General features: G+C 74.7%; 79 protein-coding genes and 1 pseudogene. 33 read left to right on the forward strand and 47 right to left on the reverse strand.

Features of this window, described 5'->3' with window-relative positions:
• Positions 1-115: 115 nt before the first annotated feature.
• Entirely contained in the window at positions 116-1,507 is a 1,392-nt protein-coding gene (locus tag ACFQ8T_RS18540) for a glycine--tRNA ligase (protein ID WP_429764159.1), read from the reverse strand.
• A 142-nt stretch (positions 1,508-1,649) separates the two neighbouring features.
• Complete coding sequence (locus tag ACFQ8T_RS18545; protein ID WP_430547956.1) at positions 1,650-2,000, reverse strand: YciI family protein; 351 nt, start codon at positions 1,998-2,000, stop codon at positions 1,650-1,652.
• A 99-nt stretch (positions 2,001-2,099) separates the two neighbouring features.
• Here ACFQ8T_RS18545 and ACFQ8T_RS18550 point away from each other — a divergent pair, with 99 nt between their 5' ends.
• From ACFQ8T_RS18550 to ACFQ8T_RS18590, 9 genes are all read left to right on the forward strand, one after another.
• Positions 2,100-3,092: a metal ABC transporter solute-binding protein, Zn/Mn family gene (locus ACFQ8T_RS18550; protein ID WP_430547957.1), complete on the forward strand. Its 993-nt coding sequence runs from the start codon at positions 2,100-2,102 to the stop codon at positions 3,090-3,092.
• Positions 3,089-3,961: a metal ABC transporter ATP-binding protein gene (locus ACFQ8T_RS18555; protein ID WP_430547958.1), complete on the forward strand. Its 873-nt coding sequence runs from the start codon at positions 3,089-3,091 to the stop codon at positions 3,959-3,961. The genes ACFQ8T_RS18550 and ACFQ8T_RS18555 overlap by 4 nt, the downstream gene beginning before the upstream one ends.
• Before the next feature lie 14 nt (positions 3,962-3,975).
• The gene (locus ACFQ8T_RS18560) at positions 3,976-4,899 is read left to right on the forward strand and encodes a metal ABC transporter permease (RefSeq protein ID WP_430548024.1); all 924 of its coding nucleotides are present in this window, start codon (positions 3,976-3,978) and stop codon (positions 4,897-4,899) included.
• Between the two features lie 41 nt (positions 4,900-4,940).
• Positions 4,941-5,333, forward strand: coding sequence for a Fur family transcriptional regulator (locus tag ACFQ8T_RS18565; RefSeq protein ID WP_430548025.1), 393 nt, complete (start codon positions 4,941-4,943; stop codon positions 5,331-5,333).
• A gap of 33 nt (positions 5,334-5,366) precedes the next feature.
• A complete protein-coding gene (locus ACFQ8T_RS18570) occupies positions 5,367-5,921 on the forward strand; it encodes a DedA family protein (RefSeq protein WP_430547959.1) in 555 nt (184 codons plus the stop codon).
• Positions 5,918-6,964 (forward strand): FecCD family ABC transporter permease, encoded by a 1,047-nt coding sequence (locus ACFQ8T_RS18575; protein ID WP_430547960.1) that lies wholly within the window; start codon positions 5,918-5,920, stop codon positions 6,962-6,964. The genes ACFQ8T_RS18570 and ACFQ8T_RS18575 overlap by 4 nt, the downstream gene beginning before the upstream one ends.
• 1 nt (position 6,965) lies before the next feature.
• The gene (locus ACFQ8T_RS18580) at positions 6,966-8,039 is read left to right on the forward strand and encodes a FecCD family ABC transporter permease (RefSeq protein ID WP_430547961.1); all 1,074 of its coding nucleotides are present in this window, start codon (positions 6,966-6,968) and stop codon (positions 8,037-8,039) included.
• Positions 8,036-8,926, forward strand: a complete 891-nt coding sequence (locus ACFQ8T_RS18585; RefSeq protein WP_430547962.1) for an ABC transporter ATP-binding protein — start codon at positions 8,036-8,038, stop codon at positions 8,924-8,926. Before ACFQ8T_RS18580 ends, ACFQ8T_RS18585 begins: the two co-directional genes overlap by 4 nt.
• 63 nt (positions 8,927-8,989) lie before the next feature.
• Entirely contained in the window at positions 8,990-10,045 is a 1,056-nt protein-coding gene (locus ACFQ8T_RS18590) for an iron-siderophore ABC transporter substrate-binding protein (protein WP_430547963.1), read from the forward strand.
• Between the two features lie 65 nt (positions 10,046-10,110).
• On the opposite strand, the gene ACFQ8T_RS18595 is transcribed toward ACFQ8T_RS18590, so the two are convergent.
• From ACFQ8T_RS18595 to ACFQ8T_RS18655, 13 genes are all read right to left on the reverse strand, one after another.
• A complete protein-coding gene (locus tag ACFQ8T_RS18595; RefSeq protein ID WP_430547964.1) occupies positions 10,111-10,905 on the reverse strand; it encodes an isoprenyl transferase in 795 nt (264 codons plus the stop codon).
• Between the two features lie 43 nt (positions 10,906-10,948).
• On the reverse strand, positions 10,949-11,680 hold the full coding sequence (gene recO / locus ACFQ8T_RS18600) for a DNA repair protein RecO (RefSeq protein WP_430547965.1): 732 nt from the start codon (positions 11,678-11,680) through the stop codon (positions 10,949-10,951).
• A gap of 89 nt (positions 11,681-11,769) precedes the next feature.
• Positions 11,770-13,542: a 2-isopropylmalate synthase gene (leuA, locus tag ACFQ8T_RS18605; RefSeq protein ID WP_430547966.1), complete on the reverse strand. Its 1,773-nt coding sequence runs from the start codon at positions 13,540-13,542 to the stop codon at positions 11,770-11,772.
• Positions 13,543-13,782: 240 nt separating this feature from the next.
• Positions 13,783-15,498, reverse strand: a complete 1,716-nt coding sequence (locus tag ACFQ8T_RS18610; RefSeq protein ID WP_430547967.1) for a hypothetical protein — start codon at positions 15,496-15,498, stop codon at positions 13,783-13,785.
• Between the two features lie 183 nt (positions 15,499-15,681).
• Entirely contained in the window at positions 15,682-17,250 is a 1,569-nt protein-coding gene (locus ACFQ8T_RS18615) for an alpha/beta hydrolase family protein (RefSeq protein ID WP_430547968.1), read from the reverse strand.
• Positions 17,251-17,348: 98 nt separating this feature from the next.
• Positions 17,349-18,338 carry a GTPase Era gene (gene era / locus ACFQ8T_RS18620; protein WP_430547969.1) on the reverse strand — a complete coding sequence of 330 codons (990 nt, stop codon included), beginning with the start codon at positions 18,336-18,338 and terminating at the stop codon, positions 17,349-17,351.
• Positions 18,335-19,714 carry a hemolysin family protein gene (locus ACFQ8T_RS18625; protein ID WP_430547970.1) on the reverse strand — a complete coding sequence of 460 codons (1,380 nt, stop codon included), beginning with the start codon at positions 19,712-19,714 and terminating at the stop codon, positions 18,335-18,337. Before ACFQ8T_RS18625 ends, era begins: the two co-directional genes overlap by 4 nt.
• A gap of 28 nt (positions 19,715-19,742) precedes the next feature.
• The gene (gene ybeY, locus ACFQ8T_RS18630) at positions 19,743-20,195 is read right to left on the reverse strand and encodes an rRNA maturation RNase YbeY (RefSeq protein WP_429764144.1); all 453 of its coding nucleotides are present in this window, start codon (positions 20,193-20,195) and stop codon (positions 19,743-19,745) included.
• On the reverse strand, positions 20,192-21,280 hold the full coding sequence (locus ACFQ8T_RS18635) for a PhoH family protein (RefSeq protein WP_430547971.1): 1,089 nt from the start codon (positions 21,278-21,280) through the stop codon (positions 20,192-20,194). Before ACFQ8T_RS18635 ends, ybeY begins: the two co-directional genes overlap by 4 nt.
• A gap of 106 nt (positions 21,281-21,386) precedes the next feature.
• Positions 21,387-21,740 carry a histidine triad nucleotide-binding protein gene (locus ACFQ8T_RS18640; RefSeq protein WP_429764140.1) on the reverse strand — a complete coding sequence of 118 codons (354 nt, stop codon included), beginning with the start codon at positions 21,738-21,740 and terminating at the stop codon, positions 21,387-21,389.
• A gap of 58 nt (positions 21,741-21,798) precedes the next feature.
• A complete protein-coding gene (locus ACFQ8T_RS18645) occupies positions 21,799-22,578 on the reverse strand; it encodes a 16S rRNA (uracil(1498)-N(3))-methyltransferase (protein WP_430547972.1) in 780 nt (259 codons plus the stop codon).
• A gap of 42 nt (positions 22,579-22,620) precedes the next feature.
• Complete coding sequence (gene dnaJ / locus ACFQ8T_RS18650) at positions 22,621-23,745, reverse strand: molecular chaperone DnaJ (protein WP_429764136.1); 1,125 nt, start codon at positions 23,743-23,745, stop codon at positions 22,621-22,623.
• 71 nt (positions 23,746-23,816) lie between these two features.
• Complete coding sequence (locus ACFQ8T_RS18655) at positions 23,817-24,929, reverse strand: HrcA family transcriptional regulator (RefSeq protein ID WP_430547973.1); 1,113 nt, start codon at positions 24,927-24,929, stop codon at positions 23,817-23,819.
• Positions 24,930-25,179: 250 nt separating this feature from the next.
• Between ACFQ8T_RS18655 and ACFQ8T_RS18660 the strand changes: the two genes are divergently transcribed.
• The 4 genes from ACFQ8T_RS18660 (at position 25,180) to ACFQ8T_RS18675 (ending at position 29,632) form a co-directional block, all read left to right on the forward strand.
• The gene (locus ACFQ8T_RS18660) at positions 25,180-25,377 is read left to right on the forward strand and encodes a hypothetical protein (protein ID WP_430547974.1); all 198 of its coding nucleotides are present in this window, start codon (positions 25,180-25,182) and stop codon (positions 25,375-25,377) included.
• A gap of 71 nt (positions 25,378-25,448) precedes the next feature.
• Positions 25,449-28,286 carry an ATP-binding protein gene (locus ACFQ8T_RS18665; RefSeq protein WP_430547975.1) on the forward strand — a complete coding sequence of 946 codons (2,838 nt, stop codon included), beginning with the start codon at positions 25,449-25,451 and terminating at the stop codon, positions 28,284-28,286.
• A gap of 101 nt (positions 28,287-28,387) precedes the next feature.
• On the forward strand, positions 28,388-28,600 hold the full coding sequence (locus ACFQ8T_RS18670; RefSeq protein ID WP_430547976.1) for a hypothetical protein: 213 nt from the start codon (positions 28,388-28,390) through the stop codon (positions 28,598-28,600).
• A gap of 150 nt (positions 28,601-28,750) precedes the next feature.
• A complete protein-coding gene (locus tag ACFQ8T_RS18675; protein ID WP_430547977.1) occupies positions 28,751-29,632 on the forward strand; it encodes a DUF3097 domain-containing protein in 882 nt (293 codons plus the stop codon).
• 9 nt (positions 29,633-29,641) lie between these two features.
• Here the strand turns inward: ACFQ8T_RS18675 and ACFQ8T_RS18680 are convergent, their stop codons facing one another.
• A complete protein-coding gene (locus tag ACFQ8T_RS18680; RefSeq protein ID WP_430547978.1) occupies positions 29,642-30,217 on the reverse strand; it encodes a DUF4282 domain-containing protein in 576 nt (191 codons plus the stop codon).
• Between the two features lie 120 nt (positions 30,218-30,337).
• Between ACFQ8T_RS18680 and ACFQ8T_RS18685 the strand changes: the two genes are divergently transcribed.
• The gene (locus ACFQ8T_RS18685) at positions 30,338-30,823 is read left to right on the forward strand and encodes a DUF4870 domain-containing protein (RefSeq protein WP_430547979.1); all 486 of its coding nucleotides are present in this window, start codon (positions 30,338-30,340) and stop codon (positions 30,821-30,823) included.
• Positions 30,824-30,907: 84 nt separating this feature from the next.
• Here the strand turns inward: ACFQ8T_RS18685 and hemW are convergent, their stop codons facing one another.
• Positions 30,908-32,182 (reverse strand): radical SAM family heme chaperone HemW, encoded by a 1,275-nt coding sequence (gene hemW, locus ACFQ8T_RS18690; protein ID WP_430547980.1) that lies wholly within the window; start codon positions 32,180-32,182, stop codon positions 30,908-30,910.
• Positions 32,182-34,056: a translation elongation factor 4 gene (gene lepA, locus ACFQ8T_RS18695; RefSeq protein ID WP_430548026.1), complete on the reverse strand. Its 1,875-nt coding sequence runs from the start codon at positions 34,054-34,056 to the stop codon at positions 32,182-32,184. Before lepA ends, hemW begins: the two co-directional genes overlap by 1 nt.
• A 171-nt stretch (positions 34,057-34,227) precedes the next feature.
• On the opposite strand from lepA, the gene ACFQ8T_RS18700 reads away from it, so the two are divergent.
• From ACFQ8T_RS18700 to rpsT, 5 genes are all read left to right on the forward strand, one after another.
• Complete coding sequence (locus ACFQ8T_RS18700; protein WP_430547981.1) at positions 34,228-34,788, forward strand: DJ-1/PfpI/YhbO family deglycase/protease; 561 nt, start codon at positions 34,228-34,230, stop codon at positions 34,786-34,788.
• A 44-nt stretch (positions 34,789-34,832) separates the two neighbouring features.
• Positions 34,833-35,642, forward strand: coding sequence for a maleylpyruvate isomerase N-terminal domain-containing protein (locus ACFQ8T_RS18705; RefSeq protein ID WP_430547982.1), 810 nt, complete (start codon positions 34,833-34,835; stop codon positions 35,640-35,642).
• A gap of 45 nt (positions 35,643-35,687) precedes the next feature.
• Positions 35,688-36,506 (forward strand): alpha/beta fold hydrolase, encoded by an 819-nt coding sequence (locus ACFQ8T_RS18710; RefSeq protein ID WP_430547983.1) that lies wholly within the window; start codon positions 35,688-35,690, stop codon positions 36,504-36,506.
• Positions 36,507-36,527: 21 nt separating this feature from the next.
• The gene (locus ACFQ8T_RS18715; protein WP_430547984.1) at positions 36,528-37,088 is read left to right on the forward strand and encodes a type II toxin-antitoxin system PemK/MazF family toxin; all 561 of its coding nucleotides are present in this window, start codon (positions 36,528-36,530) and stop codon (positions 37,086-37,088) included.
• Between the two features lie 237 nt (positions 37,089-37,325).
• Positions 37,326-37,586, forward strand: a complete 261-nt coding sequence (rpsT, locus tag ACFQ8T_RS18720) for a 30S ribosomal protein S20 (RefSeq protein WP_430547985.1) — start codon at positions 37,326-37,328, stop codon at positions 37,584-37,586.
• A 207-nt stretch (positions 37,587-37,793) separates the two neighbouring features.
• Here rpsT and holA read toward each other — a convergent pair whose 3' ends face one another.
• From holA to aztD, 5 genes are all read right to left on the reverse strand, one after another.
• On the reverse strand, positions 37,794-38,822 hold the full coding sequence (gene holA, locus ACFQ8T_RS18725) for a DNA polymerase III subunit delta (RefSeq protein ID WP_430547986.1): 1,029 nt from the start codon (positions 38,820-38,822) through the stop codon (positions 37,794-37,796).
• A 97-nt stretch (positions 38,823-38,919) separates the two neighbouring features.
• Positions 38,920-41,565, reverse strand: coding sequence for a ComEC/Rec2 family competence protein (locus ACFQ8T_RS18730; protein WP_430547987.1), 2,646 nt, complete (start codon positions 41,563-41,565; stop codon positions 38,920-38,922).
• Positions 41,562-42,722 carry a ComEA family DNA-binding protein gene (locus ACFQ8T_RS18735; protein ID WP_430547988.1) on the reverse strand — a complete coding sequence of 387 codons (1,161 nt, stop codon included), beginning with the start codon at positions 42,720-42,722 and terminating at the stop codon, positions 41,562-41,564. The genes ACFQ8T_RS18730 and ACFQ8T_RS18735 overlap by 4 nt, the downstream gene beginning before the upstream one ends.
• An 83-nt stretch (positions 42,723-42,805) precedes the next feature.
• Positions 42,806-43,696 (reverse strand): DegV family protein, encoded by an 891-nt coding sequence (locus tag ACFQ8T_RS18740; protein ID WP_430547989.1) that lies wholly within the window; start codon positions 43,694-43,696, stop codon positions 42,806-42,808.
• A 49-nt stretch (positions 43,697-43,745) separates the two neighbouring features.
• Positions 43,746-45,098, reverse strand: a complete 1,353-nt coding sequence (gene aztD / locus ACFQ8T_RS18745) for a zinc metallochaperone AztD (protein ID WP_430547990.1) — start codon at positions 45,096-45,098, stop codon at positions 43,746-43,748.
• A 150-nt stretch (positions 45,099-45,248) separates the two neighbouring features.
• Between aztD and ACFQ8T_RS18750 the strand changes: the two genes are divergently transcribed.
• On the forward strand, positions 45,249-47,048 hold the full coding sequence (locus tag ACFQ8T_RS18750) for a helicase HerA-like domain-containing protein (RefSeq protein WP_430547991.1): 1,800 nt from the start codon (positions 45,249-45,251) through the stop codon (positions 47,046-47,048).
• A gap of 16 nt (positions 47,049-47,064) precedes the next feature.
• Here ACFQ8T_RS18750 and ACFQ8T_RS18755 read toward each other — a convergent pair whose 3' ends face one another.
• Complete coding sequence (locus ACFQ8T_RS18755) at positions 47,065-49,536, reverse strand: glycogen/starch/alpha-glucan phosphorylase (protein ID WP_430547992.1); 2,472 nt, start codon at positions 49,534-49,536, stop codon at positions 47,065-47,067.
• Positions 49,537-49,545: 9 nt separating this feature from the next.
• Positions 49,546-51,054, reverse strand: coding sequence for an MFS transporter (locus ACFQ8T_RS18760; RefSeq protein WP_430547993.1), 1,509 nt, complete (start codon positions 51,052-51,054; stop codon positions 49,546-49,548).
• A 188-nt stretch (positions 51,055-51,242) separates the two neighbouring features.
• On the opposite strand from ACFQ8T_RS18760, the gene ACFQ8T_RS18765 reads away from it, so the two are divergent.
• Positions 51,243-51,884 (forward strand): TetR/AcrR family transcriptional regulator, encoded by a 642-nt coding sequence (locus ACFQ8T_RS18765; protein WP_430547994.1) that lies wholly within the window; start codon positions 51,243-51,245, stop codon positions 51,882-51,884.
• 19 nt (positions 51,885-51,903) lie between these two features.
• On the opposite strand, the gene ACFQ8T_RS18770 is transcribed toward ACFQ8T_RS18765, so the two are convergent.
• The 9 genes from ACFQ8T_RS18770 to ACFQ8T_RS18810 all read right to left on the reverse strand — a co-directional run bounded on the left by ACFQ8T_RS18770 (position 51,904) and on the right by ACFQ8T_RS18810 (position 66,831).
• Positions 51,904-55,329 (reverse strand): ATP-binding protein, encoded by a 3,426-nt coding sequence (locus tag ACFQ8T_RS18770; RefSeq protein WP_430547995.1) that lies wholly within the window; start codon positions 55,327-55,329, stop codon positions 51,904-51,906.
• Entirely contained in the window at positions 55,326-56,072 is a 747-nt protein-coding gene (locus ACFQ8T_RS18775; RefSeq protein WP_430547996.1) for a DUF4194 domain-containing protein, read from the reverse strand. The genes ACFQ8T_RS18770 and ACFQ8T_RS18775 overlap by 4 nt, the downstream gene beginning before the upstream one ends.
• Complete coding sequence (locus tag ACFQ8T_RS18780; RefSeq protein ID WP_430547997.1) at positions 56,069-57,628, reverse strand: DUF3375 domain-containing protein; 1,560 nt, start codon at positions 57,626-57,628, stop codon at positions 56,069-56,071. Before ACFQ8T_RS18780 ends, ACFQ8T_RS18775 begins: the two co-directional genes overlap by 4 nt.
• 1 nt (position 57,629) lies before the next feature.
• The gene (gene leuS / locus ACFQ8T_RS18785) at positions 57,630-60,599 is read right to left on the reverse strand and encodes a leucine--tRNA ligase (protein WP_430547998.1); all 2,970 of its coding nucleotides are present in this window, start codon (positions 60,597-60,599) and stop codon (positions 57,630-57,632) included.
• A gap of 43 nt (positions 60,600-60,642) precedes the next feature.
• Positions 60,643-61,308, reverse strand: coding sequence for a vitamin K epoxide reductase family protein (locus tag ACFQ8T_RS18790; RefSeq protein ID WP_430547999.1), 666 nt, complete (start codon positions 61,306-61,308; stop codon positions 60,643-60,645).
• A 63-nt stretch (positions 61,309-61,371) separates the two neighbouring features.
• Positions 61,372-62,589, reverse strand: coding sequence for an MFS transporter (locus ACFQ8T_RS18795; RefSeq protein ID WP_430548000.1), 1,218 nt, complete (start codon positions 62,587-62,589; stop codon positions 61,372-61,374).
• 111 nt (positions 62,590-62,700) lie between these two features.
• Positions 62,701-63,426 carry a metal-dependent transcriptional regulator gene (locus tag ACFQ8T_RS18800; RefSeq protein ID WP_430548001.1) on the reverse strand — a complete coding sequence of 242 codons (726 nt, stop codon included), beginning with the start codon at positions 63,424-63,426 and terminating at the stop codon, positions 62,701-62,703.
• Positions 63,427-63,453: 27 nt separating this feature from the next.
• A complete protein-coding gene (locus ACFQ8T_RS18805) occupies positions 63,454-65,172 on the reverse strand; it encodes a metallophosphoesterase family protein (RefSeq protein ID WP_430548002.1) in 1,719 nt (572 codons plus the stop codon).
• A gap of 99 nt (positions 65,173-65,271) precedes the next feature.
• Positions 65,272-66,831, reverse strand: coding sequence for an MFS transporter (locus tag ACFQ8T_RS18810; protein ID WP_430548003.1), 1,560 nt, complete (start codon positions 66,829-66,831; stop codon positions 65,272-65,274).
• A gap of 112 nt (positions 66,832-66,943) precedes the next feature.
• On the opposite strand from ACFQ8T_RS18810, the gene ACFQ8T_RS18815 reads away from it, so the two are divergent.
• Positions 66,944-67,501 (forward strand): TetR/AcrR family transcriptional regulator, encoded by a 558-nt coding sequence (locus ACFQ8T_RS18815; RefSeq protein WP_430548004.1) that lies wholly within the window; start codon positions 66,944-66,946, stop codon positions 67,499-67,501.
• 9 nt (positions 67,502-67,510) lie between these two features.
• Here ACFQ8T_RS18815 and ACFQ8T_RS18820 read toward each other — a convergent pair whose 3' ends face one another.
• Positions 67,511-68,464 (reverse strand): Ku protein, encoded by a 954-nt coding sequence (locus ACFQ8T_RS18820; protein ID WP_430548005.1) that lies wholly within the window; start codon positions 68,462-68,464, stop codon positions 67,511-67,513.
• Between the two features lie 201 nt (positions 68,465-68,665).
• Between ACFQ8T_RS18820 and ACFQ8T_RS18825 the strand changes: the two genes are divergently transcribed.
• Both ACFQ8T_RS18825 and ACFQ8T_RS18830 read left to right on the forward strand, forming a co-directional pair.
• The gene (locus ACFQ8T_RS18825; RefSeq protein WP_430548006.1) at positions 68,666-69,646 is read left to right on the forward strand and encodes a hypothetical protein; all 981 of its coding nucleotides are present in this window, start codon (positions 68,666-68,668) and stop codon (positions 69,644-69,646) included.
• A 51-nt stretch (positions 69,647-69,697) separates the two neighbouring features.
• A complete protein-coding gene (locus ACFQ8T_RS18830; protein WP_430548007.1) occupies positions 69,698-70,003 on the forward strand; it encodes a hypothetical protein in 306 nt (101 codons plus the stop codon).
• Between the two features lie 7 nt (positions 70,004-70,010).
• Here ACFQ8T_RS18830 and ACFQ8T_RS18835 read toward each other — a convergent pair whose 3' ends face one another.
• From ACFQ8T_RS18835 to ACFQ8T_RS18845, 3 genes are read right to left on the reverse strand one after another with little or no spacing between them, the layout of a single operon-like run.
• A complete protein-coding gene (locus tag ACFQ8T_RS18835; protein ID WP_430548008.1) occupies positions 70,011-70,232 on the reverse strand; it encodes an SCO4848 family membrane protein in 222 nt (73 codons plus the stop codon).
• 41 nt (positions 70,233-70,273) lie between these two features.
• Complete coding sequence (locus tag ACFQ8T_RS18840) at positions 70,274-70,948, reverse strand: response regulator (protein WP_430548009.1); 675 nt, start codon at positions 70,946-70,948, stop codon at positions 70,274-70,276.
• Complete coding sequence (locus ACFQ8T_RS18845; RefSeq protein ID WP_430548010.1) at positions 70,945-72,075, reverse strand: sensor histidine kinase; 1,131 nt, start codon at positions 72,073-72,075, stop codon at positions 70,945-70,947. The genes ACFQ8T_RS18840 and ACFQ8T_RS18845 overlap by 4 nt, the downstream gene beginning before the upstream one ends.
• A 113-nt stretch (positions 72,076-72,188) precedes the next feature.
• Between ACFQ8T_RS18845 and ACFQ8T_RS18850 the strand changes: the two genes are divergently transcribed.
• Complete coding sequence (locus tag ACFQ8T_RS18850; protein WP_430548011.1) at positions 72,189-73,160, forward strand: ABC transporter ATP-binding protein; 972 nt, start codon at positions 72,189-72,191, stop codon at positions 73,158-73,160.
• Positions 73,157-73,984, forward strand: coding sequence for an ABC transporter permease (locus ACFQ8T_RS18855; protein WP_430548012.1), 828 nt, complete (start codon positions 73,157-73,159; stop codon positions 73,982-73,984). The genes ACFQ8T_RS18850 and ACFQ8T_RS18855 overlap by 4 nt, the downstream gene beginning before the upstream one ends.
• Before the next feature lie 4 nt (positions 73,985-73,988).
• Here ACFQ8T_RS18855 and ACFQ8T_RS18860 read toward each other — a convergent pair whose 3' ends face one another.
• Positions 73,989-74,267: a glutaredoxin family protein gene (locus ACFQ8T_RS18860; RefSeq protein ID WP_430548013.1), complete on the reverse strand. Its 279-nt coding sequence runs from the start codon at positions 74,265-74,267 to the stop codon at positions 73,989-73,991.
• A 24-nt stretch (positions 74,268-74,291) separates the two neighbouring features.
• Entirely contained in the window at positions 74,292-75,068 is a 777-nt protein-coding gene (locus ACFQ8T_RS18865; protein ID WP_430548014.1) for an SDR family NAD(P)-dependent oxidoreductase, read from the reverse strand.
• A 142-nt stretch (positions 75,069-75,210) separates the two neighbouring features.
• On the opposite strand from ACFQ8T_RS18865, the gene ACFQ8T_RS18870 reads away from it, so the two are divergent.
• Positions 75,211-75,768, forward strand: a complete 558-nt coding sequence (locus ACFQ8T_RS18870; protein ID WP_430548015.1) for a DUF402 domain-containing protein — start codon at positions 75,211-75,213, stop codon at positions 75,766-75,768.
• A gap of 327 nt (positions 75,769-76,095) precedes the next feature.
• On the opposite strand, the gene ACFQ8T_RS18875 is transcribed toward ACFQ8T_RS18870, so the two are convergent.
• Positions 76,096-77,811 (reverse strand): hypothetical protein, encoded by a 1,716-nt coding sequence (locus ACFQ8T_RS18875; RefSeq protein WP_430548016.1) that lies wholly within the window; start codon positions 77,809-77,811, stop codon positions 76,096-76,098.
• 150 nt (positions 77,812-77,961) lie between these two features.
• Between ACFQ8T_RS18875 and ACFQ8T_RS18880 the strand changes: the two genes are divergently transcribed.
• Positions 77,962-80,541 (forward strand): ATP-dependent DNA ligase, encoded by a 2,580-nt coding sequence (locus tag ACFQ8T_RS18880; protein WP_430548017.1) that lies wholly within the window; start codon positions 77,962-77,964, stop codon positions 80,539-80,541.
• 4 nt (positions 80,542-80,545) lie between these two features.
• Here the strand turns inward: ACFQ8T_RS18880 and ACFQ8T_RS18885 are convergent, their stop codons facing one another.
• The 4 genes and pseudogenes from ACFQ8T_RS18885 to ACFQ8T_RS18900 all read right to left on the reverse strand — a co-directional run bounded on the left by ACFQ8T_RS18885 (position 80,546) and on the right by ACFQ8T_RS18900 (position 83,151).
• Positions 80,546-81,175: a response regulator gene (locus ACFQ8T_RS18885; protein ID WP_430548027.1), complete on the reverse strand. Its 630-nt coding sequence runs from the start codon at positions 81,173-81,175 to the stop codon at positions 80,546-80,548.
• Entirely contained in the window at positions 81,172-81,309 is a 138-nt protein-coding gene (locus ACFQ8T_RS18890; RefSeq protein WP_430548028.1) for a hypothetical protein, read from the reverse strand. Before ACFQ8T_RS18890 ends, ACFQ8T_RS18885 begins: the two co-directional genes overlap by 4 nt.
• A 358-nt stretch (positions 81,310-81,667) precedes the next feature.
• Positions 81,668-82,366: pseudogene (locus ACFQ8T_RS18895) on the reverse strand (histidine kinase); the annotation flags it as partial.
• Between the two features lie 140 nt (positions 82,367-82,506).
• The gene (locus ACFQ8T_RS18900; RefSeq protein WP_430548018.1) at positions 82,507-83,151 is read right to left on the reverse strand and encodes a GntR family transcriptional regulator; all 645 of its coding nucleotides are present in this window, start codon (positions 83,149-83,151) and stop codon (positions 82,507-82,509) included.
• A gap of 50 nt (positions 83,152-83,201) precedes the next feature.
• On the opposite strand from ACFQ8T_RS18900, the gene ACFQ8T_RS18905 reads away from it, so the two are divergent.
• Entirely contained in the window at positions 83,202-84,398 is a 1,197-nt protein-coding gene (locus ACFQ8T_RS18905) for a hypothetical protein (RefSeq protein ID WP_430548019.1), read from the forward strand.
• On the opposite strand, the gene ACFQ8T_RS18910 is transcribed toward ACFQ8T_RS18905, so the two are convergent.
• Positions 84,335-85,879 (reverse strand): isochorismatase family protein, encoded by a 1,545-nt coding sequence (locus ACFQ8T_RS18910; protein WP_430548020.1) that lies wholly within the window; start codon positions 85,877-85,879, stop codon positions 84,335-84,337. The two genes, ACFQ8T_RS18905 and ACFQ8T_RS18910, sit on opposite strands and share 64 nt — an antisense overlap.
• Positions 85,880-85,996: 117 nt before the next feature.
• On the opposite strand from ACFQ8T_RS18910, the gene ACFQ8T_RS18915 reads away from it, so the two are divergent.
• Entirely contained in the window at positions 85,997-86,980 is a 984-nt protein-coding gene (locus ACFQ8T_RS18915; RefSeq protein WP_430548029.1) for a GlxA family transcriptional regulator, read from the forward strand.
• A 27-nt stretch (positions 86,981-87,007) separates the two neighbouring features.
• On the opposite strand, the gene ACFQ8T_RS18920 is transcribed toward ACFQ8T_RS18915, so the two are convergent.
• Positions 87,008-87,625 (reverse strand): TetR/AcrR family transcriptional regulator, encoded by a 618-nt coding sequence (locus tag ACFQ8T_RS18920; RefSeq protein ID WP_430548021.1) that lies wholly within the window; start codon positions 87,623-87,625, stop codon positions 87,008-87,010.
• A 125-nt stretch (positions 87,626-87,750) separates the two neighbouring features.
• On the opposite strand from ACFQ8T_RS18920, the gene ACFQ8T_RS18925 reads away from it, so the two are divergent.
• From ACFQ8T_RS18925 to ACFQ8T_RS18935, 3 genes are all read left to right on the forward strand, one after another.
• A complete protein-coding gene (locus ACFQ8T_RS18925; RefSeq protein WP_430548030.1) occupies positions 87,751-88,461 on the forward strand; it encodes a DUF981 domain-containing protein in 711 nt (236 codons plus the stop codon).
• Between the two features lie 75 nt (positions 88,462-88,536).
• Entirely contained in the window at positions 88,537-89,460 is a 924-nt protein-coding gene (locus tag ACFQ8T_RS18930; protein ID WP_430548022.1) for an NADP-dependent oxidoreductase, read from the forward strand.
• Between the two features lie 91 nt (positions 89,461-89,551).
• The gene (locus ACFQ8T_RS18935; RefSeq protein WP_430548023.1) at positions 89,552-90,703 is read left to right on the forward strand and encodes a M24 family metallopeptidase; all 1,152 of its coding nucleotides are present in this window, start codon (positions 89,552-89,554) and stop codon (positions 90,701-90,703) included.
• Positions 90,704-90,762: the final 59 nt, after the last annotated feature.

Below are 90,762 nucleotides of genomic sequence, written 5' to 3' on the forward strand. Positions count from 1 at the left end.
CTGGGGCGGGTGGGGCGACGCCGCACCGGCGCCCGCCGCGTCGGGGGGCCCCACGACGGGCCGCGGGCCCGCGGCGGCGGACCCGAGCCCCTTCGGACGTTCGGGCGGGCTCCCGTCAGAACGCGGCGAGGTGCTCCGCGAGGTACGCGGTGACCTTGGCGAGCGCCACGCGCTCCTGCGCCATGGTGTCGCGGTGGCGGATCGTCACGGCGTCGTCGTCGAGGGTGTCGAAGTCGACGGTGACGCAGAACGGCGTGCCGATCTCGTCCTGGCGGCGGTAGCGGCGGCCGATGGCGCCGGCGTCGTCGAAGTCGACGTTCCAGTTCTGGCGCAGCTCCGCGGCGAGGTCGCGGGCCTTGGGCGACAGGGCCTCGTTGCGGCTCAGCGGCAGGACGGCGGCCTTGACGGGCGCGAGGCGCGGGTCGAGGCGCAGCACGGTGCGCTTGTCGACGCCGCCCTTGGTGTTGGGCGCCTCGTCCTCGGCGTACGCCTCGACGAGGAACGCCATGAGGGAACGGGTCAGGCCCGCGGCCGGCTCGATGACGTACGGCAGCCAACGCTCGTTCGTGGACTGGTCGAAGAACGACAGGTCCTTGCCGGAGTGCTCCGAGTGGGTCTTGAGGTCGAAGTCGGTGCGGTTCGCGATGCCCTCGAGCTCGCCCCACTCGCTGCCGGTGAAGCCGAAGCGGTACTCGATGTCCACCGTTCGGGTGGAGTAGTGCGAGAGCTTCTCGGCCGGGTGCTCGTACAGACGCAGGTTCTCCGGGTCGATGCCCAGGTCCGTGTACCAGGACATGCGCGTGTCGATCCAGTACTGGTGCCACTCTGCGTCGGTGCCCGGCGCGACGAAGAACTCCATCTCCATCTGCTCGAACTCGCGCGTGCGGAAGATGAAGTTGCCCGGCGTGATCTCGTTGCGGAACGACTTGCCGATCTGCGCGATGCCGAACGGCGGCTTCTTGCGCGACGCCGCGGCCACGTTGGAGAAGTTCACGAAGATGCCCTGCGCCGTCTCCGGGCGCAGGTAGTGCACGCCGGACTCGTCCTCGACGGGGCCGAGGTACGTCTTGAGCATCATGTTGAAGTCGCGGGGCTCGGTCCACTGACCGCGGGTGCCGCAGTTCGGGCAGGCGATCTCGGCGAGGCCGCCCTCGGGGGCGCGGCCCTTCTTCTCCTCGAACTCCTCGATCATGTGGTCCTCGCGGAACCGCTTGTGGCACGAGAGGCACTCGGTCAGCGGGTCGTTGAACGCGCCGAGGTGGCCGGACGCGTGCCACACCGGGGTGGGCAGGATGACGGCGGAGTCGAGGCCCACGACGTCGTCGCGGCGCGTCATCGCGCGCCACCACTGCTGCTTGATGTTCTCCTTCAGCTCCACGCCGAGGGGTCCGTAGTCCCACGCGGAGCGCGTGCCGCCGTAGATCTCGCCGGACTGGAACACGAAACCTCGCCGCTTGGCGAGGGAGACGACGGCGTCGAGCTTGGCGCTGGGGGACGGTGCTGCCACGGATCACTCCTGGGTGTCGGGCCGCCACGTGGCTCGTGGGGCCGGTGCGGGGAACGCCGCCCGGTCGGCACGTCGGGGCCCGACGTCGACCGGCTGCGGTGGCCCCAGCCTACCGGGGCCGCTCGCCGACCCCGGGCAGGTCTCAGGCCCCCGCCTCGTCCACGGAGCGCGGCGGCGCACCCGGACCGGCGGCGACCATCCCGGCCGGCACCAGCCACGCGGTGCACTCGGCCACGAACCGGCCCGCGAGCACCCCCGGGTCCCGGGCCCACACCTCCCTCGCCTCCTCGGCGCCGCACGTCATGACCGCGAACCCGCGCACCCGCTCGTCGGCCCCGTCGGCCGGTCCCGCCGCGAGCAGCAGGCCGAGCGCGTGCAGGTCGGCGACGGCGGCCAGGTGGGCGTCCTGCACCTGCAGCTCCTCGTCCGCGGGCAGCGGCGCCCAGTCGTCCGGGCGCACCAGCCGGACCAGCACCAGCTCGTCGAACCGCATCAGGTCCCCCGCCCCGGCCGCCTCGGCGCGGCCCCTGCCGTCAGGGTACGGCGCGACCTCGAGTTGACAACCGTTCTCAACTTCCTGAGAATCGTTCTCATGCTTCGCCGACGCGCGGCTCTCGCCGCCCTGCCCGTCCTCGCCCTGCCCGCCGTGCTCGCGGGCTGCTCCACCGACGACGGCGCCGCCGACGGCACGCTCGAGGTGCTGGCGTCGTTCTACCCGCTGCAGTACGTGGCCGAGCAGGTGGGCGGCGACCTCGTCACGGTCTCCAACCTCACCCCGCCCGCCGCGGAGCCGCACGACCTCGAGCTCTCGCCCGCCCAGGTGCGGGAGATCGGCACGGCGGACCTCGTCGTGTACTCCTCCGGCTTCCAGACGGCGGTCGACGAGGCCGTCGAGACGCAGGCGCCGGAGCACGTCGTCGACACCAGCGACGTCGTGACGCTCGAGAACCACCCTGGCACGCCGACCGACGAGGACGCCGCGGCCGACCATCTCGAGGAGGAGCTGGACGAGCACGCCGACGAGGGCGGCGACGGGCACGACCACGCCGCCGAGGGCGCCATGGACCCGCACTTCTGGCTCGACCCGACGCGGGTGATCGACGTCGGCCACGCCGTCGCCGCGTCGCTCGGCGAGGCGGACCCGGAGCACGCCGCCACGTACGCCGAGAACGCCCGCGCCCTGGAGACGTCGCTCAAGGACCTGGACGGCGAGTTCGAGGCCGGCCTGCAGGAGTGCGCGTCGCGCACGCTCGTCACGTCGCACGAGGCGTTCGGCTACCTCGCGGAGCGCTACGACCTGCAGCAGGTGGGCATCGTCGGCCTCGACCCGGAGGCGGAGCCCTCCCCCGCGCGCCTGCGCGAGGTCGGTGCCATCGTCGAGGAGAACGACGTCAGCACGATCTTCACCGAGACGCTGACCAGCCCCAAGGTGGCCGAGACGCTGGCGAACGACATCGGCGTCACGACCGCCGTCCTCGACCCGCTCGAGGGGATGTCGAAGGACGCGGCCGAGGCCGGGGACGACTACGTCTCGGTCATGCAGGACAACCTGGCCGCGCTCACCGAAGGGCTGCAGTGCTCATGACCACGCTCGCCACCGATTCCCCGGGCGCCGCGACTCCCCCGCCGCCGCGCGACGCCGCCGTCCCCGCGATCGAGGCCCGCGACGTGCACGTGCGCCTCGGCGCCAGCCCGGTGCTGCGCGGCGTGGACCTCACGGTCCGGCGCGGCGAGGTCGTCGCCCTGCTGGGGGCGAACGGCTCCGGCAAGTCGACGCTGGTGCGCACCCTGGTCGGCGTCCTGCCGACGACGGCGGGCAGCGTGCACCTCTTCGGCCACGCGCTCGGCGACGACGTGCCCTGGTCCCGCGTCGGGTACGTCCCGCAGCGGGTCAGCGCGGCCGCCGGCGTCCCGTCCACGGCCGCGGAGGTCGTGGCCTCGGGCCTGCTGCACGGCCGGCGCCTGCGGCTGCCGCGCGGCTGGCGCGCCCAGGTGCACGAGGCCCTCGACCTGGTCGGCCTCGCCGACCGCGCCCGCTACGCCACGCACCAGCTCTCCGGCGGCCAGCAGCAGCGCGTGCTCATCGCCCGCGCGCTGGTCCGCAAGCCCGAGCTGCTCGTGCTCGACGAGCCCGTCGCGGGCGTCGACCGGCCCAGCCAGGAGGCCTTCGCCGCCACCATGACGAGGCTCGTGGCCGACGGCATGACCGTGCTGGTCGTCCTGCACGAGCTCGGCGAGCTCGCGCCGCTCGTGCAGCGCTGCGTCGTGCTGCGGCACGGCCGCGTGGTGCACGACGGCGCCCCGCCGACGCCGCAGCCCGGCCACGGCGGCGAGGCCCACGACCACGTGCACCCGCACGCGCACCCCCGCACCGTGCAGCACCCCGAGAACGTGCGCCTGGCGGAGGGGCCCTTCGACCGGCCCGACGACACCGAGGACGAGGTGGCACCGTGAGCGGCCTGTGGGAGATGGTCACCGACCCGTTCATGCAGCGCGCGCTCGTCGCGGCCCTGCTGGTCGGCGTCAGTGCGCCCGTCGTCGGCACCTACCTGGTGCAGAAGCGCCTCGCCCTGCTGGGCGACGGCATCGGGCACGTCGCGCTCACCGGCGTCGCGCTCGGATGGCTGGTCGGCGCGGCGATGGGCCTGGTGCCCGACGACGTCCTCGCCGTCCCCGGCGCGGTGGTCGCCGCCGTCGCGGGCTCCGTCCTCATCGAGGTGGTGCGCCGCCGCGGCCGCACGTCGGGCGACCTGGCGCTCGCCATCCTGTTCTACGGCGGCATCGCGGGCGGCGTGCTGCTCATCGGCCTCGCCGGCGGCTCGTCCGGCAGCCTCATGGCGTACCTGTTCGGCTCCATCTCGTCGGTCACGCTGTCCGACGTCTGGGTCACCGTGGCCCTGTGCGGCCTCATCCTGCTCATCGGCCTCGGGCTGCGTGCGGCCCTGTTCTCGGTGAGCCACGACGAGGAGTTCGCCCAGTCCTCGGGGCTGCCCGTCTGGGCCCTGAACATGGCGGTGGCCGTCCTCGCCGCGCTGACCGTGACCGTCGCGATGCGGGTCGTCGGGCTGCTGCTCGTCTCGGCGCTGATGATCGTGCCGGTCGCGATCGGCCAGCTCGTGACCCGGTCGTTCCGCCGCACGATGCTGGTCGCGTCCGTCGTCGGCGTGGCCGTGTGCGTGACCGGGCTGTCCATCACCTACTGGCACAACGTCTCGCCCGGCGCGCTCATCGTCGTGCTGGCGATCGGCGTCTACGCGGTGGTCGCGGCGCTGCACCCGGTCCTCGCCCGGCGCCAGGCCCCCGTCGACCCGCACCCCGACATCCCCGACGACGTCACCGTCTCCCCGGCCGGAGCCGGCCGGGCCGCCCCTCAGGAGGAGTGCACGCCGTGAACGACACGACCCCGACCGTCCGCACCGCCGCGCCGCCGCGGATGACGCGGCAGCGGGCGGCCGTCGCGGACGCCCTCGGCGACACCGACGAGTTCCGCAGCGCGCAGCAGCTGCACGAGCTGCTGCGCGCCCGCGGTGACGCCGTCGGGCTCGCCACCGTCTACCGGACGCTGCAGGCCCTGGCCGACGGCGGCGACGTCGACGTCCTGCGCAGCGAGGACGGCGAGAGCCTGTACCGCCGCTGCGCCCGCCGCGAGCACCACCACCACCTGGTGTGCCGGTCGTGCGGCCGCGCGGTCGAGATCGACGGACCGACGGTCGAGCAGTGGGCCGCGTCGGTCGGCGCTGCGCACGGCTTCGCCGACATCGAGCACACCGTGGAGCTGTGGGGCACCTGCTCCACCTGCCGGGCGCCGGACGACCGGTCGAATTAGGACAGCCATACCTCAGTCGGGCACAATGTTCCCGTGCACCTGACCGCTCCCGCGCTCGCCGCGGCCGCCGAGGAAGCCACCGGCGTCTTCACGATCGCCGGGGTGCCGTTCTGGGTCGTGTACGCGGCGGCGTTCGGGATCGTGCTCGTCCGCGCGCAGGCCACCTACTGGGCCGGGCGCGGCGTGGCCCGCGGCACGGCCCGCGGGCGGGTCGCGGACGCGCTGGCCCGCCCGGGCGCGGCGGCCGTCATCGAGCGCGTGAACCGCTGGGGCCCGCCCGCGGTGACCCTGTCGTTCTTCACGGTCGGGGTGCAGACCCTCGTCAACCTCGCCGCGGGCTACCTCCGCATGCCCTTCGGGCGCTACCTCGCGGCCCTGCTCGCCGGCTGCGCCGTGTGGGCCGGCATCTGGACGACGATCGGCACCGCCGCTGTCAACGCGGCGATCGCCGTGGGCCTGCGCCACCCCGTCACGCTCGTCGCGGTCGGCCTCGGCGCGGTGGCCCTGGTCTCCTGGGCGGTCTACCGGCTGACCCGTCGGAGCGCCGCCGACCAGACGGTCGCCCCCGCGACCGAGGACGCGTCGTGAGCGCGACGACCGCTGCCGTCACCCCCGCCGCCCGGCCCGCGTCGGCTCTCGTCGCCCGCCGAGCCCGCGGCCGTCTGCTGCTGATCGTGGCCGCCCTCGTGGTGCTCGCCCTCGTCGTGCTGGCGAGCCTCGCGCTGGGCGTGCGCGACATCGACGTCGCGACCGTCTGGCAGGCGCTCACCCACCCGGTCGCGGGGAACGTCGACCACGACGTCGTGCGGGACCAACGCGTACCACGGACGCTGATCGGGCTCGCCGCCGGCGCGGCGCTCGGCATCGCGGGCACCCTCGTGCAGGGCGTCACGCGCAACCCCATCGCTGACCCGGGCCTGCTCGGCCTCAACTCGGGGGCGTCGCTCGCCGTCGTGATCGCCGTGTCGATGCTGGGCGTGGCGTCCCCGCTCGGGTTCGTCTGGTTCGCGTTCGCGGGCACCGCCGCCGCCGCGCTGCTGGTCTTCTCCATCGGCGCCGGGCAGCCGGTCAAGCTCGCTCTCGTCGGCGCGACCGTCACCGCGCTCATCACGCCCCTGATCACCCTGGTGCTGCTGCGCGACCCCGAGGCCTTCAACATGTACCGCTTCTGGGCGGTGGGCTCCCTCACGGGGCGCGGCACCGAGACGCTGTCGGTCCTGTGGCCCTTCGTCGTCGTCGGCATCGTGCTCGCGGGGGCGCTCGCGCACCGGCTCTCCATGCTCGCGCTCGGCGACGACGTCGCCTCCGCGCTCGGTCAGCGCGTCGGGGTGACCCGCGGCCTCACGGCGGTCGCCGTCATCCTGCTCGCCGGCACGGCGACGGCGCTGGCCGGTCCGATCGCCCTCGTCGGGCTGGCGGTGCCGCACGCCGCCCGCCGCCTGGTCGGCACGGACTACCGCTGGATCGTGCCGCTGACGGCCGTCCTCGGCCCCGTCATGCTGCTGGGGGCCGACGTCATCGGGCGGCTCGTGCTGCCGCACTCCGAGCTCGAGGCCGGCGTCGTCGCCGCCGCGATCGGCGCCCCCGTGCTCGTGGCCGTGGCCCGCGGCCGGACCGTGGCAGGGGTGTGAGATGACCGCCGAGCTCGCCGCCCGCTCCGCGGACCACGACGCCCCCGACGCCCCCGCCGACCCCGTCGTCGCGCTGCGCCGCCGTCGCCGGCGGCGGCTCACCCTCGTGGTCGCGTCGCTCCTCGTCCTGCTCGTGGCGTTCGCGACCCTCGCCCTGACGCTCGGTGAGGCCTCGCTCGCGCCCGGCCGCGCCCTGGCGGCGCTGTTCGGCGTCGGCTCGGACGGCGACCTGTTCGTCGTGCAGCGCCTGCGGCTGCCCCGCATCGAGACGGCGGTCCTCGCGGGCGCGTCCTTCGGGCTGGCGGGCGCCATGTTCCAGACGACGCTGCGCAACCCGCTGGCCAGCCCCGACATCCTCGGCATCGCGAGCGGCGCCAGCCTCGGGGCCGTCACGGCGATGCTCGTCCTCGGCCTCACCGGGCTCGCCGTGTCCGGGGCGGCGTTCGTCGGCGCCCTGCTCGTCGCGCTCGCCATCTGGCTGTTCGCATGGCGCCAGGGCCTGCACTCGATCCGCTTCGTCCTGGTGGGCGTCGGCTTCGCCTACCTGTGCTCGTCGCTGCTCGCCTGGCTGCTGGCGAGCGTCGAGATCCGCGCCGCCCAGTCCGCGCTCGTGTGGACGGTCGGGAGCGTGGCCGACGTGCGCGGCGCGGACCTCGTGACGTTCGCCGCGGCCGCCCTGGTGCTCGGCGCCGGGATCGCCGCCGTCTCGCGGTGGCAGGGACCGCTCGCGCTCGGCGACGACAACGCGCGCGCCCTCGGCGTCCCTGTCGACGCCGCCCGCGTGACGTCGCTGCTGCTGGCCGTCGGCCTGGTGGGGGTCGCGACGTCGTTCGTCGGCCCGCTCGCCTTCGTGGCCCTCGTGGCCCCCGCGATCGCGCGCCGCCTGCTGTCCGACGGCGGGGCCGCGCTCGCCGTCTCGGTGCTCACGGGCGCCGTCCTCGTGCTCGCGGCCGACGTCGTGGGCCAGCACCTGCTGTTCGGACTCGAGGCGCCCACAGGCATCGTGACCGGCCTCATCGGCGCCCCCTACCTGCTGTGGCTCCTGGCCACCGACCGAAGGAAGAGGCTCGCATGACCGACGTGCACCGGCACCCCGCGCCGCCCGCGCGTCCCGACGCGACGCCGGGCCCGTCCCTCGGCACGACGGGGACGGCGGCTCGGGACGTCACGCTGCGCGCCCACGGCGTGAGCCTCGGCTACGACGGGCGCCGCGTGATCGACGGTCTCGACCTGGAGCTCCCCGCCGGCCGCGTGACGGCGATCGTGGGTCCCAACGCCTGCGGAAAGTCGACGCTGCTGCGCGGCCTGGCCCGGCTGCACCCGCTCGACGGCGGCCGCGTGACGCTGGGGGGCGAGGACGTCGGCGGGCTGTCGCGCAAGGAGCTGGCGAAGCGGGTCGGCGTGCTGCCGCAGTCGTCGATCGCTCCGGACGGCGTCCGCGTCGCGGAGCTCGTGGGCCGCGGCCGGTACCCCCACCAGGGCTGGTTCGGCCGGCACAGCTCCACCGACGACGGCGCGGTGCTGCGCGCCCTCGAGGCCACCGGGGTCGCCGACCTCGCCGACCGGCCCGTCGCCGAGCTGTCGGGGGGCCAGCGCCAGCGCGTGTGGATCGCGATGGTGCTGGCGCAGGAGACCGACGTCGTGCTGCTCGACGAGCCCACGACCTACCTCGACCTCGCCCACCAGGTGGATCTGCTCGACCTGCTGACCGAGCTGAACCGCACCCGCGGCACCACGGTCGTCATGGTGCTGCACGAGCTCAACCTCGCCGCCCGGTACGCCGACCACCTCGTGGTGATGAGCGCCGGGCAGGTCGTGGCCGAGGGGCGCCCCGGCGACGTCCTCACCGCCGCCTCGGTGCGTGCGGCGTTCGGTCTGCGGGCGCAGGTCGTGCCGGACCCGGTGTCGGGAACACCACTCGTCGTCCCCCTCGGACGGACGCACGACGGCACCCCGGGATAGGTTAGGCTCGCCTCACCTACTGTTCCTCTCGCGCCGCCGGCGCGAGCACACCGAGGAGAACCCGTGCGTCTTCGCCGACCTCTCACCGCTGCCGCCGCCCTCGCGGCGACGGCCGCCCTGACCCTCGCCGGCTGCGCGTCCGACGACGCCCCGGAGAGCGACCAGTCGGCCGCCTCGGGCAACGTCCGGTCCGAGCCCACCGACGAGTTCCCGATCACGATCGAGCACGCGCTCGGCGAGACGGTGATCGAGAAGGCGCCGCAGCGCGTCGCCACCTGGGGCTGGGGCTCCACCGAGGCCGCCATCGCGGCGGGCGTCTACCCGGTCGCGGTCGCCGAGCAGATCTACACCGTCGGCGAGGACGCGCTGCTGCCATGGGTCGAGGACGCCTACGACGAGGAGGGCGTCGACAAGCCCGCCGTCCTGTCCGACCCCGAGGGCGGCGCGACGGTGCCCTACGAGGAGTTCGTCGAGGCGAAGCCCGACCTCATCGTGGCGCCCTACTCCGGGCTCACCCAGGAGCAGTACGACGTGCTGAGCGACATCGCCCCCGTCGTCGCCTACCCGGACGCCCCGTGGACCACGACGTGGCAGGACACGATCACGCTCACTGCCCAGGCGCTCGGCCGCACCGACGCGGGCGACCAGATCCTCGGCGACATCGACGACTTCGTCGCCGAGAAGGCTGCCGAGCACCCCGAGTTCAACGGCAAGACGTTCGCGGCGATCTACGACGACCCGACGAAGGGCATCGTCTCCGTGTACACGCCGAACGACCCGCGGACCGTGTTCCTCGAGGGCCTGGGCGTGAAGAACGCGCCCTCGGTCACGGAGCTCGACACGTCGAACGGCAGCTTCTACTACGACCTGTCCTACGAGGAGCTCGACAAGCTCGACTCGGACTTCGTCATCTCCTACTCGGCCAGCGAGGAGGCGGCCCAGGCCTTCGACGAGAACAAGGACCTCCAGGCGATCCCCGCGGTCAAGGCCGGGAAGGTCGTGAAGGTCGTCGGCACCGCGGAGGTGTCGGCCGTGTCGCCCCCCACCGCCCTGTCGGTGTACTGGGAGAAGGGCCTGCCGGCCCTCGTCGACTCCATGGCCGAGGTGCTCGGCGACTGACCGCCGGCTCGCCATCCACGAACCCCCGTCCGGTCCTCGCGACCGGGCGGGGGTTCGTGCTGAGATCAGTCGGCGTCGGGGGTGTCGACGGCACCGCCGTAGCGACGGTCGCGGCGGGCGTACTCCTCCACCGCGCGCCAGAGGTGCCGCCGGTCGACGTCGGGCCACGGCTCCGGCAGGAAGACCATCTCCGCGTACGCCGCCTGCCAGATCATGAAGTTCGAGGTGCGCTGCTCCCCCGACGAGCGCAGGAACAGGTCGACGTCCGGCAGGTCCGGCTCGTCGAGGTACTTCTGGATCGTCTTCTCGGAGACGCGCGCCGGGTTGAGCTTCCCGGCGGCGGCGTCACGGGCGATCGCCGCCGCAGCGTCCGCGATCTCCGCCCGCCCGCCGTAGTTGACGCACATCGTCAGGGTGCAGCGGTCGTTCTCCTTGGTCATCTCCTCGGCGACCTGCAGCTCCTTGATCACCGACCCCCACAGCCTGGGCCGACGCCCCGCCCAGCGGATGCGCACGCCCCACGACGACATCTCGTCGCGACGCCGGCGGATGACGTCGCGGTTGAAGTTCATGAGGAACTTGACCTCGTCCGGCGACCGCTTCCAGTTCTCGGTGCTGAACGCGTACGCGGAGACGTGCTTCACGCCGATCTGCACCGCGCCGGCCACGACGTCGAGCAGCGACTTCTCCCCCTGCTTGTGCCCCTCCACCCGCGGCAGCCCGCGCGCGTTGGCCCACCTGCCGTTGCCGTCCATGACGATCGCCACGTGGTTCGGCACGAACTGCTTCGGGATGTTCGGCGGCGTCGCGCCCGAGGGGTGCGGGTAGGGCTCGGCGTACTCGCCGGACGAACGGGGCATCAGGCCTCTCTCTCGATCAGTGCGCGGGGTCAGGCACGCAGGGTCAGGCGCGCTCGATCATGCGCAGCGAGCGCAGCGTGCGCTCCAGGTAGTACTGGGAGTAGGCGGCGACGAGGCCCGAGGCCTCGGTGCGGTGGCGCGCCTCGGAGGCGTCCGCCGTCTCCCAGTCCCCGCCGAGCAGGGCGCCGAGCAGCGCAAACGTCTCCGGCGCGGGGGCGGTGGAGCCGGGCGGGCGGCAGCGGGAGCACACGGCCCCGCCCTGGCCCACGGAGAACGCGTGGTGGGGCCCCGGCTCGCCGCAGCGGGCGCAGTCGGTGAACGACGGCGCCCAGCCGGCCACGGCGAGCCCGCGCAGCAGGTACGAGTCGAGCACCAGCCCCGGCGCGTGGGCGCGCTCGGCGAGCGCCCGGAGCGCGCCGGCGAGCAGCCAGTACTGCTGGACGGCGGGCTCGTGCTCCGCGGCGACCAGGCGGTCGGCGGCCTCGAGCATCGCCGCGCCGGACGTGTACAGCGCGTAGTCCTCGCAGATCGCGCGGGCGTACGGCCCGATCGTCTCGACCTGCGTCACGGTGTCGAGGTTGCGGCCGGAGTGCAGCTGCACGTCCACGACCATGAACGGCTCCAGCCGGGCCCCGAAGCGCGACGACGTGCGCCGGACCCCGCGACCGACCCCTCGCACCTTGCCGTGCTCGCGGGTGAGGAACGTGACGATCCGGTCGGCCTCGCCCAGCTTGTGGGTGCGCAGCACGATCGCGTCGTCTCGGTACAGGGGCACGGGCTCATTCTCTCAGCCCCCACCCACGAAAGCTGTCAGGACCAGCGCCGTGGAGACACGACGCCGGTCCTGCCAGCTCGCGGGACGGGTCAGCCGCGGGCGGCGCGGTTCACAGCGGAGACGATCGCCTTGAGCGACGCCGTCGTGATGGACGGGTCGATGCCGACGCCCCACAGGACGTCGTCGCCCACCTGGCACTCGACGTAGGCCGCGGCGGTGGCGTCGCCGCCCTCCGACAGCGCGTGCTCCGCGTAGTCGAGCACCCGCACGTCCACGCCGACCTTCGAGATCGCGTCCACGAACGCCGCGAGAGGTCCGTTGCCGGTGCCCTCCAGCGTGTGCTCGACGCCCTGGTCCAGGACGTCGACGGCGAGCGCGGTCGCGCCGCCCTCGGCCGACGTCGACCGGGTCTCCCGCAGGCGCAGGCGGCCCCAGGGCTCGAGACCGCGGGCGTCGTGCTCCTCGACGGGCAGGTACTCGTCGCTGAACATCCGCCAGATGTCGGAGCCGGTGACCTCGCTGCCCTCGGTGTCGGTGTAGTGCTGCACCACGCCGGAGAACTCGATCTGCAGGCGGCGCGGCAGGTCCAGCGAGTGCTCGGTGGACAGCAGGTACGCGATGCCGCCCTTGCCGGACTGCGAGTTCACGCGGATCACGGCCTCGTACGACCGGCCCACGTCCTTCGGGTCGATCGGCAGGTACGGGACGCCCCAGGTGAGCTCGTCGACCGGCTTGCCCTCCGCCTCCGCGCGGGCGCCCATGTGCTCGAAGCCCTTCTTGATCGCGTCCTGGTGGGAGCCGGAGAACGCCGTGAAGACCAGGTCGCCCACGTACGGGTGCCGCTCGTGCACCGGGATCTGGTTGCAGTGCTCCACGGTGCGGCGGATGCCGTCGATGTCGGAGAAGTCGATCTGCGGGTCGACGCCCTGGCCGAACAGGTTCATGCCGAGCGTCACCAGGTCGACGTTGCCCGTGCGCTCACCGTTGCCGAACAGGCAGCCCTCGATGCGGTCGGCGCCGGCCTGGTAGCCGAGCTCGGCGGCGGCGACGGCCGTGCCGCGGTCGTTGTGCGGGTGCAGCGACAGCACGACGTGCTCCCGGAAGGCCAGGTTCCGGTTCATCCACTCGATCGAGTCGGCGTAGACGTTCGGGGTGGCCATCTCGACCGTCGCCGGCAGGTTGATGATCACCGGGCGCTCGGCCGTGGGCTCCAGCACCTCCAGCACCTCGTTGCAGATGCGGGCGGCGAACTCGAGCTCGGTCCCGGTGTACGACTCCGGCGAGTACTCGTAGTACACCGTCGTCTCGGGGATGGTCTCCTCGAGCTTGCGGCACAGGCGCGCGCCCTGCAGGGCGATGTCGACGATGCCGTCCATGTCGCTGCGGAAGACGACCTCGCGCTGCAGGATCGACGTCGAGTTGTAGATGTGCACGATCGCCTGCTTGGCGCCGCGGATGGCGTCGTAGGTGCGCTCGATGAGGTGGTCGCGGCACTGCGTCAGCACCTGGATGACCACGTCGTCGGGGATGCGGCCGGTGTCGATGAGCTGGCGCACGAAGTCGAAGTCCGTCTGCGACGCGGACGGGAAGCCGACCTCGATCTCCTTGTAGCCCATCTGCACGAGCAGGTCGAACATGCGGAGCTTGCGCTCGGCGTCCATCGGCTCGATCAGCGCCTGGTTGCCGTCGCGCAGGTCGACGGCGCACCAGCGGGGGGCCTTCGTGATGCGCTTGTCGGGCCAGGTCCGGTCCGGCAGGTCGACGACGATCTGCTCGTGGAACGGGAGGTAGCGCGTGTACGGCATCCCGGAGGGGCGCTGGGGGTTGGCGCCGGCGATGCCCTGGGGGTGATGGTTCTGCATGGTGTCGCGTCCTTCGGTGGGGGCTCGGTGACCCACGTCCCGGGTGGGGTCGTCGGTCATGACCAGTCGGCCGGCGCGCCACAACCTCCGCGACGGGGGTCCGGCCTTAGAGGGCCCCGCCGCGGCACCGAAGGAGAAGGCTCACCGTGCGCTGCACGCTGCCACCGTACACCTTCGTCAGGGCGTCGCCTGGGGCGTCCAGGATCCGACCGGACGCCCGCCTTGCCGCAGCGTATTGACCTAGCGCCGGGAGCGCAGCGCGGCGTCCACGGCGGGGTCCCCGAGGGCCCCGAGCCAGTCCAGCAGCGCCGGGTAGGTCGACGGGTTCGCGGCCACGTACGAGCGCAGGTGGGGTGCCTCCGCCGAGATCCGCGCGAGGTCCGCGAGCGGCGTCGACGGGTCCATCGCCTGGGCCACGGACCAGCCCGGCGCCTGCACGGGCGCCGTCTGTGCGGGTGCCGCCTGCACGGGCGGGAGCACCTGCGTGGAGTCCGGCGCCTGGGCGGCCCGCACGGGCGCGATCTGCTGGGTGGCGTCGAGCGGCCGCGGGTCGGGGCGTGTCGCGACCGGGGCGGCCTGGGGAGCCCTGCCCGCAGGCTCCGCCGCAGGAGCGACCGGGTACGCCCCGGTGCCGGACGACGGCGCGGCGGCCTCGGGGCGGCCCGCCGTCGCGGTCTCGGCCTGGGTCCGGGCCGGGGTCTCGGAGACGGCGTCGGACGCAGCGACCGACGGCGCGTCCTCCGACGGTCCGGACGGAGCCGGCTCGGGCGTCTCGGGCTCCGACGCGACGAGCGCGCGGACCGACGGCGGCACGAGCAGGACGGCGAGCGCGACGGCCGGCAGGCCGAACGCCACCAGCAGCTCCTCGACGTTGGACTGGGTGCCGAGGCCGGCGCGCGCGACGACGATCACCAGGCCCAGCACCACGACGACGCACGTGGCGCCGACGGCGGTGGCGTGCCCGGCGCGCGGGTCGCGCGCGAGCGCGCGCCGTGCGGCGACCGCCACCCCGACCATCAGCACGCCGACGACGAGCCTCAGGACGCGCCCCACGCTCACGCCGTCCGCCACGACCAGCAGCAGCGCGACGAGGGCGACGAACGCGGCGACCAGCGCGACGAGGCCCAGGGCCCGCAGCGCGACGGCCACCCAACGCGCCGCGCGGACGTCGTCGGGCTCGTCGGCCGTGGCCGCGGCGTCGTCGACGATGCGCCGCGCCGTGATCGCCGCGACCACCGGCAGGAGCAGGAGGCCGAGCCGCTGCTCGTGCACGCTCTCGAACCACGGGTCCACGTTGCCCCCGGCGAAGAGCACGAGCTCGAGCGCGACGGCGCCGCCCAGGGCCAGGAGCACGTAGCCGGAGGCGAGGTCGCCCGAGCGCAGGTACGTGCCGACCGTGAACCACAGCACGCCCAGCACCACGAGGGCGTTGAGGAGGCCGACGACGGACACGACCCACGGAGCGCCCTGCACGAGCGCCGCGACCGGGGTCGCGAGCGTGCCGAGCGCGACCACCCCGGCGACGACCGCCGGGGCGTGCGCCCATCGGGACGCGGCCGCGAGCGCGGCGCCCGCGAGGCCGACCGCGAGCCCCGCTCCGACCCCGCCCGCGGCGTCCGCCGGGGCGAGGGCGTCCAGCACCAGGTACACGACCGCGACGACCGCGTAGGGCACGCAGGCGAGCGCGACCGTGCGCCGCGAGGTCAGGACGTCCCACGACGACGGGCCGACTCCGCCGCGCCGCAGGTAGGGGGCGGCGATCGCCAGGAGCGCGAGGACGGTCGCGAGCACGATCTCGAGCCGGTCGCTGCCGCGGTGGGCGTGGTCCCACGGCAGCGGGAGGGCGACGAGCAGCGCGAACGCGGCCACCACGTCGCGCACGAGCTCGCGGACCGTCACACCGCCGAACGGTGAGCGCTCCTGCTCGGGTGCGTCGAGGGTGTCGGGATCGGTCATGCGTGCGTCTCCAGGGCTGGGCTCCGAGGGGGACCGGGTCGTCGTGCCCCCGCCCCCGTTTCTACCCGACGCCGGGGCTCTGCGTCGTCTCCCGCGCGGACGGGTCGGTCACACCGTCGCGACTCCCGCACGCCGTGCTCACGCACCGGCCCCACGACCTGCCCGGCTGCCGGTGGTGCCCGGTCAGATGCCGAGCTGGTACACGCCCCAGTACGCGAGCGTGCCCAGGAGGGCGAGCGACCCGGCCAGGGTGCACCAGAACGTCAGCACGGCGGGCCAACCGCGTGCCACGACGACGACGTCGGCCCCCGCCCGGCGCTCGGCGCGGGCGTCGGCCACCCGCCGGATCACCAGGGCGGCCGCGACGGCGGTCGCGACCCCGAGCAGGCGCACGACGATCCAGCCGCCCTGCACGACGAGGCCGTCGCGCTGGTAGTCGAGCGCGAGGCGCGCCACGGCCAGGAGGTACACGACGAGCGCGACCATCGTCGCCACCGACCCGACGCCGAGGCCGAGCAGCGACGACCGGAGACCGCGAGCGAGGCGCGGCGCGGCGACCGACGACCGGCGCAGGAGGGCGCGCCGCACCAGGGCGTGGACGCCCCACACCAGGGGGCCGACCAGCAGCAGGGCGGCACCCGCGATCACCGCGCCCACGACGATGTCCCCGTTGCCCCACCACCGCGGCTGCGGGACGGCCGAGGCGACGTAGAGCTGGTTGGGCGTGTCGCCGGCGACCCGGGGCGGCGCGTCGGCCGTGCCGGGCATGCCCTGGATCCAGGTGGCGACGTCGCGCGCGAAGTCGGGATGCAGGTGCATCCCGCCGTCGAGCGGCACGTTGATCCCGTGGTTGGCCCCGGCGTAGTAGCGCACCGTCACGGGGGCGTCGTCGCCGTTCACCGCGGTGTCGGCGATGACCTGCCGCGCGCCCTGCTCGACAGGCATCGACGGGTCGGCGGTGCCGTAGACCACGAGGACCGGGGCGGTCTGCTGCTCGAGCCACGGGCGCACGTCGAAGTCGGCGTACTCGAAGCCGCCGCCGGGCAGCTGCATCCCGACCGCGCGCGGGATGGCGCGGAACACCTGCTGGGGCACGCCGGTGTTGCGCAGGTAGCTGTCGACCGCGAACGCGGCCTGCTGCCGCGGCGGCACCACGGGCGCCGAGACGAGGACCGTGTACGCGATGGTCGGGTCCTCCGCCTGCATGACGGGCACGATCCAGGTGCCCTCCGACTCGCCGTAGACGCCGACCTGCTCGGGGTCGACGCCGTCGATCGTGCGCAGCAGGTCGACCGAGTGCTGGTAGTCCGCGGCCATCGCCACGTAGTCGCGGTCCCGGGTGGTGTACGTGTCCAGGCGCTTGTCCGGCACGAGGGTCACGACGCCCGCGCTCGCGAGTGCGCTGGCCGACTCGGTGAAGGCCTCCGTGGACTTGCCCGTGCCGGCGCCGTGCACGTAGACGACGCCGGGCCGGTCGGCCAGCAGCTCGCCGTCGTCGCCCAGCGGCTGGCGCAGGAGGCCGCCGACGACGGTGCCGTCGAGCGGGATCGTCACGGCCGTCTCCCGGACCTCGAACTCGCCGACCTCGCCGATGTCCGCGCCGGGGGCGACGCCGCCGATCGAGGTGTCGTCCGTCGCCGGGACGAGGTGGTCCGTGACCGGCACCGGGTCCCACTGCGGACCGGCCACGGCCCCGGTCAGTGCCAGACCCACCAGGATCGCCGCTGTCGTCGCAATAGTCCGGAACACCACGCAGCGATGCTACTCGGCGCCGTCCCCGCGCACGGCAAGGATTTCCCCCGCGACCTCGGGGGACGTCCCCCGCGAGGCCGGCGGACCCCGCCGCGGCGTCAGAACCCGAGGCGCTGCAGCTGCTTGGGGTCGCGCTGCCAGTCCTTGGCCACCTTGACGTGCAGGTCGAGGTACACGCGCGTGCCGAGCAGCTTCTCGATGCCCTTGCGGGCATTGGTGCCGACCTCGCGCAGCCGCGACCCGCCCTTGCCGATGACGATCGCCTTCTGGCTGTCGCGCTCCACGAACAGGTTGACGCGGACGTCCAGCAGCGGCGGCTTCCCCTTGTCTGGGTCGCCGCTGCCCTCACGCTCGAGGATCTCCTCGACGACGACGGCCAGCGAGTGCGGCAGCTCGTCGCGGACGCCCTCGAGCGCGGCCTCGCGCACCAGCTCGGCGACCATGACCTGCTCGGGCTCGTCGGTGAGCTCGCCGCCCGGGTAGAGCTCGGGCCCGGCGGGCAGGTGCGCCACGAGGACGTCGGTCAGCTCGTCCACCTGGTAGCCGTCTCGCGCGGACACGGGCACGATCGCCGACCAGTCCCGGTCGACCGACCGGGCGAGCTCGTCGACCGCCAGGAGGTGCTCGGCGAGACGCCCGCGGTCCACGAGGTCGGACTTCGTCACGACGGCGACGACGGGGACCGCCCGGCGGCCCTCCATCAGGGGGGCGAGCTGCGAGGCGATGTACCGGTCGCCGGGGCCGATCTTCTGGTCGGCCGGCAGGCAGAACGCGATGACGTCGACCTCACCGAGCGTGTCCTGCACGAGCGCGTTGAGCCGCTCGCCGAGGAGCGTGCGCGGGCGGTGCAGGCCCGGCGTGTCGACGAGCACGAGCTGCGCGTCGTCGCGGTGCACGATGCCGCGGATCGTGTGCCGCGTGGTCTGGGGCCGCGCGGACATGATCGCGACCTTCTCCCCCACCAACGCGTTGGTGAGCGTCGACTTGCCGACGTTGGGCCGCCCCACGAGACAGGCGAAGCCCGACCGGTGGGTGTCCGGCTCCTCGTGCGGGGTGACGACGGAGGGATGGTGGCGCTCGGAGGTCATGCGTGTGCTTCCTTCTGGTCTGGCGGCGTGGCGTGCTCGCCACCCGCTGCTGGGTCGTCCTCGTCGTGCGAGGAGGAGGTCGTGCGGCGCACCCGGAGCGTGGCGAGCTGCTTGCGGCGGCCCTCGACGCGGTCGGCCACGAGGTGCAGCCCCCCGACGTCGGCCGTCGCGCCCGTCAGCGGCACCTTGCCGAGGGCCTTGGCGATCAGGCCGCCCGCGGTGTCCACGTCGTCGTCGTCGAGCCGCAGGTCGAACAGCTCGCCGAGCTCGTCGACGGGCATCCGCGCGGAGACGAGGAACGTGCCGTCGCCCAGGTCCTCCGGCTCGAGCTCCGGGGCGGTGTCGTGCTCGTCGGTCAGCTCGCCGACGAGCTCCTCGATGACGTCCTCGACGGTGACGAGCCCGGCGATGCCCCCGTACTCGTCGACCACGACGGCGATGTGCGAACGGGAGGCCTGCATCTCGCGGAGCAGCTCGTCCGCGGGCTTCGACTCCGGCACGAAGACGGCGTCGCGGGCGACCTCGACCACCGGCCGCTCCGCGGCCGCGCGCTCGTTCTCGAGCACGCGGGCGACGTCCTTGAGGTAGGCGACGCCCAGGAGGTCGTCCACCTCCTCCCCGACGACGGGCACGCGCGAGTACCCCGAGCGGAGGAAGAGGCGCATCGCCTTGCGCAGCGGCGTCGCCGCCGTGACCGTCACCATGTCGGTGCGCGGCACCATGACCTCCCGGGTCAGCGTGCCGCCCAGCTCGACGACCGAGCGGATGAGCTCGCGCTCGGCGTCCTCGATTGCCTCGTTGTCCCGGACCCGCTCGGCGACCTCGCGCAGCGCGTCCTCGCCGGGGTCGTGCTCGCCGTCGCGCTCGGGGACGCGCCCCGCGGCGCGCTCCGAGGTCCGGTCCGTGAGCCAGGCCGCGGCGCGGTGCACGGCGGACAGCGGGCCGGCGAGCGCGAGGAGCACGGGCAGCGGCCGGCGCAGGCCGAGCGCACGCGGGCTGAGCCGCACGAAGACGACGCCCGCCACCAGGCCCACCACGCCGGCCACGAGCAGCACCTGCCACCAGGTGTCGAACCAGTCGGCGATCATCAGCGTCGCCGCCGCGAGCGCGACGGTCTCGGCGACCACCCGCACCAGCGCGAACGCCGCGACCGCCGCGGGCGGGTCGACGACGAGGCCCTGCACCGCGCGCAGCCGGGTCAACCGTGTCCGGCGGGCCGTGGCCGTGAGGTCCTCCGCCGTCTCCGCCTCGATCACCGCGTCCGCGACCGACGTGCGCGTGATCCGCAGCACCGCGGCCTCGCCGGCGGACAGCATCCCCGCCAGGGCCAGGGCGACCAGCGCCACGAGCGCCAGCAGCAGCTCCGGTCCGTCCATCAGGCCACCGTCCGGTCCGTCGTCGCGCTCACCGGCCGGCGAGGAAGGTGAGCAGGAGGCGGCGCTGCAGCGCGAACATCTCCTTCTCCTCCTCCGGCTCGGCGTGGTCGTATCCGAGCAGGTGCAGGATGCCGTGCGTGGTGAGCAGCAGCAGCTCCTCGGCCGTGGAGTGCCCGGCGACCTTCGCCTGCTGGGCCGCCACCTCCGGGCAGAGCACGACGTCGCCGAGCGTGCCCGGCGGCGTCTCCTCGCCCTCGCGTCCCGGCCGCAGCTCGTCCATGGGGAAGGAGAGCACGTCGGTGGGGCCCGGCTCGTCCATCCACTGCACGTGCAGCTCGGTCATCACGGTCGTGTCGACGAACATGATCGACAGCTCGCTGCGGGGGTGCACGTGCAGGGTGTCCAGCACGAACCGTCCGAGCGCGGCGAACTCCGCCTCGTCCACCTCGACCCCGGACTCGTTCGCGACCTCGATGCTCACCGGCGTGCCCCTCGCTCCTGCGGGCCGCGGCCCTGCCGTCCCTGACCCTGTCCCTGCCTGCCCTGGTCCGGGCGCGCCGTGGCGACGTCCCAGCGCGCGTACGCGTCGATGATGTCGCTCACCAGCCGGTGCCGCACGACGTCCGCCGAGGTCAGCCTGCAGAACTCGACGTCGTCGACGCCGGTGAGGATGTCCTCGACCACCCGAAGGCCCGACGTCGTCCCGCCGGGGAGGTCGACCTGCGTGGCGTCGCCCGTGATGACCATCGTGGAGCCGAACCCCAGGCGCGTGAGGAACATCTTCATCTGCTCGGCGGAGGTGTTCTGCGCCTCGTCAAGGATGATAAAAGAATCGTTCAAGCTTCTTCCGCGCATGTAGGCCAGCGGCGCCACCTCGATCGTGCCCGCCTCGATGAGCCGCGGGATGGCGTCAGGGTCCATCATGTCGTGCAGCGCGTCGTACAGCGGGCGCAGGTACGGGTCGATCTTGTCGCTCAGCGACCCCGGCAGGTAGCCGAGCTTCTCCCCCGCCTCGACGGCCGGGCGCGTGAGCACGATGCGGTTGACCCGCTTGGCCTGCAGCGCCTGCACGGCCTTGGCCATCGCGAGGTAGGTCTTGCCGGTGCCCGCCGGGCCGATGCCGAACGTGATCGTGTTGGCGTCGATCGCCTCGACGTAGCGCTTCTGCCCCACCGTCTTCGGGCGGATCGTGCGGCCGCGGTTGGAGAGGATGTTGAAGGTCAGGACCTCGGCCGGTCGCTGCACGGACGCCGCCGTGAGCATCTGCACCGACCGCGCCACCACCTCGGGCGTCAGCGGGGTGCCCGACTCCACCACCTCGACCAGCTCGTCGAGGAGGCGGGAGACCAGGGCCACGTCGCCGGCCGGGCCGCTGACGACGATCTCGTTGCCGCGGGCGTGCACGTCGACGCCGGGGAAGCCGTCCTCGACGGCCCGCAGCACGGAGTCCCTGCTGCCCAGCAGCGCCACCATCGGCACGTGCGGCGGCACCACGATGCGGTGCTCGGTGGACCGTTCGCCGTGCGCGCCGGACGCGCCGGGGGCGGTGTGGGGTGTCGATGTCATGGGCCGGCTGCCGCCGGGGCCCTCCTTCGGAAGACGGTGCGAGGGACGTGCGAGGAACGGCTGAGGACTCGAGTCTATCGAGCGGCCGTGGACGGGGCAGCCGAATTCAGGCGGGCGTCCACCCCAGCTGCGCGCCGGCGAGCACGTGGCCGTGCACGTGGAACACGCTCTGCCCGGCGCGCGGGCCGGAGTTGAAGACGAAGCGGTACTGGCCGTCCGCGAGGTCGCCGGCCACCCGGTCGGCCATGGCGACCACCTCGGCCAGCAGCTCGGGGTCCGCCTGGGCGAGCGTCGCGACGTCGCCGTGGTGCTCCCTCGGCACCACCAGCACGTGCACGGGCGCCTTCGGGTCGATGTCGCGGAACGCGATCACGCGGTCGGTGGTGGCGACCACGTCCGCCGGCAGGTCGCCGGCGACGATCTTGCAGAACAGGCAGTCGGTGCTGGGCGCGCTCGTCATGACCCGGACGTTACCGCGCGCCGGGACCGCCTGCCGTGATCGTGTGCCGTGGGTCCGGTCAGGCCCAGCGGCCGAGGCGCTCGCTGAGCAGCGCGACGGCGACCGGCCCCGCCGTCGAGGTGCGCAGCACGTGCGGCCCGAGCCGAGCGGTCACGGCGCCCGCGTCCTCGAACGCGGCGACCTCCGCGTCGGAGATCCCGCCCTCCGGGCCGACGACGACGAGCAGGGCCGGGGTCTCGACGGGCTCGGCCGCCGGCGCCGGGAGCGCGACGTCCGCGAGCGCCGTCGTGGCGTCCTCGTGCAGCACGACAGTGGCCCCGCCGCCGGCGACGACCTCGCGCACGCGCGCGGCGAGCTGACGGGAGGTGACGGGCTCCGCCACCGGCGGCAGGCAGGCGCGCCGCGCCTGCTTCACCGCGGACCGCACGGTCGCCACCCACTTGGCGCGCGACTTCGCCGCCCGCTGCCCGCGCCACACGACGACGGACCGGTCGGCCTGCCACGGCACCACCGCGTCGACGCCGACCTCGACCGCGGCCTCGACGGCCAGCTCGTCGCGGTCCCCCTTCGCCAGGGCCTGGACCAGGGTCAGCACGACGCCGGAGGCCGGCTCGGAGACGACCTCGTCGACGCGCAGCCGCACCTCGCCGTCCGCGACGGCGTCGACCACGCACCGCAGCCGGGTGCCCGCGCCGTCGACCACGTCCAGTCGCTCGCCCGGGCCGCGCCGCTGGACGACGCCCGCGTGCCGCCCCTCTGCGCCGTCCAGCACGTAGACGTCACCCGGGCCGAGCGCGCCCAGCGCACCGCCGTCGGCGAGGAAGACCGGCGCGCTCACGTCGTCCCGCCTGTCCGCGGGGCCCCCGGTGCAGCGCCCACGTCAGCGACCGCTCAGCTTGTCCCGGAGCCGCGAGAACACGCCCGGGTGGGCGGCGGAGAGGCGGGGCTCGGGCCGCTCCTCGCCGCGCAGCGTGGCCAGCGAGCGCAGCAGCTCGGTCTGCTCGTCGTCCAGGGCGGTCGGCACCTGGACCTCGACGTGCACGTTGAGGTCGCCGCGCCCCCCGGCGTGCAGGTGCCCGACGCCCAGGCCCTTGAGGGTGACGACCTGCCCCGGCTGGGTACCCGGCCGCAGGTCGATCTCCTGCTCGCCGTCCAGCGTCTCGAGGTCGAGCACGGTGCCGAGCGCGGCCGCCGTCATCGGCACCTGGAGGGTGCAGTGCAGGTCGTCGCCGCGGCGCACGAACGTGTCGTGCGGCTTCTCGCGGATCTCGACGTACAGGTCGCCGGCCGGGCCGCCGCCGGGGCCGACCTCGCCCTGCGCGGTGAGCTTGATGCGCGTGCCCGTGTCGACGCCGGCGGGCACGTTGACCGTCAGCGTGCGGCGCGAGCGCACCCGACCCTCGCCGGAGCAGTCGGCGCACGGCTCGGGGATGACGGTGCCGAAGCCCTGGCAGGCGGCGCACGGCGCGGTCGTCATGACCTGGCCGAGGAAGGAGCGCGCCACGCGCTGCACGTTGCCGCGCCCGTGGCAGACGTCGCAGGTCTTGAGGTCGGTGCCGGGCCGGCAGCCGTTGCCTCCGCAGGTGCCGCACACGACGGCGGTGTCGACCTGGAGCTCGCGCTTGGCGCCGAACGCCGCCTCGGCCAGGTCGATGTCCATCCGCACGAGGGCGTCCTGGCCGCGGCGGGCACGCGGCACGGGCCCGGCAGGCTGGCCGCCGCCCCCGAAGAACGTCTCGAAGATGTCCTGGAAGCCGAAGCCGTTGCCGAAGCCGGCGCCCGCGCCGCCCGACGGAGAGCTGGGGTCCACGCCCATGTCGTACTGCTGGCGCTTGTCCGGGTTGGACAGCACCTCGTAGGCGCGGGCGACGTCCTTGAAACGTTCCTCGCCGGCCTCGCCGGCGACGTCGGGGTGCAGCTCGCGGGCGAGCTTGCGGTACGACTTCTTGATCTGCTCGGCCGAGGCGTCGCGGGGGACGCCCAGGATCTCGTAGTAGTCGGTCACAGGTCTCTCTTCGGTGACGTGTCGGTGACGTGCACGGTCAGGTCGGCGGGTTCAAGGATGCCGCGGGGCGGTCAGCCGGGCAGCACCCGGGACAGGTAGCGGGCGACGGCGCGGACGGAGGCGATCGTGCCCGGATAGTCCATCCGGGTGGGACCGATGGACCCCAGGATCGCCACGGGGTCGCCGTCGCCGCCGTAGCCGGAGGCGACGACGGAGGTCTCGGCGAGGCCGTCGAGTCGGTTCTCGTGCCCGATGCGGACGCCGACCCCGCCGCCGACCCCGCCGCCGACCCGGGTGACCGGCTCGGCCGCCAGCTCCGTGAGGAGCCCGAGCAGCACGACCTGCTCCTCGAGCGCCTCCAGGACCGGGCTCAGCCCCTGCTCGAACCGCATGTCGGCCCGGGCGAGGTTGGCGGTGCCCGCGAGCACGATGCGGTCCTCGCGCTGCGCGCCGAGCGTGTCGACCACGAGGTCGGCGATGCCGCGGGCCAGGGGGGCCAGAGCGGCGTCCACCCCGGCCACCACGCGCGCGAAGGCGCCGGGCAGGTCCGCGAGCCCCTTGCCCGCCGCGGCGGCGTTGAGGCGGGCGCGCAGCTCGCTCAGCGTGCCCTCGTCGAGGGCGCCGGGGTCGGGCTCCGGCCCCGCCGGGGCGTCCACGGCGACGACCGCGGGCTCCGCACCAGGGCCCACGCCGACGTCGAGGAAGCGCTGCTCCACCCGGCCGGCGTCGCTGATCACCACGACCAGCAGCCGCGCGCCTCCCACGGGGACGAGCTCGAGGTGCCGGAGCCCCGCGAGCCGCAGCGACGGGTACTGGACCACGGCGACCTGCCCCGTGAGCTGGGCGATGAGGCGCCCGGCGCGTCCGAGCACGTCGTCCATGTCGATCGCCTCGGACAGGAACGTCTCGATCGCCCGGCGCTGCGGGCTGGTGAGCGGACGCACCTCCGCGAGCCGGTCGACGAAGAGGCGGTACCCCTTGTCGGTCGGGATACGACCGGCCGACGTGTGCGGCTGGGCGATGTACCCCGCCTCCTCCAGCGCCGCCATGTCGTTGCGGATCGTGGCGGGCGAGACCCCGAGGCCGTGCCGCTCCGTGAGCACGCGCGACCCCACGGGCTCGCGCGTGTGGACGTAGTCCTCCACGATCGCGCGGAGCACGGCCAGGCGACGTTCCTCGCTCACGGTCCTCCTCGGGTCGGGTCCTTAGCACTCTCATGTCCCGAGTGCCATCCTACGCGGGCTCGCCGGAGGTCCGGGGGACCCGGCCCCGACACGCCGGGCCCGCGGTCGTCGCCCCGGCTGAGGTACCCCCGCGGCCGTCTGAGGTACCCCGCCCCACGAAGATCCGGCACCTGACCGATCCGCGCCGGTACCTCAGGAGCCGAGGGTGGAACCACCGGAGGCCGCCCGGCCCCGGCGAAGGAGACCGGTGATGAACGAGTACCTGTACTACGACGAGTTCCGCGCCCGCCAGGTGGACCTCGAGGAGGCGGTGCGTCACGAGGCGGCGGCACGGAACGCCGCCCGGGAGGCGCGCCGCGCACACCGCCGCACGGCCGCCCGGCGCCGCCGGGCGGCCCGCCGCCCGTGGGAGCTGCCCGCGGGCCTCGTGCGGCCCTGGCCGCAGTGACCGCGACGCCGGGCGCCGAGGCGACCGTCACGAGCGCGGCGCCACCCGGTCCGGCCTGGCACGATGGCGACGTGCCCACCGGAACCGCCCCCTCGCCGCTCGTCGGCCGCGCCGCCGAGCTGACCTCCCTGCGCGAGGCGTACGCGAGCGCCCGCGGCGGCTCCGGCGGCGTGGTCGTCGTCGGCGGCGAGGCGGGCATCGGCAAGACCCGCCTCGTGGCGGAGTTCCTCGCGGAGGTCCGCGACGGTGGGGCGGCGCCGCTCGTGCTGCACGGGCAGTGCGCCGACTCCGGCTCGGGCCCCCTCCCCTACGCCGCGCTCACCGGCGTCCTGTCCGACGTCGTCGACACGCTCGGCCCGGAGGCGACCCTCGCCGCGGCCGGTCCCGCCGCCGACGCGCTGGGGCTCCTCGCCCCCCGGCTCGTGGACGTGCGGCGCGACGTCGACACCGGCCGCCTGCCGGAGGTGCTGGCCGACCTCACGACCGCGCTCGCCGTCGAGCGCCCGGTCGTGCTCGTCCTCGAGGACCTGCACTGGTCGGACGACGTGACGCGTACGGTTCTCGCCCGGCTCGCACGCACCGCACCGGCCACCACCCTGCTCGTGATCGCCACCTACCGCAGCGACGACGTCGGGCGACGCCACCCCCTGCGCACCACCCTGGCCGAGCTGGAGCGGGCCCGGCTCGCGACCCGCGTCGACGTGCCGCGCCTCGACGCCGCCGAGGCGACGCGCCTGTTCTCCTCGCTCGTCTCGAGGCGGCCCGACGCTCCGGACCTCCCTGGCACGGTGCTCGGCGAGCTCGTCGAGCGCAGCGAGGGCGTGCCGTTCTACGCCGAGGAGCTGGCGGACTTCGCCGGCGACGCCCTGCCCGACTCGCTGCGCGAGCTGCTGCTCCTGCGCTACTCGTCCCTGGGCGACCCCGCCCAGCGCTTCTGCCGCACCGTCGCCGCCGCGGGCCAGCGGGCCCCGCACGAGCTCCTCGTCGCCATGCTCGGCGCGGGAGGCCTGGACGAGGCCGAGCCCGCCGCCCGGGAGGCGGTCGACGCGCACGTGCTCGTGGCGGACGCCGACGGCTACCGCTTCCGCCACGCGCTCATCCAGGAGTCGGTCGACGCCGAGCTCCTGCCCGGCGAGTCGCGCCGGCTGCACGCGGCGTGCGCGAGCGCGCTGGAGGACGGCGAGCGCACGCTCGCGCGGGTCGCGGCCGCGGCCGACCACTGGTGGCGCGCCCGCCTGCCGGACCGCGCGCTCGCCTCGGCGGTCGAGGTCGTCGCGGTGCCCGAGACCTACGGGCAGGCCTCCTCGGCCGTGGTCGCCGCCGCGGGCGAACGCGCCCTCGAGCTCTGGGAGCTGGTGCCCGACGCCGAAGGGGTCGCCGGGCTGCACCGTGCCGCCCTCCTGCGTCACGTGTCCGTCGCCCTCCAGGACGCCGCGCAGATCGAGCGCGCGGCCGGGCTGGCCCGCGAGGCGGTGGAGGAGTGGCCCGCCGACGACCCCGCCGGGCGGGCGCAGGCGCTGTCGACCCTCGCCCACATCCTCGGCAAGGCCGGCGACCCGGGCTCGGACCGGATGCTCGACGAGGCGCTCGCGCTCCTGCCGCCGGACGACCACGCGGGCCGGGCGCCGTTGCTCCGGCTCAAGGCGCGCAACGCGATGATGGACCACCGGCACGCCGAGGCGATCGCGGCCGCGAGCGACGCCCTCGCCGCCGCGACGGCGGTCGGCGACCACCAGAACGCCTCGCTCGCTCTCAACCTCCGCGCGATGAGTCGCCTGGACCGCGGAGACCTCGACGCGCTGGACGAGCTCGAGCGGTCCCACGAGGTGGCGGGCGACGACTGGCGGGCCCAGTGCCACTACTACACGAACGCGTCCGACACCCGCCTCAAGCTCGGGCAGTTCGCCGAGGCGGAGCACCTCGCCGAGTCGGGCGCGCAGATCGCCCGCGCCCTCGGTGCCGGATGGGCCACCCGCGCGATGCTCGAGGGCAACGTGGCAGAGGCATGGATCGGGTCCGGCCGGTGGTCCGACGCCGAGGCCTGGTACGCACGGTCCGTCCCGCTCATCGACCCCAGCGACTACGCCGTGTACCTGGGCGAACGGTGGACGTGGCTCACGATGTGGCGCGGGGACGTCGACGCCGCCCAGTCCCGGGCACGGGTGCACCGCACGACCTGGGAGCGCTTCGGCCGCGTCGAGGAGCAGATCCGGGCGCGGGTCTCGGCGACGCTCGCCGAGCTCGCCCTCCTGCGCGACGACCTGGACGACGCGCTCGACCTCGTCCGGATCGCCGTCGACCCCGACGCCCTGGGCCCGTTCTACCGGCTCACGACGCTCGCCGTGGCCGCGCGCGTGCTCGACCGCGCCCGGAGGTCCGGGCGGCATGTCGACGTCGCGCCGTACCGCGCGGCGCTGGCGACGTGCACCCTGTGGCCGACCTACCCGACGTGGGCGGCGCTGTTCGCCGCCGAGCTCGGCGACGGGTCGTGGGAGGCGGTCGTCGCGGCGGACGGACCCGCGCACCTGCGGCCGTACGCCCTGTACCGCGACGGCGCGTCCCTGCTCGAGGCCGGCGACCGTGCAGCGGCGCGGGAGCGGCTGGACGCTGCGGTCGAGGCCGCGGACGCGATCGGCTGCGGCCTCGTGGGCGACCAGGCCCGCACGCTCCTCGACGGCGCGGGCCTCGCGCGCGGCGCCTCTCGCGCACGGCAGCCCGACCGCGCGCTCACCGACCGCGAGCGCCAGGTGCTCGCTCTCGTCGCCGAGGGCCTGACGAACGGGCAGATCGCCGAGCGGCTGTTCATCAGCCGCAAGACGGCGTCGGTGCACGTCTCCGCCATCCTGCGCAAGCTCGGCGTGTCCAGCCGCACCGAGGCGGCGCTCCTGGCGCGCGAGGACCCCTCCTGACGTCGCCCGACGCACCCGTACACATGCCCTGAGCAGTCGTGTACGGGAGGCCGTGCGCCCTCCTCCCTAGGCGTGACACCACACCCCGGCTGGAGGACATCATGGATCCGCACGTGTACGACATGCTCTTCGAGCGCCGTCAGGAGGAGCTCGAGCGCGAGGTCGCGCTGCGCCGCCTGGCGCACCAGCTCCGCGCCTCGCGCCGCGCGCTCCGGGACGCCGTCGCGGGCCCGGAACCGGCGGAGCCGGTGCAGCCGGTGGAGCCCCGCCGTCGTCCCGCGGTGGCACCGCTGCACCGACCGCGCCACGCGTGAGCGGAGCACGCAGCAGCGTCACACCCGACCCCCGCTCGCCCCGACACGCACACCCTGCACCCCCACCGCGCGCCGTCCGGTCCCACCCGGGCGGCGCGCGGCGCGTGTCGGGCGCCGCTCCCCCGCGGTCGCGACCGTAGGCTCACGGCCGTGCACGACCGCTACGGCTCCGACGTCCTGTCCTCCTCCGGCCCCCGCTCCCCGGGCGCGCCGGACGGCTCCGCGCATCATCGCCGCCGGCCGGTGTCCCGGCCCCGCGCGGCCGACCACGGCCTCGTGGTCGAGGAGGTCACGACGGGCTGGGTGGGCGCCGTGGTGCGCGTGGAGAAGTCGGGCGGCATCCACCTCGTGGTGCTGGAGGACCGGCGCGGGCGCACGCGGTCCTTCCCGCTGGGCCCGGGCTTCTGGGTGGACGGGCAGCCGGTGGAGCTGACGGCTCCCGTGACCTCCCGCGCCCCCGCGCGGCCCACCCGGACGGCGTCCGGCTCGGTGGCGGTGCACGACCAGCGCGCGCGGGTGGCCCGCGGGTCGCGCATCTGGGTCGAGGGCAAGCACGACGCCGAGCTGGTCGAGAAGGTGTGGGGCGACGACCTGCGCGTCGAGGGCGTCGTGGTCGAGCTGCTCGACGGCGTGGACAACCTCGCGGACGCCCTCGACGAGTTCGCCCCGACGCCGGAGCGGCGGGTGGGCGTGCTGGTCGATCACCTGGTGCCCGGCTCGAAGGAGCGGCGCCTCGCCGACGACGCCCTGCGGCGGGTGCCGCGCGGGTCCGTGCTGGTGCTGGGCCACCCGTACGTCGACGTGTGGCAGGCCGTGAAGGCGGAGCGGCTGGGTCTGGCGTCGTGGCCCACCATCGAGCGGGGCACGGAGTGGAAGCGCGGCATCCTGCGCGAGCTGGGCTGGCCGGCGTCGTCCACCGAGGACGTCGGCCGCGCGTGGCAGCGGATCCTCGCGACCGTGCGGGACTACCGCGACCTCGACCCGGCCCTGCTGGGCCGGGTCGAGGAGCTGATCGACTTCGTCACGGCGTGACCGCGACGCTCAGCGGGTGCGGATGCCGTCCCGCTCCGCGTAGGCGTTGACCTTCTCCGACACCGAGATGACGGCGACGAAGAACTCCAGCGTGATGCGCGCGAGCGCCAGGTACACGAGCGCGATGATCCACCCGAACACGAGGTAGAGGATCCCGCCCCAGATCGACTGGGAGAACGTGGCGACGAGGCCCGACAGCCACGCCAGCGCGACCAGCACCGTGACGATGATGTAGACGACCTTCACCACGCTGGGCGTGATGTACCGGCTGAAGGAGTAGTCGAACAGCGCGCTGAGGAAGCCGCTGCCCTCGCCGTGGGGCGTGATCGGCCCCGCCGACCGGTCCGGCGGGTACTCGGACCCCGGGTACAGACCCGGGTCGGGCATCCGCCCCTCGTACGGCTGCTGCGGCGAGGCGTACGGCTGGTCCCCGTAGGGCGGCTCACCGCCGTGCGGGGGCGGCCCGGCGGGCGGCTGGTGCCCGTACGGCGGCTGCGGGGCGGGCTGGCCGGGCGGCGGCTGGTACCCCGGCTGACGCGGCGGCTCCTGGGGGTCGCCGGGCTGCTGCGGCGTGTTCTCGCTCATCGTTCCTCCTGAGTGGTCCGGGCGACGCACCCGGCGGGGTCGGCGCCTTCGCCCACTCTGGCCGCACCCGAACGCCTCCGCCACCGCACGTGACCACCGCAGATGCGCGAAGATGGCTCCATGAGCACCCCGCCGTACGGACCGCCGCCGCAGCAGCCACCGGCGGGTCCGCCCCCGGGCCAGCCACCCTACGGCGGCCCGCCGCCCGGCCAGCCGCCCTACGGCGGCCAGCCCCCGTACGGGTACGGGCCGCAGCCCCTCTCGCCGTCGGACGAGCGCACCTGGGCGATGGTCGCGCACCTCGGGCCGCCGATCCTGGCCCTCCTGAGCGCGGGGATCCTGCCATTCCTCGTGCCGCTGCTGATCTGGCTGTTCCTGCGCGACCGGAGCGCCTACGTCGCGGACCAGGCCAAGGAGTCCCTGAACTTCCAGCTCACCCTGCTGATCGCGTACATCGTCGGGCTGATCCTGCTCATCGCGTTGGTCGGGATCTTCATCCTGATCGCGGCGTGGGTCATCTCCATCGTGTTCGCGATCCTCGCCGCGGTCGCCGTCAACCGCCACGAGGCGTACCGCTACCCGCTCAACATCCGCCTGATCTCCTGACCCACCCGCCGCGCGGGAGTCGAGCGTGCTGGCCTGCTCCTCGAACGGACCGTTCGAGGAGCAGGTCAGCACGCTCGATGCGGTTCAGGGGGTGAGCTCGCGGACGACGGAGTCCGCGAGGAGCCGGCCCCGGCGGGTGAGGACGACGCGACCGCGCACGGCGGCGACGCCGTCCAGCAGGCCGCGGGCGACGAGCCCGGCGACCGCCGCGCGCCGCGACGGGTCGAGGGCCGCGACCTCCAGCCCCTCACGCACCCGCACCCCGAGCAGCACCCGCTCCAGCTGGGCCTCGGCGGGCGTGAGCAGCTCGCGGCCCGCGCCCGGCGACGCGCCGGACTCCAGGAGGGCGGCGTAGCGCCGCGGATGCTTGACGTTCCACCAGCGCACGCCGGCGTGGGTCTCGGCAGGCTCGACCGACGACGGGGCCGCGACGTACGAGTGCGCGCCCGGGCCGATCCCCCACCAGTCGTCGCCGCGCCAGTAGGCGAGGTTGTGCCGGCAGGCGTGCTCCGGCCCGCGCGCCCAGTTGCTCACCTCGTACCAGCCGAGGCCGGCCCCCGTCAGCAGGTCGTCGGCCAGCTCGTACTTGGCGGCCTGGTCGTCCTCGTCGGGCAGCGCGAGCTCGCCGCGGCGCACCTGGGCGTGCATCTTGGTGCCCGGCTCGACGACGAGCGCGTACGCCGACACGTGGTCGACGCCGGTGGCGAGCACCGCCTCGAGGGACGTCCGCCAGTCGTCGAGGGACTCGCCCGGGGTGCCGTAGATGAGGTCGAGGGAGACGTCGAGCCCGGCGTCGCGCGCCCAGGTCACGACGTCGGGCACGCGGCGCGGGTCGTGGGTGCGCTCGAGCGTCGCGAGCACGTGCGGCACCGCGGACTGCATCCCGAACGAGACCCGCGTGAACCCGGCGTCCGCGAGCAGCCGCAGCGACGCGGGCGTCACCGAGTCCGGGTTGGCCTCGGTGGTGACCTCGGCGCCGTCCGCGAGCCCCCACGCCTCGTCGACGCCGCGCAGGATCCGCGCCAGGTCCGCGGCGGGCAGCATCGTGGGCGTGCCGCCGCCGAAGAACACCGTGGACACGGGGCGCGACCCCAGGCCCGCGCCGTCGAGCACGCGGGCCGCGAGGTCGACCTCGCGCAGGGCGGTGGTGGCGTACGCCGCCTGGTTCGCACCGCCGCCCAGCTCGGACGCCGTGTACGTGTTGAAGTCGCAGTAGCCGCAGCGCACCGAGCAGAACGGCACGTGGACGTACACGCCGAACGGCCGGCCGGCGCCGTCCGGAGCGGACGGCGAGGGCCGCACCCACCCCGGCAGCGCGCCGTCGTCGGGCACGGGCGTGCCCTCAGGCAGCGCGGGCACTACTTCTTCTTGTCCTTGGCGTCCTTGCCGCCGCCGCCGTCCGAGGAGAGCGCGGCGATGAAAGCGTCCTTCGGGACCTCGACGGACCCGATGTTCTTCATGCGCTTCTTGCCCTCCTTCTGCTTCTCCAGCAGCTTGCGCTTACGGCTGATGTCGCCGCCGTAGCACTTGGCGAGCACGTCCTTGCGCATCGCGCGCACCGTCTCGCGCGCGATCACCCGGGCGCCGACGGCGGCCTGGATCGGCACCTCGAACTGCTGGCGCGGGATGATCTCCTTGAGCTTCGCCGTCATCATGACGCCGTAGTCGTAGGCCTTGTCCTTGTGCACGATGGCGCTGAACGCGTCCACCTGCTCGCCCTGCAGCAGGATGTCGACCTTCACGAGGTCGGCCGCCTGGTCGCCCGAGGGCTCGTAGTCCAGCGAGGCGTAGCCGCGGGTGCGGGACTTGAGGTGGTCGAAGAAGTCGAAGACGATCTCCGCGAGCGGCAGCGTGAAGCGCAGCTCGACGCGGTCCTCCGACAGGTAGTCCATGCCGAGCATCTGCCCGCGGCGGTCGTTGCACAGGCCCATGACCGTGCCCACGAACTCGCTCGGGGCGAGGATGGTCGCCCGCACCACCGGCTCGCGGACCTCCTTGATCTTGCCGCCCGGGAACTCCGACGGGTTGGTCACCTTCACCTCGGTGCCGTCGTCGAGCGTCACGTCGTAGACGACGTTCGGGGCGGTGGAGATGAGGTCGAGGTCGAACTCGCGCTCGAGCCGCTCGCGGACGATCTCCAGGTGCAGCAGGCCGAGGAAGCCGACGCGGAAGCCGAAGCCGAGCGCGACCGACGTCTCCGGCTCGTAGTTGAGCGCGGCGTCGTTGAGCTTGAGCTTGTCGAGGGCGTCGCGGAGCGCCGGGTAGTCCGTGCCGTCCACCGGGTACAGGCCGGAGAACACCATCGGCTTCGGGTCGCTGTACCCGCCGAGCGCCTCCTCCGCAGGCTTCGCCATGTTCGTGACCGTGTCGCCGACCTTCGACTGGCGCACGTCCTTCACGCCCGTGATGAGGTAGCCGACCTCGCCGACGCCGAGGCCCTTGGTGGGGATGGCCTCGGGCGAGATGACGCCGATCTCGAGCAGCTCGTGCGTGGCGCGCGTCGACATCATCGCGATGCGCTCGCGCGGGTTGAGGTTGCCGTCCACGACGCGCACGTACGTGACGACGCCGCGGTAGGTGTCGTACACGGAGTCGAAGATCATCGCGCGGGCCGGGGCGTCGGCGTCGCCGACGGGGGCCGGGACCCGCTCGACGATGCGGTCGAGCAGCGCCTCGACGCCCTCGCCGGTCTTGCCGGACACCTTGAGGACGTCCTCGGGGTCGCCGCCGACCAGGCCCGCGAGCTCCTCGGCGTACTTCTCCGGCTGCGCCGCCGGCAGGTCGATCTTGTTGAGGACCGGGATGATCTCGAGGTCGTTCTCCATCGCCAGGTACAGGTTGGCGAGGGTCTGCGCCTCGATGCCCTGCGCCGCGTCGACCAGCAGGACGGCGCCCTCGCAGGCTGCGAGCGAGCGGGAGACCTCGTAGGTGAAGTCGACGTGCCCCGGCGTGTCGATCATGTTCAGCGCGTGGGGCTGCTCGCCCAGCTGCCACGGCATGCGCACGGCCTGCGACTTGATCGTGATGCCGCGCTCGCGCTCGATGTCCATCCGGTCGAGGTACTGCGCCCGCATGGCCCGCGGCTCGACGACGCCGGTGAGCTGCAGCATGCGGTCGGCGAGGGTCGACTTGCCGTGGTCGATGTGCGCGATGATGCAGAAGTTGCGGATGAGCTCGGGCGCCGTGGCGTTCGGCTCGATGCGCGCACGCAGCGCGGGTCCGGGGATGGGCAACGCGATTCGCTCCGTCAGGGTCGCTGGATGGGTGTCGTCGGTGGTGACGAGGCCCGCCCATTGTCCCATGAGGTTGTCCGCCGCGGTCCCGGGCACGTCCCGCGTGCGGGCTGCGCGCACCGCTGCGTACGGTCGGGGTCCACCGACCGACGTGACGGGAGGAGCCCCGACATGACCGACACCGCACTGACCGGCAAGCGCGTCCTGGCGATCGTGACGAGCTACGGCATCGAGCAGGACGAGCTGGTCGTCCCGCTCGAGCACCTGCGCGCCGCGGGCGCGGAGGTGGTGATCGCCTCGAACGAGCCGGGCGACGTCCGCACCCTCGTCGGCGACAAGGACCCCGGGCGGTCCGTGCCCGCCGACACGACGTACGACGCCGTCGACCCCGACGGCGTCGACCTGCTGCTGATCCCGGGCGGCACCATCAACGCGGACACCCTGCGCCTGCAGGAGGCCGCGGTCGGGCTCGTCACCACGTTCGCGCACTCCGGCAGGCCCGTCGCCGCCATCTGCCACGGCCCGTGGGCGGTGGTCGAGGCCGGGTGCGTCGGCGGCGCGACCCTCACCTCCTACCCGTCCCTCGCGACCGACGTGCGCAACGCCGGCGGCCGCTGGGTGGACCGGTCCGTGGTGCGCGACGACGGCGCGGGCTTCCCCCTCGTGACCTCCCGGACCCCCGACGACCTGGACGACTTCCTCGGCGAGGTCGACGCCGTCCTGGGCTCCTGAGACGCCCCTCCCGGACGGGCCGGTCCGGGCGCTAGCCTCGCGCCATGCCGACCCCGCCCGCCGCGCAGGCTCGCCCCGTCGTCGACCCGCGCACGGGGCGCCGCGCCGACGGCGGACCCGAGCCCGACCGCCTGGCCCTGCTGACCCGGCTGCAGGGCGAGTTCGCCTCCGCGGTGGCCGACGTCGCGCCCGACGCTCTCGTCCCGGCCTGCGGCGACTGGCGCGCGGCCGAGCTGGTGCGGCACCTCGCGGGCGTGCACCACTGGGCGGCAGGCATGGCGGTGGGCGACCCGTCGCGCGACGAGGACCTGCCCGCACCCGACGGCGGGGCCGCCGTTCTCCCCGCGCTGTACGCGCGGCACGCGGCCGCGTTGCGGGGCACGCTCGAGGAGGCAGGGCCCGACGGCGCCGCGCAGACGCTGCTCGGCGACGGCCCCGCGTCGTTCTGGTGGCGGCGACAGCTGCACGAGACGCTCGTGCACCTGCACGACCTGCACGCCGCCCGCCTCGGCTCCGGACCCGCCGCCCTGGCCGCGGTCGACGTCCCGGCCGAGGTGTGGGCCGACGGCGTCGACGAGGTCGTGACGGTGTTCCAGCCGCGGCAGGTGCGGCTCGGGCGGATGGCGTCGCTCGCCGACCGGCTCCGGGTGGTCGCCTCCGACCTCGGCTGGACCTGGACGCTCGGTGACTCCGCGTCCTCCGCCGACGACAGGGTGGACGCGACGCTCACGGCGCCGGCGCAGCGGCTCGACCTGCTGCTGTGGGGGCGGCTCACGCCCGCGGAGGCCGGCGCCGTCGTCAAGGGCGACCTGGACGCGGCGCAACGCGTGCTCGCCGAGCCGCTCGTGCCCTGACGGCCCCGACCGATGAGTCGCGGCGCGCCGGTCGGTCCACCCGGCATGAGCGACGAGACCGCCACCTCCCCCGTCTCCGCGGCCACGGCCACGGCCACCACCGCGCGCGGCGACCGCGTCACCTACGACCTGCGCGGCACGGGGCCCGCCGTCGTCTTCGTCGCCGGCGCGGGGCCGTTCCGCGCCGTCGACCCGGTGACGACCCGCACGGCCGAGCTCCTGGCGCAGGCGGGCGTCACGACCGTCGTGTTCGACCGGCTCGGCCGCGGCGACTCCCCCGCCTCAGGGCGTCTCGACCTGGACCGCGAGCTGGACGCCGTCGCGGCCGTGCTCGACGTCGCGGGCGGGGCCGCCGTGCTCTGCGGGCACTCGTCCGGCTGCTCGATCTCGCTGCGCGCCGCGGCCGCGGGCCTGCCTGTCCTGGGGCTCGCGCTGTGGGAGGCGCCGCTGGAGTCCGGCGCCGACGCGACCGCGGCGTGGGCCGGGGAGTTCGAGCGCCGGCTCGACGCCGGCGACCTCGAGGGCGCCACCGAGCAGTACATGAAGGACATGCCGCCGGAGTGGCTCGCCGGGGCGAAGGCCTCGCCGGACTGGCCCGCGATCGCGGCGTCCGCCGTCTCGCAGCGCGCCGACGCGCTGTCGCTCGTCTGGGCGACGCGTGCGCTGGAGGACGGCGGGCTCGCGGGCCTGGCGGTGCCCCTGCTGGCCATGACCGGGGAGCGGACATTCCCCGGGATGCCGGAGGCCGCGCGGGACCTGGCCGCGGCGGTGCCGGACGGCACCGCCGAGACGGTGGCCGGTGCCGACCACTCGTGGGAGCCCGAGGCGATGGCCGACCGGCTGGCGCGGTTCGTGCTCGAGTGAGCCGCACGTAGGCTGTCCGCCGTGGCGAACCGATGGCTGAACCTGCTGGTGGACGTGCTGCGCTCGGCGACCCGCCCGTCGTCGCGCGGCTCCGCGCGGCCCACCTCGACCGCCCGTCCCTCGAGCCCCCGCCCCACGTCGACCCGGCGCGGCACGACGACGCCCGCCCGGGCCGCCGGCTACCCCGGCGACTACACGGGCACGGTGCGCCCCGTGTACACCCCGGACATGGACGGCGAGCCCGACCCGGGCGAGGTGGTGTGGACGTGGGTGCCGTACGAGGAGGACCACAGCCAGGGCAAGGACCGGCCGGTGCTCCTCGTGGGCCGCGACGGCCCGTGGCTGCTGGCCCTGCAGCTCACCAGCCAGGACCACGACCGCGACGCCGCGCAGGAGGCCCGGCACGGGCGCCTCTGGATGGACGTCGGCACCGGGGCGTGGGACCCGCGGAAGCGCCCGAGCGAGGTGCGCCTGAACCGTGTGATCCGCGTGGACCCGCAGGCCGTGCGCCGCGAGGGCGCCGTCATGGACCGCCGGACGTTCGACCGCGTCGCCCGGGCGATGGCGGACGCGCGCCGCTGATCCGGCGTCCGGCCTGACCTGGGACGGATGCCCGGGGCGGAGCGCACAGGACGGCACCGCGCACGCGATTCTGTCCGGCTGGACCCCTCTGCTATCGTTGATGTTTGCGTGTCCGCCCAGGTCGGCGGGCACCGCCGCAGTTCCTCTCCACGGGTTCCCCACCCCAGTCCCGGAGCTGTGGCCGCCCTCTACGACCTATCCGCTCGCCGGCAGGCGAACACACCAGGAAGTCCACACGTGGCAAACATCAAGTCCCAGATCAAGCGCATCAAGACGAACGAGAAGGCGCGCCTGCGCAACAAGGCCGTCAAGTCTGAGCTGAAGACCTACGTGCGCAAGGTGCGCGAGGCCGTCACCGCGGGCGACAAGGAGGCCGCGACCACCGCGCTGCAGGCCGCGTCCCGCAAGCTCGACAAGGCCGTCTCGAAGGGCGTCATCCACGCCAACCAGGCCGCGAACCGCAAGTCGGCCATCGCGAAGCAGGTCGAGGCTCTCTGAGTCGCCTGTAGTCGTCGCGCTCCGTCCGCCTGACGCCTCTCACGTCCGGCCGGACCAGCAAGGCTCCGAAGGGCGCCGCACCCACCGGGTGCGGCGCCCTTCGCGCGTCCCGCGGCCCTGCGGCGGACCTGCGGGCGGGGTGAGCGGGAGACGAGCTCCGCCTCGCACGAGAACCGGGGCTGATCGCCCGCTCGCAGCGGGGCGAAGTCAGCCGCGGCGGGAGCGGGCGATCGTCAGCACGGCCTTCTCGACGGCGTAGACCGGGTCGCGGCCGCCGCCCTTGACGTCGGCATCGGCCTGGGCGACAGCGCCGATGGCGGTCGCGAGCCCCTCGGGGGTCCAGCGGGTGAGGTCCCGCTGGGCGTTGCGCACCTGCCAGTCCTGCAGCCCCAGCTGCCGCGCGGTGGCTGCGCCGCCGCGGATGGCCGCGACCCGCGCCAGGGTGCGCAGGCGCAGCGCGAGGGCCGCCACGATCGGCACCGGGTCGGCGCCCGTCGCCAGGGCGTGGCGCAGGAGGGCGACCGCTCCCCCCGTGTCCCCCGCGACCGCGGCGTCCGCGACCTTGAACCCCGTCGCCTCGACCCGGCCGCCGTAGTACCGGTCGACGACGGCCTCGCTGATGGTGCCGGTCGTGTCCGCGACGAGCTGCGAGCAGGCGGACGCGAGCTCGCGCAGGTCCGTGCCCAGCGCGTCGACGAGCGCCCGGACCGCCGCGGCGTCCGCCCGGCGGCGTGCGGCGCGGAACTCGGCCGTCACGAACTGGACCTTGTCGGCGTCCTTGGAGATCGGCTCGCACTCGAGGACAGGGGCGCCGCTGGCGACGATCGCGTCGAGCATCTTCTTGCCCCGCTGCCCACCCCCGTGCACCACCACGACGACCGTCTCCGGGTCGGGCGCCGCGACGTACGCGACCACGTCCGCGACGAGGTCCTCGGTGGCCGCCTCGGCACCCCGCACGACGACGACGCTCGGCTCGCCGAACAGCGACGGGCTCGCCGCGACGGACAGCTGGCCGGCGGCGTACGTGCCGCCGTCGAGCTCGGCCTTCTCGGTGGTGGCGTCGCGCTCGCGCGCCAGGCCGACGACGCCGTCCACCGCCCGTTCGGCGAGCAGCCCCTCCGGCCCGCGCACCAGGAGGACCGGCGCCAGCGTGGGGTCGTCCCACGACCGGCTGTTCGCCGACGACCTCCCCTTGCGGGCGGGACGGGACTGTCGGGACGTGGAGGCTGCGGGCACGCCCCCAGCCTGCCACGGACCGCCGACTCCCCTGCTCACCCCTGCATCACTCCCGTCCGTGCCCCGTGCCGTACCCGGTCGGTCCACGGTGGCCCCGTCAGCCGCACGCCAGACCGATCTCCTGCCCTCGGACGACGAGCGCCGCGGTGCCGCACTCGTCGGTCCGCACCAGCGCGGACCCCACGGACGCGTAGAGCGCGAGCGCGTCGTCGGTCGGGTGCCCGTAGGTGTTGTCGGCGCCGACGCTCACCAGCGTGACGCGCGGCGACAGGTGCCCCGCGAGCGCAGCGGACTGCGAGCGCGACCCGTGGTGGGCCATCTTCACCACGTCGACGTCGGCCGCGCTCCCGGTCGCGGCGAGGTCGGCGGCGAGGGAGTCCTGCGCGCCCTCCTCCAGGTCGCCGAGCGCGACGACCTCGAGCCCGCCTGCCGTGCGCAGCTCGAGGGCCACGCTGGCGTCGTTCACGCCGTCGCCCTCGTCCCCGCCGCCCGAGCCGGCGGCGTGGGAGCCCTCGGCGCGGGGCCCGCCCGACGCCGCCAGCACCCGCCATGTCGCCGAGCCCGCCGTCCCGCCGTCGCCGACGGCCGCCGCACGGACCGGCACGCCGGCCGCCCCGAGGCTGGACCGCACGGCGGACGCCTGGCCCTCCGGCGCGTCCAGCGGCGAGACGAGCGCGGCCGTGACCGCGCGGCCGCGCAGCACGGCGGCGAGCCCGCCCACGTGGTCGGCGTGGAAGTGGCTGAGCACGAGCAGGTCCACGGTCGAGACGCCGAGCCGGTCGAGGCACCGACCGGCCGCCTCGCCGTCGGGGCCGACGTCCACCACCACCGCCGACGTCGGGCCGGTGCGCACCGCGAGCGAGTCGCCCTGTCCGACGTCGCAGGCGGCCACCTGCCAGTCGTCCGGCACGGCATGACCGGCGCCGGCGAGCCGGGGCACCGCGACCACGAGGGCCGCGAGCAGCGCGGCGCCGGCCAGCCCGGCGACCGTAGCCGTCCGCGCGCGCCCGTGCCGTACCGCCGCCCGCCTGACCCGCCGCCGCACCCGGCGCACGGCGCGCGGCGCTGCCTCCCGCCACTCGCGCCGCCAGCCCTCGCCGGGCGGCCGACGCAGCACGAGCGCAAGGACCGCGACCGTGAGCAGCGTCAGCGCCGCCACCCCGAGCGGCCCGGCGGGCCAGGGCAGGCGCGCGCCCGGCACGGCGGCGAAGGTCTGGGCCACGCCCGCGATCCACCCCGTCGACAGGCCCGCCAGCCACGCGACGGGCAGTGCGACCCCCGGCGCCCACGGGGCGACCGACGTGGCCACGAGCCCGAGCACGGTGGCCGGCACCAGCGCGGGGGTCGCGAGCAGGTTCGCCGGCACGGACATCAGCGGCACGTGCGGGTCGAGGAGGAGCAGCACCGGCCCGCACGCGGCCTGGGCGGCCCACGGGACCGCGAGCGCGAACGCGAGCGGACGGCCGGTCCACGGCGCGAGCCGGCGGGCGAGCGGTCCCGCCAGGAGCACGAGGCCGGCCGTCGCCGCGCAGGACAGGACGAACCCGTAGGACCGCGCGAGCCACGGGTCGACGACGAGCAGCACGGTCGCCGCCGCGGCGAGGGCCGGCGCGCCCGAGGACGGCCGCCCCAGTGCGAGCGCGAGGAGCGCGGCGGCGCACGTCCACGCGGCCCGGAGCACGCTGGGCTCGGGCCGGACGAGCAGGACGAACGCCGTCGCGGCGACCGCGACGACGCCGACGCGCACGGCGCGCGGGGCCCGCGCCAGCGCGCACAAGGCGGTGAGCGCGGCGACCACGATCGCGAAGTGCCCCCCGGAGACCGCGGTGACGTGGGTGAGGCTCGTGACCCGCATCGCCTCGTCGACGACGTCGGGCACGCGGCTCGTGTCGCCGACGGCGACGCCCGGCACCAGGCCACGGGCCTGGGCGGACAGGGGGTCGGTGACGTCCAGCAGCGCCGACCGCATCGTGTGCGTCGCCCGCAGCAGGGCCGTCGGCGGCGCACGCTCGGCCACCGGCCGCGCCGCCGTGAGCCTGGCGAGCGGGCCGTCACCCGCGTCGGCGGGGCGCAGCACCCCGGAGACGGCAACGGACGCCCCGTAGCGTGGGGCCGCTCCGTCCGCGGTGACCTCGACGAGGCCCGCGGTGGACGACACGATCCCGCGCGCCGTCACCTGCCGCACGGCCACCTGCCAGCGCTCGCCGTCGCCGAACACGGCGGCCCTCGGCTCCGACACGACGCGACCGACCAGCTCGGCGTGCGCGCCCTGCCCGACCAGCGACCGCAGGGGCGCCTGCCGTGCCACCTGGGCGTGCGCCCCGAGCGACACGGCAGCGAGGCAGGCCAGCGCGACGACGACGTGCAGACCGGCGGACCGCGCACCGCCCTGCCGGCGCGGGTCCGCCCCCGTGGGCGCCGCCTCGCTCCCGCGGGTGCCCTGCGACCGCCACCGGTCCGACGGCGCCCACCGGGCGGGACGCGCCGCGACGACAGCGACCCCTGCGACGACAGCGGCGAGGGCCGCACCGACGGCCACCGTCCGGGCCCAGCCCAGCATCGGCCCCGTGAGCGCCCAGGCGGCGGCCCACGACACCAGGGCGGCCGGCGCGAGGCGCAGGTCGACACGCCGCGTCGGCGGCGACGCCAGGGTCCGTCGCGCGGCCGGTCCGGTCGCCGGGACCGATCCCGGCACCGCGTCGACAGACCCGCCGGGGGCGTCCGACCGGACGAGCGGCGTCACAGCGTGACCAGGTCGCGGACCTGTCCGAGGACGGACGGCCCGATCCCGGACACCTCGTCGAGCTCGTCGACGCTGGTGAACGGCCCGTTCTCGTCGCGCCACGTGACGATCCGCTCCGCCAGCGCCGGTCCGATGCCGGGCAGCTCCTCGAGGTCCGCCGCTCCCGCGGAGTTGAGGTTCACGGCACCGCCCGCCGACGCGTCGGCCCCGCCTCCGGTCCCGTCCTCGCCGGCCCCGTCGGGCGCGCCGTCTGCCGACGCGACCTGTTCCCCCGGTCTCGGCACGCGGATCTGCTCGCCGTCGACGACGGCCCGCGCCAGGTTGAGCGCGGCGGCGTCGGCGCGGCGGGTCGTGCCACCGGCGGCTGCCACGGCGTCCGCCACCCGGGCGCCGGCGGGGACCGTGACCAGGCCGGGCTCGCGCACCTCGCCCACGACGTGGACGACCACGGTGCCCGGCGCCGGCGTCTCGGGAGTCGCGGGCGCGCCTCCCCCGTCGAGGTCACGCGACCCGGCCGTGCCGGCTGCCGCGTCTGCTGCCCCGTCGGTCCCGGCGGTCGGGCCGGCGGACGGCTGCGACGGTCCGGCGGAGGCGCCGGACGGCGAGCTCGCGCCGGCGAGGGTGATGACCTCGTCGGGCCGTGCGGTCGCGATCACCGCGACGACGACGGCCACGAGCAAGACGGCGACGGAGGCCACGACGGCCGCACGCAGCCCGATCGACCAGCGGCGCGGACCACCGCCGTCGTCGTGCCCGTCGACGGGGTGCCCGTGCGCCGCCGTGTACGCGGCGGCGACGTGCCGCGCCGACCGGCGGGCGCGCAGGCGGTCGACGAGCTCGTCCTCGTCGCCCGTCGCGCCCCACGGCGCCGGGCCGACCGGAGGCTCGCCGACGGGGCCGGCCCACGCATCGTGGCCAGGATCGGGACCACGGTCGTGACCACTGTCCCCGCCGGCGTCCTCGCGCAGGGCGTGCCAGGCGCGCAGCCGTGCGGCGGCCTCGCCGAGAGCCCGGTCCGGCCCCCGCTCGGAGGCGCCCCGCCAGTCGTCGCCCTCCCCCGGAGCACGGGTGAGGGGCGGCGCGGTGTCAGGCGGCGAGACGGCGGCCGGTGGCGGGGCGTCGGTTCCGCCGTGGTCGGGGGGCAGCGTGGTGGTCACGCCGCGACGCTAGGGTCACCGGCCTCCCCGGCGGCCGCCGCCAGCGGTGGCCTGTGGACGGCACGCGCCTGGGGGCAGCCTCCTCAGCGCACGGCGCCGCGGGGGCGTCCGCCCAGCTCGGCGACGACGACGGCGAGAGCGCCCGTCCCGACGTGGGCGCCGAGCACCGCGCTCACCGGCGTCACGACCGGCTCGGCCCCGGTCTCCGCGGCCAGCCGCGCCGCGAGCTCGCCGGCCCGCTCGGGCACGCCCAGGTGGTGCACGGCCACGCCCGGTCGCTCGCACGTCTCGGCGCGCCGCACCGCCACCTCCACCAGCCGGTCGGTCGCCGCGCGACGCGTCCGGACGCGCTGCGTCATCTCGATCACGCCGTCGCGCATGCCGAGGATGGGCCGCACGCCGAGGGCCGTACCGAGCGCGGCCGCCGGGGCGGACAGCCGCCCGCCGCGGCGCAGGTGGTCGAGCGAGTCGACGAGGAACACGGTCGTGCTCGACTCCGCGACCTGCCGCGCGCGAGCGGCGACCGTCCCGGCGTCGTGCCCCTCGGCGGCGCACCGTGCCGCCTCCAGCGCCGCGAACCCGAGGGCCATCGCGACCGTCCGGGAGTCGACCACCTGCACCGGGATCATGGCGCGCTGCCCGGCGCCCGCCGCGACCTCGACGGTGCCGGACAGCGCCCCCGACAGGTGGACGCCGACGACCGCCCGCGCGCCGGCGGCGGCGAGGTCGCGGTAGACGCCGGCGAACTCGGCCGGCGTGGGCTGCGAGGTGCTCAGCCGCTCGCCGGCGGCGATGCGCGCGGCCACCTCCTCGGGAGTGACGTCGACGCCCTCGCGCCACGACTCGTCCCCCGCCACGACGAGCAGCGGGACGACGACGGGCGCGAGCGCGCCGTCGTCCGTGGCGGGCAGGCAGGCGGTCGAGTCGGTGACGACGCGGACCGCGCCACGCTCGACAGGGAGATCGGAGGGCATCGCCGGGAGTCTACCGACGCCGCCCGGGACGGCCCGGGCGGCGCGGTCGTCACTCGTGGTCGTGCGCCTCGTGGTCGTGCGCCTCGTGGTCGTGCTCGTCGGTGCCGCTCGCCTCCACGTCGCCCGAGACCCCGGAGATCTCGTTCGGCGCGACGTCCAGCTGGACGGACTTCCAGACCTCGCCGGACTCCACGTCCACCGCGTGCACGGACTTCGTCGCCGGGTCGGTGACGTACACGGACCCGTCCAGCGCGAGCACCGCGGGGCGCGGCTCCTGCCACTCCACCGGCTCCTCCCAGGCGTCGATCACCGGGATCGAGGTCGTGAGCTTCCCGCTCTCCGGGTCGATGACGTGCAGGGAACCGTCGGTGCCCAGCACGAGCGCCTCGCCGTCGGCACCGCGGGCCAGGGACCGGAACGTGTAGCTCGAGGGCAGGTCGACCAGCGACAGGTCCCCGCTGCGCGTGTCGACGAGCGAGACGCGCGTGGGCCGCTCCAGCTCGGCGTCGGGGTCCGTCTTGTAGTCGCCGAGCACGACGGGCGACTCCTCGGAGCCGGCCTGGTTGCCGATGCGACCGTAGGCGTCGGGCGCCTGCACCTTGGTGAGCTTGCCGTCCGCGTAGACGAGGACGCCGTCCTCGCAGCCCACGACGACGGCCTCGTCGGCCGCGACCGCCTCGCCGTGCACGCCCGGGCAGTCGTCGCTCGCCGCGATCTCCTGGTCGTCGGCGTCCAGGACGCGCACCCCGGAGCGCGACTCCTCGGTGCCCTCGGTGACGAGGAGCGAGTCGTCCCCGAGCTCGACCGCGACGCCGTGGTGCGCCGACGGCGTCGTGAGCTCCCGGGCGGGAGCCTCGCCCTCGGCCACGTGTGCGGAGTCGAGCACGCGGACCTGGCCGGTCCCGTCGTCGAACAGGACCGTGCGGCCGCCGTGCACGACGACGTGACCGGGCTCCTCGGCGGCGTAGGTGACGTCGGTGAGGCGTGGCTCGGACGTCCAGTAGTGGTGGTGGTCGCCGTGCGCCTCCGCCCATGCGCCGAGGTCCAGGGCGCGGAACCCGCCGGTGGTGGACGCCAGCAGGTGGCGGCCGTCGCCTGCGGGGTTGAGGCGGGTGAAGCCCTCGAGCGGCAGGTCGGCGACCTGCTCCAGCGTCTGGGCGTCGAGGACGACGACGCCGCCGTCGTAGGTGAGCGCGACGCGTGCGGTCGCGGCGGCGGCCTCGGTGGCCTGGGCGGTCTCGGCGCTGGAGGGCTGGTCGGAGGACCCCGCCGACCCGGCACCGTCGGCCGGGTCCGCGGACGCGCAGCCCGCCAGCGCGAGAGGGACCGCGAGGGCGAGGAGGCCCGCGGCGGACTGTCGGCCCCGGCGGGCGGGGCGGGTGGTGCGGGTGAGGGCAGGCATGCGTCTCTCTCCAGGTCGGGGCAGCACGAAGAATCCACATGAGAACGATTCCCATGTGCCCGAGTAGTGAAGCAGATGTGAGAACCGTTCTCAACCTCGTGGGTGCTGCTCGTCGCGCACCCGCTCCCCTGCCGCGCTAGCGTGCGGGCCATGGCCGAGGGGACACCGCCCACCGACGACGTCGACCTCGCCACCCTGCGAGCGGCCGCAGCACAGGCCGCCGCCGAGGCGGCGGAGGCGAAGGCAGCGGCCGCCCAGGCGGCGCTCGAGGCGGCCGAGGCCGCCGCCGGACCTGCTCCCGACGCGAGTCCCACGGGCGCGACCGACACCGCGCCCACGACCGACTCCGAACCGGCGGCGCCGCCGTCGTACGCCGACGAGGTGCGCGCGGGCTACGCCTCCGACGCCCCGACGCTGCCGCTCGGGGCCCTGCTGTCCGGCCCGCTGGGCGGCGACCCGGTGCCGGACGCGACGGTGCAGGTCGGCTTCCCGCTCGCGACGCTCAACCGTCACGGGCTGGTCGCGGGCGCCACGGGCACCGGAAAGACGAAGACCCTGCAGGGCATGGCGGAGGGCCTGTCGGCGCAGGGTGTCCCGGTGTTCCTCGCCGACGTCAAGGGCGACCTGTCCGGGCTGGCCGTCGAGGGGCCGGACAACCCGAAGGTCGCCGAGCGGGCGGCGGGCATCGGCCAGACCTGGGCGCCGACCTCGTACCCGGTGGAGTTCTACTCGCTCGGCGGCCTGGGCACGGGTGTGCCGATCCGGACGACCGTCACCGACTTCGGCCCGCTGCTGCTGAGCAAGGTGCTCGGCCTCAACGCGACGCAGTCCTCCAGCCTGGAGCTGATCTTCCACTGGGCCGACACGCAGCAGCTCGCGCTGCTCGACCTCAAGGACCTGCAGGCCACCATCGCCTACCTCACCTCCGACGAGGGCAAGCAGGAGCTCAAGGGCATCGGCGGCGTCTCGGCCGCCACCGCCGGCGTCATCCTGCGCGAGATCGTGGGGCTGCAGGCGCAGGGCGGCGACGTGTTCTTCGGCGAGCCGGCGTTCGAGACCGCCGACCTGCTGCGCACGTCCGCGGACGGGCGCGGGATGATCTCCGCCCTCGAGCTGCCCGGCGTGCAGGACCGCCCCGCGCTGTTCTCCACGTTCCTCATGTGGCTGCTGGCGGAGCTGTTCCAGGAGCTGCCCGAGGTGGGCGACCCGGACAAGCCGCGCCTCGTGTTCTTCTTCGACGAGGCGCACCTGCTGTTCACGGGCGCCTCGAAGGACTTCCTCCAGCAGGTCGTCCAGACGGTGCGGCTCATCCGCAGCAAGGGCGTCGGCGTCTTCTTCGTCACCCAGTCCCCCAAGGACGTGCCCGCCGACGTGCTCGCCCAGCTCGGCAACCGCGTGCAGCACGCGCTGCGCGCCTTCACGCCCGACGACGCGAAGGCCCTGCGGGCAGCGGCCCGCACCTTCCCCACCTCGCCGTACGACCTCGAGCGGCTGCTGCAGTCGCTCGGCACCGGCGAGGCCGTCGTCACCCTGCTCGACGAGAAGGGCGCCCCCACCCCGGTCGCCTGGACGCGCGTGCGCGCACCCCAGGCCTCGATGGACCCGGCGCCGCAGCAGGTCCTGGACGCGACCGTCGCGGCGTCGCCCGGGCAGGCGCGCTACGGCGCCGCCGTCGACCGCGAGTCCGCGTACGAGCTGCTGCAGGCCCGCGCCGCGCAGGACGCCGCCACCCGCGAGGCGACCGAGCGCGCCGCCGAGCTCGAGAAGGAGGCGGCGCAGGCGCGCAAGCGGGCGGAGGCCGACGCCCGGAAGGCGCAGAAGGCCCCGCCGTCGGGCTCGACGTCGCGCGGCAGCTCACGCAGCCCGATGGACGCCATCCTCACCAGCGTGGGCACGACCCTGGCCCGGGAGATCACCCGTACCGTCCTCGGCACCCGCCGCCGGCGCTGACGCTCCGGGAGGATCGTCAGTCGGCCGTCAGGGGCGCGGCGTGCCAGATGCGGTCGAGGTAGTCGCGCACGGAGCGGTCCGAGGAGAAGAAGCCCGAGCGCGCCACGTTGAGCACGGCCGAGCGGCTCCAGGCGTCCGGGTCCGCGTACGCGCGCTCCACCCGCTCCTGCGCGTCGAGGTAGGCCTGGTAGTCCGCGAGCACCATGAAGCGGTCCTCGGTGAGCAGGTTGGACACGATCGGCTCGAAGACCGAGGCGTCGCCGCCGGAGAACGTGCCGCGCGCGACCAGGTCCAGGGCCCGGCGCAGCGACGGGTTCTCCTCGTAGTACGTCGAGGGCCGGTAGCCGGCCTCGGCGACGGCGCTCGCCTCCGGCTCCGTCAGGCCGAACAGGAAGAAGTTCTCGTCGCCGACGAGCGTCCGGATCTCGACGTTCGCGCCGTCGTCGGTGCCGATGGTGAGCGCGCCGTTGAGCGCGAACTTCATGTTCCCGGTGCCGGACGCCTCCTTTCCGGCCAGCGAGATCTGCTCGGACAGGTCGGCCGCCGGGATCAGGGTCTCGGCGACGGTGACGTTGTAGTTCGCCGGGAACGCGATGCGCAGCACCCGGGACACGTCGGGGTGGGCCGCGACCACGGCGCCCACGTGGTTGATGAGCGCGATGATCTCCTTCGCCATCACGTAGCCGGGGGCGGCCTTCGCGCCGAAGACGACGGTGCGCGGCGTGACGTCGCCGAGCTCCAGCTCCCCGGACGTGATGCGGTCGTAGAGCGTCACGACGTGCAGCAGCTTGAGCAGCTGGCGCTTGTACTCGTGCAGCCGCTTGACCATGACGTCGAGCATCGTGCCCGGGTCGATCGTGATGCCGTCGCGCGCCGCGAGGAAGGAGACCAGCCGGTCCTTGTTCGCGGCCTTGACCTCCCGGAACCGGCGGCGGAACTCGGCGTCGTCGGCGAAGGGCTCGAGCTCGCGCAGCCGGTCGAGGTCGGTGACCCAGCCGTCGCCGATCGCCTCCGTGACGAGCCCCGACAGCCCCGGGTTCGCCAGCTTCACGAACCGGCGCGGGGTGACGCCGTTGGTGACGTTCGTGAACTTCTCCGGCCAGAAGTCGGCGAAGTCGGCGAGCACCTTGTCGCGCAGCAGCTGCGAGTGCAGCTCGGCGACGCCGTTCACCTTCGACCCGCCGACCGTGGCGAGGAACGCCATCCGCACCGACCGCTCGGGGTGCTCGGCGATGATCGACATGCGCCGCACCAGCAGCTCGTTGCCGCCGGAGCGCTCGCGCACCTGGGCGAGGAACTCGTCGTTGATGCGGTAGATGATCTCCAGGTGCCGGGGCAGAAGCCGTCCGACCAGCTCGACCGGCCACACCTCCAACGCCTCCGGCAGCAGCGTGTGGCACGTGTACGCGAAGCAGCGCTGCGTCACCTGCCAGGCGTCGTCCCACTCGAACCCGCGCTCGTCCACCAGGATCCGCATGAGCTCCGGGATCGCGATGACGGGGTGGGTGTCGTTGAGCTGGAAGACGATGCGCTCGGGCAGGTCGTGCAGGTCGAAGTCCGGCGGCAGCAGCTGGTCGAGGAAGTCGCGGATCGAGCAGGCGACGAAGAAGTACTGCTGCTGCAGCCGCAGCTCCTTGCCCTGCGGCGTGGAGTCCTCCGGGTAGAGCACCTTGGAGATGTTCTCGGCGAACGTCTGGGAGCGCACGGCCTCGGCGTAGTCGCCGTAGTTGAAGATCTTGAGGTCGAACGCGTGGGTGGCGCGCGCGCTCCACAGCCGGAGCGTGTTGACGCGCCCGTTCCGGTAGCCCGGCACCATCGAGTTGTACGGGACGCCCAGCACCTGCCAGCCCGGAACCCAGCGCGAGCGCTCCCGGCCCTCGTCGTCCGTGTACCTCTCCGTGTGCCCGCCGAAGCCGACCGTGACCTCGTGCTCGGGGTGGGCGAACTCCCACGGGTCGCCGTTGTCGAGCCAGGTGTCCGGCTCTTCCACCTGGCGGCCGTCCGCGAACGTCTGCCGGAAGATGCCGTACTCGTACCGGATGCCGTACCCGATCGCGGGCACGCTCATCGTCGCCAGCGAGTCGACGAAGCAGGCCGCCAGCCGCCCGAGCCCGCCGTTGCCGAGGCCGGGCTCCACCTCCACCTCGCGCAGCTCGTCGAGGTCGAGCCCCAGGCTGGCGAGCGCCTCGGCGGCGACCTCCTCCAGCCCGGTCGCGATGAGCGCGTTGTCGAGCTGGCGGCCCAGGAGGTACTCCGCCGACAGGTAGGCCACCGCCTTCGCCTGCGTGCGGTACTGGCTCACCGTGGTCTGCATCCACCGCGACATCAGGTAGTGCCGCACCGTGCGCGCGAGCGCGAGGTACCGGTCGTTGTCCGTGGCCCGCTCCAGGATCGTGCCCTGCGAGAAGTTCAGCTCGTGCAGGTACTCGCGCACGAACCCCTCGACGGTCGGCTCCGGGCTGGTGATCAGAGGCGTGGTCTCGGTCACGCCACGACCCTACACACGGGCGGTGGCCGCCGTCCCTGCGTGCGGAAGGACCGGGGTGGCGACGGTCGCCGTCCGGCGCCCGCGCGCGCCCTTGGTCCGGAACAGCGCCACGGCGAGGAGCGCGCCGACCAGGAAGATCCCGGCGGACCAGGTGAAGGCGACGTCGTAGCTGTGCACCGCGGCCTGGGCGACGACGGCCGGCGTCGCGGGGAGGTGCCCCGCGGCCCAGGACGTCGCGGCCGTCGCGGCGAGAGTGTTGAGCACGGCAGTCCCGATCGCGCCGCCCACCTGCTGGGAGGTCGAGACCATCGCCGACGCGACGCCCGCGTACGGCCCCTGCACGCCGACCGTCGCGGTCTGGATCGACGGCGGCATCACGCTGCCCATGCCGACGCCGAAGAGCACCAGCGCGGGCAGGACACCGGCGGCGTAGGTGCTGTCGACGTCGAGCCGCGAGAGCCAGAGCATCGCCACCGCGCAGATCGCCAGACCGACCGGCACCAGGACCTTCGCGCCGAGGCGCGGCAGCGTGAGGTTGTTGGAGACCTGGGCCGTGGCGACGAGGGCGAGCACCATCGGCAGGAACGCGACGCCCGTGCGCATCGGGTCGTAGCCCATCGTCGTCTGCAGGTAGTAGGTGAGGAAGAGCGAGACGCCGAACATCCCGACGCCTGCCACGAAGATCGCGACGTACGAGCCCGTGCGGTCGCGGTCACGCACGATGGACAGCGGCAGGAGCGGCTGCGCGGCGCGGCCCTGCCACCGCACGAAGGCCACCAGCAGGACGACGGACGCCGCGAGGGAGCCCCAGGTCCACGGCGAGCCCCAGCCCTGGGGCTCCGCCTGGGAGAAGCCGTACACCAGGAGGAACAGGCCGCCCGAGCCCAGCGCGACGCCCGGCACGTCGAGCCGTTGCCGGCGGCCCTGCTCACCGCGGGGCAGCAGCAGGAGCCCGGCGACCACGGCCACCGCCGCGAAGACGAGGTTGACGTAGAGGTTCCAGCGCCAGTCGAAGTTCTGGGTGAGGAACCCGCCGAGGAGGAGGCCGACGGCGCCGCCCACCCCGGCGATCGCGCCGAAGACGCCGAACGCGCGGCCACGCTCGGCCGGCTCGGTGAAGGTCGTGGTCAGCACCGAGAGCGCCGACGGCGCGAGCACCGCGGCGAAGACGCCCTGCAGCGCGCGCGCCGCCACGAGCATCTCGAAGTTCTGCGCCGCGCCGCCGAGCGCGGACGCGACGGCGAAGCCGACCAGGCCGACGAGGAACGTCCGACGCCGGCCCAGCAGGTCCGACAGGCGGCCGCCGAGCAGCAGGAGGCTGCCGAACGCGAGCGCGTAGGCGGTGACGACCCACTGGCGGTCGTTGTCGCTGAAGCCCAGCTCGGCCTGGGCCGAGGGCAGGGCGATGTTCACGATGGTCGCGTCGAGCACGACCATGAGCTGGGCGATGGCGACGGTCGCCAGGACCAGCCAGCGGCGGGGGTCCGAGGCGCGCGAGGGCGCCGGAGGAGTGGTCATGGAGGGAGCTCCCGAGGAGGCGGAGGAAGGACCCGGGCCCGGGACGTGCCGGCGCGGGTACGATCGACCGTAAGCGGTACTCGACGGTTTCGAAACCCATGAGTGTCGGAATTGACCTCCTGTCCGCTGACGGCGAACACGGCACTCGGGGTGTCATGCTCGACCCGCTCCCGAACGGAAGGATCGCCATGAAGTCCGCCGACGACGTCGTCGACGACGCTCCCGCCTCCCCCGCCGCACGCGGAGGGCGGCCCCGCGACGCCTCCCGCGACGTCGCGATCCTCGACGCCGCCCGCGAGCTCCTCGCCGAGGTCGGCTACGGCGGGATGACGATGGACGCCGTCGCCGGTCGCGCGGGCGCCAGCAAGGCCACGCTCTACCGCCGCTGGACCACCAAGTCGGACCTCGCCGTCGACGCCGTGACCTGCGGGCTGGGCAACGACCTGGACCCCGCCGACATCCCCGACACCGGGTCGCTCGAGGGCGACCTGCTGGCGCTGGAGGAGCTGCGGCGCGCGCGCAAGTCAGCCGGGACCGACCGGCTCATCCCGGGCCTGATGGCGGAGGTCCGGCACGACCCCGAGCTCGCGCGCCAGTTCCACGCGAGCTTCGTGCGGCCCAAGATCCAGCAGATGCGGACGCTGCTCGAGCGCGCCCGGGACCGCGGCGAGGTGCCGGCCGACCGCGACCTCGACCTCGTGAGCACCGTGGTGCCGGCGCTCGTCTCGTACCGCAAGGTGGTCGAGGGCGTCGAGCTCGACCCCTCCTACGTGGAGCGGCTCCTGCGCGAGGTCCTGATCCCCCTCGCGACGGCGCCCTCGACCCGCTGAGCCGCGCGCTCGCGGGGCCCTACTCCCCCACGAGCGTCACCAGGCGAGACCGGCCGGTCGCGTCCTTGATGGCCTGCAGCACGACGTCGGCGTGCGGCTCCAGCGCGCTGACCTTGTCCAGCGGCGCGCCCACGACGAGCTGGAAGCCCAGCCCGCGCCACGCGCCGACGGCACGGCCGGCGAACCGGGCGTCGGCCTTGATGAACGCCTCGTCGAGGAACACCGGCGCGTACCGGGGGCGCTCCGCCCCGGCGTCGCCGAGCTGGTAGCGCAGGGCGGCGCCGACGATGAACGCGACGAGCTCCTGCGACTCACCACCGGACTTGCCGGCGATGTGGTCGTAGACGCTCACGTGGTTGCCCTCGAGGTCCACGCACTCGGCGCTCACCCGCACGTGCTCGCGCACGTCCACCAGGCGCCGGCGCTCGGGGCTGTCGGGACGGATGCGGTCGATCAGCCTGCGCATCCGCTCGTACCGGCGCTCGTGCTCGGCGAGCGGGACGTCGCCCGCCGGGGCGGTGGCGAGCTCGCGCAGCCGGCGCCGGAACGAGACGACGTCGGAGGCCTCGACCGGGGTGGCGGTGATGCGCAGCCGGTGCGCGTCGTCCCGGAACGGGAGCGTGGCGAGGATCGCGTTGACGGGCTCCATGCGGTCGCGGATCTCCGCCACCGCCTGCGCGATGCCGTTGTTGAGCCGCGTGAGCTGGTCGCCGGACATCTGGCGCAGGTGCGCCGACCACCTGTCGCGCAGCCGGTACAGCTGCTGGTACTCCAGCTCCTCGTAGATCCGCAGGAAGTCGGCGTACGCACCGTCGGGGTCGGCGCTGCGGTTCGGGTCGGGCCAGGTGTCGTTGAACCGCTCGAAGAGGGCGGCGAGGGCGGCGCGTGCGGCGCGCTCCGCCTCCTGCGCCGACTCGCGCTGGTGGTGCAGCTCGCGCACGACGGCGGCCACGGCGGTGGTGAGGTCCGCGAGCCCGCTGCCCGACGTGCCCGACACCCCCGACCAGCCGACCTGCGCCATCAGCTCGGCCAGGCGCCGCTCCTGCTCCGGCGTGGGCTCGACGCCCTCGTCGTCGGCGCGCTCGACGGCGTCCGCGACCTGGTCCACCTGGTCGCTGAGCTGCTCCCACGCCGCGCCGAGCTCGGTGACGCGCTGCTGCGCCGCGGCCCGCTCCCGGTAGAGCTCGTCGACGCGGGCGCGCAGGGCGTCCTCGTCCGCCTTGAGGGCGCGCAGCACGTCCGAGCCCGCGACCAGCGCCTCGTGCCGCTCCTGCCGCTCGGCGAGCCGGGCCTCTGCCCCGCGCACGTCGAGGTCGTCCCAGGCGGCCCGCAGCGCGTGGCTGTACGCGACGAAGTGGTCGGCCTCGCCCTTCTGCCGCAGCCGGGCGCCCGCGAGCGCCTCCGAGGCCTGGCGCAGCTCCTGGTGCGCCGCGGCGATCTGTTCGGCGAGCTGCTCGAGGCGCCGGTGGTTGCTGAACCCCAGCACCGACGCCCGGCCCTGGCCGCCGTGCGCGCCCCGGCGCCCCTCCGACGTCTGCCCGGACCGGGCGAGCGCCAGGTCGTGCCGCGCCAGCTCCGCGGGGTCGTCCACGCACACGTACGCGAACCGCTCCGCGAGGCGCGCCGCGAGCCAGCCGCCGAACGGCCCGGCCTTGACCTCGAGCCTCCCCGGGAGGAGGGCCCGGTCGGCCTCCTCGTGCAGCGCCAGCCCGGTGGGCACGCCCTCGAACCGCACGCGCACGGGCGAGCGGACGGCGTCGATCGCGGCGCGGAACGCGTCCAGGCGCGTCTCGTCGACCAGCACGGTGACGGCGAACCCTCCGAGCGCCAGGCCGATCGCCTCGCGCCACGGCTCGTACTCCCCGCGCACCTCGAGCAGCTCGCCCACGAACGGCACGTCGTCGGGGCGCAGGCCGGCGGCTCGTGCGAGCGCCTCGCGCGCCTCGTGCAGCTCGCGCGGCACGTTGCCGCGGCGCGCCTTGAGGGACGCCTCCTCGCGCTCGAGCTCGGCCAGGGCGCGCATCGCCTCCTTCTCGCGCGCGGCGGCCTCGACCACCGCCTCGGACAGCGCGTCCGTGTGGGTGTCGCGCTCGTCCAGGTACCGGCGGGCGTCGGCGTGCAGGGCGTCCAGCTCCCGGCGCGAGGAGGCCTCCCGCTCCAGCGGCGACAGGTGGCCGTCCAGCTCGGCGCGGGCGCGCCGGGTCTCTGCCAGCCGCTGCTCGGCCGCGCGCACGTCGCGCTCCGCGGCCTCGATGGCGTCGCCGCCGTTGCGGCGCTGGTCGGCGCGCACCTGCTCGAGCTCGCCCTGCGCGGCGGCGAGCCGCTCCTCGGCCACGGCGACCCGCTCGGCCGCCGCCTTGTGCTGGGCCCGGTTCTGCGCCTCGCCCGCACGCAGCAGGTCGAGCTGGGTGCGGTCGCGCCACGCCGTGAACGGCGTGATCCGAGCGGCCCCTGTGCCGGGGTCCGTTCCCGCGGCGCCGCCGTCGGGCCCGAGGGCGTCCACGAGCCGCGCGGACGCGACGGCGTCGTCGACCGCCGCCCGGTGCTCCAGCATCGGGCGCAGCACGTCCACCTGGCGCTGCGCCGTGTCCATCTCGGCGCGTACCTCGCTGAGCTCGTCGAAGTGCTCGACGGCGCGCTCGGCCACGCGGATCGTCTCGGGCTCCTCGAGCACCATCGCCTTGTAGAGCGAGTCGACCGTGGTGATCTGCTGGCCGGCCTGGATGCGGCCGAGCAGCTGCATCGCCTTCTCGCCGTCGCCCGCCGCGCCGATGCCCAGCGCGGCGTGCAGGCGCGTGGCGAACGCCTTGTCCGTGTCGAACGACGTCAGCCCCGCCGCGGTGAGCCCCGCCCTGCCGAAGCGCTGGGCCGCGAGCGGCTCGAGGTCGCGCAGGCTGAAGTCCGCGTCGACGACGGCGCGCACGGCCACCGTCTCGTCCGTGCGCTGCGCGCCGCGGGGCACGTACCAGGCGCGCAGCGCCGTGAACCGCTCGCCCGCCTGGGACGACCAGGTCATCGCGATCGCCGACCAGGTGTCCGACGTCTCGCCGCGCAGCACGCGGTCCTTGGCGCGCGCCGACCCGGCGGTGCGCTCCTCGTCGAGCTTGCCGCGCGCGTAGGAGACGACGTTGCGCTGCTCCTGCCCGCGCGCCCGCCCGCTGGTGGCCGTGTTCGACGCGCCGTTGAACGGCGTCGTGTGGCTCATCATCAGCGCGATGTAGGCGTCGAGCAGGGTCGACTTGCCGGAGCCGGACGCGCCCGTGAGCAGCGTCGTGGTGCCCGCGAACCGCACCTCGTGGTAGCCGTGGTAGCCGCCCCAGCTCACCAGCTGCATCGAGCGGGCCGTCCACTGCCGACCGTCCGACGCCGTCGGGATCAGCCCGAACAGCGACTGCTGCATGCGGGGCGCGGCGACCTGCTCCGCCGGGTCGCTCGTGATCGTCATGCGCGCGACTCCTCGTCCTCGTCGACCGGCTCGGTCTCGTCGTCGTGGTCGTTGACGGTGGGCGGCTCGGCCGACGGCGAGCGCAGCCACGCGGTCAGCTCCCGCAGGCGCTCCACCGGGAGCAGGATCTCCACGACCGGCTGCACGCGGTAGCGGCCCTCGGCGACCTCGTCGAGCACGTGCTCGCGCACGAGGGTGGCGATCGCGTTGTCGACCTCGCGCCGGCGCGCGGCCAGGTTGGTCTCGTCCGCGGCGAGGAAGCCGAGCGCGTAGTCGACCAGCTCCTCGGCGTCGACGTGCGCCGCCCGCTCCCCCGCGCCCTGCTCCTGCCGGAACCGGTTGCGCGCGAACAGCATGAGCAGCGTCTCGACCCGCTTGTACGGCTCGTCCTTGAGGAGCACCGGGATGCTCAGCCCGGCCTCCCGGACCTGCCGCTTGTACGCGATCTCGTAGTCGCGATCGACGACGAGCTCCACGAACAGGTCGTGGCAGCGCGAGGCGAGCACGTTCTGGTGCGCGAGCAGCGCCTTCCACTCCGCCGGGTGCGCCGCTGCGGACAGGTACCGCCGCTGCAGCACCAGCGCCAGTGCGCGGCGCGCCTCGTACGGGAGCACGCCCGTGTCGCCGGCGAACAGCGCCGCGTCGTCGTCGGCCAGCGCGGGCACCTCGACGAAGGGCGCGCCGTCCGCCGCGGCGTCGGCCTCGGCCACGCGCTCCGCAGGCTCCGTCGTCGTGTCGGTCATGCGTCCTCCTCGTCAGTCGCGTCGTCGGGTACGGCGAGGCCCACCCGCGGCACCACCAGGTCGCGCGTGGTGCCGTCGGCGCGCACGGCCGTCACGCGGCGCAGCCGGGCCGCCGGCACGTCGCCGAGGCCGTCGGCGTCACCGAGAGCGTCGTCGAGCGCATCCGGCGCGGCCAGCTCCAGGTAGCCCAGGAGCTCGACGGGCCGACGCAGCTCGGCCGGCCCGGCGGCGAACACCTCGTCCGCCGTGGCGCCCCCGCGCTCGCGCAGCACCCGGGCCGCGTGGGCGCCGGTCTCCTCGTAGCGCGGGCCGCCCATGCCGCGGAGGCCGCCCAGGACCTCCCCCGGCGCGGCGCCGGCGTCGTGAGCCGGGTCGTCGAGGTCGGCGAGCGCGTCCGGCGGCGTGTCGGGGCGCAGGTCGTGCAGCTGGGCACGGAAGCGACCGAGGCGCGCCCGCTCCAGCCAGCGCAGCGGCTCCACGCGCGCGGCCCGGCCCGACGTCGGGAACCACTCCGCCATCGCCGCGGTCGCCTCGCGCAGCGCGGCGTCCAGCTCCCGGTCGCGCAGCGGGTTGTGCACGGTGAGCTGCTGCGTGATGGTGCGGGAGGCGCGCGCCTGCGCGTCGAGCACGCCGTCGACGGCCGCCAGGAGCTGGGAGTACAGCGCGCGCACGGACTCCCGCCGGTCGGCCGGCAGGCCCGCCGCGAACGGGTGCGCGAGCACCGCCCGGACCCGCTCGTCGACCTGACCGAGCAGCTGCGGGTCGCGCAGCAGCTCCATCGCCCCGGAGAAGGCGCGCCCCTCGGGCGTGCGCTCCATGAGCGAGTCGGAGGCCTCCAGGTAGGCGCCCAGCACCTCGCCGGTGGGGCGCTCGTCCTGACGCAGGCTCGTGACGATGCTGCGTTGCAGCTCCGCGATCGACTCCGCCACGCGGGCGAAGTCGGCGGGCAGCTCGCGCACCAGCGCGGCCACGTTGTCGAACTGCTCGACCAGCCGGTCCGTGGGCGCCTGCACCACGGCGCCGCCGGCGTCGAGCCGGGCCAGCTCGGCCTCCGCCTCGGCGATCTCGTCGCGGGCGCGGGCGACCTGCTCCCGCAGCGCCCGCTGCTGCGACTCCCGGTCGGGCCGGGCGTCGCGCGCGAGCCCGTCCAGGGCCACGAGCAGCGTGCGGATGCGCGACTCGCTCACGAGGGCCCGCGCCCCCTGCGTGCGGTCGACGAAGGCGAGCGCCTCCGCCGCGTGCGAGCTGACCTGGTACTGCTCGACGCCGTCGTCGTCGAGCGCCCGCACCAGCCAGCGGCCGGCCACCCAGCGCGAGCACAGCGCGCGGGCGGCGTCGTCGGGCACCTCGTGGCCGGCGGCCCGCGCCTCGGCGAGCAGGTCCTCGACCTCCACGTGCATCTGCTCGGTCGGCACGGTCGCACGACCGGGCGTGAAGATCAGCGACAGCAGGGCGACGACCAGCGGTCCCTCCTTGCGGTGCAGGAGGGCGAGCGAGGGCGTGCCGAAGGCGCCCCGGCTGCGTGCCAGGGCGCCCTCGAGGCGGACGGTCGCCAACTCAGACGACGATGTTGACGAGCTTCGGCGCGCGCACGATCACCTTGCGCACCGGCGCACCGTCGATGGCGCGGACCACGTTCGGCTCCGCCAGGGCGGCGGCCTCCAGGTCGGCGTCCGAGATGGTCGGCGCCACCTCGAGGCGCCCGCGCACCTTGCCCTTGACCTGCACGACGCACGTCACCGTGTCCTCGACGAGGTACTGCTCGTCGGCGGTCGGGAACGGCTCGCGCGCCAGCGAGCCGTCGTGCCCGAGCCGCTGCCACAGCTCCTCCGCGATGTGCGGGGCGATCGGCGCGACCATCAGCACCAGCGGCTCGACCGCCGCGCGCGGCACCCGGTCCAGCGAGGTGAGGTGGTTGTTGTACGTGATGAGCTTCGCGATCGCCGTGTTGGGCCGCATGTGCTCCATCTCGACCCGCACGTCCGCGATCGCCCGGTGCATCGCGCGCAGCGTGGCGGTGTCGGGCTCGTCGTCGGTCGCGACGAGCGCGCCCGTCTCCTCGTCCACGACGTTGCGCCACAGCCGCTGCAGGAAGCGCTGCGAGCCGACGACGGCGCGCGTCTCCCAGGGCCGCGACAGGTCCAGCGGGCCCATCGACATCTCGTACACGCGGAACGTGTCGGCGCCGTACTGCTCGTACATCTCGTCCGGCGTGACGACGTTCTTCAGGGACTTGCCCATCTTCCCGTACTCGCGGTTCACGGGCTCGCCGCGGTACGTGAAGCCGGCCTGCTCGTCGCCCTCGACCTCACCGGCGGGCACGTAGGCGCCGCGGGCGTCGGTGTAGGCGTACGCCTGGATGTACCCCTGGTTGAACAGCTTGCCGAACGGCTCCAGCGAGGACACGTAGCCCAGGTCCAGCAGCACCTTGTGCCAGAACCGCGCGTACAGCAGGTGCAGCACGGCGTGCTCGACGCCGCCGACGTACAGGTCGACGCCACCGGCGGGACCGGACGTCGCGTTGTGCTTCGGGCCCATCCAGTACGACTCGAGCTCCGGGTCGACGACGGCGGTGCCCTTGGCGGGGCCGTCGGTCGAGTCCGTCGGGTCCAGGTAGCGCAGGTAGTACCAGCACGACCCGGCCCAGTTGGGCATCGTGTTGGTGTCGCGGCGGTACCGCTTCGGCCCGTCGCCCAGGTCCAGGGTGACGTGCACCCACTCGTCGTTGCGGCCCAGCGGGGCCTCGGGCGACGAGTCCGCGTCGTCGGGCTCGAAGGTGCGGGGCGCGTAGTCCGGCACGTCGGGCAGGTCGACCGGCAGCATGTCGGCCGGGATCGCGACCGGTCGGTCGTCCTCGTCCCACAGGATCGGGAACGGCTCGCCCCAGTAGCGCTGCCGGCTGAACAGCCAGTCGCGCAGGCGGTACGTGGTGGTGCCCTCGCCGGCGCCGCGGGCGCTCAGCCACGCGACGATCGTCTCCTTGGCCTCGGCCACGCCCAGCCCGTCCAGGCTGATCTCGTCGTTGGACGAGTTCACCGCCACGCCGTCGCCGGTGTACGCCCCGGCGAAGTCGTCCGGCAGGCCGCCCGCGGGCTCGACGGTGCGGACGACAGGCAGCTCGAAGGCCTCGGCGAAGTCGAAGTCGCGCTGGTCGCCGCCGGGCACCGCCATGATCGCGCCGGTGCCGTAGCCCATCAGCACGTAGTCGGCGGTGAACACCGGGACGGTCGCGCCGTTGACCGGGTTGACCGCCAGGTGCCCGGTGAACACGCCGGTCTTCTTCCCGGCGTCGGCCTGCCGCTCGACGGCGGTCTTCGCGGCGGCCTCGCGGCGGTACGCGGCGACGGCCTCGACCGGCGTCGCGTGCCCGCCGGTCCAGACGTCGCGCGTGCCGTCGGGCCAGGCCGCGGGGACCTCGTCCAGCAGCGGGTGCTCGGGCGCCACGACCATGAAGGTCGCGCCGAACAGCGTGTCCGGGCGGGTGGTGAACACCTCGACCTGCGCGCCCGCGCCGGCCGCGTCGTAGTCGGCGGTGCCGACGACGTCGAAGCGGACGTTCGCGCCGGTGGAGCGGCCGATCCAGTTGCGCTGCATCGACTTGACCTTCTCCGGCCAGTCGATGAGCTCCAGGTCGTCGGTCAGGCGGTCCGCGTAGGCGGTGATCCGCATCTTCCACTGCCGCAGCGACTTCTGGAAGACGGGCATGTTGCCGCGCTCGGAGCGGCCGTCGGCCGTGACCTCCTCGTTGGCCAGCACGGTGCCCAGGCCGGGCGCCCAGTTCACGGGCGACTCGTCGACGTACGCCAGGCGCTGCGCGTCGATCACGTCGCGGCGCTCGTCGTCGGACAACGCGGCCCAGACGGCGCCGCCGGCGTTGTCGCCGTCGTGCCCCGGGACGGCGCGGGCGCCGGACTCCAGCTCGGTGCGCAGCTCGCCGATGCGGCGGGCGCGGCCCGCGCCGCCGTCGGCCGCGGCGTCGTACCAGGAGTCGAAGATCTGCAGGAAGATCCACTGCGTCCAGCGCACGTATTCGGGGTCGATCGTCGCGAACGTGCGCCGCGAGTCGTGCGCCAGGCCCATGCGGCGCAGCTGGCGCTTCATGGTGACGATGTTCTGCTCGGTGGTGGTGCGCGGGTGCTGACCCGTCTGCACCGCGTACTGCTCGGCGGGCAGGCCGAACGCGTCGTAGCCCAGCGCGTGCAGCACGTTGTCGCCGCACATCATGCGGAAGCGGCCGACGACATCGGTGGCGATGTAGCCCAGCGGGTGCCCGACGTGCAGCCCCACTCCCGAGGGGTACGGGAACATGTCCATGATGAAGAACGGCTGACCCCCGGCGTTCCGGCCGTCGCCGTCCGTGAGCGCACCGTTCGGGTTGGCCGCCCAGAAGGTGCCCCGCTCCTCCCAGAGGTCCTGCCAGCGCTCCTCGATCTGCTGCGCGAGGGCGGGCGTGTAGCGGTGGGTGGGCTCGTGGGAAGGCGCGGTCGGCGCCTCGGGTCGGGAGGGTGCGGTGTCGGGCGTGCTCACCCGGCGAGTCTACCGGCCGGGGCCGCAGGCCCCGGCCCTGTTTTCACACCCCGAACGACTCGACGAGCGGCCCTCCGACGGCCAGCAGCAGCCAGCCGACGGCGACGACGTACCCGATGATCAGGACCAGTCCGCGGTTCCGCACGACCGCGCGGCGCAGCCCGTCGCCCGCGGGCAGGTGGCCCTCCTGCACGGCGTGCACGACCTGGAACCACAGCAGCGGCCACACGATCGTCCAGACGACCATGCAGGCCGGGCACAGCCGGACCAGCGCGTAGAAGCTCGACCACATGAGGAAGAAGATCAGCAGCTGGGCGAGCACCGTCACCGCGAGCAGCGACCGGTGGTACCACCGCGGCAGCCGGGCACCCGCGAGCAGCACCACGCCGGTCGTGATCACCACGGGGAACGCCGCGACCCCGATGTAGGGGTTCGGGAAGCCGAGCAGGGTGCCCTGCCAGGACATCATCGCGACGCCGCAGTCGAGGAACACGTTGAAGCTGCAGCTCGTCACCCGGTTCGGGTCCAGCAGCTTGAGGTACTCCTCGATCGCCAGCCACGACGCGGCGCCGAAGCCGATGCCGCCCAGCACGGTCAGCAGCACGCCGTAGGTGCGAGCGGTCAGGCCGCGCGGGCCGGGCCCGGGCGCAGCCTCCCCCGCGGCGTCGTCGGGGAGGTCGTGGGTCTCGTCGCGCACGCTCGGGCTCACGGGCGCGACCGTACCGCACGTTCCTGGGGAGCGGGCTCGCGCCCGGGCCCTCCCGGGCGCCGGTCAGTCGGCGTGCGCGACACGCTGGCGGCCGAACGCCAGCACCATCGCCAGGCCCACGAGGGTGAGCGCGAGTCCCACCCACGCGGGCGCGAGGTACCCGTAGCCGGCCGCGATGACGAGGCCGCCGAAGAACGCGCCGCTCGCGTTGCCGATGTTCAGGGCGGAGTGGCACAGGGCCGCGCCGAGGGACTGCGCCCGCGGCGAGAGGTCCATGAGCCGGGTCTGCATCGCCAGGCCGAGGGTCTGCGACGTGACGGCCAGCAGGAACAGCCCGACGACGGCGGGCACGGGCGACGTCCCGACCAGCGCGAACAGCACCAGCGACAGCGCGGTCGCGACGAACCCGCCGATCACCGTGCGCAGCACGTTCCGGTCCACCAGCCTGCCGCCGAGCAGCGTGCCGACGGTCATGCCGACGCCGAAGACGGCGAGCACCCAGGGCACGGCGCTCTCGGACATCCCCGCCACCTTGGTGACGGTCGGCGCGACGTAGGTGTACACGGCGAACAGGCCGCCGAACCCGATGGCCCCGGCCGCGAACGAGATCCACAGCGGCCCGTTGCGCAGCGTGCCGAGCTCCTTCCGCACGCTCGAGTCCACCGGCCCGTGCTCGGGGACGAAGCGCCAGATGCCGAGCAGCGTCGCGGCGCCGAGCACCCCGATGACGACGAATGCCGCGCGCCACCCGAGGCTCTGCCCGACGGCAGTCGACAGCGGCACCCCGACGACGTTCGCGATCGTCAGGCCGGTCATCATCATCGAGACGGCGTGGCCGCGCCGGCCGGGTCCGGCCACCGCGGCGCCGACCGCCGCCCCGACGCCGAAGAACGCGCCGTGCGGCAGCCCGGCGAGGAACCGTCCCACGACGAGGCTCTCGATGCCGGGGGCGGCCGCCGACAGCACGTTGGCCACCGTGTAGAAGCCCATGAGGCACAGCAGCAGCCGCTTGCGGGACATGCGCGCGGCGGCGACGGTCAGCAGCGGTGCCCCGACCACGACACCGACGGCGTACGCGGTGATCGCGTACCCGACGACCGGGTCGCTGACGCCGAGGTCGGCGCCGATCTGCGGCAGCAGGCCCATCGTGGCGAACTCGGTGGTGCCGATCGTGAACCCGCCGACGGCGAGCGCGAACAGCGCGGCCCCGACGTGCTCGGGGCGGGGTGCGCGGCCGGTGCGGGCCGTGGCGCCGCTCGCGGGCGTGGTCGTCGAGGTCACTCGCCTCTCCTCGGAGATCGGTCGGGCACCGGAATGCTCGAATCGTTTCGAGACGAGGCGTCGACGACGGTGCGCCGTCCAGCGCTCACGTCGTCGGGGAACCGGGACAGCCTACGCGCGCACCACCCAGATGCGCGACGCCGCCAGCAGCCCGAGGTCGACGCCGACCTCGCGCCCGTCCGCCTCCCACGCCACGCCGACCGTCCCGGCGAACTCCCGCCGCGACGTCAGCCGCACCGGCAGGTCCAGGTCGATGCCGAGGTCCGCGAGGTACCGCAGCGCCTCGGGGTCGGCGTCCGAGATCCGGGCGACCACTCCCCCGGCCCCGGCCTCGAGGTTCACCAGCGGCACCGCCTCCGGGCGCACCACGCGCCCGTCGGCGAACGGGATCGGGTCGCCGTGCGGGTCGCGCTCCGGGTGGCCGAGCCGCGCGGAGATGCGCTCGACGAGCCGGTCGGACACCGCGTGCTCCAGCACCTCCGCCTCGTCGTGCACCTCGTCCCACGCGTAGCCGAGGTCGCGCACCAGCCACGTCTCCAGCAGCCGGTGCCGCCGCACCATCACGAGCGCGTAGCGCCGCCCCAGCTCGGTGAGCCAGACCCCGCCGTAGGGCTCATGACCCAGCAGCCCCTGCGTCGTGAGCCGGCGCACCGTCTCGGAGACGGTGGACGGCCCCACGCCCAGGCGGTCCGCCAGCAGCCCCGTGGTGACCTTCTCGTCCGACCACTCCTGCGCCGACCAGACCGCCTTGAGGTAGTCCTGGGCGACGGGGGTGAGCTCGTCCGGGTCGACGGCCTGCGGGGGCGGTGCGGGGACGGGTGAGGTGGGTTCGGGCACGGTCCGAGCCTATCCGGGCGCCCGTCCCTACGGCCCGGGCGCCTCGTCGGCCGGCGGCACGACGTCGGGCACCGGCTCGCGCTCGCCCACCGTCGCCGCGCCGTCGGGCGTGACGCTCACGACCTGCACGTCCAGCATCCGCCGCGTCGCAGGGTCGAACCGCAGCACCGTCATCTCGGCCGTGCCGTGCAGCGGCCCGACGGTCGGCTGGTTCGGCGCCGCGCCGGCGGTGGACCCGTTGACGTACCGGATGCCCTGCCCCACCTGCTCCGGCCCCGACCTGCTGTGCGTGTGGCCGGACACCTGGAACGGCACGCACCCCGTCTCGAGGGCGTCGAGGCCCACGGACGGCGTGTGGATCAGCAGCAGGTCGACGCCGTCGCGGTCGTCGCACGCGGCCGCGGCGAGGTCCGCCGACTGCTGCTCCGGCGTGCGCTCGCGCGCGACGTTCGTGCCGACGCCGACGCGCGTCTCGAGCGCGTCCCGGTCCCCGAGGATCCGCACCCCCTCGACGTCGATCACCTGGCCGTCGAGGATCTTCTGGCCGTGCGCCGCCTCCTGGTCGGACGTGACCTGCGAGTCGTGGTTGCCGTCCGACACCACCATCGGCACGCCGCGCGGGACGGCGGAGGCGAACGAGTCGACGCAGACCTTCTCCACCGAGGTGCCGTTCATGGTGGTGTCGCCCGCGTTGAGCACGACGTCGGCCCCGGAGCGTTCGATCGTCGTGCGGATGAGCGGCGTCATCCCCGTGTTGCAGTGCAGGTCGGAGATGACGACGAAGGTGACCGGCTCGTCCGCGAGGCCGCCGCTGGGCAGTGCTCGGGGCGGCGCGACCGGCGCGGTGGGCTCGGCGGGGTCCGGGGACGCGAACTGGGTGCCCGCCGCGGTCGCGGACGCGGCCGCCTCGGAGGCGAGCCGGGCGTCCCACGCGGCCGACAGGTCGTCGTCCGCGCTCGCGTAGAACTCCTCGTTGTCCTCGTACAGCTTGACGAGCTGTCCGCCGTACGTGTCGATGACGCCGGCGAGGCGCCCGGTGATCCGCGCACCCTCGAGCGCCGTCCCGGCGAAGACCGGCGACGCGGGCTGCCCCTGGGCGGTGGCCCCCGCCGCGCCGGAGGACACCGTCGTCACGACGAGGGCCACGACCGCCACCCCCGCCGTGATCTCGCCCGTCCGGGGCGCCATCGCGTCGGCGAGCTCGCGCCGTCGCCCCGGCCCCAGCAGCCAGCGCACCACCAACCCGACCGCGACCAGCGCCGCGGCGGCGCCCAGCGAGCGCCACAGGGCGTTCTCCACCAGCGCGAGGGCGACGCTGCGCACCGCGACGTCCGGGCTGGAGAAGAACTGCAGGTAGCTCTCGAGGTCCTGGCTGAGGGCCGTGAGCGTGTTGGCCGCGCCGACCGTCGTCAGGTCGGCGGGGATCTCCTTGACCACCACGTCCACGCCGAGCCCGAGCGGGAGCGGCGAGTCGATCTCCAGCGTGCCGAGCGGGCCGAGGTCGACCACGACGAGGCTGTCGTTGGTCACGGAGTAGACGGCCTCGTGGGGACCGAAGCCGAGCTCCGCGGTCGCCGTGCTCACCCCGAAGACGAGGCACGCCACGGCTGCGGTGACCCCGGCGAGGGTCCAGCGCGCCCAGCGCGGCGGCGTCCGGCGCGCGCGTCGCCCCCGCCCGCCCGGCGGCGTCTCGTCCGTGTCCGCAGGGGTGTCCGCCGAGGTGGGCTCGTCGTGCTGGTCGCTCATCGCCTCCACCCTCGCCGAACGACGACGGAGGCGCCACCCTCCTCGCCGGTGGCGCCGCCGTCGCGGGTGTGACGCCGCCCTCACGGACGGCGTCGGGCGTCAGGCGCGCTCGCGCAGCGTCGCCAGCGCGATCCCCGCCGCGACGAGGACCGCGGCGAAGCCGATCGCGGACGTCACGACGACGCCGCTGCCGAACGCCGCGTGCGCGGAGTTCAGGAGGGCCTGCGCCTGGCCGGCCGGCAGGTCGGCCGCCACGCTCGTCGCGCCACCGAGCGTTTCCGCCGCGGACGCCGCGTCCGTGGCGGTCACGCCCGACGGCACGACGACGTTCGCGTGGTACGACCCGGTGAGGATCCCGCCGAGGACGGCGGTGCCCAGCACCGCGCCGACCTCGTACGCGGTCTCGGAGATCGCCGAGGCCGCGCCCGCCTTGGCCGCGGGGACCGTCGAGACGATGAGGTCGTTCGACACGGTCTCGGCCGAGCCGACCCCGATCGCCAGCACGACGAACGCGAGCCCGAGCCAGCCGGCCTCCCCGCGCCCGGCGACGAGCGCGGTGACGAGGTAGCCGACCGCGGACAGGGCCAGCCCGGCGGCGACGACGTGCGAGGGCCGCACGTGACGCACGACCTTCACCACGGCCAGCCCGGCGACGACCATCGCGACGGTGCCCGGCAGGAGCACGAGGCCCGCCTGGACCGGCGAGAGCCCGATGACGAGCTGCAGGTCCTGCGACACGAAGAACAGGAAGCCGACCAGCGAGAACACCGACAGCAGGTTGACCAGCACGCTGCCGGTGAAGGCGGGCACGGCGAACAGCCGCACGTCGAGCATCGGGTTCCTGCGGCGCAGCTGGCGTCGCACGAAGAGCACGCCCATGAGCAGCCCGACGGCGATCGCGGCGATCCCCAGCGAGGGCAGCGCGCCCTTGGCGAGCGTCTTGATGCCGAACACCACCGGGGTCATCGCGGCCATGACCAGGACGATCGACACCGGGTCGATCGGGCCCGGCGCGGGGTCGCGCGACTCCGGCACGAAGACCGGCGCGAGCACGAGCAGCAGGGCGAGCACCGGCACCGCGAGGAGGAACACGGAGCCCCACCAGAAGTGCTCGAGCAGCAGCCCGCCGACGATCGGCCCCACGGCCGAGCCCGCGGCGAAGCCCGCGGCCCAGATCGCGATGGCGAGGCGGCGCTCGTCGCGATCGGTGAACACGTTGCGCAGCAGCGAGAGCGTGGACGGCATGAGCATCGCGCCGAAGAAGCCGAGGCCGGCGCGGGCGGCGATCAGGGCGCCCGCCGTCGGCGCGAAGGCCGCCACCGCGGACACGACGGCGAAGCCGACGGCCCCGATCAGGAGCAGGCGGCGACGTCCGACGCGGTCCGCGACGGAACCCATCGGCACGAGGAGCCCCGCGAGCACGAGCGGGTACACGTCGACGATCCACAGCAGCTGCGTGCCGCCGGGGGCCAGGGCCTCCGAGATCTGCGGCAGGGCGAAGCTGAGGACCGTGTTGTCGATCGAGACGAGCAGCACCGGCAGCATCAGCACGGCGAGGGCCGCCCAGCGGCGCCCGGCCCCGGCGGGGCGCGCGGGGGCGAGGCGGCTCGCGTCCGTGGCTGAGGAGATGGGGTGCGTCGTCACCTGGGTCTGAGCCATGTCTGAACCTGAGGTGCCTTTCACACGCTGCGGACGGCCGGGGCGACATGGTGATGCCGAACTTCCGCACCGTCCAGCCGGTACAGTAACACCTCGCCACTAGGCTGTCGACATGCCTCCCGCCCCCGCCGCCCGAGCCAAGGTCCTGCGCGCGTTCGCCGAGCTCCTCGTCGAGTCCGGGGAGCGCGCCGCCACGCTGGACGCGGTGGCCGAGAGGGCCGGCGTGTCCAAGGGCGGCCTGCTCTACCACTTCCCCTCCAAGGACGCCCTCGTCGAGGGGCTGCTCGACCACCTGGCCGTCCTCACCGCCGCCGACGTCGACGCCATGCGCACCGCCCCCGAGGGCGCGACCGACTACCTGCTGCGCACGTCGACCGTCATCGGCGGCGAGTTCGAGGTCGTCTACCTCGCCGCCTCGCGCGTCGCGCAGGGCGCCTCCCCGCGCGCCCGCGCCGTCCTCGACGACGCGCAGACCGCCTGGACGGCCGCCGTCCGGGACGAGCTGGGCGACCCCGTCCTCGCGCGCGCCGTCTCCCTCATGGGCGAGGGCCTCTACACCCTCGCCTCCGTCGGCGCGACGGGTCCGGACGACCGCGAGATCGACGAGCTGCTGACGCTCGTGCGCGAGATCGCCACCTTCCGCGCCCCCGCCGGGGGCGACCCGGCGTGACCCGGCGACTCAGCCCGTCTTGCGCTCCGCCGCCTTCTTCGCGGGCGCCTTCTTGGCCGGGGCCTTCTTCGCGGGCGCCTTCTTCGCCGCCGGCTTCTTCGCCGGAGCCTTCTTGGCCGGGGCCTTCTTCGCGGGCGCCTTCTTCGCGGGCGCCTTCTCCTCGGCCTCGCCCTTCGACCCGCCCTTCGAGCCCGAGACGCTCCGGCGCAGCGCCTCCATGAGGTCGATGACGTCGGCGTCCTCCTTCTCGGGCTGCTCGCCGAACGTCTCGGACGTGTCGAGCGCGTCGCCCTGCTCGATCTTGGCGTCGATGAGCTGGCGCAGCTGCACCTGGTACTCGTCCTCGTACTCCTCGGGCGCGAAGTCGGCCTCGTAGCTCGCCACGAGCTGGCCGGACATCGCCAGCTCCTTGTCGGACACCGTCACGGACCCGTCCAGCGAGGGGAACGCGGCCTCGCGCACCTCGTCCGCCCACAGCAGGGTCTGCATGACCAGCACCTCGTCGCGCACGCGCATCGCCGCCAGCCGGGTGCGCTGGCGCAACGCGAACTTCACGATCGCCGTGCGGTCCGTCTCCTCCAGCGTGCGGCGCAGCAGCACGTACGCCTTGGGGCTCTTGGAGTCGGGCTCGAGGTAGTAGGTGCGGTCGAGCATGATCGGGTCGATCTGGTCGCTCGGCACGAACTCGACGACCTCGATCTCCCGGTTCGCCTCCGCCGGCAGCGCCGCGAAGTCGTCCTTGGTGAGCACCACCGTGCGCTCGCCGTCGTCGTAGGCGCGGTCGATGTGCTGGTACGGCACCTCCTCCCCGTCCAGCTCGCACACGCGCCGGTAGCGGATGCGCCCGCCGTCCTCGTCGTGCACCTGGTGCAGCGGCACGTCGTGGTCCTCGGTCGCGCTGTACAGCTTGACCGGCACGTTGACGAGGCCGAACGTCACGGCGCCCTTCCAGATCGCCCTCATATGACCATCGTCACGCGACCTGCGGACACGCGCCAGGGCACAACGCCCCGGGCCCGGTGCCGCCCCTCCCCTCGTGACCGCGCGCCGCCCGGCATAGCGTGGCGAGGTGGACGGCTCGGCACGCACCCGAGACCCGGATCGACGGGGATCGACACGACGGGATCGACTCGACGCGGATCGACGAGGAATCGAGGACTGACCATGTTCCGGAGACGCCCAGGACGGGCGGCGGCCCTCGCGCTCGCCGCCGCGGCGCTGGTCGCCGTCACGGCGGCACCCGCGACCGTCGCCGCACCCGCGACCCCGCCGCACCACCGCACGCTGCCGGACCGGGTCGAGCTGCCCGACGGGTTCCTCCCCGAGGGCATCGCCACCGGCCTCGGCCCGTGGGCCTGGTTCGGGTCCCGCGCCGACGGCGACATCTACCGCGCGAACCTCGTGACGGGAGAGGGCGAGGTCGTGAGCGAGGGGCCGGGCACGCCGTCGGTCGGCCTCAAGGTCGACCGGCGCGGCCGCCTCTTCGTCGCGGGCGGGCCGTCGGGCTCCGCGCGCGTCGTCGACGCCCGCTCGGGCGAGGTCCTGGCCGACTACGCGCTCACCACCGCGGCCAGCTTCGTCAACGACGTCGTGCTCACCCGCGACGCCGCGTGGTTCACCGACTCGCAGCAGGCGGTGCTGTACCGGCTGCCGCTCGGCCGGCACGGCTCGCTGCCCGAGTCCGCCGAGACCGTGCCGCTCTCCGGTGCGTGGGAGCAGGTCGAGGGGTTCAACGCCAACGGCATCGCCGCCACGCCCGACGGCCGCGGGCTGCTCGTGGTGAACTCGACGACCGGTGCCCTCCACCGCGTCGACCCCGCCACGGGCGAGACGACGGTCGTGGACCTCGCGTCGCGGGACGGCGACGCCTCGCTCACGAACGGCGACGGGATGCTGCTGGTGGGCCGCACCCTGTACGTCGTGCGCAACCAGCTGAACCTCGTGGCCGTGGTCCGCCTGGACCGCAGCGGGACGCGTGGCACGGTGACCGGCGAGCTCACGGACGAGGGATTCGACGTCCCGACCACGGTGGCCGCCTTCGCGGGCGGGCTGTACCTACCGAACGCCCGGTTCACGACGCCGCAGGAGCCGACGACCGAGTTCTGGGTGACGCGCGTCGAGCCCCGTCAGCATCACGGACGCTGAGCGCCCGCGCCGAGCCTTGTCCCCTCGGTGGTCCGGCGGCATCCTGTCCCCATGACGACAGACGGCCTCTCCTCCGGGCTCCCCGAGCCTGCGGCGGCCCGGGCCGACGTCGCACGGCTCCTCGGCGCCGGGCTCGGGGTCCTGGCCCCGTTCACGTGCCTGACGGTCCTCGGCTCGTGGTCCCTCGCCGTCGGACTGGTGGCCCTGGCGGTCGGCCGCGTCGTGATCGGGCGACGGACGACCGCCGGCAGCCCGCTGCGCGCGGGAACGACCTGGATGCTCGTCTGCTGGGCCGGGGTCGCGGTGGTCCTGATGGCGCTCTTCCTCGCGATCCCGCTCGACCCGGGGAGCGACTGAGCGGCCGTCAGCCGACCAGGCCGAGGACCCCGACGACACCGACGAGCAGGGCGAGCAGCATCGAGACGCCCACCAGCACGGCGTGCACGGTGAAGAACCGCGTGGGCCGGCCGGCGGCGTCACGGGCGCGGGGGTCCTTGGTCACGCGGCGCCAGAACGAGGGCCACACGGCCAGGTTCCACAGGGCGGCGACGAGCAGGACGACGGACCAGACGACGGGGATCTCCACGGCGTCGAGTATCGGGCACCGCCCGGCCGGCGACGAAACCCTCAGGCCAGCAGGCCGCCCTGCAGCGCGAGGAGCACCGCCCGGGTGCGGTCCTTCGCGCCGAGCTTGAGCAGCACGTTCGACACGTGGTTCTTCACGGTGCCCTCCGCCAGGTACAGGGCGTCCGCGATCTCGCGGTTCGACCACCCCTGCGCCATGAGGCGCAGCACCTCCCGCTCGCGCCCGGTGAGCTCCGCCGGGACGACGTCGGCCGGCGCCGGCCCCGAGCGGACCGCCCGCAGCAGGCGAGCCGTCACCGCGGGCTGCACCAGGGTCTCGCCCGCGGCCAGGGTCCGCACCGCGTCGGCGAGCTGCTCCAGCGTCACGTCCTTGAGCAGGTAGCCGCGCGCCCCCGCCTGGAGCGCACGCAGCACCAGCGCGTCGTCGTCGAACGTCGTCAGGACGAGGACGGCGACCTCCAGCCCCTCGTCGCGCAGCGTCTCCAGCGCCCAGATCCCGTCGCGGCCGGGCATCCGCAGGTCGAGCAGCAGCACGTCGGGCTCGTGCTGCCGCACCGCGTCGACCGCCGTCGCGCCGTCGTCCGCCTCCGCCACCACGTCGATGCCGCCCGCGATCTCCAGCAGGCTGCGGATGCCGTGCCGCACCAGCGTCTGGTCGTCGGCGAGCGCGAGGCGCACGCGGCGCCGCGTCCCGTCGGACGCCGGGTCCGCCGTCACGACGCCGCCCGCGCGGCGAGGCGCGCCCGCACCGTGAACCCCGCCGACGCGTCGAACGTCGCGCCGCCGCCCAGGGCCTCGGCCCGCTCGACGATGCCCGCGAGCCCGTGCCCGATCCGGACCGGCTCCGAGCCGAGGCCGTCGTCGCGGGCGACCAGGGTGAGCGCGCCCTCCTCGTCCGCCGCGACCTCGATCCGCAGCACCGTCGCCATCTCCGCGTGCCGCACGGCGTTGGTCACGACCTCCTGGGTGACGCGGACCAGGGCCGCCGTCTGCTCCTCGTCCGCGACGACGTCCTCGGCGACGTGCACCTCCACCCGCGGCGACGGGACGGCGGCCGCGACGGCGTCCAGGGCGTCGCGCAGGTCGGGCGCGCGACGGCGCAGCTCGCCCACGGTGGCGCGGACGTCGCCGAGCAGCTCGCGCGCCACGGTGCGGGCGCGCTCCACGTGCGCCGCCCCGCGCTCGCCCGGCAGGTGGGCGGCCGACTCCAGCTCCAGGGTGAGCACGGTGAGCTGGTGCCCGATGAGGTCGTGCAGCTCGCGGGAGATGCGCAGGCGCTCGGACGCTCGGGTCGCCTCCTCGCCCAGCACCATCGCCGCGGCCAGCTCCGCGTGGGCGACGGTCAGCTCGGTGCGCATCCGTTGCTCGCGCTGCAGCGCCACGCTCACCGCCGCGCTGGCCACCTGGAGCAGGAGGTAGAGGCCGAGCGAGAGCACGACCTCGAAGGGCCGCGCGTCCCCCGGGGCGAGCAGAAAGGCGACGAGCAGGGCCAGCGTGTTCGCCACGATCACGGCGACGACCACGCGCGTCGGACCGACGTACGTGCTCAGCGCGGCACCGAAGACCAGCAGGATGGGCAGCCAGCCGATCCCGGGCACCGTGATCACGAGGGCCGCGGTCAGCAGCGCCTGGGCCGCGAGACCGGCGTAGGCGGCGCGGGTGCGGGGCGGCCGCAGGACGACGACGACCGTCGCGGCGAGCCAGGCGAGCGCCAGCAGCACCCAGACGGCGAGCGGCACGAGCATCCGGTCCGGCTCCGCCGCGAAGGGCACGGGCACGACGACCGCCAGGCAGACGACGAGGATCGTCAGCCCGGACGTCTCCTCGGGTCCCAGCCGGCGCATGGTACCCACGCTATCCGGCGAGCCCAGACGACGAGGAGTGCCGGAAGTCATGGGCGCAGGTCGTGACCGGCGGCACGCGCGACGGCGCCGGACGCGTCTGTAGCGTCGCCGCCATGACCGCACTCGTGGCGCAGCACCTGCGCAAGACCTACCGCACCCGGGGCCGCGGCCGCCCGCCGGTGGTCGCGCTCGACGACGTGAGCCTGTCCGTGGGACCGGGCGAGGTGGCCGGCGTGCTCGGCCGCAACGGCGCCGGCAAGTCCACCACCGTGGAGCTCCTGGCCGGCGCTCGGTCCCCGGACTCCGGGCGGGTGCGGGTGCTCGGGCTCGACCCGCGCGCGGACCGCGGCCGGGTGCGCGGCGTGCTCGGCGTCCAGCTGCAGGGCGCGTACCTCCACGGCGCGCTGACGGTCCTCGAGCTCGTGCGCCTGTACCGGTCCTTCTACCCGCGCGGCCTGGACCCCGACCTGCTCGTCGAGCGCGTCGGCCTGGGCGCCTCGCGCGACGTCCGCTTCGAGAAGCTGTCGGGCGGGCAGCAGCAGCGGGTCTCGGTCGCGCTGGCCCTCGTGGGCGCGCCGCGGGCCGTCATCCTCGACGAGCTCACCACCGGCCTGGACCCCGAGGCGCGGCGCAGCATGTGGTCGCTGGTCGAGGACCTGCGGGCCGACGGCGTCACCGTCCTGCTCGTCAGCCACCTCATGGAGGAGGTGGAGCGGCTCTGCGACCACGTGACGATCCTCGACGCCGGCCGTGTCGTCGCGCGCGGCACCGCCGCCGAGCTGATCGACCTGGCCGGCCTGCGGCCCACCGTCACCCTGCGCACCGACGACCCCGGCGCCGCCGACCTCCTGACCCGGCTGCCCGTCGTCGAGCAGGTCGACGCGACCGGCCCGCGGCTCGTCGTCGCCGGCGCCGCGGCGGCGGGGACGACGGCGGCGGACGACCCGTCCCGCGGCGACCTGCTGCACGCGGTGGGCGCAGCGCTCGCCGCCGCGGGCGTGGTCGCGACCGAGACGCAGCTGCGCCGTCCCACCCTCGACGACGCGTTCCTCGCCCTCACCGGAAGCCCCCTGGAGGCATCATGACCACCGCCCGCCATCCCACCACCCCCCGCGTGCTGGAGCTGCCCGAGCCGGGCGCTCCCCCGCGCCCGGTGCGGCCCGGGGCGGTGGCGTGGCTCGCGCTCACGGTCGCCGAGGCCCGGATGGTGGCCCGCGACACGGCCGGGCTCGTGATCCCGCTCGGGATGCCGTTGCTCATCCTCGTGATGAACGGGCTGGCGCCGGGCCTGGACCAGGTCGTCCCCGGGACGGGCGGGCGCACGGCGCTGGACGTCTACGTGATCCCGCTGACGCTGACGATGGTGGTCGCGACGGTCGGCGTGATCAACATGCCGAGCTTCCTCGCCTACTACCGCCGCTCCGGGATCCTCAAGCGCCTCGGCGTCACCCCCGCGTCCCCGGTGATGGTGCTCGGCGCGCAGGCCTTCGTCGGGGTCGTGCAGATCCTGCTGGGCATCGCCATCGCCCTCGGCGTCGCGTTCGTGTGGCTGGGAGCCTCGCCGCCGGCCGACCCGTGGGTGGCGGCGGGCGTGCTGGCGCTGGCGATCGCCGCGATGTACGCGGTCGGGATGTTCGTGGCCGCCGTCGCGCCGACGCCGGGTTCCGCGGTGGCGATCGGCCTCGTCGCGTTCTTCGGCCTCGCGGCGCTCGGCGGGATGTTCGGGTCGCGGGAGAACCTGCCCGACGCGCTCGCCACGCTGGGCGGCTGGCTCCCCTTCGGCGCCTCCGTCGACGCGCTCGGCGCGGCGTGGGCCGGCGTCGCGGTGCCCGCGCCGGCCCTCGTGGGCCTGGGCGCGAGCACCGTCGTCGCGGGGGGCGCGGCGGCCGCGTGGTTCCGCTGGGAGTGAGCCGTCAGAGGCCGACAGCGTCCAGCTTCGCCGTGAGCTCGGCGTCGGTGGGCTCGACGAAGAACTCGCCGTCGGGGAAGACGACGACGGGGATGTTCTTGCGGCCGCTGATCGACTCGGCGTCGTCGGCCCGCGTGGGGTCGGCGACGAGGTCCACGTTCACGTACTCCACGCCGCGGGAGTCGAGCACGCGCTTGGCGCGGCGGCAGTCGCCGCACCACGTGGCCCCGTACATCGTGAGGGTCGCGGGGCGGCGGAGGTCGGTCGTGGTGTCGTCGGTCATGCGCAGCACCATACCCCCACGGGGTTAGTGCGCGGAGAACCCGCCGTCCACGAACAGTGACTGTCCCGTCACATAGGCGGACCCCGGGCCGGCGAGGAAGACCGCGGCGCCGGCGAAGTCGTCGGGCAGCCCGTTGCGGCCCACCATCGTGCGGGCCGCGAGCGCCTCGACCCGCGCCGGGTCGGACTGCAGCCGGGCGTTCAGCGGCGTGAGGACGAAGCCGGGCACCAGCGTGTTGGCGGTGACGCCGCGGGACGACCAGGCCTCGGCCTGCGAGCGGGCCAGCGACTCCAGGCCGCCCTTGGACACCCCGTAGACGCCGGACTGCACGAACGCGCGGTGCGCCTGCTGGGACGACACGTGGATCAGCCGGCCGTACCCGCGCTCCGCCATGCCGGGACCGAACCGCTGTCCGAGCAGGTACGGCGCCTCGAGGTTGACCGCCATGGTGGCGTCCCAGGTCGCGTCGTCCGTCTCGCCCAGCGGCGGCCGCAGGTTGATCCCCGCCGAGCTCACCACGACGTCGGGCTCGCCGTACACGGCGGCGACCTCCTCGGCCGCGGCCCGCACGCCGGACCGCGAGCTCAGGTCGGCGCTGACGCGGTCGGCGGTGCAGCCGTCCGCGCGCAGCTCCGCGACCGTGTCGTCCAGCTCCGCCGCCCGGCGCGCCACGACGACGACCCGGGCGCCCGCCCGGGCGAGCGCCCCCGCGATCGCGCGGCCGATGCCGGAGCTGCCGCCGGTCACCAGCGCGACCCGGCCGTCGAGGGAGAACAGGGAGGAGAGGTACGTGTCGCTCACGCCGAGAACCCTGCCACGCGCGCGCCGTCGCTGTGACAGGCGCTCGTGGCGCGCACCCGGTGGACGGCTCGGACGGCCGGCTGCGGCAGCGTGGGCCTCGCCGCGCACGGGCACCAGGTCACGTTGCCGATAGCCTCGGGCGATGGTCAGCGACGAGGTCCGGGTCGTGGTGCGCAAGTACGACGGCAGCCTGCACTGGCACTACCCGATGATGATGCTGGGCGAGGACGAGTGGGGCGTGTGGCTCGGCGCCAGGGCCGGGACGGTCTACCGCAGGGGCGAGCCGGGCCAGGAGACCGCCGTCGTGGCGGTCGGGGACGACCGGGTGATGCTCGTCCCCCGAGATGCGTGGTGGACGGCCGAGTTCCAGGCGGCCCCGGCCCACCTCGACGCGTACTGCGACGTCGCCACCCCCTCCACGTGGAGCGGTGCGGGCGAGGTGACCATGGTCGACCTGGACCTCGACGTGTGCCGCGTCCGCGACGACATGTCGGTCTTCGTGGACGACGAGGACGAGTTCGCCGTCCACCAGGTGCGGTACGGCTACCCGGCCGACGTCGTCCGGCGGGCGGAAGCGGCGGCCGCGTGGCTGACCACCGCCCTGCGCGACGGCATCGAGCCTTTCGGCAGCCGCTACCGGCACTGGCTCGACCGGCTCGCCGCGACGAAGCAGACGTCGGGCAGTTTGTCCGCGCAGTGATGAGCCGGATCAGTCCGCGCGGGTGGGTTCCGAGTCGTCCCGCGAGAACGCCGAGGACCTCCCCCTCGCCGTCCAGGTCCGCGGCGACACACACGCACCACCCCACGCCACCGTCCGGTACATCGAACTTGACCAGGGCGAGCATGCCGCGCGGCGTCGTTCCGGGGGCAGGCCGGGAATCCTCAGCCTTCCGAGGACCTCGGGCACCGGAGCTCTGATCGCTCCGCCCGGTGACCTGCTCGTCAGTCACGTGCACGGCGGGGCACACGGCGCACACGCCGCGTGGTGATTCCGTCAGTACTCCTCCGTGGTTCGGGCGCGGGTGGGCTAGATTCGCCGCCGCGCGAGCCCAACCATGAGTGCACCTGCCGCTAGGAGAATGGCGGTCAGGACCGCCGCCGGGCCTACGTCGGCACCGGTCCGCGGTAGTTCGCTCGGGGATGTCGGTGTGGTGGGCGGCTGCGCGTCAGTCGCCGGCGGGACCATCGGGGCGGCGACGCTGGGGCTGGGCGACGGACTGGGCGACGGGCTCGGCGACGGGCTCGGCGACGGGCTCGGCGACGGGCTCGGCGACGGGCTCGGCGACGGGCTCGGCGACGGTGCGATGACCGGGACGCTCTCGCTGACGGGAGGCGAGATGGCCCCGCCGTCGTCGCCGGACGCGGTCGCGGTGTTCACCACCTCGCCGGCGTCGACGTCGTCGGCGGTGACGACGTATTCACCGCGACAGGTCGTCGTGTTCGCCGGGGCGTCGCCGACGGCGCCAAGAGCCGTCGCCTCGCAGACGACGTCGGGGATGCGGTCGTCGAGCACCTCGAGATCGGTGACAGGCGCCAGCCCGGAGTTGGTGACGCCATAGGTGTAGGCGATCGTGTCGCCGAGCTGGTACGGACCCGGGTCGTCGGCCACCTTCGTGAGGGTGAGGATCGGTGACGGGTCCACGGACTCCAGGACGACGTTGCGAATGAGGTGCACGTCCGTGAACAGCCCGGTAGAGGCAGAGAATCCGAACTTGTACGTCTCCGGGACCGGCTGGGGTGCCGGAATGTCGAGCACCTGCTGAAGATCGCCGTCCGGGCCCGCGATCGACACCGTCACGCGCGGGTCGGGTGCTGGGCTGACGACCACCTCGACGGTTCGCTTGTCCGGTTCCAGGAGCGCGGCGGCTTCGGCCGCGCTGATCGCGTCGGGCATCGACGCGGTATCCCCCTGGAGCGTGACGGGGAGGGTAGAGGGCCAGGACGTCGCCGCCGGGTCATCGAGGTTCTCGGCAGTGGAGGTCAGGAAGCAGTACCCCTGCGTCGTATCGCCGGGCTCCGCCGGCCCCCGCACAGTGATCTTCTCCGGCTCAGGTATGCGAAACCCCGTCCCAGCCGGAGACTGCTGCCCGTCCGGGCATCCGAGTCCACGGTCCTCCCAGTCTCCGAAGTAGTTGCCGAGGACGTCCAACCCGATCCCCAGGTAACCGCCCTCGACCCCTGGGATGATCTCGTTCGCCGGATCTCCGTCCGGCCGCTTCTGCGCGTACCCCAGGCTGCCCCCGAACGCCCCCGGGGCCACGAGCTCTGCGTCGCCGTTGACCAGGAAGAACGCGATGCCGTCGGCCGGCGCAGGGTCCGCCGTCGTCGTGCCGTACTGCCACTGCTCGAACCGCACGACCAGGCCCTGCTCTGCGGGGATCGGAGTGTCGAACAGCACGGCGCCGGACTGGTCGTTCGACGCGTCCGTGAGCTGGAGGTACCCGTCGGGAGCCCCCTCGAGTGGCGGCGAGTTCACGGTCCGCTCGGGATCGCAGCCGCCGAGTGGGTGCGCGCCGGCGGTGGGATCACCCGGAGCCGCACCGGTCAGGCAGGCGGATCCATAGGCGGAGAACAGCGAGTCTGCCGTGGCGCCCGTGAAGGTCTCGTCGACGAAAATCGCACCCTGGGCTGCCGCGACACCCGCCCCGGCACCGACTGCGAGCAAGCAGGTCGCCACGGCGGAACCGGCTACCGGTCCCTTCGGCCGCCGTTTGCGCGCGGTGCCAGCCGCTGACTCGACCATGGACGCCAGGTTCGCACCTGCACCTCGTCTCCGCCACAGATTCGCTCGTCGACGTGTGATCGACATGTCATTCCGTCCGGGACGACGACGTGCAGCCGGTAGGGAGCCTCCGGAGGCGCGCACATCCCGCCCTCGCGCGACGATGTCCGCATGGCCCGCACGTCGTCGAGCAAGCCGCAGACCGTCACGGTCGGCGACCGCCGCCTGCAGCTGACGAACCTGGACAAGGTCTACTACCCCGCCACGGGGACGACCAAGGGCGAGGTGCTGCAGTACCTCGCCCAGGTGGCGCCGGCGCTGCTGCGGCACGCCTCGTACCGGCCGGCGACACGCAAGCGCTGGCCGGACGGCGTCGCCGGGCAGATGTTCTTCCAGAAGAACCTGGACGCGTCGACGCCGTCGTGGGTGCCGCGGCGCTCGATCAAGCACCGCACGTCGACCAACGACTACGTGCTGGTCAACGACCTGGCCACCCTGACCTGGCTCGGGCAGACCGCCACCCTCGAGATCCACGTGCCGCAGTGGCGGTTCGGCCGCACGGGCACGCCGATGCCCCCGGACCGCCTGGTCCTCGACCTCGACCCGGGGCCGGGCGCGGGCCTGGCCGAGTGCGCCGAGGTCGCGCGGCTGGCGCGCGACGTCCTGCGCGGCATGGACCTCGACCCCCTGCCCGTGACCAGCGGGTCCAAGGGCCTCCACCTGTACGCCGCGCTCACCGGGCACGACGACTCCCTGACCGCGGACGCCGTCTCCGCCGTCGCGCACGAGCTCGCGCGGCACCTGGAGTCGGAGCACCCGGACCTCGTCGTCAGCGACATGAAGAAGTCGCTGCGCGCGGGCAAGGTGCTCGTCGACTGGTCGCAGAACAACGGCGCCAAGACGACCATCGCGCCGTACTCGCTGCGCGGGCGCGACGAGCCCACCGTCGCCGCGCCGCGCACCTGGGACGAGCTCGACGACCCGGACCTGCGCCACCTCACCTTCGCCGAGGTGGTCGAGCGGCTGGAACGCGACGGCGACCTGCTGGAGCCCCTGGCGGCCGGGCACCTGGCGCAGCTCGAGCCGACGCCGGAACGCATGGCGACGTTCGAGCGCACCCCGGCCGAGCGGCTCGAGACCTACCGCGCCAAGCGCGACCCGGAGAAGACTCCGGAGCCCTTCGGCCCCGACGCCCCGGACGCCCGCGACGGCGCCCCGACCTTCGTCATCCAGGAGCACCACGCCCGCCGCCTGCACTGGGACTTCCGGCTGGAGCACGAGGGCGTCCTCGTGAGCTGGGCGCTGCCCAAGGGCGAGCCCACCGACCCGAAGCAGAACCACCTGGCCGTGCAGACCGAGGACCACCCGCTCGAGTACGGGTCGTTCGAGGGCACCATCCCCGCGGGCGAGTACGGCGGCGGGGAGGTGACGATCTGGGATGCCGGCACCTACGACCTGGAGAAGTGGCGCGAGGACGAGGTGATCGCCGTCCTGCACAGCGAGCGCCGGGGCTCCCGCCGGCTCGCCCTCATCCGCACCGGCGGGCGGGGCGGCGACGACCAGAACTCGTGGCTGATCCACCGCACCAAGACGCAGCCCGGCGACGAGGACGCCGGGGCCGAGGCGCGCGACGACGACACCCGTCCGAGCCCGCCGGCGGCCCGGCCGCGCGCGGCCGCCGACGACGCGCCGGCCGAGACGCCGCGCCCGATGCTCGCGACGACCGCGCCGCCGGGCGAGCTGGCCCGGCTCGACCCGGACGACTGGGCGTTCGAGGTGAAGTGGGACGGCTTCCGCGCCGTCGTGGAGGTGCTCCCCGGCGCGGACGGCGACGACGAGCGCACGGTGCGCCTCACGTCCCGCTCCGGCCAGGACCTCACGGTGACGTTCCCGGAGCTGCAGCAGGTCGCGGAGATGGTGTCCGACGAGGACCTCCCGCTGGCGCTGGACGGCGAGATCGTCGCCCTCGACGCGGACGGGCGCCCGTCGTTCCGCCGCCTGCAGCAGCGGGCCAACCTCTCCCGGCCGCGCGACGTCGAGAAGGCCCGCCGCGCGGTCGGCGTCGACCTGGTGCTGTTCGACGCGCTCGTCGTCGGCGGGCGCGCGGCGACCGACCGGCCGTACGCCGAGCGCCGCGCGGAGCTGGCGCGGGTCGTGACGCCGCGGCGTCCGGTGCACGTGCCGGACGCCCTGGACGGCACGCTCGACGAGGCGCTGGAGACGAGCCGGCTCATGCGGCTGGAGGGGGTGGTGGCCAAGCGGCGCCGGTCGCCGTACACGCCGGGCCACCGCTCGCGCGACTGGCTCAAGATCAAGCACGCCCGCACCCAGGAGGTGGTCGTCGTCGGCTGGCGCCCCCTGCATGCGGGGACGGGGCGGGAGGACGCCCGGGTCGCCGGGTCGCTGCTGCTGGCGGTGCCGGACGACGGCGGGGTGCTGCGCTACGTCGGCAAGGTCGGCACGGGCTTCAAGGAGGCGGAGCGGCGGGAGGTCGTGCGGCGCCTGCGGCCCGTGGACGACGCGCCGCTCGACGGCGTGCCCCGCACCGAGGCGGTGCACGCGCGGTGGGCCGCGCCCGAGCGCGTGGCCGAGGTGAGCTACGGGGACTGGACGAGCGATCCCGCCGACCTGGGGGCGCACGCTCCCGACGGGGGCGGCGGCGCGGACGACGAAGGACCGCGGCTGCGGCACTCGGTGTGGCGCGGGTGGCGCGACGACAAGCGCCCGGACGACGTCGGCGTCGAGGGCTGAGCCGTCAGCGCACCGTCTGCCCGCGCAGCGCGTGCGCGACGGCGGCCGCCCGCGACTCGACGCCGAGCTTGGCGTACACGTGCGCGAGGTGGGTCTTCACGGTCGCCTCGGAGATGAACAGCCGCCGCCCGAGCTCCCGGTTGCTCAGCCCCTGGGCGAGCAGCGTGAGCAGCTCCGCCTCCCGCGGGGTGAGCGCGCTGCCGGGGTTCTGCGCCTGCTGCATGAGCCGGGACGCGACCGGCGGGGACAGCACGCTGCGCCCGACGACGGCGCCCCGCACGGCGGAGAAGATCTCGGCGGGCGGGGCGTCCTTGAGGACGTAGCCGATGGCGCCCGCGTCGACGACGCGCACGACGTCGGCGTCGGTGTCGTAGGCGCTGAACACGAGGACGGGCAGGTCGGGGTGGGCGGCACGGATGCGGCGGGTGGCGGCGACGCCGTCCTCCTCCGCGCCCAGCTCGAGGTCCATGACGACGAGCGCGGGCGCGAGGCGCCCCACGGCGTCGAGGGCCTCGTCGGCGGTGCCCGCCTCCCCGACCACGCTGATGTCCGGCTGCGAGTCGAGCAGGGCGCGCAGCCCGGCGCGCACCACGTGGTGGTCGTCCACGAGCAGCACGGTGATCGGGTCGCTCATGCGTCCTCCTGGTCGTCCGGCCCGGCCGTCCCGGCGTCGGCGGCGACGGGCAGCTGCACCCCGACGACGGTCCCCTCGCCCGGCGAGCTCTCCACCGTGATCGTGCCACCGAGCTGCTCCACCCGCTGCCGCATGGCCCGCCGCCCCAAACCCGCCCTGCCGTCCGGGAGCGCCCGCGCCGACGGTCCGCGCCGCGACCTGCTCGACGTCGAAGCCGCGGCCGTCGTCGAACACGTCGAGCGCGACGGCGTCGGGCAGGTAGGTCAGGGTGAGGCCGAGCCGCGCGGGGCCGGCGTGCCGGTCCACGTTCGCCACGGCGCTCTGGGCGATGCGCGCGAGGGCGTGCGCCGTCTCCGCGCCGACCCGCACCGGCTCGCCCACCACGGTGAGCTCGGCGTCCGGGACGTGGCGACGCGCCGCCGTCCGGATCGCGGCCTCGACGTCGGCAGGGGCCACGCCGCCCGCCGCCGGGGACGGGTCCACGAGATCGTGCACGAGGTCGCGTGTCTGCCCGAGGCTGGCGCGCACGGCGACGGCGGCCTGCCGGGCGTCGTCGCGCGCGGCGCCGGGGTCGGCGTCCCAGCGCTGGTCGGCGGCCTCGAGCCGCAGCACCGCGGAGGACAGGGACTGGGCCACGGTGTCGTGGATCTCGCGCGCCACGCGCTCGCGCTCGGCCAGGACGGCGACCTCGCGCTGCAGCCGGACCCGCTCCCCCGCCTGCCGCACGATCGCGTCGTACGCGAGGCTGAGCAGCACCGCCACCACGAGCGGCGCGACGGCGGCCGCCCAGTCGCTGCGCCCCGACAGGCCGAAGAGCGCGACGCCCGTCACCACGGCGACGGCGCCCACCAGGACGTGCGCGGCGGGCACGGGCACGAGCGTGCGGCAGACGAAGAACAGCGGGATCGCCGACCAGGCGAAGCTCGGCGCCACCAGCACGAGGGCGCCCCACGCCAGGAGCAGGACGCCCAGGACCAGGTCGACCGCGACGCGGCGGGCCGCCGGTCCGGTCTGCCGCGCGAGCACCACCAGCGCCGCGTACGCGGCGGCGACCACCGCGACGAGCACGACGACCAGCCACCACCGGCCGTCGAGGCCGTGGTTGGTGAGGTAGCGCGCGGCGGACGTCGCGACGAGCGCGGCGAACGCGAGGTGCACGCCGCGGGTGAGGGATCCGGGCACGACACGCACGCTAACCGGGCGGGGTCGATCCGCACCTCATCCGTTCGGATGAGCCGACGCGCCCCGGACGCCCGATGCGCCGGCGCGGCGCGTCCGACGAGCCTGGGCGCATGACCTCGCCCCCGGCCTCGCGCCCGGCGCGGACTGCGTCAGGCCCGGCGCTCCTGGGCCGCGGCCCGGCTCGTGCCGAGGTGCGCGCTGGCCAGGCGGGCGGCGGCCTCGCCGTCCCTGTCCCGGACCGCGTCGAGGAGCTCGCGGTGCTCGTCGGCGATCGCCTGCAGGTCGAGGTGCTGCCCGAGCAGCCAGCGCACCCGGCTGGCGATCACGAGGTGCAGCTCGAGGAGCACCGGGTTCCCGGCGGCCTCGACGACGCGCTCGTGGAAGTCGGCGCCGGCGCGCCGGGCCGTGGGGCCGTCGCCCGCGCGGGCGGCGGCGTCCTCCCGCTGCCACGCCTCGGTGAGCGCCTCGAGCTGCTCCGGCGACCGGCGCGTCGCCGCGAGCCGGAAGTGCAGGGGGTCCGTCGCCTCGCGCACCTCGTGCAGGTGGTCCACGTCGGCGTCGCTGAACTCGCGGACCACCGCCCAGGTGCGCGGGCGCGGGGTGACGAGCCCTTCCGCGACGAGCGTCCGCAGCGCGTCCCGCACGGGGATGCGGCTCACGCCCAGCTCGGCGGCCAGGTCGCGCTCGACCAGGCGGCTCCCGGGCTCCCGGGAGCCGTCCACGATCTGCTCGCGGACGACGCGCGCCACCCGGACGGACTCGGGCTCGAAGGGGGCCGAGAGCTCGGAGGACATGCGCACATCTTGCCAGCCGGCCGGAGGGGAATATGGCATACCATCTCACCGTGACTCCCGCCCGCCGCACGCGCCGCCCGGCCCGTGCCGCGGGAGCGGTCGCCGTCGCCGGAGCCCTGCTCGCCCTCGGCGCCTGCGCGGCTCCACCGCAGCCCGCGGGCACCAGGACGCCGAGTCAGACCCCGAGCCCGAGCACGTCGGCCACGCGGACGCCGTCTCCCGATCGCGCGCCCGCCCAGCTGCTGCTCGCCACGCAGGCCGAGCGCGACACGCTCGCAGTGGTCGACCCGGCCGACCGGCGAGGCTCCGCCGTCGTCGACGAGATCACCGTGGGCACCGCGCCGTGGGGCGTCGCCGTGGACGAGGACTCCCGGCGCGCGTACGTCTCGACCGCCGAGGGCGTCGCCGTCGTGGACCTCGACGCCCGGGAGCGCACGGACCTCTTCGCGTACGAGCACGCGACGAGCCGTCGCGCGTTCGGCGAGTACCGGCGCGGCGGCCTCGGCCTGGCCGTCTCCCCCGACGGCGAGCGGGTGCACGTCGCCGTGAGCACGGGCGACGCGGCGTTCCTCGAGACGCTCGACGCCGACACCGGCGAGGTCGTGTCCGCCGTGCCGGTGGGGCTGCGGCCCTTCGACGTCCTCGTGAGCGACGACGGCGACGAGGTCTACACGATCGACCACGACGGGTTCACCGTCACGGTCGTGGACCCGGAGCGTGGGCGAGCCCGCCCGATCGAGGTGGCGCCGTTCGGGCGCGAGGGCGGGCTCGCGTCGTTCGAGAAGCCGCACTACGCCGTCCTCGACGACGACGGCGACCTGCTGCTGCCCTACCAGGGCCGCGTGCTGGCCCGCGTCGACCCCGGCACCGGCGAGGTCACGACCACCGACCTGACCGCCGACTCCCACCAGCACGGCGTGGCCCGCGCCGGCGACGGCACCCTCGTCGTCGCCGGCAACGGCCCGTTCGGCAACGCCGGGTCGGGCCCGAGCATCGAGGTGGTCGGCCCGGACGGTACCGACGTCGTCCTGCCCACCGACCGCCGGCACGAGACCGTCGCGGTGTGGCACGGGCCCGACGGGGAGGCCTACGGCGTCCTCGCCGGCGGCTACACCCAGCAGGAGGCCTGGGACGGCGCCACCGTCGTCCCGCTCGACGCGGCGCTCGACGGCGCCGGCGAGAGCTACGAGATCACCATCCCCGGACGGCCGCAGGCGGTCGTCCCCTTCGAGGAGGAAGTCCGATGACCAGCTCCCCCACCACCGTCACCGTGCTGCGCGACGTGCGGCCCTGGGGCGGCGAGCGCTCCGACCTGCACGTGGCCGACGGCGTCATCATCGCCGTCGTGCCGCACGACGCCGCTGCGTCGGCCGCCGGCGAGACGGACGGAGAGGTCGACGGGGAGGTCGACGGGCGCGGGCTGCTCGCCCTGCCCGGGCTGGTCAACGCGCACGCGCACGTGGACAAGTCGTGGTGGGGCAAGCCGTGGGTGAGCTACGGCGGCGAGCCGGGCGTCCAGGCGCGCATCGCGCACGAGCGCGCGCACCGCGACGAGCTCGGCATCCCCGGCGTGGACGTCACGCTGGCGGTGCTGCGCGAGTCGGTCCGCACGGGCACGACGGCGGTGCGCACGCACGTGGACGTCGACCTCGGCGTGGGCCTGCGCGGCATCGAGGTGGTCCGCGAGGCCGTCGCCGCCCTCGGCGGCGCCGTGCACGCCGAGATCGTGGCGTTCCCGCAGGACGGCGTGCTGCGCCGCCCCGGCGTCCTGGAGCTGCTGGACCGGGCGGCGGCCGCGGGCGCCGAGCACGTCGGCGGCCTGGACCCGGCGTCGATCGACCGCGACCCGGTCGGTCAGCTCGACGGGCTGTTCGAGATCGCGGAACGGCGCGGCGTCGGCATCGACGTGCACCTGCACGACGGCGGCGAGCTGGGCGCCTTCCAGATCGAGCTGATGGTCGACCGCACCCTGCGGGCCGGGCTCCAGGGCAGGGTCAACGTGGCGCACGGCTTCGCGGTCGGCCAGCTGTCCGCCGCCCGCCAGGCCGACCTGGTCGCGGCGATGGGCGAGGCCGGCATCACCATGACCACCGTGGCGCCGATCGGCGCCGCTCCCCTGCCGCTGCTCGCGCTGCTGACCGGCGAGGTCGTCGGCGGTCGCCACGACGACACCGTACGCGTCGGCGACCGTCGCGAGCGCTGCCCGGTGGAGCTGTTCCGCGGGCACCGGTCCGACGGCGCTGGCGAGCGGCCGGGTGGCGCACGCCTCCGCGACCACGGTCGGCCGGTTGCCCCGCAGCGCCGCCCCCTGGGACGTGAACGCGACGCACATGTGCGTCATGAAGCCCACCACCACGACGTCGGCGTGGCCGGCCGCGTCCACCAGGTCGCCGAGATCGGTGCCCCGGAACGAGTCCGGGGCGGTCTTCGTCACCACGGCCTCGCCCGGCGCGGGCGCGACGCTCGGGTGGATCTGGCCCAGGTCGGTGGCCAGGTCGTAGGGCGAGCCGGCGCCGCCGTCGTGCTGCACGTGGATCACCGTGGCGCCCGCCGCGCGGGCGCGGGCCAGCAGGTCCGCGGCGGCGTCGAGGGCCGGCGCCCAGCCGTCCAGCTCCATGACGCCGCGCGTGTAGGTGTTCTGGTAGTCGACGAGGATCACGGTCGCCTCGGCGAGGTCCGCAGGGGTCGGGTCGGCGCCGCCGAGCTCGCGCAGGGTGGTGCTGGTCATGGGTGTCCTTCCGCAGGAGGTCGAGGGGTCGGGCGCCGAGGGTGCGGCGCGCTCCCACGCTACGAACCGGCGTACCGTGTCGGCAATGTCATGCAACCCGCAGATTCGGACATCGTCATGATCGAACGGCTCGTCGTGGTCACCCTCTTCGACGGGGTCGACCTGCTCGACGTCACCGGGCCGGCCGAGGTCTTCGCGCTGCTGGCGCGGGAGCTGGACGGTCCGACCGGCTACGAGGTGGTGCTCGCCGCAGAGACCGCCGACCCGGTGACCACGTCGGCGGGCGTCCGCGTGCTCCCGGACGCGACGTTCGACGACCTGGCCGGCCGGCGGGTCGACACGCTGGTCGTGCCGGGCGCCGTCCACCTCGACGCCGAGCGGCGCGTCCGCGCCGTCGTGGACCCCGCGCTCGTGCCGCGCGTGCAGGCGCTCGCCGACGGGGCACGCCGGGTGGCGTCGGTCTGCGTCGGGGCGCACGTGCTCGCCGAGGCGGGGCTGCTGGAGGGCCGCCGCGTCACGACCCACTGGTCCACCGCGCGGCAGCTCGCCGACGACCACCCCGGCGTCCGGGTCGACGCCGACCCGATCTTCGTGCGCGACGGCGACGTGTGGACCGGCGCCGGGCTCACGGCGTGCCTCGACCTGACGCTGGCGCTCGTCGCCGACGACCACGGCCAGGAGCTCGCGCTGCGCGTGGCCCGGCAGCTCGTGATGTTCCTCAAGCGGCCGGGCGGGCAGAGCCAGTTCTCGGTCTCGACCGACCCCCGTGCGACCACCCGGCGCGTGGACGACCTGCGTCACCACGTGCTGCAGAACGTCGCCGCCCCGCTGACGGTGGCGGAGCTCGCCGAGCAGGCGCACGTCAGCGAGCGGCAGCTCACCCGGCTGTTCAGGACCGAGCTGGGCACCACGCCGGCGGCCTACGTCGAGTCGGTCCGCGTCGAGGCGGCGCGGCAGCGGCTCGAGACCACGGACGACACCCTGGAACGCGTGGCGACCGCCTGCGGCTTCGGCTCGACCGACACCCTGACCCGGGCGTTCCGGCGTCGTCTCGACACCACGCCCGCGCAGTACCGGGCCCGGTTCCGCCTCGCGGGCTGACGGCTCGCACGGCTGCCGCGACCGCCGTCAGCGCCACCGCTCGAGCAGGCGGGCGACCGTCTTCGCGGCGCGGTCGAGCACGCCGTCCGCGCCGGACGAGGCCGCGGTGAGCAGGGCGGCGTCGACGAGGTGCGCCACGAGGTCGACGTCGCGCGGGTCCGCGCACGCCTCCTCGAACCCGGAGGCGTCCAGCACCGTGCGGGCGGCGCCGAGCAGCCGGGGCCGCGAGCGCCGCATGATCGGCTGCAGCGCGGGGTCGCGCATCGCGGTCATCATCGGGTCGAGCCGGCGGGTCACGACGGAGTCGTCGACGTGCGGGGCGTAGAGGACCTCGATCAGGAGCCGCGCCGTCGTCGCCGGGGACCGGCGCCTGTGCGGCAGCGCCCCGGCCGCGGCGAGCGCGGACGTGCCGCGCAGCTCCTCCGCGGCCTCGACGGCGGCCGCCACGAGCGCGGCGCTGCTCGGGAAGTAGTAGGACGCCGACCCCTGCGGCAGACCCGCCGCCTCGGCGACCCGGCGGTGCGTGACGGCGTCGAACCCCTCGTCGATGAGCAGCGTCGCCGCGGCCTCGACCATCCGGCGCTGCTTGTCCGCGCCGCGCCCCTGGACCATGCGGCGCCGCCGCGGCCGGTCGTCCTCCGTCACGCCGCCCATCGTAGGCGCGGTGCCGCGACTGCGCCGGGAATAACCTATACGCACGTATGGTTTAGCCGATCGACAGACCGCCGCCGGGCGGCGCGAACCGAGGAGATGAACGAGCTGTGAACCTGATGGCCGCGGAGGGCCTCGTGATCGACTGGGCGCAGATGCCCACCTACAACACCGTGATGTCCGTCGCCGTGGGCGCCGGCCTGATCCTGCTCGTGTGGCTGGGGCGCGACCTGATCCGCGCGCCGCGGAAGGTCGTGACGGAGGGCTGGGCGCTCGCGTTCGGCGTGCTCGGCCTGATCCTCACCGCCACCGGCCTGCACATGACGCTCACGTGGCCCCTCGCCGCGGGCGGCTTCCCCTTCGACAACATCATCTTCGGTGAGACCAGCCTCGCGTTCGGCGTGCTGCTGCTCGCCGCCGCCTTCTACCTGTGGACGCGCGGCAAGGAGGCGCTGGCCCGCGAGGACGCCACCGACCACCTGCGCGCCGTCGCCCGCCCGGTCTCCGTCTTCGTGCTCGGGATGGGCCTCGGCCTGGTCGCCATCGCGATCGCCGGCGTCACCTACCAGCTCTTCGCCGCCCCGCCCGAGGAGCCGATCTCGGGCGCCTTCGCCGCGTACCCGCTCGTCGAGGCGATCTTCATGTCGGGCCTCATCGCCCTCGTCGGGCTCGGCGCGATCCTCTTCCCCCTGGCCCTGCGCGACGGCGCCGGTCGCGGCCTGCGCGTGGTCATCGGCTGGGCCTGGGGCCTGGCCGGCCTCGCGTTCCTGCTGTTCGGCGCGATGAACTTCTTCACCCACATCGGGCTCATCGTCAACACCATGGGCTGACGTCCTCGCCCACGCCAGGGCCGGCACGGGCCGGGTCGCGGGAAGTCTCGCGGCCCGGCCTCTGTTGTGCCGGGCATGCGAGCCATCACCTACTCCCGCTTCGGCGGCGCCGACGTCCTCGAGCTCACCGACCAGCCCGACCCGCGCCCCGGGGCGGACGTCGTCGTCGTGCGCGTGCACGCCGCGTCCGTGAACCCCGTCGACTGGAAGGTCCGCCAGGGCTACCTGGACGGCCTGTTCGACACGCAGTTCCCCGTCGTCCCCGGCTGGGACGTCGCGGGCGTCGTGGAGCAGGTGGGCCTCGACACCCCCGAGTACGAGGTCGGCGACGAGGTCTACGGGTACGTCCGCAAGGACTGGGTGCACGGCGGCACGTTCGCCGAGCTCGTCGCCGCGCCGGTGCGGACGCTCGCGCGCAAGCCCGCGTCGCTGAGCTTCGAGGAGGCGGCCGCGGTGCCGCTCGCGGGGCTCACGGCCTACCAGACCATCCTGCGGTCCGGGGTGCGGGAGGGCCAGACCGTGCTGGTGCACGCGGCCGCCGGCGGCGTCGGCTCCTTCGCCGTGCAGATCGCGCGCAGCCTCGGCGCCCGCGTGATCGGCACCGCGAGCGAGGCCAACCACGACTTCCTGCGCGGCCTCGGCGCCGAGCCCGTCGCCTACGGAGACAGGCTGGCCGACCGCGTCCGCGCCCTCGCCCCGGACGGCGTCGACGTCGCGCTCGACTACGTGGGCGGCGACGCCGTCGCGACCAGCGCCGCGCTGCTCGCGCCGGGCGGCACGGTCACGTCCATCACGGACGCGACGGCGCGCACGGAGCACGGCGGGCACTACGTGTGGGTGCGCCCGTCCAGCGCCGACCTGGAGGCCCTCGGCGCGCTGATCGACGCCGGCAAGGTCGCCGTGGAGGTGGGCCAGGTCTTCGACCTCGCCGACGCCGCCGACGCCCACCGCGCCAGCGAGAGCGGCCACGGGCGCGGCAAGATCGTGGTGCGCGTCTGACGGCGCCTCCCACCGCGCGTCCGACCATGCTCCCGACCGTGCTCCCGACCGTGGTGGTGCAGGTCCGGGCCGCACGCGGCACCCTGAGCACATGACACCCTTCGCCCCCGACGTGTACGCCGACCGCCGTCGCCGCGCCGCCGCCCAGGCGGCCGCCGCCGGCCTCGCCGGGGTGCTGGTGACTCCCGGCCCCGACCTGCGCTACTTCCTCGGCTACACCCCCGCCGCGGACACGGAGCGGCTCACGCTGCTCGCCATCCCCGCGTCCGACGACGGCGGGGGCGACGCCGTCGCCGTCGTGCCGAAGCTCGAGGCCCACGACCTCGAGGTCGGCGCTGTCGGCGGCATCGAGGCGGTCGCCTGGTCGGACGGCGAGGACGAGCACGAGGTCGCTGGCCGGCTCCTGCGCCGGGACGGCCGGTACGCGATCAGCGACGCGGCGTGGGCGCTGCACGTGCTGGGCCTGCAGCGCGCCCTGCCGGCGTCGTCGTACGCCGCCGTCACGAACGCCCTGCCGATGCTGCGCGCCGCCAAGTCGCCCGAGGAGGTGGCCCGGCTCGCCGCCGCGGGCGCCGGGGCGGACGCCGTGTTCGCCGAGATCGTCACGCGCCGGTTCGCCGGCCGCGCTGAGCGCGCGGTGTCCGACGACCTGGACGCCCTGCTGCGCTCCCACGGGCACGAGCAGGTCGACTTCACGCTCGTGTGCGCGGGCGAGAACGGCGCCGACCCGCACCACGAGGCCGGCGACCGGGTGATCCGCGAGGGCGACATGGTGGTCATGGACTTCGGCGGGCTCGCCGACGGCTACGGATCCGACACCACCCGCACGGTGCACGTCGGCGCGCCCACCGCGCGCGAGCAGGAGGTGCACGACGTCGTGCGCGCGGCGCAGCAGGCGGGCGTCGACGCCGTGCGTCCCGGCGCGACCTGCCAGGACGTCGACCGCGCCTCGCGCGCCGTCATCGCCGACGCCGGGTTCGGCGAGTTCTTCGTGCACCGCACGGGCCACGGCATCGGCCTGACGACGCACGAGCCGCCGTACATGGTGGAGGGCGAGGACACCCCGATCGAGGCCGGGATGTGCTTCTCCGTCGAGCCGGGGATCTACCTGCCGGGCGAGCTCGGCGTGCGCATCGAGGACATCGTCGTCGCGTTCCCCGCCGGGGTGTCCGGCCTGGCCGACACCCCCGATGCCGGCGTGCGGCTCAACACCTCGCCCCATGAGGTGGTCATCGTCGGGTAGCCCACGAACGGCCTTCCAGCAAGCGATCTCTCGCGCCATCCGGTCGGATGGCGCGAGAG

Origin of the sequence: Isoptericola sp. NPDC056618, assembly GCF_042792715.1 — a bacterium.
Lineage (GTDB): Bacteria > Actinomycetota > Actinomycetes > Actinomycetales > Cellulomonadaceae > Isoptericola > Isoptericola nanjingensis.

Bases quoted from the DNA above. Each gene is read 5' to 3' on its own strand.
- ACFQ8T_RS18545 (WP_430547956.1), bottom strand. From the start codon at position 2,000: ATGCGGTTCGACGAGCTGGTGCTGGTCCGGCTGGTGCGCCCGGACGAC.
- ACFQ8T_RS18550 (WP_430547957.1), top strand. From the start codon at position 2,100: ATGCTTCGCCGACGCGCGGCTCTCGCCGCCCTGCCCGTCCTCGCCCTG.
- ACFQ8T_RS18555 (WP_430547958.1), top strand. From the start codon at position 3,089: ATGACCACGCTCGCCACCGATTCCCCGGGCGCCGCGACTCCCCCGCCG.
- ACFQ8T_RS18560 (WP_430548024.1), top strand. From the start codon at position 3,976: ATGGTCACCGACCCGTTCATGCAGCGCGCGCTCGTCGCGGCCCTGCTG.
- ACFQ8T_RS18565 (WP_430548025.1), top strand. From the start codon at position 4,941: ATGACGCGGCAGCGGGCGGCCGTCGCGGACGCCCTCGGCGACACCGAC.
- ACFQ8T_RS18580 (WP_430547961.1), top strand. From the start codon at position 6,966: ATGACCGCCGAGCTCGCCGCCCGCTCCGCGGACCACGACGCCCCCGAC.
- ACFQ8T_RS18585 (WP_430547962.1), top strand. From the start codon at position 8,036: ATGACCGACGTGCACCGGCACCCCGCGCCGCCCGCGCGTCCCGACGCG.
- ACFQ8T_RS18595 (WP_430547964.1), bottom strand. From the start codon at position 10,905: ATGCCCCGTTCGTCCGGCGAGTACGCCGAGCCCTACCCGCACCCCTCG.
- leuA (WP_430547966.1), bottom strand. From the start codon at position 13,542: ATGCAGAACCATCACCCCCAGGGCATCGCCGGCGCCAACCCCCAGCGC.
- ACFQ8T_RS18610 (WP_430547967.1), bottom strand. From the start codon at position 15,498: ATGACCGATCCCGACACCCTCGACGCACCCGAGCAGGAGCGCTCACCG.
- era (WP_430547969.1), bottom strand. From the start codon at position 18,338: ATGACCTCCGAGCGCCACCATCCCTCCGTCGTCACCCCGCACGAGGAG.
- ACFQ8T_RS18625 (WP_430547970.1), bottom strand. From the start codon at position 19,714: ATGGACGGACCGGAGCTGCTGCTGGCGCTCGTGGCGCTGGTCGCCCTG.
- ACFQ8T_RS18635 (WP_430547971.1), bottom strand. From the start codon at position 21,280: ATGACATCGACACCCCACACCGCCCCCGGCGCGTCCGGCGCGCACGGC.
- ACFQ8T_RS18640 (WP_429764140.1), bottom strand. From the start codon at position 21,740: ATGACGAGCGCGCCCAGCACCGACTGCCTGTTCTGCAAGATCGTCGCC.
- ACFQ8T_RS18660 (WP_430547974.1), top strand. From the start codon at position 25,180: ATGAACGAGTACCTGTACTACGACGAGTTCCGCGCCCGCCAGGTGGAC.
- ACFQ8T_RS18670 (WP_430547976.1), top strand. From the start codon at position 28,388: ATGGATCCGCACGTGTACGACATGCTCTTCGAGCGCCGTCAGGAGGAG.
- ACFQ8T_RS18680 (WP_430547978.1), bottom strand. From the start codon at position 30,217: ATGAGCGAGAACACGCCGCAGCAGCCCGGCGACCCCCAGGAGCCGCCG.
- ACFQ8T_RS18685 (WP_430547979.1), top strand. From the start codon at position 30,338: ATGAGCACCCCGCCGTACGGACCGCCGCCGCAGCAGCCACCGGCGGGT.
- ACFQ8T_RS18700 (WP_430547981.1), top strand. From the start codon at position 34,228: ATGACCGACACCGCACTGACCGGCAAGCGCGTCCTGGCGATCGTGACG.
- ACFQ8T_RS18705 (WP_430547982.1), top strand. From the start codon at position 34,833: ATGCCGACCCCGCCCGCCGCGCAGGCTCGCCCCGTCGTCGACCCGCGC.
- ACFQ8T_RS18710 (WP_430547983.1), top strand. From the start codon at position 35,688: ATGAGCGACGAGACCGCCACCTCCCCCGTCTCCGCGGCCACGGCCACG.
- ACFQ8T_RS18740 (WP_430547989.1), bottom strand. From the start codon at position 43,696: ATGCCCTCCGATCTCCCTGTCGAGCGTGGCGCGGTCCGCGTCGTCACC.
- aztD (WP_430547990.1), bottom strand. From the start codon at position 45,098: ATGCCTGCCCTCACCCGCACCACCCGCCCCGCCCGCCGGGGCCGACAG.
- ACFQ8T_RS18750 (WP_430547991.1), top strand. From the start codon at position 45,249: ATGGCCGAGGGGACACCGCCCACCGACGACGTCGACCTCGCCACCCTG.
- ACFQ8T_RS18760 (WP_430547993.1), bottom strand. From the start codon at position 51,054: ATGACCACTCCTCCGGCGCCCTCGCGCGCCTCGGACCCCCGCCGCTGG.
- ACFQ8T_RS18765 (WP_430547994.1), top strand. From the start codon at position 51,243: ATGAAGTCCGCCGACGACGTCGTCGACGACGCTCCCGCCTCCCCCGCC.
- ACFQ8T_RS18770 (WP_430547995.1), bottom strand. From the start codon at position 55,329: ATGACGATCACGAGCGACCCGGCGGAGCAGGTCGCCGCGCCCCGCATG.
- ACFQ8T_RS18775 (WP_430547996.1), bottom strand. From the start codon at position 56,072: ATGACCGACACGACGACGGAGCCTGCGGAGCGCGTGGCCGAGGCCGAC.
- ACFQ8T_RS18805 (WP_430548002.1), bottom strand. From the start codon at position 65,172: ATGAGCGACCAGCACGACGAGCCCACCTCGGCGGACACCCCTGCGGAC.
- ACFQ8T_RS18810 (WP_430548003.1), bottom strand. From the start codon at position 66,831: ATGGCTCAGACCCAGGTGACGACGCACCCCATCTCCTCAGCCACGGAC.
- ACFQ8T_RS18815 (WP_430548004.1), top strand. From the start codon at position 66,944: ATGCCTCCCGCCCCCGCCGCCCGAGCCAAGGTCCTGCGCGCGTTCGCC.
- ACFQ8T_RS18820 (WP_430548005.1), bottom strand. From the start codon at position 68,464: ATGAGGGCGATCTGGAAGGGCGCCGTGACGTTCGGCCTCGTCAACGTG.
- ACFQ8T_RS18825 (WP_430548006.1), top strand. From the start codon at position 68,666: ATGTTCCGGAGACGCCCAGGACGGGCGGCGGCCCTCGCGCTCGCCGCC.
- ACFQ8T_RS18830 (WP_430548007.1), top strand. From the start codon at position 69,698: ATGACGACAGACGGCCTCTCCTCCGGGCTCCCCGAGCCTGCGGCGGCC.
- ACFQ8T_RS18845 (WP_430548010.1), bottom strand. From the start codon at position 72,075: ATGCGCCGGCTGGGACCCGAGGAGACGTCCGGGCTGACGATCCTCGTC.
- ACFQ8T_RS18850 (WP_430548011.1), top strand. From the start codon at position 72,189: ATGACCGCACTCGTGGCGCAGCACCTGCGCAAGACCTACCGCACCCGG.
- ACFQ8T_RS18855 (WP_430548012.1), top strand. From the start codon at position 73,157: ATGACCACCGCCCGCCATCCCACCACCCCCCGCGTGCTGGAGCTGCCC.
- ACFQ8T_RS18860 (WP_430548013.1), bottom strand. From the start codon at position 74,267: ATGACCGACGACACCACGACCGACCTCCGCCGCCCCGCGACCCTCACG.
- ACFQ8T_RS18870 (WP_430548015.1), top strand. From the start codon at position 75,211: ATGGTCAGCGACGAGGTCCGGGTCGTGGTGCGCAAGTACGACGGCAGC.
- ACFQ8T_RS18875 (WP_430548016.1), bottom strand. From the start codon at position 77,811: ATGGTCGAGTCAGCGGCTGGCACCGCGCGCAAACGGCGGCCGAAGGGA.
- ACFQ8T_RS18880 (WP_430548017.1), top strand. From the start codon at position 77,962: ATGGCCCGCACGTCGTCGAGCAAGCCGCAGACCGTCACGGTCGGCGAC.
- ACFQ8T_RS18885 (WP_430548027.1), bottom strand. From the start codon at position 81,175: ATGAGCGACCCGATCACCGTGCTGCTCGTGGACGACCACCACGTGGTG.
- ACFQ8T_RS18890 (WP_430548028.1), bottom strand. From the start codon at position 81,309: ATGCGGCAGCGGGTGGAGCAGCTCGGTGGCACGATCACGGTGGAGAGC.
- ACFQ8T_RS18900 (WP_430548018.1), bottom strand. From the start codon at position 83,151: ATGTCCTCCGAGCTCTCGGCCCCCTTCGAGCCCGAGTCCGTCCGGGTG.
- ACFQ8T_RS18910 (WP_430548020.1), bottom strand. From the start codon at position 85,879: ATGACCAGCACCACCCTGCGCGAGCTCGGCGGCGCCGACCCGACCCCT.
- ACFQ8T_RS18915 (WP_430548029.1), top strand. From the start codon at position 85,997: ATGATCGAACGGCTCGTCGTGGTCACCCTCTTCGACGGGGTCGACCTG.
- ACFQ8T_RS18925 (WP_430548030.1), top strand. From the start codon at position 87,751: ATGGCCGCGGAGGGCCTCGTGATCGACTGGGCGCAGATGCCCACCTAC.
- ACFQ8T_RS18930 (WP_430548022.1), top strand. From the start codon at position 88,537: ATGCGAGCCATCACCTACTCCCGCTTCGGCGGCGCCGACGTCCTCGAG.
- ACFQ8T_RS18935 (WP_430548023.1), top strand. From the start codon at position 89,552: ATGACACCCTTCGCCCCCGACGTGTACGCCGACCGCCGTCGCCGCGCC.